We start from the raw sequence: 110615 nt of genomic DNA on the forward strand, positions 1-110615 counted from the left end.
GATCGCCGAGAAACTGGCGATGAAGGACATCGACTCGGTCATCTTCGACGGCGCCAAGCCCAACCCGAGCATCGCCAACGTCGAAAGTGGCCTGGGCCTGCTCAAGGAAAGTCGCTGTGATTTCGTCGTGTCGCTGGGTGGCGGTTCGCCCCACGACTGCGCCAAGGGCATCGCCTTGTGCGCGACCAACGGCGGGCAGATCCGCGATTACGAAGGCGTCGATCAATCCGAGAAGCCGCAATTGCCGCTGATCGCCATCAACACCACCGCGGGCACGGCCAGCGAGATGACGCGTTTCTGCATCATCACTGACGAATCGCGCCACGTGAAAATGGCCATCGTTGACCGCAACGTCACGCCGCTGCTGTCAGTCAACGACCCGGCGCTGATGGTCGCCATGCCCAAAAGCCTGACGGCCGCCACCGGCATGGACGCGCTGACCCACGCCATCGAAGCCTACGTGTCCACCGCCGCCAACCCGATCACCGATGCCTGTGCGTTGAAGGCCATCACGTTGATCAGCAACAACTTGCGCCTTGCCGTGCGAGATGGCAGCGACCTGTCCGCGCGGGAAAACATGGCTTACGCACAGTTCCTTGCGGGCATGGCGTTCAACAATGCGTCTCTTGGCTACGTGCATGCCATGGCCCACCAGTTGGGTGGTTTCTACGACTTGCCCCACGGCGTCTGTAACGCCGTGCTGTTGCCGCATGTGCAAAGTTTCAACGCGTTGGTGTGCGCCGACCGCCTGACCGACGTGGCCCATGCAATGGGTGCCGATATCCGCGGCTTCAGCCCGGAAGAGGGCGCCCAGGCGGCCATCGCGGCGATTCGTAGCCTGGCGAAAGACGTCGAAATTCCCGCTGGCTTGCGCGAACTCGGTGCCCGGCTCAACGATATCCCGACCCTCGCCGCCAACGCCTTGAAAGACGCGTGTGGCGTGACCAATCCACGGGCCGCGGATCAGCGGCAGATCGAGGAGATTTTCCGCAGCGCGTTTTGACGGTCGCACGGCTCGGGCGCAAAGGACGTTATGCTGCGTCTTCGTCCGAGCCGACATCGCGAGTCCCAGATGCTGCAAAAAAGCCTGATCCGCCGCCTCGACCTCATCACCCTCCAGCTATTCGTCGCCGTCCACGAAGAAGGCACGCTGACCCGTGCCGCGACCCGCGAGGCCATCGCGGTGTCGGCGGCGAGCAAGCGGTTGATGGAGTTGGAGGAGGCGCTGGGCATTAGCCTGTTCGTGCGTCAGGCCAAGGGCATGACCCTGACGCCGGCCGGCGAAACCCTGTTGCACCATGCTCGGCAGATGCTGTTCAACGTCGAGAAAATGGGCTTTGAACTGGGTGAACACAGCCATGGCATTCGTGGTTATGTGCGGATGCTCGCCAACCTGTCGGCGATCATTCAGTTTCTGCCGGAAGACCTGCGGGGCTTTTCCGAACGACATCCGCAGGTCAAGACCGATCTCGAAGAGCGTCCCAGCGGCGGTGTGATTCAAGGCGTGCTGGATGGCGTGGCGGACCTAGGGATCTGTTCCAGCGACAGCGATGTGAAAGGCCTGCACAGCGTGCTGTATCGCCAGGACAAACTGGTGGTGCTGATGCTGCCGGATCATCCATTGGCCAGCCGTTCCAGCCTGGCGTTCGCCGATACGCTGGGCAGCGATTACGTCGGCCTGCATTCCGCCAGTTCCATCAACATGCGCACCCACGCCGCCGCGCGTGAGGCGGGCAAGGTGTTGCGATTGCGGATTCATGTGCCGGGGTTCGATGCGATGTGCCGGATGGTCCAGGCCAACATGGGCATCGGGATTTTGCCGCAGAAGGCTTACGAATTGTTTGGCCGGGCGCTGGGGTTGCGTGCGGTGCCGTTGACCGATGACTGGTCGGATCGGGCGTTGATTCTGGTCGTGCGCGATGAAGCGGCGTTGTCGCCGGTGAGCAGGATGTTGTTTGAGCAGTTGCGGGGGCAGGTCTGAGATTTTCATTGCCGGGGCCGGCCTCATCGCGGGCAAGCCCGCTCCTACAGAGGATTGGTGAACGCCGCAGATCACTGTGGGAGCTGGCCTGCCAGCGATGACCGACCTGAGGTCGCGGTAATCTCCCCGAGCGTTCGCGTTTCACGAACGCCCGTTGCCAACAGAAGGTTGGATTCCAGTCCCCTCGCTCCTCTAGCCTTGGCGCATATTCCAAGAACAACAGAGGTACCCCGCGATGACTGCCCCCCTGAGTGCAATCAAGGTGATCGAAATCGGCACGCTGATCGCCGCGCCGTTCGCCGCGCGCATGCTCGCCGAGTTCGGCGCCGAGGTGATCAAGATCGAAGCCATGGGCCAGGGCGATCCCCTGCGCAAATGGCGCAAGCTGCACGAAGGCACCTCGTTGTGGTGGTACCTGCAATCGCGCAACAAGAAGTCCCTGGCGCTGAATCTGAAATCCCCCGAAGGCATTGAACTGGTCAAGCAACTGGCGACCAGCGCCGACGTGCTGATCGAAAACCTGCGCCCTGGCGCTCTCGAGAAACTCGGTTTGGGCTGGGACGTGTTGCACGCCTTGAATCCCAACCTGACTCTGGTGCGCATTTCCGGCTACGGCCAGACCGGTCCGTACCGCGACCGTCCAGGATTCGGCGCCATCGGCGAGGCCATGGGCGGGATTCGCTACACCACCGGCACCCCCGGTTCACCACCGGCGCGGGTCGGTGTCAGCCTTGGCGATTCACTGGCGTCGCTGCACGCGGTGATCGGTGCCTTGATGTCGCTGCTGCGGGTCAAGACCGGGCAGGGCGGCGGGCAAGTGGTCGATGTGTCGCTGGCCGAAAGCGTGTTCAACGTCATGGAAAGCCTGGTGCCGGAATACGACATGCTCGGTCATGTGCGTGAGCGCAGTGGCGGGGCATTGCCCGGCATCGCGCCGTCCAACACCTACCTGACGGCCGATGGGGCCTACGTGGTGATCGCCGGCAACAGCGATCCGATCTACAAGCGCTTGATGGAAGTCGTCGGTCGCCGCGATCTGGCCGACGCGCCGGAGTTTGCCCACAACGATGGTCGCGCAGCCAAGAGCAATGTGCTGGATGCTGCCATCACTCACTGGACCAGCAGCCTGCCGATCGACGAAGTCCTGTCGGCGCTGGAAGCCGCTGAAGTACCGGCCGGACGCATCTATTCGGTGGCTGACATCGTCGCTGATCCGCACTATCAGGCGCGGGACATGCTGCTCAACGCCGACCTGCCTGGCGGCGCGACAGTGACGATGCCGGGCATCGTGCCCAAACTCTCCGAAACCCCCGGTGGCGTGAACTGGTCGGGGCCGAGCCTGGGCCAGCACACCGACGGGATTCTCGCGGGGTTGGGCCTGACGGACGCAGACATCGAACGCCTGAAAACTGAAGGGGTGGTGCAATGATCACTGATTTTTCCGAGACCCTGATCGTTCAGGAAGTCTCCCCCCGCGACGGCCTGCAGATCGAGCCGACGTGGGTTGAAACGGTCGACAAGATTGCCCTGATCGATCAGCTGTCGCTGGCCGGATTCAGCCGCATCGAAGCCGGCTCGTTCGTGTCGCCCAAGGCCATTCCGGCGCTACGCGACGGCGAGCTGGTGTTCAAGGGCATCACCCGTCAACCGGGAGTGATTTACGTCGCGTTGATCCCCAACCTCAAAGGTGCGCAACGGGCGCTGGCGACAAGGGCCGATGAGCTGAACCTGGTGATGTCCGCCAGCCAGACCCACAACCTGGCGAACATGCGCATGCGGTGCGAAGCCTCATTGGCCGCGTTCGGCGAGATCGTGCACTACGTGGGTGACACTCAGGTGCGACTGAACGGCAGCATCGCCACCACGTTCGGTTGCCCGTTCGAAGGCAGGATCGATGAGGACCGTGTACTGCAAATCGTCGAGGCCTATCAGGAACTCGGCATTCAGGGCATCACCCTGGCCGACACCACCGGCATGGCCAATCCGCGTCAGGTCGACCGACTGGTGCGCCGGGTCTTGCAGCGGGTTTCGCCAGCGGACCTGACCCTGCATTTCCACAACACCCGCGGCCTCGGTTTGTGCAACGTGCTGGCCGCTTACGAGGCCGGCGCCCGACGCTTTGACGCAGCCCTCGGCGGCCTCGGCGGGTGCCCGTTTGCACCGGGTGCCTCGGGCAATATCTGCACCGAAGACCTGGTGAACCTGTGCGATGAAATCGGCATTCACACCGGCATCGACCTGCCGCTGTTGTTGAGGTTGTCGCAAGGATTACCCGCGCTGTTGGGGCACGAAGTGCCAGGCCAGTTGGCCAAGGCCGGACGCAATTGCGACTTGCACCCAACCCCTTTCTGACACACCGAACAACGCCCACAGAAGCTACATCTCAACCAGACAACAAAAACAATCGGACACCCAAGGGCAGTCCGCCTGGAGAAAGCACCATGAGCCTCAATGTACTGGAGGCGGGCGCGAGCCCGTCCGTTAGCAACGACGAAGAAAAAGCCCTGGTCAGCAAAGTCGCCTGGCGCCTGATGCCGCTGATCATGGTCTGCTACCTGTTCGCGTTTTTCGACCGCATCAACATCAGCTTCGCCAAGTTCCAGTTGCAGACTGACCTGAGCCTGAGCGACACCGCTTACGGCCTCGGCGCCGGGCTGTTCGTGGTCGGTTACGTGATCTTCGAAGTGCCGAGCAACATGATGCTGTACAAAGTCGGCGCCCGCCGCTGGATCGCGCGGATCATGATGTCCTGGGGACTCGCGACGGCGGCGATGGTCTTCGTCAACAGCGAATGGCAGTTTTACGCGCTGCGCTTCGTGATCGGTGCGATGGAGGCCGGTTTTGCGCCGGGCGTGCTGTATTACCTGACGCTGTGGTTCCCGCAGCACTATCGCGGACGCATCACCTCGATGCTGTTCCTGTCATCGGCGTTTGCCGGGCTGGTCGGCGCACCGTTCTCCGGGCTGGTGCTGCAACACCTCGACGGCGTCCTCGACATGCGCGGCTGGCATTGGCTGTTTCTGCTCGGCGGCGTGCCCTGCATCGGCCTCGGATTGCTGGTGCTGACCCTGCTCAAGGACCGCATTGAAGACGCCCACTGGCTGACACCGTCGGAGAAAACCCTGCTGGCCAGCCGCATCGCCCACCATGAACCGCACAAGAGCGGCGGCTCGTTGCTCGCGGCGCTGCGGATTCCCGGTTTCCTCACGCTGGGGCTGATCTACTTCCTCATTCAAGTGGCGTCCTACGGCTTGAATTTCTGGGCGCCGCAACTGATCCGCAGCGCGGGCACCGAGAGCCCAGTGATGATCGGTTTGCTGACGGCGATTCCGTACATCTGCGGGGCAATCAGCATGGTGGTGATCGGACGGTTGTCCGACTCGACCGGCGAGCGTCGCAAGTTTGTCGCAGGGTTGGTGGCAGCGGGTGCGCTGGGCTTCTTCTGCGCCGGTATCTTCGCCAACCACACGACCTTCCTGATCGTCGCACTGGGCTTGCTCGGCGCCGGGATCATCGCCTCCATTCCGAGTTTCTGGACCCTGCCGCCGAAACTGCTGGCCGGTGCCGGCGCGGGGGCTGCGGGCGGGATCGCGGTGATCAACACCCTCGGCCAATTCGGCGGCATCGTCAGCCCTGTCATGGTCGGACGGATCAAGGACCTGACCGGCAGCACCACACCGGCGCTGTATGTCATCGGGGTCTGCGCGCTGATCGCTGTTGCCCTGCTGCTGTGGGGGTTGCCGCAGAAACTGCGCACGCTCGACAAGTTTTGAAAGATTGCAGCCTTCGGCAGCGCCTACAGGGACCACGCATCCCCGCAGGATCTACCGAAGGCTGCGATCTTTTGATTTTCAAGACGTCGCAATCACCGCTTTGGCGGGTGAATCACTGAACTGAATCAGCGCAACACCACCGATCAACAAAGCCGCCCCCAACACCCGCGGCACCGTCATCTGCCGCTCCACCAACCCAAACCATCCAAAGTGATCCAGCACCAACGAGGCTACCACTTGCCCCGCCAGCGCCAAGGCAATAAACCCCGACGCTCCCAGCTTGGGCAGCAACATCAGCGCGAGTGAAATAAAACACACCCCCAACGCACCGCCTGCCCACATCCACAAGGGGGCCCGAGTGATGAAATCCAGTGACGGCAGCGGCAAGCGCAGCGCCAACATGATCGGCAACAGCACCGCAATACTCACCACCAGCGACGCAAAAGTCGCCCACAGCGGATGACCCAACCCACGTGTAAGGTTGGCGTTGATCGCACTCTGAAAAGGCACCACCGCTCCGGCAATCACTGCCAACAGCAACAAACCGGCCCAATGCAACGTACTCATGATCATTCTCCAACAGGTTTTGCTGGACTCTAGAGTATTCGTCGCGCAGATTTAAATTCCAAATCGCTATCCAGAACATGCATCGGATGAATGATCTTCGGCGTATTGATCTTAACCTGTTGGTGATTCTCGACGCCTTGCTCAGCGAGCAACATGTCACTCGTGCGGCTGAGCGTTTGCACCTCAGTCAGCCGGCGGTCAGTCATGCGCTGGCGCGGTTGCGACATGTGCTTGGCGATCCATTGCTGGTCAGGGCAGGAGCTGGTCTGGTACCCACCCCACGCGCCCTCGAACTGATCGCACCGCTTGCGGAAGCCCTGGCCCAGGTGCAATCGCTGCTGGCGCCCAATGCCTTCGATCCGGCCACGGCCAAGCGCACGTTTCGCCTGGCGATGTCCGACTACGGCGCCGCCATCGTCCTGCCGGGCCTGATCCGCACGTTACGCCGGGAAGCACCGGGCATCGACCTGCAAATCAGCCACGCCAGCCGCGAAGGCATGCTCGACGCAGTGCTCAACGGCGACATTGACGTGGCCGCGGGCGTCTTTCCAGAGCTGCCGAACGAGTTGCGCAGCACTCCTTTGTTCGAAGAACATTACGCCTGCCTCGTGGACCGCAACAGCCTGCCCGCCGATGGCGTGCTCGACTTGCCAACCTACCTGTCGCGCCCGCATGTCTTGTTGGAAATGCGCGGCAGCGGCACTCCGGAGATCGAACGGGCGTTGACCGCGATACGTGAGCGCCGCCGCGTAGCGATCAGCCTGCCGCACTGGAGCGTGGCGCCGGAGTTCATCAGTGGCACGGACCTGATTCTCACGGTTGCATCGCGCGCCTTGCGCAATATTGATGAACAGTCGCTGGTCGTTGTTCCGCCGCCGTTTGCTATTCCGTCGTTTACGTTCGTGTTGGCGTGGCACAAGCGGCGAGGCGGGGATCAGGCGTTGAACTGGTTGAACGGGCGGATTGAGGTTGCCTCACCATGACGGTAAAAACTACGTCGTGCCTGAAAAACTCAAGGGTTACTGAAAAAATGTTATCTGGCCTCAACCACCTGACCCTCGCCGTCACCGACCTGAACCGCAGCGTGGCGTTCTATCACGACCTCCTGCAACTTCAGCTCGAAGCCACTTGGGATAGCGGCGCCTACCTCTCGCTGCCCGGCCTTTGGCTATGCCTTTCCCTCGACCCCCTGCGCAACGCCGGGCCCGCCGCCGATTACACCCACTACGCCTTCAACATCAGCACACCCGACTTCCCGCCCTTCGTCGAGCGCCTGCGAGCGGCCAATGTCCGGGAATGGCGCGACAACCGCAGCGAAGGCGCGTCGTTCTACTTCCTCGACCCGGAGGGTCACAAGCTTGAAGCCCATGTCGGCGATCTGGCCTCACGACTGGCAGCTTGCCGGCAGCGTCCCTATGCGGGAATGAAGTTCTTTGACGATCAGTCAGTCGATTCGCAAGGACCTGATATAGACTTGCGGCCATTCACCAAATAGTTCAACAGGATTTCCCCGATGACCCCATCGCTGCTAATGGCCGTTCTCGCCTCGGGCTTCATTTACGGAATCACACCGGGGCCGGGGGTGTTGGCGGTGTTCGGCATCGGCGCGGCGCGTGGGCGGCGGGCAGGGGCGGGTTTTTTGTGCGGGCATTTGCTCGGGGACGTGATCTGGTGCAGCACTGCGCTGATCGCGATAGTCGGGGCACGGGAAATCGGCAGTACGGCGTTTGACGTGCTGGGTGTGCTCAGCGGGTTGTATCTGTTCTGGCTCGGTTTACGCGCGGTACGGGCCAAACGCAGCGGCGCTGAAACGCCGCAGGGCCCGGCGCGGCAACCGTTCTGGCACGGCATTCTGTTCGGTCTGACCAATCCGAAGGCGTATCCGGTGGCGGTGGCGACCTTTACGGCGTTACTGTCCAGCCGTGCGGAGTTGCTGCATTGGTCGATGCTGCCCTGGCTGATCGTTCTGAGCTTCGTCGGTGGTCTGATCGCCTACGCTATCCTCATTGGCATCGTTGGTGCGCGGCAGGTGCGCAGCCTGTATCAACGCCATGAACTGGCGATCACCCGCCTGTGCGGGGTGATGTTTATCGGTTTTGCCATCAACGCCCTGGCGCATGCCTTGCCGGGGCTGATGCCGAACAAGGCTTGAAACTGATCGCAGGGACGCGTCAGCGGCTACATCACGGGTCAGGGATGGTTCTTTTTTGTTGCATTGTTCGGACATGCTCTCTGCACCATGGCATCCAGGAATTCCGCGCCGCTGGCGAGTTACATCGATCTACTGCTGGACGCCGTTTGCGCGGTTGATAAACAAGGTCGCTTTGTTTTTGTCAGCGCAGCCTGCGAACGCATTTTCGGTTACACGCCTGAAGAGCTGGTCGGCCTGCCAATGATCGATATGGTGCATCCCGCCGATCGCCAGCGCACCCTCGACGCTGCGCGGGAAATCATGGGCGGTGACCCCAAACTCAACTTCGAAAACCGCTACTTGCGCAAAGATGGCCGCGTGGTACACATCCTGTGGTCTGCGCGCTGGTCGGAAGTCGATCAACTGCGCATCGCCGTGGCCCGCGACATCACCGAGCGCAAGCAGGCCGAGTCCCGGCAAGCGGCGTTGTATGCGATCTCCGAAGCGGCCCACGCGGCAGAAGATTTGCTGGCGTTGTTCAAACGCATCCACTTGATCATCGGTGAATGGCTGCCGGCGCTGAATTTTTCCGTCGCGCTGTATGACGAGCACTGCGCGCAGCTCAATTTCCCTTACCACGTCGATGACAATGAACAGCAACCCGAGCAGCCCGGAACCGTCACCGGACGGCTGTGTGCCGAGGTGATCCGAAGCGGCCAGCCGATTCTGCTGACCCCGGACCAGGACGACGCCCCGGCAGGATTCGAGCTACTGGTCGCCGGCCAGCACTCGCCCTGCTGGCTGGGCGTGCCGTTGAACTCGCAGAACGGCACCATCGGCGCGCTGATCGTAAAAAGCGTGGCGGGCGGCGAGCGCTACACCGAGCAAGACAAGGAACTGCTGCAGTTTGTGTGCGCCCAGGTCGCGACTGCCATCGAGCGCAAGCAATTACATGCCCGGCTGCAGCGCATGGCCCAGTACGATCAACTGACCCAACTGCCCAATCGCGAGTTGCTCCGTGACCGGCTGAAAGCCTCGCTGACACTGGCCAAGTTGGAGTGCGGGCGCATGGCGCTGCTGTACGTCGATCTCGACCGCTTCAAGGAAGTCAACGACACCCACGGCCATGCCGTCGGCGACATGCTGCTGCAAGCGGTCGCCAATCGTCTGAAAGGCTGCGTGCGGGAAACCGACACCGTAGCGCGCATCGGCGGTGATGAGTTTGTGGTGTTGTTGCACAGCATTCAGGCTGCGGAAGACGCTGACGGCGTTGCCGGAAAAATCCGTCAGATCCTGGCTCAGCCGCTGCGGCTGGATGGCCACAACCTGAACATCCAGCCGAGCATCGGCGTTGCGCATTACCCCGAACACGGTTCGGAAGAAAAGCAATTGTTTCGCCATGCCGACGAGGCCATGTACAGCGCCAAACGCCAGAATCACCTGAAGTACAGGGCTTGAAAATCAGTCACCGTTCGTCGCATCGATCCCAGTTTTTCTAAACCTTTGCAGTGATCGAAATTCAGATTCTATGCGGGCTCCTGCTCGCCGCGATCATTACCAAGAGGTAGAGAATCATGCCTAACTCAAGAAACTCGAACTCGGGAAATTTCGCCAACGATCGAACGAAGGCGTCTGAAGCCGGTCGCAAAGGAGGGAAGACCACCACCACGACTGTCGATAAAGAGCCTGCGAAACCCGATATGGGCCGCAAAGGCGGCCAGAAATCCAAGTAGTGGTGAAGGTGGTTTTGATTGAGAGGCGGGAGCGAAAGCTCCCGTTTGAATTTATAGAGAGGAGGGCGCGACCATGAGCCGGATGGCCACCCGATTACGCAATGCCAGTATTGCCACGTTACTGGGCCTGTGCGCCAGCACTGCCTTTGCCCAGTCCCCCGCCGAATTCATCAACGATGCCTCGGCCAAAGGCATGGCCGATATCGAGGCCAGTCGCCTGGCGCACCAGAAGTCCGAGTCCAAAGAGGTCAAGGATTACACCATCGTCGTCATCAACGACCGCACTACAGCCAACCAGCACCTGGCGAAAATCGCCAAGCAACTGGATCTGCCGGTGGCCCCACGGGAAGAGGTCGTCGACAAGGCCAAAGCCTTGATGCCGGAAGTTCAGGACGGCGCATCGTTTGATCAGGCGTACGCCGCCAGTCAGGTGAAGACCACGCAGGAAGCCATCGAGCAATTGCAGCAGACTGCGCAGACCACCGATGTGCCGGAAATCAAAGCCTTCGCCGAAGAGACCCTGCCCAAGCTGCAGAACCATCTGCAAATGGCCAGGGCGCTGCAAGCGGGTCGATGACACCACGCTGACGGCGTTTAAAAAAAAACGGCGCGTGACTTACATCACGCGCCGTTTTTGTTGGTGCTCAGCAGTCGTTCAGGTTCTGTTTGTGCTTGCCCTCGGTTGCCAGCCCCGCCAGGCCATGCACTTCGTTTTCGCCCATGGCACGGTAGTGTCTACGCAGCGCTTCCAGTTGCTTCAGGTCGAGTAACTCCAACCCGAGCATCGCGTTCTGCGCTTCCTTGTTCACCCGTAACAACTCATCGATTTTCAAATGCAGAATGTCGGTATCGCGGTTCTGCGTGTTCTGGATCAGGAACACCATCAGGAACGTAATAATCGTGGTCGAGGTGTTGATGATCAGTTGCCAGGTGTCGTTGTAATCAAAAATCGGCCCGCTCAACCCCCACAGACCGATGAGAATCAACGCCCCCATGAACGTCTTGGGACTGCCGGCCCACAAGGCGAGTTTCTGCGAGATTTTTGCGAATTTCATTGCCGTGTTCCTTATTGGATGCGCCTGAATGTCAGACAGCGACGGCGTGTTGAAAATTCTACTTACATCTTCATATTCGGCAGGCGACGCACGGTGCGTAAAGGGCTACTCCGTCAGCTTCATTTCAACTACCCAACTGAAGTAACCCAGCGCTTCACAGTTTTTATCAATCAGCATGAATCTCAGCTCACACGCCTCAACACCGGCGGCGAGTTTTCTGCACCTCCAGTAATGGTCATCGGCCCGGTGAGTACCCGGTTCAGACGGATTTTCAGGATCGGGTGCAGGCACTGCCAGGTCGCCTTGCACCACCAGTTCAGGCGCAGAAAGGACGCCGGCATCGCCAACGGACATGTCGTAAAACACCACGCTGTGCTCGGCGAGCAGGCTGACGGTTCTGCCACGGATATGGAAGGTCGCGGATTTGTCGGTGATCAAGGTAATTGAGCTGTCATTTATCGTACTTTGTGGCTTTGGCGATCCGTTGATGGCGAAAACAAATCCGTGAGAAATGGACGTTGGATTGTCCGCCTCCAGACTGGGCTGCGGATAACGTAAAAGCAGTGATTCGGCATCGACAACCAGCAACACATTGTTGGCGGTCGCGACGCTGGATGAAGGCGATTTGATCGGTTCGGAAGTCATCATGGATTCCTTTCATGATGGTGACACATGACGGCAGCCGCTTCGGTGCATGCAAGGCATCCCGTTCCTGTCGAGGCGGCAACGTAAGTCGGCAAAGCCCCTCGTTGCCAAGGGGCCGGACGCGCGTCAGTTACGGATAGTAATGAACGGGTCCCACGAGCAGCAGCCGACGATCTTGCAATCGCGGTCCACGATCAGGAAGTGGAAATGATACGTCACGCTGCCGCAGGACAGGGTTTCCGAAGACCAGTAATGGTTATCGACTTTCTGGCAGCTGGGCACCGACGGATTGCTGGTGTTGGGCACGGCCACGCAAGCGGTAGCCTTGCGCGGCGTGGGTGTGGAGATCAAGTCGTTGCCGACATTGCCGATGAACTTGTAGAAAATCACGGCGGTTTCGAAACTCTGCGACAGGCTGGTTTCACGCCAGCGAATCAGGTCGCCCACCTGGGCTTTCAAGTTGAGTTCGCCACCGGCCTGGCCGCTCACCACGTTGTTCTGGTTGGTCACCATGTACACGTGATTGACGTCGATCAGCGTCGGCGAAGCCGGGTTTTTGCTGATGTTCGGGTAGTTTTTCAGAATGGTTTCGGTGTCGATGGAAACCAGCACGTCCGTGACTCGAGACATAGTAAAGCTCCTTGTTCATAGTGAATGCCTGGCATCTTTCCAGGCACAACAACGCTTGCTTGCCTTGCGGTCGTTGCGCAAACACTACGGGCGGAACCCACCTGTCACGGGCATGAGCTGGCCTTGCTCCTTGAGTACAAACTGACGGGTTCGGGTTCCTTCCGATGGGCCGCGATTGGACTATAGAAGTGAAATTCAGGCTGTCAAAATTGCTTGGTGGGTAGCTCGACGAACGGTCGACTTTGGTTATGGCTTTCGATGATTTGGCGATAAGAAACTGCCTTCATATCCTTCGAGCATTCATAAGTCGGATTGGGCTGGCACACGGGGCGATGTATCGTAGCGAACCGGTTGTCGGCCCAGGTCCGGACAACGATTCGACAGGAGAACGCAATGAGTTGGTCCGCCAAGCAATACGTCGCTTTTGAAGATGAACGCACCCGCCCTGCACGCGACCTGCTTGCGGCGATCCCGCCTGTGGACGCACGCTCGGCCATCGACATCGGTTGCGGCCCCGGCAACTCGACCGAATTGCTGGTGGAGCGCTTCACGAACGCCACAGTGCGAGGCGTTGACAGTTCGACCGACATGATCGAAGCCGCCCGCAAGCGTTTGCCGCAATTGCAGTTCGATACCGTGGATATTGGCACCTGGAATGAGAGCGGCCCGTTCGACGTGATCTTCGCCAACGCGGTGCTGCAGTGGCTGCCCGATCACGCGACGTTGCTGCCTTCGCTGGCCGCCCGACTGACCCAGGGCGGCAGCCTGGCCATTCAGATGCCCGACAACCTCAACGAAGCGTCCCATCGCCTGATGCGCGAAGTGGCTGCCGATGGCCCGTGGGCCAGCAAGCTGGCGGACGCCGCCGGGCAACGCACGGAAATGGCCAGTGCCAGCGATTACTACTCGATGCTGCGACCGCACTGCGCGCGCGTCGATGTATGGCGCACCACCTACCATCATCCGCTGGCGGGCGGGGCGTCCGGCGTGGTCGAGTGGTTCAAGGGCAGTGGTTTGCGGCCGTTTCTCGAACCGCTGGATGATGCGGAAAAGGCGCAATACCTCAAGCAATATCACGCCGCGATCGAGCAGGCGTATCCGGCCCTGAGTGATGGTTCGGTGCTGCTGCCGTTCCCGCGATTGTTCATCGTCGCGACCCGCTGATGCCAGAAAGGGACAGATAACGTTATCTGTCCCTTCGTTTGGCACTCAGGTAATCGAATAGAAACGACGCAAAGCCGAACAACCCAATCATTGAAATGATCATGATCCCCAACTCTGAATTGTCCATGCTGATCTCTGCGTGAAAGGTGAGAGGGCAGGGTAGGGGTTTTTTGGTTGGGGTTGATGCTGGGCTACGGCTTCTTTACTGGGGGGCGGGGATCTATACGGAAACTATACGTGGGGCGCCAAAAAAACCTGTGGCGAGGGAGCTTGCTCCCGTTGGACTGCGCAGCAGTCCTTGTTTTGGGGCCGCTTCGCGACCCAGCGGGAGCAAGCTCCCTCGCCACATTATTGTTAAAGAAATTCACGGCGCAGCAGTTGATCTACAAATCAAAAGGGGCGTCAAAAAGACGCCCCTTTTGGTGTCAGGACGGTTCCGCATCCATACGTCGTGCAATGACATCCAGTACATCGCAGCCATCGCGCAAGGGGATGCTGCAGAGCATTGCGAAGTCGCTGAGAATCACCGAATCCGAATTGATTTCGCCGCGCATCGCGAGGTTTTCCAGGACCTGTGTCACCGCGCCGATTCTGTAACGGGCGGAGCTGAGAAGGGAATGCAGCGGTTGGGTGGTGTTGACGTAGAAGGTGGGAAGGTCGTCGGCGTTGCTGGTTAAAGCCATGTAGTCATTCATGAGTGATCACCATATCGGAGGGAAGACCTACCACTCAATCGTCGCCAAACAATAGGGTGGTAGCTGTACGTGGGTTGGCGAACCGGGACATGGTAAAACCGGCAGACCGTGGGGTCTCCCACGCACAGCCACCAAAAAAAGAGGCAGCCAAGTGCGTTCAAAAGCACTCCGAGAAATTCTCGGAGGCTTCTGTACCAGTCATCGAGTCGCCAAACCCAATACGCCATTTGGGCGCGCTCGGACTATAGGTCTCATGACAAAGGCACAGCAATGCGCAAGTCTACGGACAATTCCCAGAGTAGTGTAGGACCTTGCCTTTTCCGCATACGGCCTCGTTTAAACCCCCGGAGAATGGGCATTGGCTCTGCGGCGTCAGTGACGGCAATCCTTTAATTCGCCAGCGAAAACGCTAACAAAACGCCGACTTCATGGGAAAACGTTAATTTCCGTGTTGAAACGGCTAATGATGCTCACGAGGCCGGTTGCTTCACGCCACCAGGATGGCTTTCACGTTGTTTTTTCTGGTACTCCTCCGCTTTGTGCGAAGAACCTGAGTCTTTCTCCAGCGTTTTCGAATCGGCTCCGGAATTTGCACCCGAAGACTCCTCGCCCTTTTTGCTGGCCTTCTCCTCGTTTGATTCAGCGCTTTGCCCCTGATTAAGACCGGGAAGAGCGGCAGGAGGAACGGCAGTTCCTGTCGTCTTCTCAGCCGCTAGCGCATAAAACGAGCAGGAAGACAGTAGGCCCGCAAGCGTCAGAGCAGCGATTTTGGTGTTCATGCTTAAGCCTTCCGTCCGAGGGATGTACTCATTGGAAGGCAGGTTCGAGGGAGTGTGCCGGACAGCTGACGAGCGGCAGGATTTAACGGCAGGCGGAGCCGAGCAATGAATGCGGCGTGTCACCGAATCCGAACCATAAAAAAACCGGCCGTTGGGGCCGGTTTTTGCTGTTTGGAAACAAGGGCATCAGCTCTGCTGCAACACCTTCAGTGCTGCCGATGCCAGAAAACCTGAACGGCTTTTCTCTTCCGGGTGATGCAATACGTATTCGTCAATGCGGTTGAGCAGGTACCCCGGCAGGGTGATGTTCAGCTTCTGGGCTTTGCCCAGGTACTTGGTAACATCGATGTCCACCACCGCCCATGTACAACCGGCGTACTGCGGATTCGCCGCATGCAGGGTCACTTTATTCGCAGGTGGAATCGGTGAACCGTCTTCGGCAAGAATTTCGAAATGGCCCTCAATGGCTTCACGAGCCATGGCCATCGCATCATCCAGATCCTCACCTGCGGAGAAACACCCTGGAATATCCGGTACCTCCACGCCCCAAGCGTGTTCGTTATCGCCCATTGAAATCGCAATCGGGTAAAGCATCTTCACTGTCCTCTGAGGCGCTGCGCTTTGAATTCGTCAGAGCAGCGCCTGTTGCAAAATACTCAAGGCGGTTTTTTTGAGCAGGTCCTTTTTCGGATGAGGAACTGTCACCAGCCCCGGTTTGGTCGGGTGCTTGAAGTGATGATGACTGCCCTTGATACGCACCAGATACCAGCCATCCGCAACAATTTGGCTTATCAAAAATCGGCTATTCACATCACCTCCGTGTGGTGTGCTTAGGTGGTTACTATACCCACTGAATTTATATGATCAACACTATAACCACTGAGCCTTCTCGGTCACGATGGAAAGGTGGTGTGAAAAACGAGTCTAGGAGGGCGTGAGGATAGAGTTCGGAGATGGCCGCAAATGAGGCGTTTTCTGTATTGCAGGTTTTTGCCGCACCCCTTGAAGCGCTCCTGCAGCTCAATCGACGGGTATAAAAAAACCGGCCACATGGGCCGGTTTTTTTCTTTCTACATCCCCGTCAAAACCATCTTAACGCGAGACCAAAAATTCGATTGGAGCGGGTGAAGGGAATCGAACCCTCGTTATCAGCTTGGGAAGCTTTTACTAGTGCAGTCTCAACGCGTCACAGGGGATATCAATTTCTGTCTTTAGCCCAGTAAAATCGCGGCTCTTAGAGGGTGGTGTTCAATCGTGTTGTTTCACGCGCTATCACCTTAGATCTGGCCGACTGTCACCAGGAACTGTCACCAATGCTCACGGAAAAGCAGATTCAAGCGCTGAAGCCTCGCGAAAGGGACTACGTCATGTCCGACGGCCGCACGGCCAAAGGCGAAGGGGTGCTCGTTCTCAAGGTCCGCCCCAGCGGGACGAAGGAGTTTTATTTTCAGCGGCATGTCGCTGGTAAAAAGAAGATGGCCAAGCTCGGTACATGGCCGGAGATGAAACTCACGATCGCCCGGGACAGGTGCCGAGAGGAAAAGGGGGTGCAAGCTTCACCAGGTACATTTCAGGATCTGCTCGATCTGTATGTGAAGAAGCTCGAAACCGAGGAAGCTGCATCGGCTGGTGATGTTAAGTGGTCGCTAAAGCATTACGTGAGCGATCCATTCCCCGACCTGGTCAGCAAACCCGCCTCGCTCATCGGCCCGGTCCAAATCCGCAACGTCATCGTGAAAATGATCGATGCCGGCATCACCACTTATTGCAACCGCGTCCGATCTCAACTGCATGCAGCGTTTCAGGTAGGGCTGGAGCAGGAGTACAACCCTCGCAGTTACCTGACCGTTCAAGTGCGATTCGGCCTGATCAGTAACCCGGTGGCCAGCGTGCCGGTCCAGGACGACTGGGAGCAACCTGGTGATCGGGCTCTTTCAACGGAGGAACTGGCGACACTCTGGCAGCTGCTACCTGAGCATTTGAGTCTGGTGACGTCCGAGCTGCTGAAATTTCTTATCTCCTCCGGTGGCCAGCGACCGGAGCAGGTTCTGGCAACCGAGCGGCGCCACTATCTGAACGATCATTTGATAATCCGTAACAGAAAGGGAAAGAGCGGGGGCAAGGGTATTGAGGGGGAGCGGTCACTACACGTCGTCCCGTTCAACAAGCTGATGCGCCAAAGCCTGAAAGTGATGGACGAAATCAGTGAGTCCAGCGCTTATCCCTTTGTAGGCAAGGCCGACGGCAAGTCCCTACACACGCAGTCGCTGTCCCGAGCAGTGACTAAGCTTTATGGCCGACATACGAAGAAATTCAACGGACCTTTCACACTGCGAGACATTCGCCGGACGTGCAAAACGTTGATGGGCGTAGCGGGGCTCGATAAGCAAATGAAGGACCGAATTCAAGGGCATGCGTTCGGCGATGTAGGATCGAAACATTATGACCGATACACGTATTTCAAAGAAAAGAAGGCAGGTCTGCAGCGTTGGTCACTATGGTTACTGAAAAACGTAGTGAAAAATGCTGCAGATCATGCTTCGGAATAGCTAGAAATGTTTAATAAAAAATAAGTGGCGGTTATTTATTTTGTTGATTTTTTAATATGGATTTTTTCAGTGATCGTAATGTCTGATGCACTGTCGATTCGGTCGAATCGCCAGTTTTTTACTGCTGCATAGTGTTCTAGCCGGTTCCAGAAAGCTTCGAATTCGTTAGGAGCTACAAACTTTAAGTTGTCCTTTTCGGAGAAAGGAACTATGAAAACGTACACGAAGCTACCAATTCTAAATTCTGAAAATAGATGTGGTAAGGTCTGGTCATCGCTTTTTCGAATGTAGTTGGTTATCTCTGGGTGCTTCGAGAAACCTGAGTGAATGACACTTCTGGCTATTTTTGGCAGTTCTACAGGGGTGATATCTGGGCTAGTAAGCCATTCAAATGTTGTCTTGAAATCGTGAATTGAGTTTGAATTAATAGTCGATAGGGATATTTTTACTAAAGCCTTATAAAGCTTTAATGGATTGAATTTGTTTTTAGTGTGTAGCGTGACTATAAATTCCTCATCGCTTATTTTTTCTATGTCTTGAGTGATTAAGGTCGGTACATCGTCTTGGTGAGTGATTATAGCATTTTTGTAAGTGATAGTTGGAAGTCCGTTTTTACCCTTTATTCCCAAGAAAGCGCGATAAATATCTAAGTGTGTGATTAGCTGTGGTTCAATCTCATTGCCGAAGTACTCGTTGCATGAGTCGCACTCATCAGCAAGAATAATATTTTTATTTCCGAGACCTTCAGAAATTGCGTGTGCTACCTTGCTAAAGGTTACTCCGTCTTTGAGTCCCTTACCGCAGAACCTGCATATCCTGTCAGATTTTTTTTTGTTGCCTATAATGGTTTTTCGATCTGTTCTTGGTTGGTCTATATTGTAGTTATGCAAAAGGTCGGAGAGGAAATCTCCAGATTGTTCTAATTCAGCTTGGAAGTCATCTGCAGTGAACTCCTGTCCTTTTTTCTCATTAATGAAGTTGAGATAAACTTCAAGTTGGTGTTTTATTTTTGTGTCCTGTGGTAGCCCTCTTAGGACCAGAAAATATTCATCTTCTTTTAGGTCTGAAATTTTTTTATTCAGTTTGTTAAGGTGTGGGAAGCGAGGCGCAAAATTATCTGTAAATGCTTGTATCTTTGACTTGATATCTTTGCTTGCTTGCTGCTCAGCTTTTATATTGAGAACGCCATCAACTACTTCTCCAAAACACTGCATTAGGCTGTTGAATAAGTCTGCACTTTCATCAGTGATAGGATGCAGGCCAATTTCAAAGCCATCGTTAGATGTCATGAAAAATATTCTTAATTCTTGCATGTGGGAGTCCTTTCTTCAGTGAGAGTTAGTGATGAGGTGAGAGGCTGAGATCTTAAACGCGTGAATTACCTGATGCCAGACTTAAATTTATAAAACAACCGGAAGTGGATTCCGGTTTTAAAAACAGAACTGCATAAAAAGCCGCTTACGCGGCTTCATCGGCTTTCCATCCAATCGGATTCTGCTGCCACGCTATGATCACAGATTCGCGCCAGCCGACCCGCCCGGGGGAAATCAATACGGGCTTTGGAAAGCGCCCGACTTTCATTGACCGCCAAATCGTTGCGTGCGATAGAGATGTCACCTCGAGAACCTCTTTTTCTCTTAAAAAACGGTCTAGTTTGCTCAATGTTGTCATCCTAACTCAGCTTTTTTATTTGCGATTGTGTGGAGCTCATGCAAGTTGCTTCTCCTTGGGGGGCGGAGCTGAGGGGGCTGCCCCCGGCGCAATTTCATTGTTTACTTAGCGAGCCAAATCAGTACGTCAGGTACCTGCATGGCTGTTATAGCGATCAACGCGACGGTTACGATCGTGCTGAAAAGTTTGCTCAACAATTCCCTGCCAACTCGTTGGGCTGTTTCGTTGGTGCGCTGCATGTTTCCTCTCCTTTCAATGGTTGCCGGTTGCAGCCGGCGTTACAGGTTGCTGTCTGGCAGTCGCACCAGGTGCAGCACCAGGTCTTCGAATTCGGTCGTGTCTTCGCTGCATGACTGCCAGTCCAAAACCGCTTGGATCTGCAGCCGGGAGCAATTCAGCACCAGAATCTCGCGCTGACCGTCCGTAGCCCGAACCTCCAAAATGTCGACCAGTCCGTTTGCACCGTAGGCTTCGGCCTGCACCGTTTTACGGTGATCGTTCCCAAGCTCACTGAGCAGCTGGGAGACGCGGTCCTGCAGGCTTTTCGCATCACTACGATCAGTGCCGGCAACGACTTGAATCTGCATGGTTCTCTCCTTTCAGGGCTGTCGACGCGGGTTGCAGCCCTACGCCTGGAACATCCAGCACTTGACGGTGGGTGACTTGGTGATCGTGTTGTTACTGCGCGTGGCCTGGTAAGCGCGCACTGCGCTGTCGACGGCCTTGTTCGATTCAAGGAATTTGCGGCAGCGGGATTCCTTCAGGCGATCGCGCAACTCGCTGACGTCGGCCAGCTTCTGGCGGTGTTCTGCAGCGCGCTCGACGAATTCGTTAAGGTTGATAGCGATGACGTTGTCTTTCTTGCTGTGGTTGACCACTGGACCGTCAGCATCTAGGCCCTGCAGGTAGTCGTAGACTTCCCAGAATTCCGCGACAACAGGATGGTCTGCGCTGATCGAGCTCTGGCGCTCAATCGCCATCGAGACAATGCAACGCTGGGTTGCGCTGATCTGGGCATCTGTCAGCGGTACCAGGGAGCGAATGCAGTCGACCAGGCCAAGCAGTTGGGCGTGGTTTTTTACGATGCGCTCGACGCGGATGTAGCCTCGCAACTGATTGCCGCACTGCTGGCATGCGGCCTTTTCGTTAATCGCTGGGAATTCGGTATCGCAGGTAATGCAGTGAGTGTGTAGCCGACGCAGGCGCGCCTCATGAGCCGGAATCTTGTCGGCAAGGGTGCCCATGACATCGCTTTCACGCTTCACCGCCTGCAGCAGGAAGTGGCTCAGCTTCGAGCCATCCAAGGCTGTTAGCCGATCAGCCGCGGCTCGGCTGTCTGGTGTCACGTTCGGCCGCACGAAATGCAGCTTCACTATCCGCGTCATGATGGCCTCGGAGGCAATCACCGGCGCGTTCTGGCTGATGGCGATCGTGCCCCGGAACGGAGGCTCGTAGGTTTCGTTGCCGGCGGTTTTAACGCCCTTCGTCGCCAGGGTGCCGCCACCGAAATAGTCCTTCAGCTCGTCCCATTCGAAGTTTTTCGCGTGGGATTTGTCGTCGCCGCTCCGATCGGACTCAAGCAGCACCACCGGCATACCGGACACCTGGCCCATCAATCGGCTACGGCCGGCCTTCGTAGATTTCGACGGGTCAAATCCTTCATAGCCGGCGCGGCCGAGCAACTTCCAAAGCAAGTTGAGCAGGGTGGTTTTACCGGCCCCGGCCTCGCCGGTGGCTTCTAGGAAGGGAAAGGACTGGTAGCGAGCGCGGATCTGCTCGGCGAACAGCGAGCCGAACCAGAACGTCAGCGCGACAACACCTTGGGCACCGAAGCACGTCCACAGCAATTTCGCCCATTCGTCGCTGTATTCCTTCGGATCACGCTGGATCCGCACCGGCACCGCACGTTGCAAGGTTTTCAGGCGCAGCTTGCCGAACTCGAAAAACTCTTCGTCGTTGACGTCCACCACCTGGCCATCCTTTACGGCCAGGTCGCCATACACGTAGCAGGCGTATTCCTTGCTGTACCCAACAAAGTCGATCGTCTGAACCGTTTTGATCGCGAACAACTGGTCCTTCATGATCTTGTCGAGCTGCTGGCCGCTGCCGGTGAATACTGCGCCGGCGGCCATGCCCAGCAGGCGCTTCTTGAATTCGCTTGCGGCGGCGACCTGCCCACCGGTGAAGGTGTTCTTCACAGAGCCGCCGTCGTGTGGAAAGTCGACGCGGAAGAAGTACCAGGACTCGTCCGTGATTTCGTTGCGCTGGAAGTACAGCGCCTGGGGGTAGCAGTTGGCGATCTCGACCACGCAGCCCGACATGCGCAACGCTTTCTCACGCATGGCTTTGTTGTTCAGCTGCTGCTCTTCATGGTTTTCGCTTGTTTCCAGCGCCTGCATGGCGTTGTTGAATTTGCTGATGTCCAGCTTCCACCAGTAAAGACGGGACTCAAACCCGAAGTGGAACTCCTCGCGCTCGCGCCAGTTGTACATCAGCAGTGCTTTTTCAGACGCGCTCTCGGCTATAAGCAGGGCACCGTGGTGGCGGGCCTCGTCGAGGTCCGCTTCTGTGCGCTTGCGGCGCTCGGCCTCATCACTGATGAATGCCCAGCGCTGATGCAGGTCGTTCCAGTCAACCTTTCGCGCGTCGCGTTGCGGAATCTGAGCCGCAGTGCATTCAAAGCCCAGAGCCCGGGCCATGGCGACCCATTTGCGGGTGTACCGGTGTGCGCCAGGCTCGTTGTCCAGTGCCCACACGAGTCTCGGTAGATTGCCCGCTCGATCGACTGCGAGTGCTTTCAGCGAGGCCTCGGGAAAAGCATTTGACGACATTGCTGCGACCGCATCGATCGCGTTGTGCTCGAGCGCGATCGCATCAAAAATGCCTTCGACGATCCACAGCTCCTCGGTCTGCGATAGATCGATATTCGGCGAACACCACCAATAGCCCTTGTAAGACTCCCCGGGTTTGAATCGGGCTTTCTTCTTGCCGAAACGCTGGGGCTGGTCAATCAGGCGCTCCCAGTAACCGCCGCGCTCCAAGGGGAAGCGGACCGTTGCCGACCCGATATTCAGGACGCGATCAAAATAGTTTTCCTGGGTGAACAGTCCGGCGACCAGCTCGATTTTGAAGCCCCGGGCGAACTCCATATAAGCGCGGGCGCTTGCTGTTGGTTGATCGTCCGTGGCCGGCGCACGTTTGCTCCAATCGTCAAACAGATCCGCGTAAAGCTCTTTTACATGCCACTGCTGACCGCATTTGCTCTCACGGCCGCACTTGATGAACCACGGATTTTCGAAGCTCGAATACAGTTCCTTCTTCGAGCAGGCAGGGCAGGTACCACCGCGCATGAAGTCGGTGCCTGTGCGATGCCGCAAGCCATAGTCGAATTCGAGTCGGGTCAGTACATCACCCCGGATTTGCTGTTCCATCATCACGCCTGCTTTCTGATGGCGACCTGTAGGGCGCCGAGAGTTGTTTTTTGAGCCGCCAAAGCGGGGTAGGCAGACAGGATTGCGCTAGTCCGCGAGCCATCAGGAACGCGTCGAAACTCGTCCGAGTACCAATGCTCCTGAATGCCCAACCGAAGGCGCTCACGTAGCTCCTGGTGCAGGGCTTCAGCGAGGTTCTTGCTGAGGTCCATTCGGATGGAAAGTGCTGAATTCATGGCTTTTTCCCCTGATTTCGGGCGCAACTTGCCCAAACCCACTCGCAAAAGGTGGTGCTATACGGTCAGTTGAAAGGGGGTGTTGATTGAGGCTCGGTAGCGTCGACCAGGTATTGAAAGATCTGCGCAACAGGTATGGCGAAAGACTTTCCGACGGCTGGGTCGATGAGGACTGCGACCGATTCACTGCTTCGTTTCAGGTCGATGCGTCGCTGGCCTGCGCCTGATCGCAGCTCGACGTACGCTAAGCCCGTTAGTTTTTCGGCAAGGTAAACCGGCACCTCCAGCGTGGCCTGCAGGTGCGACACGGTACGGGTGAATAGCTGCTGGTCGTTGCCCAGGTGTTCCGCCTGATGGCGTTGCATGTAGGTGAGTGCGGCACTCTGCAAGGCGGCGCGGTATTCGCATTCGGGGTTTTGCTCGCGGATCATGATGTTCATCAGGCCGTCTCCAGTCCAAGTAGGTCCATCTGTTGCTCGCCTTCCTTCTTCATCGCGTGACGCCGTATTGCCACCGGTGCGACCGGTAGGGACACCGATGGATTTGGCATACCGGAAGGACTCATTTCGTGAGTCATTTCGAACTCAGCTCGAACCGACCAGCCACAGGCCTCGTTGATGCATTGCAGGTAGGCGATACGCAAAAAGATGTGCGTGCCTTCGCTCGTTCGGATGCGCATTCGCTCCAGGCAGTGCGGACATACCAGCTTGTAAGTGCTCACTCTCTCTCCCCGCCGCTAATCGCGGCCTTCGGCTTACGCCGAGAAATGGCGACGCTTCCAGCGCCTATTTCGATTCCTGGCTGCCCGGGTTTTCCCGGTGCAGAACGATCACTGCAGTGATCTCTTCATGTCGGGCCGCTACGTGTGCACGGTGAGCCGCGAGAATCGCCTGCACCTCATCGTCCTGGATGACGCCGTCTTGGAGTGCTTTGGAAATGATGGCGTCGACGAGCCCACGCTTTACCGCGGTGTTTATGGACCGAGCGTACAGGTCGACATTGTCGAGTTGTCCAGCCTCAGCGACGGGAACAAAAACGCCGCCGTACAGGTTGCAAACGAAGTCGGGGAGGTGAGTGGTCCCGGTTTGGGATTCGAGTAGGCAGATCTGTTCGTCCGTCAGTGGCCGGCTGCCGGCGTTTTCGTAGGCGTGGTTGTCGAATTTTTTCACCGACATACCCAAACGCGGAGCTGCGCAATCGCGGCCACCTGGATACGCACAAATCACTGCGCTTACGACCTGCCTGCGGGTTTCTAGAACGGTGCGTTTCATCTTCTGGTTTCTCGCCGAGCCAACTGCAATTAATTTGGAATCACGCCGTCTTTGATTCTCAGGAGCACAGCTGCTCGTCGGGCCTCACCACGCACGCCCTTCTTGCGACCGTTCAACAAATCGCTGACCAAATTTTTGTTCAAGCCGTGCTCACGGCAGAAATGCGCAATGGTGATCCCGTTGCGGTCAAGTTCTGCGCGGGCTTGCTCGGCTGTAAGGAGGACGGGCATAGTGTTCATGTGTGTTCAATCGTGTTGTGTGTGCCATCATTATGCCCAAGAATTTGGCTGTGTAAAGCGATGCATGCCAAAAAATTGTGTGTCTGGAGAATCCTTGGATAAGACTTTGGGCGAGAGGCTCCGGGAAGAGCGCGACCGGCTTGGCAGAAATCAGAACGAGTTCGCTGATATAGGCGGTGTTAAACGCAACTCCCAAGGCAATTACGAGAACGATCGACAGAGACCGGATACGGCATATCTGTTGGCAATCTCGAAGATTGGTGTGGACGTGATGTATGTGCTTTTCGGTCGGAGGGACACAGCCGCTGGAACGCAGACAACGGTCGAAAACGAGGTGTTGAATTGCTTTCGTTCTCTGAGTCCTGGTGATCAAATTGTTGTGCACCGGGTGGCTACTGGCTTGGCCGAAATGGCAGCGAAAGAAGCTCAGGGCACGCTTCCACTGGAGTGATGCTCCATCATTTTCACCACTGCAACGATACGAAAGAGTGCTCATAGGGGGCTTCGGAAAGTTGCGATTTGGACGATCCTCTGCGGCTTTTAGGAGTAGTGAGCATGTTGGATCGAGGCGTTTTGGAGCAACTTGAACAGGACGTTCGGGACAAGGAGTGTTCCAGTTCCCAGCTGACGCAGCTGGAGTGTATTTTGCTAAGCACGTACCGAAAAATGTCGGAGGCGGACCAGAGCCACCTGCGACGCTTGGCGGAAATGATGGCCGATACGGAGTAGCTCCCGGCCAGTGTCCCGCACCCCGGCTGATCACGCTGGGGTTCCTGTAGTAACCGTACCGTTCTTGGCCTGCAGCCGCTTGTACTCTCTGTCCACCGCACGCTGTGCTGAAGCCTTGCTCTCATACAGGTGCGTCAGTCTTTTAGGCTTGCTCTGATCTCCCTCGGTAAGTTTCTGCTGCTTACCGTCTTTATCGCGGTACCACGCCTCGATACCTGAATAGTCTTTGGCCTGGTCGGCCAGATCCTCTACCTCGTCACCATCCGGCAGCTTTGATTCAAGTTCGAGACTCGTGGTGAATGAGTCCGACGAGAAGCTGTGTTTGACGTTGCCACCCAGCCAGATAATGTCCGAGATTTCCTGCTTGATTCCCGTCAGGGAATAGGTGAGCTCAGGCATCAGATCCGGACGACCACGCGCCAGTGTATAGCTGAGTGTCGCGGTACCGCGTTGCAGCTTATTCCACTCAGCCCGGGCGGCAACGAGCGCGCTTTGTTGGTCGGTGTAAGAGTGGCGGAGGTCCTTGATGTTTTCTCCACCGCCCGATATTGCTTCTTTTTTTTCGGCACTGTTGACGTCGTAGTAGAACGCTCGTACGCCCGTGTAACTGTCTCGGTCAGCTTGTAGGAACCGGTGCTGGTCGCCGTCCCGGCGGGTCAGAGTGACATGTGGCAAATTCAGTCCACTGGCGCTGGTAGCGTTACCGATCGGCATGAACAGAAGCCTGCCGGCTTTCACTGTGGCGATCGCATCATGCTCCTGTCCCAAGCGGGAGAGCAGGTTAGCGTCTGATTCATTGGCCTGATCAAGATGCACCAGTTTGATTGCACTGAGAGCGGCGCTCACCAAAGGGCCAAGACCGTATGCGCCCGCAATGGCCTGCACGACTGATTCGATCGTCTCGTTATGCCAGCTTCGTTCCCGTTTGACCTTCAAGCCCGCGCTCATGTCGACGCTGCGCGCTCGAATATTCAACTGGTCCGGAGCACCGCTGTGTTCGGTCTCGTCGACGGTGTAAGTGCCTTTGTCGACCAACCCCGTATCACTCCAGCCAAGCCACAGCCTCAGGGTTGCGCCTTTCGGAGGAATTACCAGGCGCCCGTCATGATCCGAAAGCGTGACATCGAGCTGGTCGGCGGTAAGCCCGCGGTTGTCGGTAAGATCGATGCTCATCAGACGCTTTTCGATAGCCGCTGTAATGTCGCGCCCATCGACCTCCAGCCGACAGATCGGGCGTGGGTAGGCTCTCGCTTCGCGCATGGAGGCCTGCGCATCCTTCATAAAGCCATCGATCTGGCTCAGTGCCTGATCGATCACAGGATTTTCCTCAGGATGTTGCCGGCTGTACTGACGCCTGCGCCGAGGAGATCGACGCGGCCGTCATCGATCCGTTTAAGCGCGATGGTGAATTCAATTCGACGTGCTGCGCCGTCCGAGAAGAACAGGGTTTTGGTTTCGCTGATGTTATCGATCACCCAGATGCCCAAGATCCTGCCCGTGCCTTCAATCAACGGCCACGCCTTCCCCGTATCGGCCATGGCGCGGAGCGTGTCGAGGCTGAGTGGCGTTCCTGCGAGTGCCGGCAGCAGAATACCTGGCATGGTGATGGAGTCGTCCCCACGGCCCAGAAACTGGCGTGCTGGATTGGTGCCGATACGGGACGTTGAGCCGTGGCGCCATTCTGTCTGGCGTTGCAGCTCCTGGTACGCCAGGGTTTCGAGGCTGAAAATGAACATACCGAGAGCCATCATCATGGCCGTTTACTCCTGGTCAAAAAGGGCGCTGCGCCCCTTGGCTTGTTTTGCCTGCTGGCGCTTGTCCAGTTCTGCAGACACCGCTCGGGCGATCGCAGCGGCATCCATCCCCTGGGCAGCATGAATATTGATGACGATTTGATCGGGTGCCATCTGCATCGCCGCTGGAGCTGCTGCGGCACCTATCGGCGGGCGATTGTCTACGGCGATCGCGCCCTGTGCACCGCCCAAACCCACGGCAAGGGCACCCACCTGGGCCGCGCGTTTACCCATGCCCATGATCGAATCGAGCATGCCGCCACCATCCCCGTTGGCACCGATTGTCACTGTGCCTGCCTGGGTCATCAGCGCACCCACGGCCTTGACGGCTTCAAGCGGCCCGCCCTGTGCCTGAGAAACGCCCTGCGCTAGGCCGGCCATGGTGAAACCGCCGAGCTCGGCAAAAACCCGGGACGGACTGTGAATACCCAGCTTTTCCTTGAACCAGTCGACGGTGTTGCTACCAGCGTCAGAGATGGCCGTCTTCACAGTGCTCATCGCGTTCGTGATGCCGTTGACGAGTCCCGCGATGATCATTCCCCCGAACTCGGTGAATCGACCTGGCATCTCGACGCCCATGTAATTCATCACCGCCGAGAAGGCCTGGTAGAACAGTCCAATGGGACTGAAGTTGGCGAGCGTCGTCAGGATGCCGCTGATTCCGCCGCTGAACCCTGCTTTGATTTCCGCCCAGGCACCGATGAAGTAAGCCTTCACCTTGTCCCAGTTCGCATAGATCAGATACGCCGCAGCGGCAATGGCCGTGATGGCCAGGCCAATTGGGTTGGCCATGAACAGTCGGCCGACCCACATGAGCGCCTGGCCGACAAAGGGCAATGCTTTCGAGCCGAGATTGACCAGCAGCCCGATCAAGGATGGAAGGCGGATCCCGATCAGTGACAGCATGTAACGCACCGCGAGGAATGGTCCGAGGGTTGTCGCCAGACCCAGAGCAACCGTGCTGAAACCGATCGATAACGCGGCGATGCCGGCGCCGACCTTCAGTATCCCCAGAACCAGCCCAGGGTTGGCGGTCGCCCACGCGTTCACGCGCTCGAGGACGCCGTTAAATCCGCTAATCAGTTGAACTAGTGCTGGTTTAAGGGTCTCGCCCAATGCACTGCTCAAGTTGAACATGCGGTTTTGGGACATCTCCCAGCGGGCAGACAGTTGGTCCCCACGGATATCCCCTTCGCGCTGCATCGATCCTTCGCGCTTGGGTGCGCTGTCCGTCCCGTTCACCAGTTCCAGCTGACGCCGATACTCACCCATGTTGGCGGCAAGCTTTGCTGCGTCGTCGCCGTACTCTTTGCCAAACAGCTCGGTCATCGCACCGAGCTGCTGGTTTTTAGGCAGCAGGTTGACGGCATCCAGCACCTTTTGAATGGTGCCGGTCGCATCTTTGGCCATGCCGTCTTGCACGGCCTGTGCCTCCAGCCCGATCGACTTCAACCCCTCAACGAACCGCTTCGGCTGTTTGGTGGCGATCGCCAATTCTCTGATCATGGCGTTTGTAGCGGAGCCCGCGATTTCCGCCGACGCGCCCAGCGACAAGAACGTCGAGCCCAACGCGGCGGCGTCCTTGAAGGACATGCCGACCGACGCGGTAATGCCCGCCGTACGTTGCATGACGTCAATGATGTCTCCCCCTTTCGACATGGCGTTGTCGTCCAGGAAGTTGATCGCGTCACCGAGCTGGTTGACGTTCTTGATTGGCAGCTTGTACAGGTTCGCGATCCGCGCCAGGTTCTCGCCGACTTCCTGTGCCGGCAGGTCGAAGGCCGTTGCGGCTGTGGCCGCAACGCGGGCGAACTCCAGGAGGTCATCCTTGCCTTGGATGCCCATTCGCGCGCCTCCTTCCACCAGGGCAGCGATATCGGTCGTTGCCATGGGGATGGTTTCAGACATCTTCTTGATGGCAGTGGCCATCTCGTAATAGGTCTGGGTGAGCTGGCCGTTTCCATCCCGGGCGCCGTCCACCTGTTTGGCCACGCCGGCCATGGCGTCTTCAAAGCGCGAGTAGTCTTTGACCATGCTGATGATCGGCATGCCGGTTGCTGCTCCCACGGCACCGGCGCTCGCACCGGCGACAGCGGCATTGCCGGCTAGCTCGCGGCCCTTGGAATAATTTTTCTGTGCGCGAGAGACGCGCTCCTGCTGCTTGGCGAGTGCGGTGAGCTTGTCTTTTTGCGACTGGATGGCCTTGTTGGCCGCCTCGATCTCAGTCTTCAAGCGGCGCTCGGTAGTTCCCAGGTTACGGGTGTCGACGCCGGCCGACTTGATGAGGGGAATCAGCCGCTGCAGCTCCGATCGCTGGGCGGTGTGCTTATTCGTCAGTTTTTCAACCGCTGCAGTGGCGTTGACGAAGGATTTTTGGAAGGCCGCAGAGGGGGCGTCCATCTTCTGCAGCTGCTCGCGCAAGCCGCGCAGTTTGTCCTGTGCGCGAGCCAGTTCCTCTGAGGACTGGCGGACGGCTTCGCGCTGCTTGGTATAGCTGGAAATGTTCGACTGCTGGGCGTTGAGCTCCTTCAGCTGGTCCCGCGCCGCTTTCAAGGCGCGAGAGGTGGCATTGCTCCCAGCGCTGATCTGTTTGAGAGGGGCGGTGACCTTGTCGATCGCCGACAGCAGGAATTCCAGCCGCAGCTTGTCAGTCATCTTTTGCCCCACTTCGCTTGCGGGCGCGTTCGCGCCATTCCATCAGTTCGGTCAGGGGAAGCGGATCCATCTCCGCTGGCCCCCAGTGAAAAATCACGGCGATGTCCGCCATGGCGTCATCTACGCAACGAGGGATGCATCCACCTTCGCCGACTTCGGCAGCAAAAAACCGGCGACCTCGGTGGCCATTTGCACCAGGTCGGCCGGGTCCATGTTGCCGATTTCGTGGTCGTTCAAAGTCGGCGTAGTGATTCGCGGCAAGACCTTGCGCAACGCGAGCACGTCCATCTGTAGCAGATCGGTCAGCGTGACGCCGCGCAGCTCGCCGGAGACTGGTTTGCGCAGCGTGACTTCGGTGATTTCGGTCGAACCTCTGATAATGGGCGTATCCAGGGTGATGACTGGACGGTTTGGATTCTTCTCGGCGGTGGCGTCTGCAGCTTCGTTTTTTTCAGCAGTTTTCATGTCTGTAGCCTTTTCAATAGAGGGGGCCGGGTGTGCCGGCGGGAATGTATCGCTTACAGGCCGATCGCCTTCCGGTGCTCTGCCAGCATGTCTTTGCCGTTGACGTTGAAGATGAAGTTCAGCAGGTCTATTTCGACTTCCACATTTCCATCGATCGTCAGCTTGTAATAGCTGCAGGTGGTGGTGAACTTGTGTTCCGTGTCCTCACCACTCTCCGAGTCGCCCATGTCGATTTCTTCGTGCCGGCCGCGCACGACGACCTCCACGGCGGAAACCTCACCGGTATCGTCGCGCTGAATTGAGCCAGCCCACCGCAGCATGATCCCGCTTGCCGATACGGCACCGTACTGACGCAGTGCCGTCAGGTCCCAGCCGCCGAGGGTCCATTCCAACTGGATGCCGTCATCGCCATGACCCAGGTCGACCTTCACCGCCCCATCCATGCCGCCGCCCCGGAAGGCTTCGAGCTTGCGGGCGAGTTTGGGCAGGGTGACGCTCTTGCACGCGCCGACGTAGCTGACACCGTCGTTGTACAAGTTCATGTTCTTGAGCTTTTTGGGCAGAGCCATTTGGGCGCTCTCCTAAATGCGCGGCCGACGCCGCGCGGATGAATGAATATCAGGCGTTGACGCGGCTGGCGAAGTCGACCAGGTAGCGATCGGTGATCCGCTGACGCAGGTTCAAGTTCTCCAGCGGTGGTACCGGCGTGTAGTCGTAGTCCAGGTAAAGCTTGCCGGCCTTGAGGGTGTCCTTGTCGTTGACCGCTTCGTCGTACCAGCACTCGCCACCGATCAGATAACCCAGACGCACCAGCTCGCGGAACTTGGCGTTGATCCCTTCGACGATGTCGCGCACCAGGCTTGCGTGCATCGGCTTGTCGACTGCCCAGAATTGACCTTCGGCCATGGTGTCGGCCAATACCTGGGCGGTACGGGTGTAGTTTTCGAAGGCGAACAACGGGTCGTCGCTGCACGTGCGCGAGCCCCAGAAACGGAAGCCTTCACGACGGATCAGCGTGGTGACGTCCGCCGCGTTTAGCAGGCCGGCGTCGGTGGCCGGGTTCTGCAGATCCCAGTAAATGTCCCGGCTCAGTCCGGACACGCCATTGACCGCCACGTTGGAAAGGGTTTTGTGCCAGCCGACCTGCTCATCGAGCTTGGCGCGCAGGCCCAGCGCGCGGGCGATCGCCGAAGCGGGCGCGTCGGCATTCAACGTGGTATCCCAGTTCACGAAATCCGGCCAGATGGTCATCAGTTCGCGGGCACCGAAGTTCTCGCGGTAGGCGATGGCGTCGGAGACGGTTTCGCAATCCCAGGCGCTGGCGTAAGCGAAGCCACGCAGCTTCTGTGCGGTGAGGACCAATTCAGTGGCCACCGCCAGCGAGTCGAGACCAGGTACGCCGAGGATGCGTGGCCGCACGCCCAACTGCGCCTCGGCCGCCAGCAGAGCCTTGAGCCCGGTGTACTGGCCACCGGCGGTCACACCGCCGATGACGTTGGTGGTGGTCTCGGCCGCATCCTGCCCTTGGGCGACGCGAACGACGACGGTGATCGGGCTGGATTGGTCAGCGATGGCGTCCAGGCTTTTGGCCAGCGTGCCTTGTACACCAGCCTTACCACTGGCGGTAAGCACGTCGGTCAGCAGAACCGGGCGATTGAGCGGAAACGCGATTGGATCGGCATCTTCGGCGGTGCAAACCATGCCGACAACGGCGGTTGCGACGGTGCGGATCGGGCGGGTGCCTTCGTTGATTTCGACAACTCGGACGCCGTGGTGATAATCAGTTGGCATGCGGAATTCCTGCGCGTTGGTGGCGATGAAGAGCAGGGTGACGCGCGCGCGATGCAGCGGCGAGCATCTGGGGTTGTAGGAACGACTGGCACAACAAGCACACAGCGGTATCGACGTAAGTCGACACATGGGCAATGTAGGGATGGAAACCGAAGGCATCCCTAGAGGAGAAAAAGCCCCACATGAGCGAGGCTTTGAAGGGAGTTGCGTTGCGCGTAGGAGTAAAGAGTCCGGCACGCCAGTGCGGGCGTTTAGTCGGCTAGTGCTTCATCTGGAGATAGCGGCCAGTCGATATCGGTCGGGAACGTTGCCTGCTCCTCAATCCGGTTAAGGTCGATTCGGTAACCTTTCCACAGCACCAGGCGGGCCGCTTCGTCAGCGGAGGCCTGATCGGTGTCGATGGCGTCCTGAAGCGGCCCCATGCGATTAGCGGCGACGGCCAATAGCTTGTCGCGCTGCACCTTCGCTAGCTTGGCTACCTCTTCGACAGAAGGCGGCAGCGGTAGCGTTTCTGCCGGCTTCACGTCAGTAAGCACCTCCCCCAGCAACAGGTCGCTTTCGCCATTGACCGACCGCCAGCCCTGCCCATCTATACGTACGGCAAAATTCATACATCATCCTCATAACCATGAATGACAACAGCCCCGGCTGCGGTCTGCGAGACTACAAAAACACTCATGCTTTCGAGCATGATGTCGGCCGACATGACGTCAGGCGCGGCACCTGTGCCGCCGGCCAGCGTGGTGGAAATCGGTGGCGGCACTTGAGTCCTTGAGCCCAGATAAGCCGCATTCGGCGCAATGCAGACGTTCGACTGCGCGGTGCCGTTGTAGCTGGCAATGGCCGTGAACGATGCGGATACCGCCGTGATGGGCACGAAGTTGACCAGCGACGCTTCCGCCCAAACCGGTGCGGTGGCGCTCCAGGTGCCGACAATGCCGCCGGTCACACTGCGCGACGACACCACGTTTGTGCCGGGCGCGATCAACCATTTCACCTGGCGCCCACGCTGCCGGTAGCGCAGCGGGTATTTGTTAGTGGCATCGGTGAAAAACGCGGTGACACGTACAGCGGTGTACCCAGCGGGCAACACCGGCTCATACATGAACAGTAAGGCGGCCGCTGCTGACGTCGTAATCGCGGGCTGGCTGGCCGTGATTTGGCTGGGTGAATCCACCGAACTAATCACAGTGCCCGGCGGGAACGCCGCGCCGCCGAATGGCATGCCCGCGCGCATGGAAGCAGTGTTGGCAATGCCGGTCACCACAGGCGAGCCGGCCGTCGTCGCGCAGATTACAGACGGCATGGCCACCGCAATTCCCGCACGAACTGCACCATTGGTAGCCACCCAACCGCTGTACCAGCTGGATGCCGCAAGGACGCCAGAGTCCAGGCCACCAAGTCCAACGGTCGCGAGATTGATGCCAACGTCCACATTGTCCAGGGCCAGCGCCGGTCCGCCGCTACCCACAATCAAACGCCGTGCCTTGATCGCCAGTTGCGCAGCGGTGCCTGTAGCAGAAACAAACAAGCCCTTATGCCGGGAAACCGCCAAATTCCGAAGCGTCTGGACTTCGGCCGCCAACGCAGAAATATCAATGGTCCCCTGATTGACCGGAGTGTTCCAGGCCTTGATGCACCACATAACCGCCAAGTTGCGCGGGCGGGTTTCAGTGCCGCCTACAGATGATGTGTCGTAGTTGATTGACGCACTTGGGTTCACACCAATAACACCGGTCGAGCTCAGACCGTAGGTAGCGTTGTGCGTGTTGCCGTACTTGTGCGTGTGCGCTTTCAGATCATCGGCTTGGAAACTGCCGATTGCTCGGCCAGCATCCACCCCGCGCCCATGGTCCCAACCACGCAGGAACTCTCCGCGCGATTCGGGCAGCCGGAAATTCCCTGCGCCTTCGTTACCCTGGTTGAAGGCCGTGCCAAGGAATGCGGCCAGGTCAGGATAGGTCGCAATGCTTTGCACACTCCCGTCAATCTCCAGAAACCCGGGAGCGATCTTGTTCACTGGGAAACCGACCATGGTGCCGACCGGCAATGCCGAGGCCTGGGCGATCATCGCCGCGACTTCTGTCTTGGTATAGGCATCCACAATCCCGTTGCCAGCCAGGGTTGTGGGGTTGGTGGCACCGATCACGCGGCCGTTCTTGTCGACGCTCACGCTCCGGTAGGTACCGGCGGTGATGCCGGTGCGACCGACGATCATTTCAAAGCTCAGTGCCGTGATTCCCAGGACAATGGGTGAGTCCGTTGTGAGCTGCCAGATACTGTCGCTGCTGGCTGTACCTTGTTCAACGTGAACAAAGAGGCCAGGAGTTATTTCAGTGCTCGCATCTGCATCCTCGCTACGCGACCATGCCCCCGCAGCTGCCACGTAGAGGCCATTGTCTTTGCCTGCAGCCTGATCCTTGACCAACACCCGCTTTCCAGCCGTTACGGCTATTCCGTCGATGCTCTGCAGCCCGTTCAGTGCAATAGGGCCCGTTGTGGCTACCAGTACCGAATGCTTGAAATCCTGCTTGTTCAGCTCTTCGAGGACCTTTGAATCCACATATGCCCGGGTCGCCAGTACCACGCTCGGATCGATCTTGAGTTCGACACTGCTGCTGTTGCTGACGATGAGGTTCATGCGAACGACTTGCGTACGCCCTGATCCCTGGGTGAGCAGCGGCTTGAAGGATGGCGCGCAGTTGGCAATTGCCACTAGGTCGTTGTCCGCATCGTACAAGCCGATTTCGCGGATCCACCAGCCACCGACCTCAGCTGGAATAACCTGCTCGGCAATGATGACGGCGGTGTTGGCTGGGTCGACCTTGAGCTGGTTCAACGGAGCACGGCGGCGCTCATTGATCAACGCTGTTTGTGTTGCTGCAGGGATTGGGTCCGCACCATTGGCGTCCCCCACGCCCATCTGTGTGATCTTCCAAGGGATGCCCAAGGCATCAGCGTTCGCCTGTTTGGCGGCACCGATGTTGGTCAGAATGGCGAAGAACTGCGAGTTCTGGTCGATCATGGGTAAATTTCCAGGGTGTCGATTGTGTGGTCACGCCCACCACGGCCAATAATCCCCGAGACTTCAATGTCTCGCGGCACCGGCGGGTAAACGTCGATTTCGTCGCCTTCATGCACCGCTGCGGCAAGGTGAAAGCCGCCCGACGATTCCAGGCTGATGGCTAAACCTGTCAGGTGACGGCTGACTGGTTTGGCGTCATCGATCAGCCGCTCCAGCTCCTGATACATTTCTTCAGTGATGCCCGTGTCCAGCACGCCGACTTTCAGCGCGAATGTGCCTGGTACGCCGGTTGGCACGGTCTGCCACCATTCCAGGACGTCGATCAAATAACCGAGGGGCTCGACCACGCGCCTCAGCGCGCCGATCGTTCCTTTGCGGGAATGGATGAAGTACGAACCTTTGATGACCTGGCGTTTGGTTGACTCCGACCAGGTGCTGTCCCAGCGGTCGACGGAGAATGCCCACGCGAGGTAGGGCAGAAGCTGCACCGGGCATCGATCGGGGTTCAGCAAATCCCTGATCGGAACAGGAACGCGCTCGAGCTGAGCGAGGGCTTCAGCCGCAAGCCGCTCAAGCTGTTTAGCGTTCGGTGGCAATAGCCCCGTCATGACAGCGCACCAATGGCTACGGTGTATCCGGTGCAAAACGCCGCTTCGGCCTCGCTTGGCGATATATCGGTCCAGTTGTGAAGCGTCACCTTGCGCACACCCTCGACGTGCAGCGCGGCATGAACGGCTGATTCAGAGATCTCAACGCCCAGGCGCCGCCGCTGAGTGATCAACTTGAGCAGGCGTGCTTGCGCCGCTTCGCGGATGGGCTCTGCTTCGGGTCCGGTCGTGGCGAGATAGAGCACCGCGTCGACTTGGTAAGGCAGCACAGTCGCTGGCTGCACCGTCAGCCGATCGGCAACCGGGCGACGATCATCGTCGCTGAGGTATCGGCTGACGATATCCAGCAATGCCTGGTCGACGCTTCCGTCTCCGACCAAACCTTGAACAGTGACGACGACTTCTGCTGGCGACGGGCTTTCAGCCGTTGCATCGGCGACGCGGCCGTCAGCGCTGCGCGCGTGCAGGATGTAACTGTTACGGGGCCCTGCGGTGGATAGCCCCTCCCATGCCATCTGCGCGCGCTCGCGCAGCGAGTCGTCCGACTCCATGACCGTAACGATGGGCGGGACGGCCGAGCTATTGCCCGGGGTCACGACCAAGCGTTCGACGTTAACGTTGCCGGCGAGCTGCTCGAGGTCTTTGCCTTTGGCCTTTGCCAGCATGTTGGCCAGGGACGCTTCGTTCACACGTTGGCGCAGCAGCATCTCGCGATAGGCATTCTCCTGCAGGAGCTTGGTCAGAGGTTCCGATTCGACTGCCAATGTCGCGGCGACTTCGGTTTGCTGCTCGACTGGCCAGAGGCTGACTGCGTAGGCCTTGCGTTCGGCGAGGATCTGCTCGTAGTCGATCTGCTCGACGACGTCAGGGTCCGGCAACTGAGCCAGGTCGATGGGGGTAAAGGTTTTCATGCTGTTGCTCCCAGGCTTAAAGGCACGCTCAGGCTCAATGGCTCGTTGGTGTCCACCAGGCTGCCCTCGATGTCGAGGATTGCCTGGCCCGCGACATCACCCAATGTCAGCTGGACGCGACTCAGGCGAATCCGCGGCTCCCATCGCATCAGCGCGATGGCAGTGGCCGCGTAGGCCTGCAGCCGGGTTGAACTGTTGAGCGGCCAATCGATCAGGTCGGCGAGCTGACTGCCGTATTCACGCCGCATTACCCGGGTGCCGATCGGTGTAGTCAGGATGTCGGCGATCGATTGCACCAGGTGATCGGTGCCCACGATGGCGCGGCCGGAATTGCTGTTCATGCCGATCATGGGATAGGTCCATCGGAAACAGCATTGCCACGCATCACGCCGGAGGTGCGGTGATTGACCAGGCTGATTTCCTGCTCGCCGGCGACGACGTCCTTGGTCACGTTTACCAGGCCGTCGATATCGACATCACCCTTAATTTTCAGGCCGCCGGGTACGATCAGCTCGACCTTTCCATCCGCCGGCAACGTCGCCGTCAGCGTGTGGCTCGCGGTGTCGTAGTCAACGATTGCGCCGTCGCGGTAGCGGCGCCGGCGGCGTGTTGGCACGTTGTCCGGAGCGTTGAAACGGTCGCTGTACAGGCCGAAAATGACGAAGCCGTGTGCCGGATTACCGGAAGGCGAAAGCACCAGGCATTGTTCGTGGATGCTCGGCGGATCCCAGTCGCTGTCCTCCCCAGCACGCAGGGCAAAAAATGGAAGCCAACCGGTCAGCAAACCGCCGGTTTTCACACGGCAACGCGGCTTCTCCAGATCGAGCTCGGCGATGGTGCCGGCACGAATCAGGTTTTCAAGGCGTCGAGTCAGTTCAGTAAGAGAGTCCATGCCGCCGATGTTGCAGGTCGCGCGTGCGAGCTGCATCGGCGGGCGGCTGTAGCGCGAGTGCGTACAAGCGAGAGTTAGCCAGCGAGGTGATCGATGAACAGATTCCGGATGTTTTCCAGCTCGTCGCCGCTGAATCCCAGCAGCTGGCGTGTTTCGTATTGCACATCCGCTTGGCCGCGATCCGGTCGATCCTTGAGGCCGTACTGGTGAACCCGGGCAATACGACTCACACGCCCGACGAATCCGACAGACAGGCCATTGGCTGTGACTTCGGTGCGCAGGTAGCGGGCCGTTTTCAACTTACCGAACATCTTGCCCTTGATCCTGCCTTTTTTCCCGCGCAGGTCCTTGGGTTTGCGTGGCGCGAACGCCGAACCATCAGGATTGCGCTGGGTCGTTATGCGTTTTGACTGGCTCCGGCGAAGATCGCGGGCAACAACGCCCAGCAGCTTGCGGCGTTCGCCCTCATCCAGCTTGGCTAGCAAAACTGAAACCCACGTTTCCAGCGCCTGCAGGTCATTGCTCATGGTTTATCCCATTGGGCGATCGGATTACCGCTGGGGGTTATCAGCTCAAGCCCAGGCGTGAAGAACACCTCATCATCGACTACTGGTTCTGGTGGATGATTGACGACCAGGCTGCCGTCGTCCTGGCGTTTAACGATTACACGCTCAGTGAGCGGAAGCTTTATCGACAGGTCGACCTTGCTGTTATCCAGAAGGTCGACTTCGAACGCGACGGCGTCCTTGCTGCGCTCCAGGTTCTCCATCAGTTCGCGCTGATTCACCAGGATCCAGGCGAACAGTGGAATGGCGATCGCATCGGGGTGGCCAGCGTAATCCGTGAAAATCAGGTTCAGCGTATAGCTGTATTCGAACGACAGGCCGGGGGCCGCGGTGCCGCGCATGGTGCCGTTGTCGATGAATATCATCATGCGGTCAGGGTTTTTCTTCAGCTCTGGCACAGAGGCCAGCAGATGGGCGCGCAGCGATTCTGGTTTGTTCATGGTTTACCCGCCTGGGACTGCTGACACTGGTAGACCATATCGACCTGCGCAGCGCATTGCGCCCAGTCGCCCTCGGTAACGTCCTGGTCGTTGAGCAGGGCGCCGTTGTTGTCCGGTTTAGTCGCCGACAGCGTGCAAGGCACCACGGCCGGACACCCAGTCGCGATAAGCAGCGGCTCCGGTGATGGCGGGTCGTTCGCGCAACCGGCGAGCAGCGTCAGGCAGAGGCTGATCAGCCCATAAGCGAAGGTCGGCATTCTCACGTTTCAAGTCCTCGATCGTTTGTTGACGGGTGGCGAGCCCTTGGCGCAATTGGTCTTGCACGCTGCGCAGCTTGATCTGGGCGGTTCGTTCTTCCTGCAGTGAGGCCTGAAGATGAATGGCGGTCGCCTCGCTACGCGTTGCCCGATCGCGGGCGGCATCTGCTGCTTGATTAGCCAGCTCAGCATTTTTGTCAGCGACCTCGATCCGTTGGGACTGAGTCCAGACCAGAAGCGCGATCGCGGCGAGCAAGGCCACGCCATAAAGCGCCTGCCGCAGCGTGCTCACGCGCGGTACCAGCCGGCTGCGTTCATTGCTGCGGTATCGAGCTTGCGGACATCGCCACAGACGACCACAGCCTTTACGCCCGGTTTCGCAACTGCGATCGCTTCGCCGAGTGCCCGAGCCAGCTCGAAGGGAGAGCCCGCTGGCAGTAGAAAGACATCGCCATCTGCGGGTGAGAGTTTGCGGATCTGATCATGGTCAATCATGCGGCCTCCGGTACAGAGCAGCCTGCAGCGTGACGCTGATAGGCGCGCTCCAGCTTGGTGTCGTACAGGTTGCGGGCGAAGTCGGGGCCGTTGTAAGCCCTGGCAAACGCCGCCCATTTTTTGCCTTTTAATGCTTTGAGCAACGCCGCCTCGGCTTCGATAAAGCGCACGAAAGCTTCGAATTGCTCGTTCTCATTGCGGGCCATCCGATCGGTAAAGTCCGTCACGCTCGCGTACCCGAGGCGCACGGCGTGATAGCCCATCACCTGGAAGGCGCCCCAGCTGGCCGACTCCAACGCGCAAACATCGTCGATCAATCGGGCGTTCGCCAGGCGCTGGTGCTCTGCCGAACCGCCGGCGTAACCACCGCTTTTGGGATTTACCAGGTTGGGCTGGACCGCCGCCAATTGATCGGCGTGGTTCTTCAATTCGGCGGGATCATCACTAGGTGCGCGCGGCGTGGCCAGCTGGCGATACATGATGTGTCGCTCGAAAAGAATCTTCGGCTTGCCATTGTCGAGGAAGCCGCTGCCTTGGCTTTCGACTTCGTTGACGGCCAAGATCGTCGCGAGCTCAACGCCGAGGCGTCCCGCAGCGTTCACCAGCAGGGCGTGCTGCAGCAGGTTCGAACAATCGGCGCCGGCCAGCGCGAGAGCGGTTTTCGAGCCCGCAATACCATCAATTACCAACCCAACCTGCCGCTGGTAATTACGCACTGCGGACTCTGTGGTGTCCCCGAAATCGCCGTCTGGCTCAAGACCGGCACCGTACAGGTTGAGCCGCTGTTGCAGTGTGCGGACATCTTGCCCGCGATCGCCGTGGCGCAGAACAGTCATAGCTGATCCACCTTGCGGTTGAAGAATTGTTTGGCCAGGGCGCGCGTGCCCTCAACCCCGAGCAGTCCGATCACACCACCGAAGAACGGGCCGGTGGTCGCCGGAATGCCCAGCAGAAAAAGCCCGTGACTTGCCGAGAGTGCCAAGGCGCCGCACAACGGTGCCTCGAGCAAGACTCTGCGCCATGTGCCGCCGCCGTAGATGATCCGCAGCGCGGCGATCACGCAGGCAAGCCCGCCCGCGTAGAAGGCAGGCCAGTTAAGTTCGAGCCAGGCAGCTAACCAGGCCCATGTATCCGGTTTGTCAGGCATGCGCGTGATTCCGCTGTCCGAGGTTGAAGGTGGTGGAGCGTCAGTGCGTGTTGTCCGGTGGATCAGTCCCATAGGTTCACCATTTGCAGTTCGGGGGCCTGCGGTGCGATATCCGGAAGTGCCACCCGGGTGCCGTGCGGAATGATCGTGCCGAGATCAGATAGCCCCGGGTTTACCTCGAGCACGGCCTCGGTGATGCCGGCTGTGCGGCCGTAGACTCGCCAGCAGATGGCGTCGACGGTGTCGCCCTGGGCGGCATACACGGAGGTCGTCATCAGATGAGCTCCACGGTGGAATGGCCTACGCCCAACAGATCGCGAATGGCGAAACGGGCGTCACGACGGTATTCATCGACCGAAGGTGTCAGCTCGTCTGCGTTTTTGTTGCCTTCAACGCTGGAGTCGTAACTGCGATAGCGCTCAGCGAGCTCAGCTCCAACGCCGCAGTAGATTGAACGGCGGTAAAGGTGGATGAGGTGGCTTTCGCCGTTGACTTCAAACGCCGGCACAGCCCCGATCGTGGTGTATCCGTTCGCGACATGGCCCGACTTCACCGCAGCCAGTTCGCTGTTCACCTGGATTAACGCGTTGACGGTCACGACTTCAATGCGCGCATCAGTGATGCTGCCATCCAGGCGAATGGATGTGCGCAGGTGCACGACATCAATGTCAGGCCAGAACCCGTCATTTGTGATTACGTAGGGTTCGTCAGTGCTGCCGGTGGCAATAAATCCGCTCATGGTTCAGCCCTAAGTCGGCGGTGGCCGGGGCGTCACAGCGAGGAAAGGGGATAAACCTGCTGTTCGGCCCCGGGCCGCCGGGGTTGCGGGGTACGCTCGGTCAGCTCCCTGGTGGGGGAGCAATCTTTTTCTGAAGGCGCTCAGCACCTTCCAGGTCCTTCTTGCCGCCACAGCTATTATCGAGCTCGATGGCGCGTTTTAGCAGTTCGATAGCGGCCATTACCTGACCGGGTTGGCCCGGGTTATCAGCCGTCAGCCCTGCTACTGTGGCGCGTCCTGTAGCCAGGTACAGCTTGGCCTTGACTTGGTCCGGCATGTCCTGGTTAGCGGTCAGCTCCATAGTCCTGTGCAAAATAGCCAGATCGAACCCGCCGCTGGCTTTTTGGGAGATCAGTGCGCATTCGGCAATTTCCTCGGCAATCAGGCAGCCGGTGGTCCGCTCGAAGCGATCGGGCATCAGCAGGTTGTGCTGCAACACATACGCTGCGATGTCGAGCGCACCGGAATAATCGGATGCATCCACGCGCCAGATCATGATGGTGGTGAGTACTTCGTCTTGAGCACCGTTCCCCGCCGCCAGAACACCATCGACGTAAGGCACGTAGGCCGGCAGGAGCTGCAACTTAAGCGCGGCTTTGCCTTCGTTCGACTGGATTTGCTTCAGGCGCAGACGATCTTGCAGCAGCTGGGCCAGCTGCATTTCGTAGGCCGTCCCGCCCGCCATGGAGACGGCGGGCGAAGCGGCGGCCGCCTCTTGAGAGGCAAGCGCTTTCATCCGGTGACGCTGGGCGAGCGAGAGAGCCATGGTTATGCGGCCTCTTCGATGTTTTCGACCAGGGCGCCGAGACCGAAGTCTTCGATCACGTAGTCTTCGTTCGACGACTGGTAGTCGGCGACACGATCGCGCTCCGGCTCGTCTTTGGTCATGCGACGACGGCTGCTGATCTGGAAATAGATCGACAGGTTTTTCAGCGTGGTGATCATGATGCCGCCGTCAATGAAGAACGGTGCATCCTCGATCGGTAGGCCGCCCAGCGTGCCGTTGGCGATGATGCGTGCGGCAGCCAGCTCGTTCTCGTTATCGGCCGCACCTTCGATGTTGGCCAGGAACTTCGCGTGCAACAAATTGCGGTCGACCAGGACGACCAAATCGGGACGTTTGCGATGCCATGGGTCCAGCAGCTGGATCGCGTCGTAGACCAGACCGTCCAAGGTCTTGTAGTCGCCGGTCGGGCCGATGGTGACTTTGCCGGCAACCTTGCCGCTGCTCAACACACGCTCTGGTGCCTTGGTGCGGTACTTCTCAAGCCAGCCCACGTTTACGTCTTCCAGCAACGGATGGGCGGTCCGATCGGTGGTCTCAGCAGCACTGGTGCCGTTGAAGCCGATCATGATGCGATCGAGCGCCTGGCGCTCAACGATTGCTCCCGACAAGCGAGCCTGAAAGTCCGGGAATTTTGCCCATGCATCCAGCAGTGCGTAAGGAATCGCGGTGTCGAAGTCGGTTTTTTTGCAGCTGTAGGTGTCGTTCTTCAGCGAGCTCACACCGCGAGGGTTGCGGGCGGTCTGATTGGTGTTGGTACGGCCCGCAATGGTCGAGCCAACGCCCAGAACAATGGCCTCGCCGTCTTTTTCGTCGACGCCCAGCACGTTGATTTTTTTCAGGAATGCGCTGGATTCCTGAATAGCCGTTTCCAGCTTCTGCTGGACAGAAGGGGTGACGGTGAATTTCTCCGCCACCGACCCGACGGCGTTGATCGATGCAACCTGTTTGGTGAAGCCGTTGAAGGCAAGCCGTGTTTCGTTACGCATGGTGTTCTCCTGTGGAGCTCGTTAGGGGGCCGACGTGATCAGTAGGCGGTCAGCACAGCGCCGTCGCCGCCAGGCATTGCTGGGCGTTTGGTCTGGCTGTGGTCCTGGGTTTCGCCCAGGCGCTTGATCAAGTCCGCGAAATCGGTGGTCAGCTTTTCATGTTTGCCGGAGAGGGCTTTCAGCGCTTCATCGGCTGACGCGACGACTTTGGCCTGATCGGCGGCGTGGCCGGCCAGCGCCTCGACGGCGTCGTTCAATTCGGAGAACTGAGCGTCGTCCTTGTTGGCTTTGGCCTTGCTGCGGCCGAGCAAATCGGAAACGCGGGAGAACAGGCCGTCGATCACGCTCGGGGTTTCGACGACTTCGTCAAACTCCAGCTGCGCTTCGACGAGCTCCGAGAACAAGTTGTCCGGTTTGCTCTTGCGCGCCTTCAGCGGTGAGGCGTCGGGGTTTTGCGCGCTGAATGTGAGCATCTCGGTGCCCAGGCTCGCCGGCGAATCGGTGACAGCTAACCCATCAAGGTAAGCGCGGCCGGTGTCGGCAAACTTCGGCGAGATCTCGATGCTGGTGTACAGCTTCTGGCGCGCCTTGTTCATGGCGATCAGGTCGTCGGTCGGCTCGATCTGAACGAACAGGGCCAGCTTCTTCGTGCCGTTGACGTCGACTTCTTCAGTCTTCGCCGCCAACACATCGCCGTAAGCACGGAACGGGCTGTCCGGCAGGACGCTGCGGTAGTGCTCCACCCAGACACGAGCGCCGTAGGTGTTCGGGTTATAAGTCTCGGCTGCATCGACCAGCCATTGGCGCTCGATCTGACGACCATCAGTGGTCGCACCTTCTACGGCGACGCGGAACCATTTGGAGCGAAACTTTTTCTTCATGGGGCGGATCCTCAAAGCTGTGCTGCTGGGTGCAGTTGCGTTGAGGTACATCCTCGGCAGTCGCGCGATCGCGAGCAATCAACGCCAGTTGTAGGCCCACGCGCTACATGGCACATCACTACGCCTTCACGCGCGCGAGGCGTCAGCATCGCCGCCATGACTACAACCGACGCCACTCCCATCCGCGATAACCGCCGTCAGGCCAAGTTCCTCTACTGGACTGGCCTGCGGATCTGCGCGATCGCAGAAATGCTGGGTGAAAAGGAAAAGACCGTTCATGCGTGGAAAACGCGTGATGAATGGGATCGGGCCGATAACGTCGAGCGCATAGGCGGCGCCCTGGAAGCGCGACTGGTGCAACTGATCCTGAAGGACGGCAAGAGCGGTGGTGACTTCAAGGAAATCGACCTGCTGCACCGTCAATTGGAGCGGCAAGCAAGGATCGAACGGTACAAGGCCGGCGGTACCGACGCTGACCTCAACCCCAACCTGGCCAAACGCAACGAGGGACCGAAGAAGAAAGCGGCTCGCAATGAGTTCAGCGAAGAGCAGATCGAGCAACTGACCGAAGCGTTTAAAGAGGGGTGCTTTGGCTATCAGTTGGACTGGTATCGGGCGAGCAATCAGCGCACCAGGGCGATCCTGAAAAGCCGGCAGATCGGCGCCACTTACTACTTTGCCCGGGAAGCGTTTATCGACGCCCTGGTCACCGGGCGCAATCAGATATTCCTATCCGCATCGAAGAACCAGGCGCACATCTTCAAGGCCTACATTCAAGGCTTCGCCCGCGAGGTTTGCGGTGTGGAGCTCACCGGTGACCCGATCATTCTGGCGAACGGCGCCGAGCTGCATTTCCTCGGTACTAACGCCCGAACCGCTCAGGGTTACCACGGTAATTTCTACTTCGACGAATTCTTCTGGACGTTCAAGTTCAACGAGCTGAACAAGGTCGCCAGCGGCATGGCGATGCAGAAGCAATACCGCCGCACCTACTTCTCGACACCATCGAGCATGGCGCATGAGGCCTACACGTTTTGGACCGGCGAGCGCTTCAACAAGGGCAAGCCGGTGGCCCAGCGGTTGAAACTCGACGTTTCGCACGATGCGCTGCAGCAAGGCCGTTTGTGCGAGGACCGGATCTGGCGCCAGATCGTCACCATCCTGGATGCCGAGCAGCGGGGATGCGATCTATTTGACCTGGAAGAACTGCGCCTCGAGTACAACGCGGACGCCTTCGCGAACCTGCTCATGTGCCAGTTCGTCGACGACGGGGCGAGCATCTTTCCTCTCAATGTCCTGCAGCCCTGCATGGTCGACAGCTGGGTCGAGTGGTCCGAGGACTACAAACCTTTCGCTGCGCGTCCGTTTGCCGATCGGCAGGTGTGGATCGGCTACGACCCAGCGGAAACAGGCGACAGTTCTGGCTTGGTGGTCGTGGCACCGCCTTTGGTACCGGGTGGGAAATTCCGCGTGCTCGAGCGCCATCAGTTCCGAGGGATGGACTTCGCCGCGCAGGCCGAGGCGATTCGCCAGGTCACGATGCGCTACTGGGTGACGTATATCGGGATCGATATCACAGGCATGGGCTCTGGCGTGGCCCAGCTGGTGCGCCAATTCTTCCCCAATGTAACGACCTTCAGCTATTCCCCCGAGGTCAAAACGCGCCTGGTGCTGAAGGCCTACGACGTGATCCACAAAGGGCGCCTGGAGTTCGACGCCGGCTGGATCGACATGGCCCAGTCGCTGATGGCGATTCGCAAGACCATCACGGCCAGCGGCCGGCAGTTCACCTACACGGCAGGTCGCACCGACGAGACCGGACACGCGGATCTCGCCTGGGCGCTTTTCCACGCATTACAGAACGAACCGCTTGAGGGCCAAACCTCAACGAATACCGGCTTCATGGAGATTTACTGATGAGCAACAGCCGCAGCGAAACCACGCAATCGTCCACTTCAGCCCCGGCCGAGGGACAGGTGCTACCGGCAACGGGCGGCAAAATGGAGGCCTTCACCTTCGGTGACCCCACGCCAGTCCTTGATGAGCGGGGGATTCTCGACTACCTGGAGTGCTGGCTGAACGGCCGGTGGTATGAACCGCCGATGTCCCTTGATGGGCTGGCCAAATCCTCCCGGGCCAGTGTGTTCCTGCAATCTGGCTTGAATTTCAAACGCAATATGCTTGCCCGCACCTTCATTCCCCACAAGCTGTTGTCCCGTCAGACCTTCGAGCAATTCGCCCTGGACTTCCTGTGGTGCGGCAATGGCTATCTGGAAAAGCGGGAAAACATGCTGCGCAGCACGTTGGGCCTGCAGCCGGCGCTGGGTAAGTACATGCGGCGAGGCGGTGACCTCGAAACCTATTACCAGGTGCGCGGATGGCGCGACGAGTACGAGTTCAAGCGTGGGACGGTTTACCACCAGCGCGAGGCGGACATTAACCAGGAAATCTATGGCCTGCCGGAATGGCTCCCGGCGCTGCAAAGCGCGCTGCTGAACGAGTCCGCCACCTTGTTTCGGCGCAAGTACTACAACAACGGCAGTCACGCCGGTTTCATCATGTACATGACCGACACCGCGCAGAACGAGACCGACGTTGCCGCGTTGCGCAGCGCGCTGAAGTCCGCCAAAGGACCAGGAAATTTCCGGAACCTGTTCATGTACGCCCCGGGCGGAAAGAAGGATGGGATTCAGTTAATCCCCGTCAGTGAGGTCGCGGCGAAAGACGAATTCGGCTCGATCAAGAACATCAGCCGCGACGACATGCTCGCGGCGCTACGCATCCCACCTCAGTTGATGGGCATCGTGCCGCAAAACGCAGGCGGTTTCGGCTCGATCAAAGAGGCCGCGCAGATCTGGGCAATGAACGAGCTCGAGCCGATCCAGGCACGCCTGCAGCAGGTCAACGAATGGCTGGGCGAAGAGGTTGTTCGTTTCCGGCCGCTTGAACCGAGTTAAATTAAACCGCTTGCTATCGAGGCGCGAGCTAACTCTGAGGATTACATGCGGAAGCAGACGATGCTTTCTTGGCAAGCTAATCGGGCACTTCGAGTTTTAGCATTACCGCCCAACGTGCTGAAGTCTGAATCCACTTCAAACTGTTCTATCGAGGAAAATAGTTTTCTACCGGCGTCGATGAAGTCTGTAGCTGACAGTCCGTTGCTTGCGCTATACGAAGGGAAGGTTAGTACTAATCCTACTTTTTTCCTGTAGCAAGTTTCGATCAGGTCGAGTGCAGCGAATCTCGATTTTGCTCGTAAGCTAAACATAGAGCTCGGTCGCTCAGCGATGTCTGGATATCGACCCCTTCCGGTAACTTCCACTTCTGCACCTTTCGCCAAAGTTTCGAGCACATGGTAAAAACGGCTGTAGTGAACATCCGAGTAAGGTGGATCAGCAAAGACTAGATCACCTTCTTGCAACAGTTCGATTGTATTGACAAAGTCTCCCGCAGCCGCGTGACCAATGGCGTGAGCGTGCTTAGTGGATATGCTCTCAATCGATTCTATAAGTAATTTTTCGACTGATCGTTGCCAAGCTTCCAACACGTATTTCGCGGAGGTGATAGTAGGTTGGAACGGCTGGGCGGTATGCCCTGGCGAAGCTGCGCAGCGGCTCGCAGTTTCGATCAGGGCGGCCAAAGCAATTGATCGATCCGGTTCAGTCTTGGGCAGCGTCGACCTCAGTGCATCCAAAAGCAATGCCTGCATTGGCGAAAAATAGTGGCCGCCGTACGCCTTTGTCATTGGAAACGGGCGTCGCAAATTTTTCAGAAGCCCTGGCAGAACCTGCTCGCAGAACGATCTTGATCGAACAATTAGCTTAATGATGTCTTCAGTCCGCGATACATCCGGTTCAATAGAGCGTTCGGCGTTCGGAAATTTTTCAATGATAGTTGACAGAGCTCGCTTCGCCCGTTTTAGCCAAGGTCCGTGAATGGACGAAGCATTTACCGGCGCTGTGCGTGTGGTAACTGAAGCCGCTCTACATATCGCAAATTCTTGCAGGTCACCGGAAATAACAGATTTTTTGGTGTTTTGCGCTAAAAACCAAGAAACTGCTCCTGATCCGCAAAACGGATCTCCGATAGAAGCTGAGTTTTTTGACTCCTCAATCAAAATGTCGCCTAGGAAATTCAGGAGTTTTCCTTTGTGACCCATATATTTCATCAGATAACGTTCCAGACCATGCACGCATCGGGCCGAGTGAGCCTAATCGTATTGCTGAGTGTTGGCGCCTGCCATAATGCTGAAGGACTAACAGGCGTTAAATAAAACTGATCTATCGCTTCGCTGTAATCGACGGATAGATCATACGGATCGATGTCGTCAGTGCGCGCCCACAATCCTGCGTGCTCAAACCAATTAGATAACCATTCCGAAGCTGGTTTATTGGCGTTGAGGCTGATACTGGATTTAGTAGCCAGCATGGCAAGTCTCAAAAGAAAAAACGCTCGACACATTACATTTTTTGGTTGCGTGTCTTTGGCAGATGCTAATTCAAATGGAAGGGTGTCGTATTTTGTAGTGTCCAAGCGGCGGGCAATATGTTCTGGGTCGAGGCCTGTATTAGTGCTAATTTCCAGGGAGATTATCTCCATTGCTTCTGCAATGGATGTTAAGCCCGCAGCTGGCTTCAATGCATCTATTTGGGAAAGCATCCCAGGGAGGGCTTGCTTTACAAAATACGAGATCAGTGAACCATCAAATACCAAGCCCGCTTCTTCCGGGAGGAGGAGCTTCCAAAGGGATAAGACGAGGTCTAAATCCTCTGGTTTCATTTTCGACAGAGGAGCTTTCATCCAAAAAGCTTCGTAACTGGAAATATTACGCGCCAATCGGTCGTCTTTGATTTTCGCTAGATCTAAACCCCATCCTTTTAGTGTCTGAGTAGGTCGTATATATTGAAGTGCGGTTAATACTTGTGAGAGAGATACGCCCGTGGTTAGTCTGATGTTGTCACTGAATAAGGCCTGAGCGTCGCTTCTGGTTACCCAGTTCTGCCACAAGCCCCAAACTGCGGTGTGAGTAGGAGACTGTGGTACGGGAGTTTTGACTCCTTTATCAGTCATGTAATAGTTGCTGTTCTGCTTTACTCGTATACCGCTCCAGCTTAAAAGCGATAACGCCGCTCTGAGTTCGGCGTAGTAAGCAAAGTGTAGAGCCGTATGTTGCGAGTTGTTGAGAAAGGCTGTAGTCGCGGCTGACGCGTATCTCCAGCCTTCGATCATGTGAAAGACCTGCTCTGCAGCAAGCTCTGTCGGACCAACCAACTTCCCCGGCGGACACAGTAAATCTTCAAAAGCGTTTATCGGGCCGAGTTTATTGAAAGCTTGCTGTACCGTAACCCCGCTTGCATTTTTACATATTGCGGCATAGTCGACAGTGGGCTTCGGTTTAGCAGGTCTTTTCTTCGAGTGGAGAGGCGGCATTATGCATTACCTTGTAAATACATGGCCTGCTGCGCTTTCTCCGAAATTAATTTTATGTCTGATTCCGCCAGCTTTTTGAAACATTCACGTTGAAGCAATGAGTAGCCGCTACTGCCTCTATAAGCAGCTTGCATTTGGCTCTGTTGCGGCGTCAGGCTTTTAGCGCCACTTGTACGCCAATCCATTCCGCTATTAACTAAAGTTTCGCATATTTCTTTAATGTATTTGTTGGGTTTTGGGAATTCAGAAAACTGATCAAGTGCAACCGATACATCTATGTCGCTTGGTTTGTCAGAGACTTCATCGGAATCCCATTTTTCCAACTCAAGCTCTTCATAGGCCAGCTGGCTCATAGCGTTGAACACAATGAACATCACGCGACATCCTTGGTCAGTCGAGATCAATGTGTTCGCGCCGGAAAATGCTGCGTTTTTTTCGAATTCACTTTGCTCAAGAAGTTGTTCGTTTCGCGATCTTTCATCGCGAAGCGCTACGACCCAAGGTGCCGTTGACTTTTTTACTGCGAGGTGCAGATGCGTCCAGCACGAAATCAAAAAAGCCGCTTGCTGGGAACGTTTCCAAGGAAGAACCTTTTCCACGCCGTTCCCGTCAATTGACCCAAACAATCCACCGATCTTATTATCTTTACCCCAGCGCCTTACAAAGCTTGCTGTAAGAGATCGTATAAATGCGGCGTTAGAAACATGACCTTCTTTTCTCCCGCCATGCAATTCGATCCGATCTTTCCATGGGCTGCGATCATGTCGCCAAAGGACTTCTGTTAACTCTTGAGCTCGGTGCTCTTGGTAAACTTTTACGCCTTCGCCGCTCTCTAGCCATGATTGGCTTCTGAGTTCAGGGTATAAGTCAAAAGCTAAGCTGGTATTGATTTTGCGTGGTTCAACGTTGATAACCCAAAACAAATAGGCTTGCCATGACTCGGTTAGTCCATTGAAGAAGACAACTGGTACTTCATAGTTGTCGTCATATATATCTTTTCCCAGTTCATCAACGGCAAAAAGCCTATGTTGTCCGTCGATGATTTCAATAGGCTCCAGATTGGTTTCTTGATTTTTCTGTCGCGACGACTCAACAGTGTCAGGTATATCAAGAACGTGAAAAGAACCTTCAGTCGTTATCTTAAGAGCCTGTGACTCTTGCAAGGTTGTATCTTTTCCCGCGCGACGCCTTACCTCTCCCGGTTGGATAATATTTACTAGGATTGATGTTGGCAGCCAGCCCGGATGAACGAGTTGCCGGTGTTCATCAGGGTCAAGATTATTCTGGTTAGAGAGTGGATAACCATACTGGATGTAGCGAGCAATGTTTTTAGATCGACTTAGCTGGTGGGCACGCTGATAGCCCGCATGCTTTTCGCTTGCTTTCCGGTTTTCTAGCGTCCGTCGGCTAACCCCTGCAAGAGCTCGCAGCACTCGCAGGGGCACGGATGCAATATAAAATTCATGCGGAGGCTCAGGAAGATCTGGAGCCCAATCGCTCAATTCCCAAGACTTCAGCCACTGGTTGACTTTGAGGAGCGGAATTTTCTTGGCATTTGACATGATAGTCCCTTATGGCCAGCCATTTAATTTATGAGCCGCACAACGGCGTTCAGCGCCAGGCGTAGCGCGTGATTCTATCAGCTCGGCAGAAGTAAACACTGGGGTTTCTTTCATTTTGCCGTAGACCCTTACCACGCGATTACCAGCGAGGTAAGGGTTTCATTCGCTACGACGCTTGGATCTGGGCCGGCTTCTTGAACACCCAGCATTTGGTCGTGGTTTTGCGAATGATGCTGTCCACCGCCTTTTGCCCCAAGAACTCTGGCTCGGTGCAGCGCTTCAATGCGGTGGTGACGTCGGTACCAATGACGGTCTGGATGCCATTGGCAGCGAACAGTTCGACCAGGTGCGGCATGTTCAACGCGATCAGTTGCGAGTCCTTGGAGTGGTTGTAGGCGACGCCCTTGGTGTCCAGCTGCAGGAGCGCACCCCAGAAGTCTGCGACCACGTCCGCTTGGGGCGGCTCGACGGTGCCGAGGGCGTCCAGATCAGGGACGGGCAGGCCCATGGCGTTGGAGAGGTTTGTGATCTCGACGCCAAGCAAATCCCGCATCGACCGATTGCGGCTGCGCATCAGCTCCTTCAGCAATACCAGACGATGTTTCGACAGGCTGATTTGCTGGGCGATGGTGACAGCACCAGGTCGAACGGCCGCGCCCTTGGTCCAGTAGTTCCACAGCACCTCGTCGCACTCTTCCTGGTACTGGATGATCTTGTCACGCAGTTCGGGCGCCACCTTGTTCGGACTGATCGAGTAGAGCCAGGCGACCAGCTTGCGCAGAGGAAGGCAGGTCATCCCGTATTGCTTGCCGTCGGCACCAGTTGTGTCGATTTCCGACACAACTGAATCGAAGCGTTCCACGATCTTGATACGTTGAGCGGACCATCCAAGCCCCATGTTTTCTACGATCGGCCTCATAGCCACGTACGGCTCGTTGTCTTTGCCGACCAGGACAATGGTGTCACCGTAAAACGGAACGGGCATAAGTTGGGTGTTCATGATGTGAGTCCTTTCAGTAGTTAGATGCGGGATGGGGTGCTGAGGGCTGAGCGAATGACGCTATCCAGGTCAGTGCAGATCTTGTCCAGGAAGCCGGCCAGCATCTGCGGCTGATACAACCCGGGATGATCAGCCTGCTGGGCGAGCGCATGCACCAGGGCAAGTGAATCCCGCACCCGTTCCAAATCAAACAGATCGGCATGAGTGAGACCGTAGGACTTTCTCATAGGGCACCGCCGTGCGTTTCCAGAACGCGCACCTGGTGCATGTGGTGGTTGTAGCGCTTCAGTCGGCTGGAGAGGGAGGAATCAGCGTGCAGTGCAGCGAGAGCCATGCGGCGATGGGCAAGTGCGCGGATTTTGGACGGAATGAGAGCGGTCATCGTGTAGCTCCTTGAATTTAGGAGCTGCCACCGATCGCGACCAAGCAATTGGGGTGGCAGCTGTACGCAGGTTGGTCGACCGGGGATCAAGGAACCCGGCAGGGCCGAAGCCCTCCCACGCACAGCCGCCATAACATGAAGTTGCGGACACAAAAAAAGCGCCTGCAATCGTTACGGGGCGCTGTTGCGCCTTGATTTATCCCGGCGACCAAACCGGATCGCTGAATTGGCAGCGACGCCCACAATCTACTGACGAACCGAATACCGGTCAATCATTTGTTTACAGGTATTCGTGCTGGCACAACGAAGATGCATCGCCGGGCGGACGAAAATAACCCAGTCCAACATATCATTTAGTCCTTGTCCCGTCCATCGATCAAAGCCCTGTGGGCCAGTAAACACGGGGCTTTGACGTCGCGAAAGAGTGATGCGATCGGCCAGCGGTGCCGTCACGACGAGTCCCGGGAAGGTTAGGTCGGCACGCACCCTTTTGGGGCGCGACCGGTCGGGCAGGGTGGGTCTTCACCTGGCGCGCGCCGTCGTCCCCCCGCCACGCCTGCGGGCTAAATCGGTCTTAATTTCTACACACCTGCAACCCACCAGCGACAGCGCCCGATGGGCCTCTCCTGCGCGAATAGGGGGCTGATAAAAACCTACAGATCCCTGCACGCATACCCTCTTTTTGAGGTGTCGGAGAGCGCTTCTCCAGAGGTCTTTTTTCAGGTGACCCAAGGGAAACAAGTAATTTAGGTATGTGGTGGTTAGAAAGCAGTTACAGCCCGCACGCGATGCGGTTTTGAGCACTTACTTGGTACTGGCTTTTTGGAGTAAGAAGGGGAGTAATTTTTTAATAACTATATGATTTATATAGATATTTTATTTTCGTTTTCTGACCATGATGAAAGGTAATGTTATTTCTAGATATTACTTAAAACTTACCTAATCAAATCGTCTACAAGCCTTGTGTTCTTTGGCTTTCAGAAGGGGGGAGGAAAAACTTACCAAAAATACCTGTTTCCCGTGGGTCAACATAAAAACGGGACTGGCTATAGAGGGAGGGCGGCGGCAGGTTCTCGCTCATGCAACAGCTCGCTTACACGCAAACTGTCACCGGAACTGTCACCAAACACGCTAAGGCTCAAACTGACACGTCTGGAGCCCTTGAAAATAGTGGAGCGGGTGAAGGGAATCGAACCCTCGTTATCAGCTTGGGAAGCTGGAGTAATGCCATTATACGACACCCGCTCAGAGCGGCTGACTTTGTACCAGATGTGCGCGTGGAAATGAAGTTTTTCTTTGCGCGGGATGGCTTTAGCGCAGGTGAATCAAGACATCGGACCGGGTGACGGTCGTTCGCGGGCAAGCCTCGCGCCTACAGGAATGCGTTTAACGCTATAGGGCGAAGCTTGCTCGCGATGACGCTGTTTCAGATTGCGAATGCATGGTGGTCCTGGACGTAGTGGTAACGCGGTCGGCTTGCCTGTTGCTCAGGTTTCAGGAAACCCAGCAATGCGTTGCGACTGTCTCGGCAGGCGGCTTTGTGTTCCATGTCGAGAAAGTGGCCCGTCGCATCCAGCGTCGTGAAGGTGGCTTGTTTCACGTGGTCGGCGAACAACCGGGCACCATCGGCGGCGGTGTATTCGTCCCATTCGCCGTTCATGAACAGCACTGGCACGTTGATTTGCTCAGCGGCTTTGAAGAAGCATTGGCGGTCGCTGTGCAGCAGGTCGCTGATGTGGAAGTGCATCTGCCCGTATTCATGATCGGCCAGGCTGCTGACGTGCCGGTAGTTGAAGCGCTTGAACAGGGTCGGCAGGTGTTTGCCGATGGTGCTGTTCACCAGGTTGCCGACCCGGTCGCCGTCACGGCTGCCGAGGTAGTCAACACCGCGCTCGAGGTAGTCGAGCATGTGCGCGTTGATCTCCGGGGAGAACGAGCTGATCACGGCTTTTTCGATGCGCCGTGGCCGTTGGGCGAGGGCGACCAGGGTCGCGGCGCCGCCCCAGGAAAACGACAGCACGTGTTCGGCGGCGAAGTGGTCGATCAGCTCCAGGAGGATCTGCCCTTCGACTTCCTTGGTCAGCAATTTCTCATGCAGGTTGTGGGCTTTTGACTTGCCCGCGTAGGGCTGGTCGTAGCAGACCACATTGAACTGCGGGTGCAGGTTTTTCACGGTTTGTGCAAACGACGCAGTCGTGGCCATCGAGCCGTTGACCAAGATAATGGTCTTCTCTGCGGCGTCTGCGCGATAGAACTCCGTGTAAACCCGATACTGACCCTGTATATCCAGCACAGCGATTTCTGGCCTCATGTCATAAGACTCCTGGCAAGCGGGTATGCGCGCAAATGAGATTGCACGAGCTTTGTGACAGGTAGGCATACGCCTGGAATTTTGGAGGCCCATGTCGATCCATTGCAGTCCGGTCGACGGGTATTGTTATTGGCGGGCAGTCTGCCGGTCTGAGGCGGAACCTGAGGGTTCTCTAACCGACAAAAAGTTTCTTAGAAGTATGTTGTGACTCGTCAGTCACATTTCGGCTGACGACCTGATTCAAGCAGGGGAGAGGGGTTCGCGCAAGTGCCATTGGTAAATTGTTCGACAACTTCTGCTGAGCGGTAGGCTGCTTAGATCAAATGGATCTCTTCGGTGCGCAACGCGCGGTATTCGCCCGGTTTTAGCGCGTTATCGAGCACCAGCGGGCCCATGCGTTCGCGGTGCAGGCGCAGCACTTTGTTGTCGAAGTGGCCGAACATCCGCTTCACCTGGTGATAACGGCCTTCGACGATGCTCAGTCGTGCCGATGTCGGCCCGAGCACGATCAGCTCGGCCGGTTGGGTAGTGAGGTCTTCAAAGGCGAAGTACAGGCCTTCTGTGAATTTCAGTGCGTATTCCGGGCCGATCTCCTGTTCCGTCTCGACGTAATAGACCTTGGGCAGTTTGGTCTGCGGTTGAGTCAGGCGTCGCGACCAGCTGCCGTCGTTGGTGATCAGCATCAGACCGGTGGTGTTGAAGTCGAGGCGGCCGGCGATGTGCAGGTCTTGCTTGTCCGGTTCGTGGATCAGATCGAGGACGGTCGGGTGTTCCGTGTCGCGGGTGGCGCTGACGCATCCGGGCGGTTTGTGCAGCATGAAGTAGCGGGCGGGTTTGCCGACTTGCAGAACTTCTTCATCGACCTCGACACGGCTGAATTCCAGCACCTCGGCATGCGGGTCGCTGACGACTTTTCCGTCAACCCGCACGCGCTTTTCCACCAGCAACAGGCGAACCTGCTGACGGTTGAAGCGGGGCAGGTTGCTGAGGAAGCGGTCAACGCGCATGAATTGAGATCGGCAGGAAAAGGGCCGCGCATCTTACGCGATCCGCCGGGCCGCTGCTTACAACTGCGACTCGACCTGCGCGCAGCGTGGGCACAGGCAGGATTGGTCGCGCAGCTCGGCGGGCAGCGCTTCGAGTACCGCCGGGTCGATGCTGACGCTGTAGCACCAGCAGGGCCGATCGGCGGTTCGCGGGTCGGCCAGGGTGCAGGCATTGGAGGCGCCGCAAGCGGGGCAGATTTCAGGCTTGTTCATGTAGGACTATGCATAACTGGTGTGAGGCATTTCCGCGCAGGTACGGTTACGGCCGGATTGCTTGGCCCGATACATCGCATGATCGGCCCGAGAGAGCAGGGTGTGCAAGGTGTCATCCGGTTGCAAAGTGGTCAAGCCGATGCTCACGGTCAAGTGCAAGGCCTGATCGTTGTAGGCATAACGCTGTTCCTCGACATGTTGGCGAATTTTCTCGGCGATCTTCAGACCGGTCTCACCGTCCGTGTCCTTGAGCAACACGATGAACTCTTCACCGCCCCAGCGACAAACAATGTCGGAATGGCGCAGGCAACTCTCCAGGTCCCGTGCGAAGCCGATCAGCACCTGATCGCCGGCGAGGTGACCGTAGGTGTCGTTCAAGGCCTTGAAGTGGTCCAGGTCCAGCAGCAACGCGGTCAGCGGTTTCGGTTCGCGTTGGGCTTCGTGCATGGCTTGCGCGGCCAGCAGGTCGAAGCCGCGACGGTTCGGCAGTTCGGTGAGGCTGTCGAGCGTCGCCTGCGCCTGGATCTTGCCCTGATAGCGTTTGATCACCCGGTTGAGCAGCATCAGCACGATCAGCGTGACGAGCAGGCAGATCAGCAGGTTGAGGTACAGCGACTGACGGATTTCACTCAGGGCGCCGTCTTCGCGCTTGTCGACGAACAGGTACCAGTTCAGCTCCGGAATGAACCGCACGTTGAGGAAATGCCCCTGGCCCTGGACGGAATATTCGTAGCTGCCGCTGTGGGGCTTGGGCAACTGGCTAACCAGGCCCGTCATGCTCTCGAGTTCGCTGAGTTTTTGCCCGATATGCGCACCCTGGGGGCCACCCTCGGCGCCGGTGAGCACCAGTCGACCGAAGCTGTCGACGAAATACACACTGCGTTGATAGCGCTGTTGATACTTGTCGATCAGCTTGATCACCGCATCCACCGTCAGGCCGACGCCCGCCGCACCGATGAAACGGTTGTTGTAGTCGTAGACCTTGTAGTTGATGAAGAAGGTCAGGTTGTCCTTGTTGGCAAGATCCGGGTCGACGTTGATCTCGTAGGGATCGGCCATGTCACGCACGCGGAAATACCAGGCGTCGCGCGGTTCATTGGCCTTGACCTGCTTGAGCACGCCTTTGGCGTGGTAGTAGGTGAGCGTGCCGTTGGAGACGAAAAATGCGGTGTAGGCGCCGTAGTGGGTCATGACCTCGTTGAGGTAGCGGGTCATCTGGTCGGGGTCGTTTTCGCCGTTGACCACCCAGTCGCGCATGAAGGTATCGCGGGACATCATCGAGGAAATCAGGATCGGTCTGACGAGGTCTTTCTGGATTTCCGAATAGACCGTGTCCGACGTCAGCGGCAGCTCGGTGTTGACGATGTTGTCGCGGATCGAGGCGCGCGAGGCGTAGTAGCTCAGGAATGACGTGGCGAGAAACCCCGCGCCCAGCAGCGCGATCAGCGTGAGGACCAGCGAACGTTGCGAATACAGCGGCGAGTGAAGCGGCATGACGATTCCGTTGGCAGTGACCCGTTGGGGAGCATTCTAGTGGGACTGCGGGGAAATAACTGCGGGATTTGTGGGGTGAATCGGTCGGGATCAGGTGCGATAGCGTCTGTGCGGACGCCATCGCGGGCAAGCCCGCTCCCACAAGGACTGCGCAAAACCTGCGGGAGCGGGCTTGCCCGCGAATCGTGAGATCAACCCCGATCTGTCAGATACGCCCGCCATCCACCCAGATGACTGATATTCACCGCACCTTCCAATCCATATGCCTCACAGATAAACCCGCTCTCCCAACGCCCATCCGCCAGTTGCACCTTGCCCAACCCCAGCGGCGCCGGAATCCCGGTCAGGAACGAACCCAGTTCACTGCTCGGCAACTCCCAGACCTCCACCGCAATCGCCACGCCGCCGTCCTTCACCCGAACCATCCCCGGACGAAACGGCGGACCACCGGCCAACGCGTAGAGCTGATAGTCCGGTGAGCTGAACGTCGACTCGACCAACGTCGCGCCGCGCCGCTTCAGTTGCCAGTTCAGTGCCAATCCATCCAGATGCGCACCGCACACCACCAACCGAGCGCGGTCATTACGGGCGACTGCCGAAGCGGCAGGCGCCTGCGAACGACGCTGAAACGCATCCGCCACGCTCAACAGATACTGGTCGGTAAACGCCCGGCCAAACAGCGTCACACCCCACGGCAAACCATTGCCCATGAACCCGCTCGGCACGGCGACGGCGGCGTAATCAAGCAGGTTCATGAAGTTGGTGTAGTAACCCAGTTCAGAATTGCGCAGCACCGGCTCAGCTTCAAGTTCCGCCAATGTCACCGGGCGGCCAATGGTCGGGGTGACCACGCAATCCAGTCCTTCCAGCGCCTTGTCGCACAGGGCTTTCAAGGCTTGCAGCCGATACTGCGCACGGAACGTTTGCACGCCGCTCACCGCTGGCGCCTTGGCCAGCACGGCACGAATCACCGGCAACACCGCTTGCGGGTTCTGCTCCATCAACTCACCGGCAACGCTGTAGCGCTCCGCCACCCACGGGCCTTCGTAAAGCAAACGCGCGGCTTCGAGAAACGGCGACATATCCAGTTCCACCGCTTCACCGCCCAACCCTTTGAGCTGATCGACGGCGTCTCCAAACAACAGCGGGCCTTGCGGGCAACCGAAGAACTCCAGGTCCTGCGCACGTGGCACACCAAAGCGGAAGGGACGCGGAGTGCCAAACGCCGAGCCGTCATTCCACAGCGGATTCCTGCGGCTGTATTCGTCCCGCGGATCAAGGTGTGCGGTGAGCGCCAGCAACTGGCTCGCTTCCCGCGCCGTCGCGGTAAACGTCGTGACGCAATCGAGCGTGCGACACGCCGGCACCACCCCCGCCGTGGAGATCAGCCCTTTGGTGGCTTTCATCCCCACCAGATTGTTCAGTGCCGCCGGCACGCGCCCGGAACCTGCGGTGTCCGTGCCCAACGAAAAACTCGCCACCCCCAGCGCCACCGCCAGCGAAGAGCCGGCGCTGGAACCGCCCGACGGATACTCCGGCAACACGCTGTTCGGGCAGGCGCCATACGGTGAGCGACTGCCATTGAGGCCAGTGGCGAACTGATCAAGATTGGTCTTGCCCAGCGGGATCGCCCCCAGCGCCAGCAACTGCTCGACGATGGTCGCCGACTGCTGCGGCACATAGGCAAACGCCGGGCACGCTGCCGTGGTCGGAATGCCCGCCAGATCGATGTTGTCCTTGATCGCGAACGGCACGCCATACAAGGGCAGGCTGTCGATGTCCCGACCGTCGAGCGCGGCGAGGTACGGTTCCAGTTCTTCAACACTGAGCAAGTGGATGAACAGGTGATAGTCCGGGTTCAGCGCCGCGGCTCTGTCGCGCAGGTTCAGCAGCAATTGACGAGGCGTGATGTTGCCGACGCGATAAGCACTGCGCAGGGCGTCGAGTTGTAGATTGATAGTCATGGCGTTAATCCTTTTTCAAATGGGTTCAGTCGAGTTCCAGCACCACGACGCGCTGTCCGGCGCGCACCGCCGAACCCGGTTGCACGCGGATCTCGCGCACCACGCCGGCCATGGGCGCGAGTAGCGGAATTTCCATCTTCATTGACTCCAGAATCACCAGGACATCACCGACGGCCACGCGGCTGCCGGTCTGCACCTGAACCTGCCAGAGGTTGCCGGCGATGTGGCTGTCGACGCTCATTTCGCCGCTGGCCAGCGCTGAATCTTCGGTCGTCTCCGAGACCGCTTCTTCACTGTCGAAATGCGCCTGGCCGCTGGCGATCCAGCGCTCGCGTTCGGCGTTGAACGCGCCTTGTTGCTGCTCGCGAAACGCGGCAATGGTCTCGGCTTCTTTCACCAGAAACGCCTGATAGTCCGCGAGGTTCAACTGGCTGTGCTCGATGTTCAGATCGAAACGCCCGAGGGGGAAATCCCGGCGGATGCGCAGCAGTTCATCGGCGCTCACCGGGTAGAAGCGGATCTGGTCGAAGAAGCGCAGCAGCCACGGTTTGCCATCGAACGCGGCGACCTCCCGGTAGCGGTTCCACATCTGCAAGGTGCGCCCGACGAACTGATAACCGCCGGGGCCTTCCATGCCGTAAACGCACATGTAGGCGCCACCGATGCCCACCGAGTTTTCCGCGGTCCAGGTGCGCGCCGGGTTGTATTTGGTGGTTACCAGGCGATGGCGCGGATCGAGCGGGGTGGCGACCGGTGCGCCGAGGTACACGTCACCCAGGCCCATCACCAGGTAACTGGCGTCGAACACGGTGCGCTGTACTTCGTCGAGGTTCGGCAGGTCGTTGATGCGGCGGATGAACTCCAGATTGCTCGGACACCATGGCGCGTCCTTGCGCACGGTAGTCATGTATTTATCGATCGCCAATTGGCAGGCCGGGTCGTCCCAGGACAGTGGCAAATGAACGATGCGCGAAGGGACTTGCAGGTCCTTGGCGGCGCACACCGCGTCCCATTCACCGGCGACGATACCGAGCAGATCGGTCAGCGACAGTTGCTCGGGTTGGTAGTGCACTTGCAGCGAGCGGATGCCGGGTGTGAGGTCGATGACACCGTGCAGGTGTTTGCTTTCCAGGGCTTGCATCAGGGCGTGGGCGCGGAAGCGCAGAACAAGGTCCAGTTCCGGTGCACCAATCTCCAGAAGCAAATGCGTATCGCCCGAAAGGCGTGCAACCAACCGCGTATCTCCCTGACCCAAATCCAAAACCACAGGCGACACAATCCCCTGTGGGAGCGAGCCTGCTCGCGATAGCGGTGTGTCAGTCTCATTGATGCTGAATGCACTGCCCTCATCGCGAGCAGGCTCGCTCCCACAGGGGGGATTCCATTTCAGGGCGAGAGTGCGGGCGGTCTGGAGATCGACGGGGAAGAACTGGACTTTGTCGCCAGCCTTGAGTTGCCCAAGCTGCCAGAGATCCGCCTCGATCACCGTCACCGGGCACACAAACCCGCCCAGGCTCGGACCATCCGGCCCCAGGATCACCGGCATATCCCCGGTGAAATCCACGGCGCCAATGGCGTACGGATTGTCGTGAATGTTCGACGGATGCAGCCCCGCCTCGCCACCGTCCGCACGTACCCATTCCGGCTTCGGCCCGATCAGCCGCACGCCGGTGCGGCTGGAGTTGAAATGCACTTCCCACTGAGTCGCGAAGAAGGTGCCGATGTAGTTTTCGGTGAAGTATTCCGGTGCGCCATGCGGGCCGTAGATCACCCGGATCTGCCGCACGGCAGGCAATTCAGCGATTTCAGACAGTTGCGAGCCGGCGCTTCGGTCGCTCAGGGCAGGCACATGCAATACGTCACCCGCGCGCAACGCCCGACCACCATGCCCGCCAAACTGCCCGAGGGTGAAGGTGCTTTTACTGCCCAGATAATCCGGCACTTGCAGCCCGCCGCGCAGGCACAGATAGCTGCGGGCGCCCGCACCGGCAATCGTCCCGAGGCTCAGTGTGGCCCCGGCCGGAATCAGCAGCGCTGTGTTCATTGCGACGATTTCACCGTTCAACGTCAACGGAATGACTGCGCCGGTGACCGCCACCACGGCGTCGCAATTGAAGCGCAGCAACGGCCCGCTCATGGTGATTTCCAGCGCAGCGGCGCCTTCGTCGTTACCCAGCAAAAGGTTGCCCAGGCGCAACGCGCGACTGTCCATCGGCCCCGACGGCGGCACGCCCACGGCCCAGTATCCAAGGCGTCCGGGATAGTCCTGAACACTGGTCTGCGTACCGGCGCTGAGTACTTCGAACGTGTTGGCCTGATAGACCAGATGTTCGAGGTAACGGGTCCACGGTTGACCGCTGGCGAAGGGCGCATCGAGCAAAATCTGCCGCAGGTAATCGCGGTTGGTTTCCACACCGTAGAGCAGGCTGTCGCCCAACGCCTGATGCAGATCGGCCCGCGCTTCTTCGCGAGTCGGCGCCCAACAAATGACTTTGGCAATCATCGGATCGAAGTACGGCGGAATCTCGCAGCCGGCCTCGACCCAGGTGTCGATGCGCAGCTGTTTGCCATCGGCGACGGGGAAATTCACAGCGGTCAACAAACCGGGGCTCGGCTGAAAATCCCGACCTGGGTCTTCCGCATACAACCTCGCCTGAATCGCATGGCCGGCGGCTTTCAAGCCTTGGCTCAACACGCTCAACGGCGGTAAATCACCGGCCGCCAGTTCCACCATCCAGCGCACCAGGTCCACGCCCCACACCTGTTCGGTGACGCCGTGCTCCACCTGCAAACGGGTGTTCACTTCGAGAAAATAGAAACGTCGGGCCTCGCTGTCGAAGACGAATTCCACGGTGCCGGCGCTGCGGTAATTCACCGCTTTCGCCAGTTTGATCGCGGCGGCACACAACTCATCGGCCATGCCATCGGGCAGGTTCGGCGCCGGGGTTTCTTCGAGGACTTTCTGGTTGCGGCGCTGCACCGAGCAATCGCGTACGCCGAGAGCGATCACTTCACCGCGACCGTCGCCGAACACCTGAACTTCCAGGTGCCGAGCGCGCTGGATGTACTTCTCGATGAACACCCCGGCGTCGCTGAAATTGTTCTGCCCAAGGCGTTTTACCGCTTCAAAGGATTCGCTCAACTCGGCGGCGCTGCGGCACACGCGCATGCCGATGCCACCACCACCGGCGGTACTTTTGAGCATCACCGGGTAACCCACCTGTTCACCGGCGATCAGCGCCGCGTCGAGGCTGTCGAGCAGCTCGGTGCCTTCGAGCATTGGCACGCCGTGTTGCTTGGCCAAGGCACGTGCGGTGTGTTTGAGGCCGAACACGCGCAGCTGTTCTGGGGTCGGGCCGATGAAAGCAATGTCGGCGGCTTCGCAGGCTTCGGCGAACGCGGCGTTTTCCGAAAGGAAACCGTAGCCGGGATGGATCGCCGTGGCGCCGGTGGCTTTGGCGATGGCGAGGATTTTGTCGACCGCCAGATAGGTGCCGGCCGCCGCGCCTTCACCGAGGCTGTGGGCTTCATCAGCGTGCAGAATGTGCAGGCTCGCGGCATCGGCTTCGGAGTACACGGCGACGCCGTTGACGTGCAGTTCACGCAGGGTGCGCAGGATGCGGCAGGCAATGGCGCCACGGTTGGCAATCAGGACTTTTTCGAACATGGCATAGACCCCGGAGGGGATGCGGGCCGTCCCGCAGTTTTTCGTTGGGCGCCGGGGTCGTCCCCGACGGCAAAAAACGTTCACTCAAAAACACCACCGCCCCCTGTGGGAGCGAGCCTGCTCGCGATGGCGTCGGAACATTCAACATCGATGTCGACTGTCACACCGCTATCGCGAGCAGGCTCGCTCCCACATGTTTCAGTGGTGTTTTGGCTGTTTGAGGCATTGGCTGGAACGGGCCTGGCACAGGGCAAACAACCATCTGCGCAACCACACTAATTTCAGTTCCATACCAATAACTCCGCAGGCGTAGGGTTGTAGGCATTGCACGGATTGTTCAGTTGCGGGCAATTGGAAATCAGCACGATCACATCCATCTCCGCCCGCAGGTCCACGTACTTGCCCGGTGCTGAAATGCCGTCTTCAAACGTCAGCCCGCCATCCGCCGTGACCGGCACGTTCATGAAGAAGTTGATGTTCGGTCCGATGTCGCCCTTGCCCAGTCGCCCGTCGTGGACGCAGGCGCGAAGGTAGTTGTCGCGGCAGCTGTGCATGTAGCGTTTTTCCAGCGCGTAACGCACGGTGTTGCTCTCTTGCGCACAGGCTCCGCCCAGGGTGTCGTGGCGGCCGCAGGTGTCGGCGACGATGGTCAGCATCGGTTTGCCGAGGTTGGAATACAGCACGCTGCCGGTGCTCAGGTAGACGCTGTTTTGCCGGCGCAAGGTGCGTTGCACGTCGTAGCGTTCTTTTGGATTGGCGACGCTGTAGAACAAGGTATCGACGGCCTGGTTACCTTCCAGATCGAGGATGCGCAGGGTCTGGCCGGCCTTGACTTCCATCAGCCAGGGTTCACCGGCGGGGATGGTGGCGCGGTAGACCGCCGTTTCTGGATGCTTTTGAGCGGTGGCGATTGCGAGTGACATGGCAGCGATCCTCAGGCAAACAAACGGTCGGTGTTGATGAAGCCGCGCTCGTTTTCCGGGCGCGAGGTGCGGCAGTGTTCGGCGACGCTGGGGTCGGCGTTCATCCAGCTCAACTTCAAGGGTTTCGGCGCGTAGTCCGGTGACGGGTCCATCGGGTGTTGCAGCGCGGTGAGCACCACCAGCGTGTCCATCGGCGCGTACAACTCGATGTAGTCGCCGGCCTTGGAGTGGCCTTCGACGAAATGGAAATGGCCGGCCCCATCCACGTTCACGCGGCTGAACAGGTTTAGCGTCATCAGCAGATCCGACAGGCCCAACCCCCACTTGCCGAGTTCCACCAAGAGGTTGTCGGTGCCGTTGCGGAAGAAGCCGTTGCGCAGTTCCTGATAACGGCCTGCGCCGTATTTTTCCGCGACTTCCTCAGCGCAGAGCACGCCGCCGAGGCTGTCGCTCCAACCGCAGGTGTCGGCGGTGATTGCTGCCAGTACGCGGCCCATGTCCGAGTAGAGGCAATGGCCAGTGGTGAGCTTGGCGGTGTGTTGGCATTTGAGGCTGTCGGGCAGGTTCAGTCGTTCGGTTTTTTCATTGGCGTTGAGCAGCGTCAGGCTGACATTGGCACCGCCGCGCAGGTCGGTGAGGCGCAGCAGTTGGCCGCGTTTCAGGACGAACGAACGATGGCCGCCACCGGGGAGCATTTCTTCGGCGAAGGGCGGGAACAGTTGGGTCGAATCAGTCATGTGCAGATTCCTCTAAGCGATACGAAGCGTGCCTGCCAGCTCAGCCGGCAAGGCATCGACGGCGGCGCGGGAGGCGCGGCGGTCGCTGTTCAAAGGGATGTCGTAGGTGATGCGCGCGCCATAGGCGCCGGGGGCGTGCGGGTCGACGCGGACCTTGTCGAAGACCAGCAAACGGGTGCCGAGGCTGAAACCTTCGGACAGGTCATGGGTGACCATGAACACCGTCAGCTGCGTCTCGCGCCACAGCTCCAGGAGCAAGGCGTGCATGTCTTTGCGGATACCCGGGTCGAGGGCACCGAACGGTTCGTCGAGCAGCAACACGCGGGGTTTCATGATCAGCGCCTGGGCGATGGCCAACCGTTGTTGCATGCCGCCGGAGAGCTGCGCCGGGTACTTGTCCAGCGAGTGGCCGAGCCCCACTTTGTGCAGCAGCACCGAGGCCTGTTCCCGCGCCTCTTTTTTAGCGCTGCCGAACAACCGCCCAAGCAGCGGTGAGTGTGGCAGTTCGAGGCCGAGGGCGACGTTGTCGAGCACCGTCAGGTGCGGGAACACCGAATAGCGCTGGAACACCACGCCACGGCTCGAATCCGGTTCTCCGGCCAGCGTTTGACCGTCCAACAAAATCTCGCCGCGACTGGCGCGCTCCTGACCGAGTAGCAGTCGAAGGAAAGTGGATTTGCCACAACCCGATGCGCCGACCAGGGTACAGAACTCACCCTCGTTGACGTTCAGGTTCAAGCCTTCGAGCACCACTTGATCGGCGTATTGCTGCCAGACATTCTTTACCGTGATGAAACTCATGCGCGGGCTCCTTCATACCAGGGGAACGCGCGCTGGGTCAGGCGCTTGAGGCCCCAGTCCATCAGCCAGGCGAGCAGGGTGATCCACACCACGTACGGCAGAATCACATCCATCGCCAGGTAACGACGCACCAGGAAAATCCGGTAGCCGAGGCCGTCGGTGGAAGCGATGGCTTCGGCAGCGATCAGGAACAACCATGCCGAACCGAGCATCAGCCGCAGCGAGATCAGCAGGCGCGGCAGCAGTTGTGGCAGCACCACGCGCAGCATCAACGTCCAGGTTGAAGCGCCGAGGGTCTGGGCCTTGATCAGCAGCTCGACCGGAATTTCCCGGGCGCGCTGTTCCAGGTCCCGTGCCAGACACGGGGTGATGCCGATCACGATCAGCATCACTTTCGACAACTCCCCCAGCCCGAGCACGATGAACAGAATCGGCAGGATCGCCAGCGGCGGCACCATCGACAGCACCGTCAGCAATGGTGACAACGGCGCGCCGAACAGCGGCAACGTCCCGGCGGCGATGCCCAGGCACAGCCCGGCCAGCGCGCTGATACCGAGGCCGATGGCGAGGCGACGCAGGCTGGACGCGGTGTCTTGCCACAGCACGTATTCACCGGTGCGGCTGTCGGCGGTGAACGCCAGGCGCTTCACCGCGTCGGTCATCTGCACGGCGCTCGGCAACAGTTTGTCGTTGGGGTTGTCCAGCAGCCGTTCGGCCGAGCCCATGAAGTAGGCCAGCAGCACCAGGGCGAACGGCAGGATCACCAACAGCAGGCGACTCGGACGATCCGGGTGACGATTGATCAGGCGCATGGCCAGGTCCTCTTCTTACAGCTTGGCGTCGGCGGCCATCTGCACGTAACTCGGGTCGAAGCGCAGCTTGAGGTTGGCTTTGTCGCCGCTGGTCACACCATTGGCGAAGGCCATGCCGACGGCGCTGGTGTCCTTGGCGCCTTCACCGAGCAAGCCGTGCTGGAAGGAAAACTCGGCGACCTTGCGCATCGTTTCCGGCAATTGCTTGCTGGTGGAAAACGCCAAGGCTTCTTTGGGCGTGGCGAACAATTTGGTGGTGTCGAGTTGCGCTTGGAAACCTGCCAGGTCAGTGCCCGAGGCCTTGGCCATGTGTTCGAGGGCGGCTTTGCTGGCGGCGTTTTTCGCGTTCATCAACTCGACCACTTCGAACCACGCACCGGTCAGCGCTTTGCCCAGGGCCGGGTTGTCTTTGAGGGTGGCGCTGTTGACCACCATCATGTCCATGATTTCGCCGGGGATCTGGCTGGAGTTGAAGACTTCGGTCACGCCCGGTTTGGCCTTGATGTCCGAAAGCATCGGGTTCCAGGTAGTGACAGCGTTGACTTGATCCGTGTTAAAGGCCGCCGAGATGTCGGCGTCCGAAGTGTTGACCACTTTCAGGTCTTTCTCGGTGAGGTCCACCGAATCCAGTGCCCGGGCCAGCAGGTAGTGGGAAACCGACAGCTCCACCAGATTGACGTCCATGCCCTTGAGGTCGCTGACTTTTTTGCCGTCGCCCTTGAGCACGATGCCGTCGTTGCCGTTGGAGAAATCGCTGACGATCAGCGCGGTGCTGTCGACGCCACCGGCGGCCGGAATGGTTAGCGCGTCCATGTTGGTCATGGTGCAACCGTCGAACTGGCCGGCGGTGTACTGGTTGATGGATTCGACATAGTCGTTGAGCTGCACCACATCAATCTTGATGCCGTACTTCTTCGCCCATTTGTCGACGATGCCTTGGCTGCCGGCGTATTCCCAAGGCATCCAGCCGGCATAAATGGTCCAGCAGACGCTGAAATGGTCTTTTTGCGCAGCGTGGGACGAGACGCTCACGAAGGCTGCGAACGCAGCGGCGAGGAGGGCGGGTAAACGAAGCTTGAGCATGGGTGGTTCTCCAGTTGATCAAGGGCGGGCAGGAGTCAACGCGGCACCGTAAACGGTGGCTTGTCTCCCGGGCTTTTGTCCCGCCGTGTAACCTCAACTGGAGGTCGCCAACTCTCGGACCAGCCACTCGCGTCAGCGAGCCGGAACCCTAGTCAGCCATTGCAAATTGTGGTGCCGCGAACCTGTGATGACTCCTGCACGGGTTTGTTAAAGCGAGAGCCGTGCCAAGTCGGCCGAAGCGCTCTGGGCCGAGGGATTGCCTTTGGCCGGCTGAAGGGAAGGGCGGTTCGCTGCTTTGTGATGGTGCGTCCGTGCACTGAGATGCAGCGTGGCCGGCCGCTGATCCGAAGGTCTGCGAGCCCCGGCACTCGCCGCCGCGTTGCCAGTCAAAACAGGTGTCAGCCGGCCTGTATCGGCTGCGGGTCTTTCAGGAGGCCATCATGTTTCGTCGACTGCTGCTGAGTGTTGTGCTCGGTGTCGGGCTGTCCGGCTGCTATTACTACGCCGGCTCCTACGACGTGTATTCCACGCCTTACTACTACCCCGGCTATGCGCCGTATCCCTACTATTACGGCCCGCGCTACTACTATGGCCCACGCTTTTATGGCGGCTATCGCTACTACTATTGGGGCGGGCATGCGCCCCGTCATTACGGCGGTGGATATCGCGGTGGCCACCACTAATCAGTACGTGAATAGATGAAAAACCTTTCATCGGCGAGATGTTTCAACTTGTTGCAAGGCCGCACCAGATTTCGAAATCGATGTCTGATCCTTCGACAGTCACCGAATAATTGACTGTCGCTCGCCAGCGTCGCTGGTGTGGCTCACTCGCGGTCCAGGAGGCCGCCATGCTCCTTCAAAAAATGCTCCGTCGAATTCTTCTGATAGCTGTAGTGGGATTGTCTCTCGGTGCGTGCGTGCCCTATGCCGATGGAGGAGGCAGTTACTACAGTTCCGAGGTGTACACGTCCCCCGCGCCTTATTACTCCGGTGGCGGGCCTTACTACTCGAATGGCGGTTACTACACGTCCCCGCGCCGGTATTACGCACCTCCGGCACGCTACTACCAGCCAACACCGCGGTATTACCACCAGCCGCGGGTTTATCAACCGGCACCGCGTTATTACCAGCCGTCGCCACGAGGCGATTACCGGGCTCATCAGAGTCGGGGTTGGGACGGCAATGGCCGGGGCGGTTGGGATGGTCGTAACCGTGGCAACTGGAACAACGACAATCGCGGCGGCCATGGTGGACGCGATGGCCGGGGTGGACGGGACGGCCATGATGGGCGTGGCGGTCACCGGTAGCCTCCTACGAAACCTCAACAAAAAAGCGGCGCATCAAGCGCCGCTTTTTTTATGCGGGTCGAGTGGCTCGCCCGCGATAGAACTCTTGATACGGCTATTGCGGGCAAGACCCGGATTCTAGTACTCGGAAAGATCCGCCAACGGATGACGCCCCTCCCAAACCTTGTGAAAATGCGCCTCCACCACCGCATCCGGCACATTATTGATGTCTGGCCAATGCCAGTGCGGTTTCTGATCCTTGTCGATCAACCGCGCCCGCACGCCTTCACTGAACTCCGGATGACGGCAGCAGTTGAGGCTCAAGGTGTATTCCATCTGGAAAACCTGAGCCAGCGACATATGCCGGGCGCGGATGATCTGCTCCCACACCAGATGAGCGGTCAGCGGCGAACCTTCACTCATCGTCCGCGCAGCACGGCTCAGTAGCAGGTCAGTGCTATCACGCTGTTGGCTGATGGCCTTCCACGCGCATTGCACGTCACTGACGTCCAGCAGTTCATCGATCTGCTGACGACGCGGCAGCCACTGGGCTTCGGGCATCTGCGCGAGTGCTTCCTGCTGCAGGGCCTTGAGCAGACTGTTGAGCTGCATGGCCGTCTGTTCCTGCCAGTTCAATTGCAGCAGGCCTTCGATCAGCGCTTCCTGTTGTTCATCGAGCAGGAAACGGTCGGCGAGGTCCAGATCGATCGCATCCCGACCATTCATGTGCGCACCGGTCAGGCCAAGGAACAAACCGAGTTTGCCGGGCAACCGCGACAGAAACCAACTGGCGCCAACATCCGGATACAGGCCAATGCTGATTTCCGGCATCGCCAACCGACTGCTCGGCGTGACGATGCGGGTGCTCGCGCCCTGTAGCAGGCCCATGCCACCCCCCAGCACATAACCGTGGCCCCAGCAGATCAACGGCTTCGGGTAGGTGTGCAGGTTGAAGTCCAGTCGGTATTCCGCCGCGAAAAAGTGCGCGGCCAGCGGCGGTACTTCACCGGGATGCGCGCGACAGGCTTCCACCAGGCTGCGCACTTCGCCGCCGGCGCAAAAGGCCTTGGCACCTTTGCCGCGTAGTAACACGCAGACGATTTGCGGCTCCTTGGCCCAAATGTCCAATTGATCGCGCAGGGCGTTGATCATCGGCAAGGACAGGGCGTTCAGGGACTTTTCGGCATCCAGGCTGGCGACGCCGATGCGGGCGCCGTCGGTGCCGGTGAGTTCTTCGAAGTGCAGATTCATCGTGACCTCGATCGGGAATTTGAGCGTTCAGTATGATCGCAATGCAGGAAAGTGCCGGTTCCGTGTCTGATCAATTGACAAGCGTGCCGGGCTTTCCTAGGGTTCGCCCCATTGTTTTTACCGGATGTAACCATGACTGCTGACGACCGTATCAAACTCGAACCGGGCTGGAAGGAGGCACTGCGTGCTGAGTTCGACCAGCCCTACATGGCAGAGTTGCGCAATTTCCTGCAACAGGAACGTGCCGCGGGCAAGGAAATCTATCCTCCTGGACCGATGATTTTCAATGCGCTCAATTCGACGCCGCTGGACAAGGTCAAGGTCGTCATCCTCGGCCAGGACCCGTATCACGGCCCGGGCCAGGCCCATGGCTTGTGCTTCTCGGTGCAACCGGGCGTGCCGGCGCCGCCGTCGCTGGTGAACATCTATAAAGAGCTGAAGCGTGACCTGAATATCGACATTCCCAATCATGGCTATCTGCAGAGTTGGGCTGACCAGGGCGTGTTGATGCTCAATACCACCATGACCGTCGAGCGTGCCAACGCCAATGCGCACAAAGACAAGGGCTGGCAGTTTTTCACGGATCGGATCATTGAAGTGGTCAGCCAGCAGCAGCCGCACCTGGTGTTCATGCTGTGGGGCGCGCATGCCCAGAGCAAGCAGAAACTGATCGATGCGACCAAACATCTGGTGCTGACGTCGGTGCACCCGTCACCGCTGTCCGCTTATCGCGGGTTTCTCGGGTGCGGGCACTTCAGCCGGACCAACAAGTTTCTTGAGCAGAATGGCGAGACGCCGATTGAGTGGCGGTTGCCGCCGGTTTAGGCACGACAGAGGGCTTTTGTGGCGAGGGAGCTTGCTCCCGCTCGGCTGCGCAGCAGTCGTAAAATCCTGCAGATTTGATTTTACTGGGAGAATGCAGAGGACCGCTTCGCGACCCAGCGGGAGCAAGCTCCCTCGCCACAGGGATCGAGTCAGGGCTGCTCCGGCACCCGATTCCAATACTTGAACAACGGCTCGGCCAGAAACAATACAAACAACAACCGCATCACCTGCATCGCTGTCACCAGCGGCACCGACAATTGCAGGGTTTCCGCCGTCAGGCTCATCTCTGCAATCCCGCCGGGCATCATGCCCAGGGTCAGTGAACGCAAATCCAGATGTGTCAGCGCACTCAACCCAAGCGCTGCCGCCGTGGCGATCAACATCGTCAGCACTGTTCCGATCAAGGTCCGCCCCATAAACGAAGGCGCCCGCCGGAAAAACTGCCGGTTGAAGTGACAGCCCAGGCCGCTGCCTATCAGCCATTGGCCTATCTGGCTGCCGCCATGGGGCAAGCCGATATGCAAATCCCAACCAATGCTCACCGCCGCGCTCACCAGCAGCGGTCCGAACAGCCACGGATTGGGTTGACGAAGACGTTCCCAAAGCCAGGCCGCCAACGCGCCTGCCGGGAATAGAAGGGCCAGCCACCACCCGTTGACGGCCGTCGGATGAACGATGGGCGCGCCGTCGCCCAGCAAATACTTGAACGCCGCCGGCACACACAACACCACTACCAGCACCCGCAAACTTTGCCCGGCCGCTACGCGACTGAGCACGGCGCCATTGCGCGCGCCGAGGTTGACCATCTCCCCGGAACCGCCGGGCATGCTGGAAAAGAACGCGGTGGCGCGGTCCTCACCGGTGCGCCGCATCAACCAGACCCCGACGATGGCCGAGAGGCTGGTGACCAACGCACCGAAGAAGATCAGACCAAAGTGGCTCAGCACCTGCTCCATCACCACCGGGGTGAAGTGCAGGCCGATGCCGATACCGACAACCCATTGGCCGCACTTGCGGCCACCGGGGATTTCCGCCAATTGCCACGGTGTCAGACAGCGCACCAGGATGATCGCCAGCAACGAGCCGACCATCCATGGCAGCGGCCAGCCGACAAGGCTGGCCAGGTAACCGCCCAGCGCGCCGACCAGCGGCGTACCCCACCAGGCTTTGAAAGGTGTTCGATCAGACATCGACAATGGCGCGTTGAGCAGCCGAACGTTTACGCCAGATCCGCAGCAGTGGCATCAACAGCATGATCGCCGTCAGGACCCAGCAACCGAACGTGATCGGGCTCGACCAGAGGATTTCCAGCGCACCGTTGGAAATCGACAGGGCGCGACGCAGGTTCTGCTCCATCAAGCCTCCGAGGATGAAGCCCAGCAGGACAGGCGACAACGGGAAGTCCAGCTTGCGCAGGATGTAACCGAAGATGCCGATGCCGATCATCAGGAACAGGTCGAACGTGGTGGCGTGCACCGCGTAGACGCCGATCCCGGTGATGATGGCGATCACCGGCACCAGTGCCCAGTTCGGCACGGCGAGGATGCGGGTGAAGATGCGGATCATCGGGATGTTGAGGATCACCAGCATGATGTTGGCGACGAACAGGGAGGCGATCAGGCCCCAGACGATGTCGGGTTGCTGCTGGAACAGCAGCGGACCCGGGGTGATGTTGTACAGCGACAGCGCGCCGATCATCACCGCGGTGGTGCCCGAGCCTGGAACGCCGAGTGTCAGCATGGGCACCAGTGCACCGCACGCGGCACCACCGATGGCGGTTTCCGGTGCCGCGAGGCCGCGCATGTCGCCTTGGCCGAATGTGCCTTTGGTACCTGCAATGCGCTTCTCGGTCATGTAGGCCACGGCGCTGGCAAGGGTCGCGCCGGCACCCGGCAACACGCCCATGATGAAGCCCAGCAGACCGCAACGAATGTTCACCGCGAACACCGCCGAGGCTTCCTTGAAGTTGAACATCATGCGGCCGGTGGCTTTTACTGCCTCCTGACCGTGGTGGGTTTTTTCCAGCAGCAGGAGAATTTCACTGATGGAGAACAGGCCCAGCACCAGCACGACGAACTGAATGCCGTCGGTCAGGTGAATGTTATCCCCGGTAAAGCGGTACACACCGCTGTTGGCATCGATGCCGACGGTCGACAGAAAGAGACCGATCAGCGCTGCGATGAAGGTCTTCAATGGGCGATCACCGGCCATGCCTCCCAGGCAGACAATCGCGAACACCATCAGCACGAAATATTCCGCCGGCCCGAAGGCAATCGCCCATTTCGCCAGCAACGGGGCGAACAGCACCATGCCGCAGGTGGCGATGAACGCACCGATGAACGAACTCCACGCCGATAGCGACAGCGCCACACCGGCCAGGCCTTTACGGGCCATCGGGTAACCGTCGAGGGTGGTCATGACGGTGGAGGCTTCGCCCGGAATGTTCAGCAGGATCGAGCTGATCCGGCCGCCGTACTCGCAACCCAGATACACCGCCGCCAGCAGAATCAACGCCGACTCCGGTGGCAGCCCGAGGGCGAATGCGATCGGGATCAGCAACGCCACGCCGTTGATCGGGCCCAGGCCCGGCAACAGGCCAACAACGGTGCCGATCAAGGTGCCACACAGGGCGGTCACCAGGTTGTACGGGCTCAGCGCAACGCCGAAACCATGACCCAAATAGCCAAGAGTATCCATATCAGTTCTCCAGAACGTCGAGCACGCCCAGCGGCAGCGGTACGTCCATCAACTTGTCGAACAGCAGGTAAAGACCGATCGCCATCAGGCTGATGATGATCGCGCTGGGCAGCCAGCGGCCGCCGTACAGGCGCGCCATGGGGACGCCGATCAAGATGCTCGCGACAATGAAACCGAGCGGTTCGAAAGTGCCCGCGAATATCAGCAACAGCACCACGCAGATGCCGATTTTGGTCAGGGTTTCGCGGTCCATCGGCGGTTCGTCGGGGTTGTGCTTGATCGGTGCGGGACGGAACACCATGTACAACAGGGCCATGCCCATCAGCCCGAGCATCAGCAGCGGAAAGGCTCGAGGCCCTACAGGCTCGTAGGAAAAAGGCGCTTGGTACGGCCACGCCATCAGCGCCAGGCCGACACAGGCCAGCAACAGCACCGACGCAAAAATGCGTTGTAAGAGCATAGGAAACTCCTGTGCCGCAGCCCCACGGAACGGGGGCCGCAGCCGCTAGACAGAGGCGATCACTGAATCAGGCCGAACTCTTTGGCCAGCACTTTGTAGTCCGCGACCTGCTTCTTCACGTAGGTGTCCAGTTCCGGGCCGGTCATGGCGAACGGGAACAGTTCACGCTGATCGCGCAGCTTGGCGAACTCGGGGGACGCCAGCAGTTTGTCGAAGGAGTCTTTCCACCAGGCGTAGTCTTCATCGCTGACTTTTGGCCCGAGGTAGAAGCCGCGAACCACTGGCCAGACGATGTCGTAGCCTTGTTCCTTGGCGGTCGGGATGTCTTTCATTTCCGGCTCGTCCAGGCGTTTCTCGGCGAACACCGCCAGCAGGCGCATGTCGCCGCTCAGGATGTGAGGCATGGAGTCGGAGATGTCGGTGCTGCCGACCTGAATGTGGCCGCCGAGCAGGGCGGTGGCGATTTCACCGCCGCCTTCGAGGGCGACGTAACGCAGATCGCGCGGGTTGATTCCGGCGGCCTTGGCGATCAGCGCGGTTTGCATCCAGTCCTGGCTGCCGACGGTGCCGCCGGAACCGATCACCACTTTGCTCGGATCCTTCTTCAGGGCCTGAACGAGATCATCCAGAGTCTTGTAGGGCGAATCGCTTTTCACCGCGATGGCGCCATAGCTGGTGCCGACGGCGGCCAGCCAGCGCACGTTGGTTTCATCGAAACGACCGAACTTGCCCTGGGCCAGGTTCAGCAACGAACCGCTGGACCACGCCACGAGCGTGCCGGCATCGGCCGGACGCTGAGCGACCACCGCGTTGTACGCCACCGCGCCGACACCGCCGGGCATGTAGGTCACGCGCATCGGTTTGGTCAGCAGCTTTTCGTTGACCAGCGCGCTCTGCGCCAGTTTGCAGGTCAGGTCGAAACCGCCGCCAGGCGAGGCCGGGGCGATGCATTCCGGGCGTTTCGGCTCGGCCATCAGTTGGCCGGCAACCAGCATGCAGCTGGCGGCGAGGACGAAACGGCGCAGTGATCGGTTCATTGTTTTCTCCACGGGAGTTGTTGTTTTTGGGGATGTTTCAGATGCAGCGGTTTCGCGTCGCGCAGCCGGAAACGGCGCTGACGAGCGTAAACGATGGGAAGCGAGAAAAGGGGCGCGGCGGGAAAACCTGGAGCTGTGTGGACAGCATGGCGACGTACCTCGTTATTGTTCTTATTGGCGAAAACGCATCAAGGCGTTTTTCGGGAGCTACATTTCAAAGCACGGTCGATGGTTTGTAGTTGAAACCATTCGTGGGCCGACTGTAACGGTCGAACCTTTCACTAACCTTTCAATGGGCTTTCACGGTTTTCGGGCTTCACAGCGGCGGATGCGGCTGTAAACTCCGCGCCAAAGAATGGCGTCGAACATCCCTGAATGAGGTAAAGATCCATGCGTGTTCTGCTCGTCGAAGACCATCTGCAACTCGCCGAGAGTGTCGCCCAGGCGCTCAAGAGCACCGGGCTGACCGTGGATGTGCTGCATGACGGAGTGGCTGCCGACCTGGCCTTGAGTAGCGAGGAATACGCGATGGCGATCCTCGACGTCGGCCTGCCGCGCATGGATGGTTTCGAAGTGCTGGCTCGCCTGCGGGCCCGGGGCAAGAACCTGCCGGTGCTGATGTTGACCGCGCGCAGCGACGTCAAGGACCGGGTCCATGGCTTGAACCTTGGCGCTGACGACTACCTGGCCAAGCCTTTCGAACTCACCGAACTGGAAGCCCGGGTCAAAGCCTTGCTGCGCCGCAGCGTGCTCGGCGGCGAGCGCCAGCAGACCTGCGGCGTACTGGCTTACGATCTGGACACCCGGCGCTTCACCCTTGGCGAAGAATTGCTGACCCTGACCTCTCGCGAACAGGCGGTGCTCGAAGCGCTGATAGCGCGTCCCGGTCGGGTGATGAGCAAGGAGCAACTGGCTGCCCAGGTATTCGGTCTCGATGAAGAGGCGAGTCCCGACGCCATCGAAATCTACGTCCACCGCTTGCGCAAGAAACTCGACGGCCAACCGGTCGCTATCGTGACCTTCCGCGGGCTCGGCTATTTGCTGGAAAGCCGCGATGCATAAGCCCAGCAGCCTGCGCTGGCGGTTGTTGTGGAATCTGGCGCTGTTGCTGGTGGTGTTGATGCTGGCCAGTGGTTTGAGCGCGTACTGGAACGGGCGCGAGGCTGCCGACACCGCGTACGACCGGACCTTGCTGGCTTCGGCACGCACCATCGCCGCCGGGGTGTCCCAGCGCGATGGCAGCCTGAGCGCCGATGTGCCTTACGTTGCCCTCGATACCTTCGCCTACGACAGCGCCGGGAGGATTTTCTATCTGGTCCATGACATCAATCAGAAGTTGATCTCCGGTTACGAAAACCTGCCGCCACCGCCGCCGGGAACGCCGCGCACCGATGACTATCCGGCGCTCGCACGTTTCTACAATGCAACGTATCAGGGGCAGAACGTGCGGGTGGTGAGCCTGCTCAAACCCGTGAGCGAGCCGAACATGAACGGCATGGCGGAAATCCGCGTGGCGGAAACCGATGAAGCGCGCGTCAGCATGGCCCGTAGCCTGGCAGCAGACACGTTGCTGCGATTGGGCATGCTGGCGGTCGGCGCATTGCTGATGGTGTGGTTTGCGGTCAGTGCGGCGTTGCGTCCATTGGAGCGTTTGCGCACGGCGGTGGAAGAGCGTCAGTCCGACGATCTGCGGCCGCTGCCGTTGGTGGAAGTGCAGCACGAATTGTGGCCGCTGGTGCGTGCGCTCAATCACTTTACCGAACGTCTGCGTGGGCAGTTCGAGCGACAGGCGCAATTCATCGCCGATGCCGCCCACGAACTGCGCACGCCACTGGCGGCGCTCAAGGCCCGGCTTGAGCTGGGCCTGCGCTCGACCGAACCCGAGACCTGGCGCAACACATTGGAAACGGCGGCCCAAAGCACGGACCGCTTGACCCATCTGGCCAATCAGTTGCTCTCGTTGGCGCGAGTCGAGAACGGTGCGCGGGCGATCGCCGAGGGCGGCGCGCAGTTGCTGGACTTGAGTCAGCTGGCCCGCGAGCTCGGCATGGCCATGGCGCCGCTGGCCCATGCCCGCGGTGTGGCGCTGGCGTTGGAGGCGGACGAGCCGGTATGGCTGCGTGGTGAGCCGACGCTGCTGAACGAGCTATTGAGCAATCTGGTGGATAACGCCTTGGCCCATACGCCTTCCGGCGGCAATGTGATCTTGCGGGTCTCGGCGCCGGCGGTGCTGGAGGTCGAGGATGATGGACCGGGGATTCCACTGGAAGAACGCGACCGGGTGTTCGAACGCTTCTATCGACGTAACCAGCAAGTCGCCGGCTCGGGGTTGGGGTTGGCGATTGTCGGCGAGATTTGCCGCGCACACCTGGCGCAGATCAGCCTGCACGACGGTGAACAGGCGGGGTTGAAGGTGCGGGTGAGTTTTATCGCAGGGTAAGCTCCTCTCGCCACAACAATCAATAAAACATCGACCGCGATTCTTCCAGATCCCTGCACATCGCCTCGTTCTCCGGATCGATCCCCAGCCTCTTGAAGGCCGGCACGCTGAGCGGGTCGATACGGGCAATGGGATGGTCGGTGTCCTTGTGGCAATACAAACAGGCCACCTGCACCAGATCCACATAGTCGACGCGCTCGGACTCACGCTTGAAGTCCAGATACAACCCCGGCACCTGTACCAGCATTTCCGGAAACTCCCAGACCCGCAGTAGCTTGTCGCCCAGCAACGGGTGAATCTGGTCGATGACATGGTTGAGGCTGACCGGGTCCGACAGCAGTTCGTAGTGGTCTTCGGCGTAGGTCAGGATCGGCAGTACGCCAATCTGATGCACCAGCCCGCCGAGAGCCGCCTGATCAGGTTTGAGTTGCGTGTAGCTGCGGCACAGCGCGTAACTGATGCCGGCGATTTCCAGGCTTTTGCGCCAGACATCGCGCATCTTCTTTTCCACCACGTCGGAACGCGCGTGGAAAATCTGCTCCATGACCAGGCCAATGGCCAGGTTGCTGCTGTAGTTGACGCCCAGGCGCGTAATGGCCGTGTGCAAGTCAGTGACTTCCTGGGTTGCGCGCAGGAGTGGACTGTTGACCACTTTGATCAGGCGCGCCGACAACGCGGTGTCACGACCGATCACTTTGCTCAGGGTGCTGACACTGATTTCCGGGTCTTCAGCGGCCTTGCGAATCTGCAGGGCCACTTCCGGCAATGTTGGCAGAACCAGGTCATCGTTATCGATGGCCTCAACCAAATCCTGTTGGACCTTATCCGCCAGCTCACTCATTTCTTTTCTCTAGGTGTTGCGACAAGTGCTGCCGTTAACGCTGGATTTCACGATCGCGATCCAGTTCGTAAGGCAGGTCGAGCAAATGCAGGGCAGGCCCTTCGAGTGTGCCGAGGTGAACATCACCGCTTTCTGCTGCTTCGGCTTGCAGCACGGCCAGGAGTTCAATGTCTTGTCCGGTGTGTGCGGCGAGCACCACTTCGCCGATGGAACTGCCGTGGGTCGGGGAGAACAGTTGCGTACCGGGCTCAGGCAAATCACTGGCGTCCAGCTTCAGGCGATACAAGCGACGCTTGAGTTTGCCCAGGTACTGCATCCGCGCGACGATTTCCTGGCCGGTATAGCAACCCTTTTTGAAGCTCACGCCACCGATGGCTTGCAGATTGAGCATCTGCGGAATGAACAGCTCGCGGGTGCTCGGCATGACCTGGCCGATCCCTGCGCGGATCTGGCCCAGCAGCCATTCGTTGAGAGCGCCTTCGGTCAACAGGGCGGATAACCGGCTTTTGATGGCATCGGCCTGATCGGCGGTAATCCAGAGTTCTGCACGGTCTGGCGAAACGCGGACGGCGATCAGCCCGTCATTACGCGCGACGCTGTCGGTGTCTGCCGGCAGTTCCAGACCCAGATTGGTCAATGCAGCATCGCCATGGTCGATGCCGAAGCGGACCCACGCGGCGCTTTCATCCGTCAATTTGGATTTGGAGAACACCGCGTACTTTTTCAGGTCCGCCAATTGCGGCTCCAGCAGCTCGCTGGCCATGGCCATGAGCACGCCGTCGCCCTGCAGCAGGATGCGGAAACTCGACTGCATCCGGCCTTTCTGGGTGCAGCGGGCGCCGAGGCTGGCCTGGGTGTCGCTCAGGTAGTTGAGATTGCAGGTCAGTTGGCCTTGCAGAAATTTACCGGCATCCGCGCCGCGGACCGCGAGAACGCCTTCGTGAGACAGGGTGCAGAAAAAAGCAGAATCGGCCATGGGATATCGCAGGGTAAAAGAGTCTGGGGGACATCATAAGGGGGCGCCCATGAAATGGGTAGTTCACAAAAGCTCGGCAGTGCCCGACCAAAGCCGACTGTTCGATGGTGTCCGGGGCTGTATACTTGCCGCCTATTTGAGGAGCGCTCCATGGTCGAAGATGTTGAACTGAATCGCCTCTACTGGCACAGCCGCCGCGGCATGCTTGAACTTGACGTGTTGCTGGTGCCGTTCGTGAAAGAGGTCTACCCGCACCTCAATGATGTCGACCGCGATTGCTACCGCAAGCTGCTCGAATGCGAAGATCAGGACATGTTCGGCTGGTTCATGGAACGCGCCGAATCGGAAGACCCGGAGCTTCAGCGCATGGTTCGCATGATCCTGGATCGTGTCCAGCCCAAGTAATGGGTTCGAATGCCGCTGGCATGCCTCACGGCAGTTGCTGGCGGCGTATCTGTTGGCCCAGTTCTTCGCACTGGGTTCGCTGTTTTTGCTTTCCATACCGGTCTGGGCCAGTTTGCTCGGCGCTTTTTGCTGCCTGGCGCATGGTATTTGGGCATTGCCAAGACAGATTTTGCTGACACATCCGCAGGCGTTCAGCGGCTTGCGTCGCGATGCCGATGGCTGGCAGCTGTGGAATGAGGCGGCCGGTTGGCATGTGATTCAACTGCGGCGGGACAGCCTGGCGTTGCCGTTGGTCGTGGTGTTGCGTTTTCGTTTGCGGGGCGAGCGGCGGATCCGGTCGATTTGCGTGCCACGGGATTCGCAGGCGGCGGATCTGCACCGACGCCTGCGGGTCCGGCTTACGTTCAGTCGGCGTAGGTGGGTGGCACCAGAATAGTGTCCAGCGCAACCGGCAGCATGTTCGGGTAGTCGAGGGTGTAATGCAGGCCGCGACTTTCCTTGCGCTCCATGGCTGACAGAATCATCAACTCGGCGACCTGGGCCAGGTTACGCAATTCGATCAAATCCCGGCTGACCTTGTAGTTGCTGTAGAACTCGTCGATTTCATCCAGCAACAACTGCACGCGGTGCTGCGCCCTTTGCAGGCGCTTGTTGGTGCGCACGATGCCAACGTAGTCCCACATGAATCGCCGCAGTTCATCCCAGTTGTGCGCAATGATCACGTCTTCATCCGAGTCGGTGACCTGGCTCGCGTCCCAGACGGGCAGGGCGGCGGGAATCGAAACCTGAGGCAATTGTTCAAGAATGTCTGCAGCCGCCGAGCGCGCGTAAACGAAGCATTCCAGCAGCGAGTTGCTGGCCATGCGGTTGGCGCCGTGCAGGCCGGTGAAACTGGTTTCGCCAATCGCATACAGCCCCGGCACGTCGGTGCGACCTTGCTGATCGACCATCACGCCGCCGCAGGTGTAGTGCGCCGCGGGAACCACCGGGATCGGTTGCTTGGTGATATCGATGGAAAACTCGAGGCAGCGTTCGTACACCGTTGGGAAGTGCGTCTTGATGAAGGCTTCGGGCTTATGACTGATGTCCAGATAGACGCAGTCGATACCGAGCCGCTTCATCTCATGGTCGATCGCCCGGGCGACGATGTCCCGTGGGGCAAGCTCGGCGCGCGGGTCGAAACGCTGCATGAAACGTTCGCCGTTGGGCAGTTTCAGGTGGGCGCCTTCACCACGCAACGCCTCGGTGATGAGGAAGCTTTTGGCCTGTGGGTGATACAGGCAGGTTGGGTGGAACTGGTTGAACTCCAGGTTCGCCACCCGGCAGCCCGAACGCCAGGCCATGGCGATGCCATCGCCGCAGGCACCGTCGGGGTTGCTGGTATAGAGGTAGACCTTGGCGGCACCGCCGGACGCGAGGATCACGAAGCGTGCGCCGTAGGTGTCGACTTCGCCTGTGCCGCGATTGAGCACGTAGGCGCCGAGGCAGCGGTCGCCGTCCAGGCCCAGGCGTTTCTCGGTGATCAAGTCGATCGCGACGCGCTGTTCCAGCAGTTCGATGTTGGGACGTTGTCTGGCTTTGTCGAGCAGGGTTTTGAAAATCGCTGCGCCCGTGGCGTCGGCGGCGTGAATGATGCGCCGATGGCTGTGACCGCCTTCGCGGGTCAGATGGAACTCGAACCCCCCGTCCTCGGTGCCGGACTGCTCATCGCGGGTAAAGGGTACGCCCTGATCGATCAGCCATTGAATGGCTTCTTTGCTGTGCTCGACGGTAAAGCGCACAGCATCTTCGTGGCACAGGCCGCCGCCAGCGTTGAGGGTGTCATCGACGTGGGACTCAACGGTATCGGTGTCGTCCAGAACGGCAGCGACACCGCCCTGGGCCCAGAATGTCGAGCCATTGGCGAGGTCGCCCTTGCTCAGTACGGCGATACGCAAATGATCGGGCAAGGTCAGCGCAAGACTCAAACCGGCTGCACCGCTGCCAATGACCAGAACATCGTGTTGAAACTGTTGGCTCATTTCAGGATTCCGCTCAAAGCGACCCGGGTCGGGGTTGGCGCCAGACTACTGGAACGAGGAGTCAAGGCGGCCACACAGCCCACTAGTATATAGAGGGGGGGAGCGGCACAATAGCCGGGCTGACATGGCATTGTGAAACTACAGTGACAGAAAAGACCTGACGTTTCGTCGGATGGTTTTTCGACCCGTTCGGCGACAAGAAGACTGTATCGTGGATTTAACAGTCTTTTTCCGTTCAGGGTTGCACAATGTCGGTATGGCACAGCTATAAATATTTGGAACTTTTGCCAAAGGCCCAAGATCAATAGACCGTTGCCTGAATCAAGGGACAGTGTCGGCTTCAGCGTGGGATTGCGGATTGATCCTTGCTGTCGAATCCGATGACAAGATTATTCGCGCAGCCGGGTTAGCTCGAGCTGCGCTTTTCGTGCGTGCCAATCAGAGCCCGCAGGAAACTTGCTTGGAGGGGGAGAACTTTTGCGAAAAGCCCGAGTCTATGTTTGCAAGTCTGGTCGTTTAGTTATGCAAGCTTCCTCCGAGCTTATCGAGGAGAGTTCATGCTAACCCAGGAAGAGGATCAGCAGCTCGTCGAGCGCGTTCAGCGCGGCGACAAGCGAGCTTTCGATCTGCTAGTGCTGAAATACCAGCACAAAATTCTCGGGTTGATCGTGCGTTTCGTGCACGACACCCATGAAGCCCAGGATGTGGCACAGGAAGCCTTTATCAAGGCATACCGTGCACTTGGAAATTTTCGCGGAGACAGCGCGTTTTATACGTGGCTTTACCGCATCGCCATCAACACGGCGAAAAACTATCTGGTTTCACGCGGCCGCCGGCCGCCGGATAGTGATGTCAGTTCCGAGGATGCAGAGTTCTACGATGGCGATCATGGCCTCAAGGATCTCGAGTCGCCAGAACGTGCATTGCTGCGGGATGAGATCGAAGGCACCGTCCATCGAACCATTCAGCAACTGCCAGAAGATTTGCGTACGGCTTTAACTTTACGTGAATTCGATGGTCTGAGTTACGAGGATATTGCGAGCGTCATGCAATGTCCGGTGGGTACCGTGCGCTCCCGGATTTTCCGCGCTCGGGAGGCCATCGATAAAGCCCTGCAGCCGTTGTTGCAGGAAAACTGAGACAGCGGCGACAGCCAAGAGAGGAACGCCATGAGTCGTGAAGCCCTGCAGGAATCGCTGTCCGCAGTGATGGATAACGAAGCGGACGAATTGGAATTGCGTCGGGTGTTGAATGCCTTTGACGATGTTGAAACCCGTGAAACATGGGCTCGTTATCAGATCGCTCGGGCAGTGATGCATAAGGATCTGCTGCTTCCACGCCTGGATATCGCCGCGGCCGTTTCCGCTGCGCTGGCTGACGAAGCCGTACCGGCAAAAGCTTCCCGTGGTCCATGGCGCAGCCTGGGTCGTCTGGCAGTTGCAGCATCCGTCACCGTTGCCGTATTGGCAGGTGTTCGTCTGTACAACCAGGACGAGATCGCGGGTGTCGAGCTGGCTCAGCATTCCAGCCAACCGAGTCTGGCCGTTCCTCAGGTCAAGGGTCCAGCTGTATTGGCCGGCTATAATGAGAGTTCGGAAGCCACTGGTCCTATGGCCAACGGCGTTTTGCAAGGTCAGCCGGGCTGGCACGATCAACGTTTGCCAGGCTACTTGCGCCAACATGCTCAACAGGCTGCACTGAAAGGTACTGAGAGCGCTCTGCCTTACGCTCGTGCAGCAAGCCTGGAAAACCGTTAAGGAGGATCATGCGCGCCATACCTCTACTTTCGCTTCTGCTCGGTGGCTGGTTCATTGTTCCAGCCCACGCCGATGAAGCCCAGGACTGGTTGACCCGTCTTGGTCAGGCCGAGCAACAGCAAAGCTTTCACGGTACTTTTGTCTACGAGCGAAACGGTAGTTTTTCTACCCACAACATCTGGCACCGCGTCCAGGATGGCAAGGTCCGCGAGCGTATACTCCAGCTTGATGGCTCTGCTCAGGAAGTCGTGCGCATTGATGGGCATACTCAATGCGTCAGCGGCACCCTGATCGCAGGACTTGGGGACTCCCGCAATTCCGCTGCTCGTGCTCTCGATCCACAGAAGCTCAAGAATTGGTACGACCTTGCCGTCATCGGCAGGTCGCGTGTTGCCGGGCGTGCTGCGGTAATCGTTTCCCTGAAACCGCGCGATCAGCACCGGTATGGTTTTGAACTGCACCTGGACAAAGAAACCGGATTGCCGCTCAAATCGTTGCTCCTGAACGACAAGGGGCAGTTGCTGGAGCGCTTCCAGTTCACGCAGATGGATACCTCTGGTATTCCGTCCGACAGTGATCTGCAGCCTGGCAGTGATTGCAAAACTGTCGCTCTCGACAGCGACAAGGCTTCAGCGGTCAAGGTTGCCCAGAGCTGGCATTCGGATTGGCTGCCTGCAGGCTTCGAGCTGACCAGCAGTACCTCGCGCAAGGATCCAGAGACAAAAAACCAGGTCAATAGTCTGATGTATGACGATGGTCTGGCCCGTTTCTCGGTGTTCCTTGAGCCACTGAATGGTGCAAAGGTCACAGATACTCGCACTCAGTTGGGCCCGACCGTCGCCGTATCCCGGCGCTTGACAACGCCCCAAGGCGATATGATGGTTACCGTGGTCGGAGAAATTCCTGTTGGCACCGCTGAACGGATTGCGCTGTCCATGCGCAGTGATGCCACTGCAACCCAGTAGTGAGCTGATATCGAAATGTTTGGTGAGCATTTCAATTTGCAAATATCCCCATAATTTTTTATAGGTCAGAGCCCCTCGGCTCTGGCCTTGTTTGTTGTTCCCGGAACAAAAATACCGGCGTATCGTTCCCGGTGTTCCTTGCTCCATATCGCTTAACCATGCTCGTCGTAACGGGAGCCGTATGTCGATACCACGCTTGAAGTCTTACCTATCCATTTTTGCCACTGTACTGGTGCTCGGTCAGGCGGTCGCTGCTCAAGCAGTCGAGTTGCCTGATTTTACGCAACTGGTCGAACAGGCCTCGCCTGCTGTGGTGAACATCAGTACCACGCAGAAGCTGCCGGATCGCAAAGTGAGCGAGCAGATGCCTGACCTCGAAGGCTTGCCGCCGATGTTGCGAGAATTCTTCGAGCGTGGCATGCCACCACAGTCGCGTTCACCTCGCGGTGATCGCCAGCGCGAAGCCCAGTCGTTGGGTTCGGGGTTTATCATCTCGTCTGACGGCTACATACTTACCAACAATCATGTGATCGCCGATGCCGACGAAATTCTCGTTCGTCTGGCTGACCGCAGTGAGCTGAAAGCCAAGCTGGTCGGCACCGATCCACGTTCCGACGTGGCCTTGCTGAAAATCGAAGGCAAGGATCTGCCGGTTCTCAAACTTGGCAAATCCCAAGACCTGAAGGCCGGCCAGTGGGTGGTCGCAATCGGCTCGCCATTCGGTTTCGACCATACCGTGACTCAGGGCATCGTCAGCGCTGTCGGTCGCAGTCTGCCGAACGAAAATTATGTGCCGTTCATCCAGACCGACGTGCCGATCAACCCGGGCAACTCCGGTGGACCGCTGTTCAACCTGGCGGGCGAAGTCGTCGGGATCAACTCACAGATCTACACCCGTTCCGGCGGCTTCATGGGCGTGTCGTTCGCGATTCCTATCGACGTAGCCATGGACGTATCCAATCAGCTGAAAAGCGGCGGCAAAGTCAGCCGTGGCTGGTTGGGCGTTGTCATTCAGGAAGTGAACAAGGATCTGGCCGAGTCGTTCGGTCTTGAAAAACCGGCCGGTGCGCTGGTGGCTCAGATCCAGGACGATGGCCCGGCAGCCAAGGGTGGTCTGCAAGTGGGCGACGTGATCCTGAGCATGAACGATCAACCGATCGTCATGTCAGCAGATCTGCCGCACCTGGTGGGCGCACTGAAAGCTGGCTCGAAAGCCAACCTGGAAGTGATCCGTGAAGGCAAGCGCAAGAATGTCGAGCTGACGGTCGGCGCTATCCCGGAAGAAGGCAAAGAGCTGGACGCATTGCCGAAATCCAGTATTGAGCGCAGCAGCAATCGCCTGGGTGTTTCCGTGGCCGAGCTGACCGACGAGCAGAAGAAAACCTACGACCTCAAAGGTGGTGTGGTGATCAAGGAAGTCCAGGACGGTCCTGCTTCCATGATTGGCTTGCAGCCGGGCGACGTTATCACTCACCTGAACAATCAGGCGATTGGTTCCACCAAGGAGTTCACTGATATCGCCAAGGCGCTGCCGAAGAACCGCTCGGTGTCGATGCGGGTTCTGCGTCAAAATCGCGCCAGCTTCATCACCTTCAAACTGGCTGAATAAACCGGTTGTCGGCTGAATAAAAAACCGCCTCGAAAGAGGCGGTTTTTTTGTGCCTGCTGAAAGCGTCAGCCCATCATGTCCTTGATCATCCGCTCCTGCTCCATCAGCTCCCGTTGGCGAGCGTCGATCCGCGAAGACAGTGGGAAGTTGGTTCCGGCCTTGCGCTTGGCGAAGTCCAGTTGCTGGATGGCCTGGCGGTAGTCGCCGACCAGTGCAAAGTACTCGGCGCGAGCCTGATGCAGGCCAATGATGTTGCCTGACAGGCCGCGGGTTTCAGCCACCATGTACCAGACGTCCGGATCATCCGGGCGGCTCTTGAGCAGGGTTTCCAGTGCCTTTTCCGCTTCGGGCGCACGGTTCTGCTTGAGCAATAAATCGACGCGCACCTGATTCAGCGGATAGTTGCCCGGATACTGAGTCAGCATCCGGTCGACCCGGGTCTGAGCATCCGGCAGGCGATTGTTGGTGATGTCCAGATCGATCTGCGCCAGGTTGTAGATGATCTCGTTCGGCGACTTGGCCAGCAGCAACTTGAGGTTTTCACGTGCCTCATTCAGTTGGCCACCCTTGATCTGGGCGATGGCCAGGCCATAGCGTGCGACATCGTTTTTCGGGTTCTCATCCAGCTGGGCGCGAAAGCGTTTGGCGCCCAGGCCTGGGGTTTCCTCGTAGATCAGTTGGACCCGCGCGCGAATCAGTTGATAACGCATGGAATCTTCAATACCGCCCGGTTTGGCTTGTTCGGCGCGGTTACGGGTGTCGGCGATCCGCGATTCAGTCACCGGGTGAGTCAACAGGAATTCCGGCGGCTTGGCGTCGAAACGGTATTGGCGCGCCAGCCGCTCGAACATGGTTGGCATCGAGCGTGGATCGTAACCGGCTTTTTCAAGGTTAAGGATGCCGATGCGGTCGGCCTCTTGTTCGTTCTGGCGTGAAAAGCGTCGCTGTTCCTGAATCGCCGCCGCCTGTGTGCCCGCAATGGCCGCGATCCCGGCATCGCCCGCACCGGCAGCGGCAATCACGATGCCGGCCAGTAGCGCAGCCATCATCGGCACCTGCATGCGCTGTTGCGCTTCGACGCCACGTGCAAAGTGGCGCTGCGACAAGTGAGCCAGTTCGTGAGCGAGTACCGAGGCGTATTCACCCTCGGTCTGGGCATTAAGGAACAAACCGCCGTTGACCCCGACAATCCCGCCCGGCGCCGCAAAGGCGTTGAGTTGCGGGCTGTTGATCAGGATGAATTCCAGGCGGCGGTCGTTGACCTGGCTTGTCTCCACCAGACGGTAGACGCTGGATTCGACGTAATCCTTGAGCTGCGGATCGTTGAGCTGGGAAACCTGACTGCGCAGCAGCGCCAGCCAGGCACGGCCCAACTGGTATTCCTGTTGTGGCGAGACAATGGCAGAACTGGCGTCCCCGAGTGACGGCAGGTCGTCGGCGAAGCCTGGTGAGGCAAGCAGGCAAGCGAGCGTCAGCAGGGTAGGGCGCAAAAAAGTCATGCACAAAGCCTTAGTCGACAAAGACCTTACTGTAGCCGGACAGTACGCTTCGGACCAGATATTCTAAGCCCCTCGACCACATGACCCGGAGTGATGCAATGACCGACGCTGTAGACCATGACGCCGAACTGGACGCCAGCGGCCTGAATTGTCCGTTGCCGTTGCTCAAGGCCAAGCTGGAACTCAATCGCATGACCAGCGGCGCGGTGCTCAAGGTGATCGCCACCGATGCGGGCTCGCAGCGTGACTTTCGCACCTTTGCCCGTTTGGCCGGTCATACGCTGCTTCGTGAAGAAGATGAAGCGGGCGTTTACCGCTATTGGTTGAAGAAAGCCTGAAACCTGGCGCATTCGTTTCTAAGGGATTTTTGATGTTCAAGGTGTTACGCGACTGGATTCAGCGCTATTTTTCCGACGAAGAAGCCGTGGTGCTCGCGGTTTTGCTGTTTCTGGCGTTTACCGCCGTCCTGACGCTGGGCGGCATGCTCGCGCCAGTGCTCGCCGGTATGGTGTTGGCGTATCTGATGCAGGGACTGGTGGTGACCCTTGAGCGCTTGCGCATGCCGGGCGGGGTGGCCGTGGGGCTGGTGTTTGCGTTGTTCATGGGTGTTTTGCTGGTGTTCATCGTGATCGTTGTGCCGTTGCTCTGGCATCAGCTGATCACGCTGTTCAATGAACTGCCGGGCATGCTCGCCAAGTGGCAATCGTTGTTATTGCTGCTGCCCGAACGCTACCCGCACCTGGTGTCTGATGAACAGGTGCTGCAAGCCATCGAAGTTGCACGGGGTGAGATCGGCAAGTTCGGCCAGTGGGCGCTGACGTTTTCGCTGTCGAGTCTACCGCTGCTGGTGAACATCATGATCTACCTGGTATTGGTGCCGATCCTGGTGTTCTTCTTCCTCAAGGACCGGGAAATGATTGGCCAGTGGGTACGCGGTTACCTGCCTCGCGAGCGCGCGTTGATTACTCGCGTCGCTCATGAAATGAACCGGCAGATCGCCAACTACATTCGCGGCAAGGTCATCGAAATCTTTATCTGCGGTGGTGCGACCTACATCGGGTTTGTCGTGCTGGGGCTCAACTACGCGGCGCTGCTGGCGCTGTTGGTGGGTGTGTCGGTCGTGGTGCCCTACGTCGGCGCGGTAGTCGTGACGGTGCCGGTACTGTTGATTGCGTTGTTCCAGTGGGGCTGGAGCGACCAGTTCATCTATCTGATGGCGGTTTACGGAATCATCCAGGTGCTGGACGGCAACGTGCTGGTGCCGCTGCTGTTTTCGGAAGCGGTCAACCTGCATCCGGTGGCGATCATTTGCGCGGTACTGTTGTTTGGCGGGTTGTGGGGCTTTTGGGGAGTGTTCTTCGCGATTCCGCTGGCGACGTTGTTCAAGGCGGTGCTGGATGCCTGGCCGCGCAAGGAACCGGTAGTGGCGCCGCTGCTTTAACGGATCACCCTGATTTTTTCAGTGAGGGTAAGGGGCTCTTCGTCGGAACGCGGCCCGGAGCAAGCCCGCACACACATTCAACCGAGTTCTTCCTGTAAGAATGCGATCGAATGTGGGAGCGGGTTTGCTCGCGAAAGCGCCAGAACAGGCGCCAGATAATTAGGCCTTGTTCAGCGCCTGAGCCGCCGCCAGAACAGCGTCCACATGCCCCGGCACCTTCACGCCCCGCCATTCCTGACGCAGCACACCATTCTTGTCGATCAGGAACGTGCTGCGATCAACACCCATGTATTCCTTGCCATAAAGCTTCTTCAGCTTGATCACATCAAACAGCTGGCACAGCGCTTCTTCCTTGTCGCTGATCAGCTCGAAGGTGAACGCTTGCTTGGCCTTGAAGTTCTCGTGAGATTTCAGGCTGTCACGCGACACGCCGAAGACTTCGGTGTTGGCCGCTTTAAAGGCGTCAAGCTGATCACGAAAGCCCTGGCCTTGGGTCGTGCAACCCGGCGTGCTGTCCTTCGGATAGAAGTAGATGACCACTTGCTTGCCTTTGAGGCTCGCGAGACTGACGGTCTGCCCGCTGGTGGCGGGGGCTTCGAAGTCGGCAACCGGTTGGTCGATGGCAACGGCCATGAAAGCTTCCTTACATTGGGTTTTGTGGGCGCCACGGTTCGATCAGGGCATCCAGGTTCAGCGCGTCGGCGAAATCCAGGAACTGATCGCGCAGCCAGCTGATCTGCACACCGGCCGGCAAGGTCACGGTAAACGTGGCATTGAGCATGGTGCCGCCGGTTTGCGGCGCCTGATACGTGTCACAGGTCAGGTTTTCCAGCTCGACGTTGTGGTCCATGAAGAACTGGCACAGCTCGTTGATGATGTCCGAGCGGTACGCCGAGCTGACGTAGGCGACGTACGGCAGGGCCTGTGGACGATTCTCCAGCGCCGCGCTGCGCACCACGTTGACCGTGAAGGCGTGTTTCTTGGCGAGGGTCGGCAAGCTGCCTTCGAGACGCGCCAGGGCGTCCCAGCTGCCGGAGATCTCGAGGATCAACGCACTGCACTCGCCATGGCGGGTCAGGCGAGAGGTGACCACGGCGCAGCGGTTTTCATGGCTGGCGCGGCACAGGACGTTAGTCAGCTCCATGGGGTTGGCGCCGAGGGCACTGATGACAAGGAATTGTTCGCGAACTGTGGGGGTGGACATGCAGCATTCCTAAAGCGATGAGCGGTCGATACTTCTACGGGCTTTTTTTACCGGGGGCGAGCCTGCGGATGCGAATTCAGAAAACCCGGGCCGAAGGTTGCAACGTGCTCTATCAAGGCAAGAGCGAAGGGTGGCAACGCTGGATCGGGGCTTGTGATGCCGAAAATGGAGGCTGAAACCCGGCGTACGAGCATGTCAGTACCGATCAAAGTCTGAAGGGTAGCGAAAAGCAGCGCCAAGGGGAATGGCAGCAGCGCAGTACTTCGCTTGTACAAGCATCTTGGCGCCAGTACCATTACGGCTCTCTTTTTCCGGCAGGAGCGGTTTCATGATTGCGGGCAGTATGGTGGCACTGGTCACACCCATGGATGCACAAGGGCGTCTTGACTGGGACAGCCTCAGCAAACTCGTGGACTTCCACCTTGAAAACGGCACCCATGCCATTGTCGCGGTCGGTACTACCGGCGAGTCGGCGACCCTCGACGTCAACGAGCACATCGCTGTCATCCGTGCCGTGGTCAAACAGGTCAACGGCCGTATTCCGGTCATCGCCGGTACGGGTGCCAATTCGACCCGCGAAGCCGTCGAACTGACCCGTAATGCCAAAGAGGCCGGTGCCGACGCCTGCCTGCTGGTCGTTCCGTACTACAACAAACCGACTCAGGAAGGTTTGTACCAGCACTTCAAGCACATTGCCGAAGCGGTCGACATCCCACAGATTCTCTATAACGTTCCTGGCCGCACCTCCTGCGACATGCAGGCCGAGACCGTGATTCGCCTGTCCACCGTGCCGAACATCATCGGTATCAAGGAAGCTACCGGCGACATGAAGCGCGCCAAGGCAATCCTCGATGGCGTGAGCAAGGACTTCATCGTGCTGTCCGGCGATGATCCGACCGCCGTCGAACTGATCCTGCTGGGCGGCAAGGGCAACATTTCCGTCACCGCCAACGTTGCTCCACGCGAAATGGCCGATCTGTGCGAGGCCGCGCTCAAGGGCGATGCCGAGACCGCTCGGGCAATCAACGAAAAACTGATGCCGCTGCACAAGGACCTGTTCATCGAAGCCAACCCGATTCCGGTGAAGTGGGCTTTGGTTGAAATGGGCCTGATGCACGAAGGCATTCGCCTGCCGCTGACCTGGCTGAGCGCACCTTGTCATGAAACGCTCCGCACGGCTCTGCGCCAGTGCAGCGTCCTGGTTTAATTGAGGAAGTACAACGCATGAAGCGAATGGCCGGACTTTCCGCACTTGCCTTGATTATCTCCAGCACCAGTGGCTGTGGATGGGTCTGGGGCCCGGAAGGTTATTTCCGTGACCGTGGTAGCGATTACCTGGAAGCGCAACAGACTGCACCGATGCAATTGCCACCGGACGTCAGCACCTCCAAACACCTGGATCCGCTGCTGCCGATCCCGCGCAACGTGGCCGATGACACCATCAAGGGTGAATACATCGTGCCGCGTCCGCAGCCGCTGTCCGCCGCTGCCGACGCCAGTGCCTACTCGCTGCAGAAAACCGGTGACTCGCGCTGGATCGTCGCTCAGAACCCGCCGGCCGAAGTCTGGCCAGTGGCTGTGCAGTTCTTCCAGGACAACGGTTTCCGTCTGGATGAACAGCGTCCGCAAACCGGCGAATTCACCACCACCTGGCAGCATTCCGACGAACTGTCCGCAGCGATGGCCAAGCGCCTGAGCGCAGCCGGTGTCGGCGCTGACAGCGAAACCCGTGTGCGGGTGCGTATCGAGCCGGGCGTGCAGCGCAACACCAGTGAAGTCTACGTGGTAAGCGCCGAGCGTCCTGCCGGCAGCACCGCCGACGTAGCCTTCACCAACCGTTCGGTCAACACCGGCCTGGACGCGGCACTGGTCGACGACATGCTCGCGAGCATGAGCCGCATCTCGGAGAAGGGCGGTTCGGTCTCCATGCTGGCTTCGCGTGATTTCGATACGCCAAGTCGCGTCAGCCTGAGCGAAGACGGCAGCGGCAACCCGGTTCTGAACGTCGGTAACGACCTGGACCGTGCCTGGTCGAGCGTCGGTCGTGCGCTGGAACAGGGCGAATGGCGCGTTGAAGACATCAACCGCAGCCTGGGCCTGTACTACATCAACCTGTCTGAAAAAGCCGAGAAGAAAGACGAAAAGCCTGGTTTCTTCAGCGGCCTGTTCGGCAGTGCGCCGAGCAAGGAAGAAGTAGAAGCCCGTGCCGAGCGTTATCAGGTTCGCCTGAGCAAGGTAGGCGATACCGTTCAGGTCACCGTCGAGAAAAACATCAACACCGTGGCGCCGGCTGACGTGGCGCGCAAAGTGTTGAGCGTGATTCAGGACAACCTGGGCTGATCACATGCGTTTTGCCGTTCTCGGCAGCGGTAGCCAAGGGAACGGCACGCTGATAGCCAGCGCTGATACGTACGTGCTGGTGGATTGTGGTTTTTCCCTGCGGGAAACCGAAAAACGCCTGTTGCGCCTGGGGGTGAACCCGGCGCAACTGAGCGCGATACTCGTGACCCACGAACATGCCGACCACGTGCATGGCGTGGGTTTGCTGTCTCGGCGCTACAATCTGCCTGTCTACCTCAGTCGCGGCACCCTGCGCGGGATGCGCAAACCGATTGAACCGGCCGGCCTTCTGGCGGGCGGCGAGCAATTGCAGATCGGCGCACTGAGCATCGGCGTCATTGCCGTGGCCCACGATGCACAGGAACCGACGCAATATGTGTTCAGTGACGGTGAGCGGCGCTTCGGCCTGTTGACCGACCTGGGTTCATACTGCAACAAAGTGCTGGACGGCTATCGGGATCTCGATGCGTTGATGATCGAGGCCAACCATTGCCGAGACATGCTGGCTCGCGGTCACTATCCGTACTTTCTCAAGCAGCGGGTGGGCGGTGAACTGGGACATTTGAACAACCACCAGGCGGCATTCCTGGTGTCCGAGTTGGGCTGGCAAGGCCTGCAACACCTGGTCCTGGCCCATCTGAGCAGCAAGAACAACCTGCCGCAGCTGGCCCGGCAATGTTTTGTCGACACCCTCGGGTGCGACCCGGACTGGCTGCAATTGGCCGATCAAGATTCAGGGCTCGACTGGCGACACATCGCCTAGCCCACCTACTTAGCAAGCGGAGCCCATCATGGAAAAACGTGAAGAACTCTACCGCGGCAAAGCCAAATCGGTTTTCAAGACCGACGACGCTGACCGCTTGATCCTGCTGTTTCGCAACGACACCTCGGCGTTCGACGGCAAGCGCATCGAGCAGCTCGACCGCAAAGGCATGGTGAACAACAAGTTCAATGCCTTCATCATGCAGAAACTCGAAGCCGCCGGCGTGCCGACCCAATTCGACAAACTGCTGGGCGACAACGAATGCCTGGTGAAAAAACTCGACATGATCCCGGTCGAGTGCGTCGTGCGTAACTACGCGGCCGGCAGCCTGGTCAAGCGCCTGGGCGTCGAAGAAGGCATGAAGCTCAACCCTTACACCTTCGAACTGTTCCTGAAGGACGACGCCAAGGGCGACCCGTTCATCAACGAATCCCACGTCGTGGCCTTCGGCTGGGGCACCGCCGAGCAACTGGTTCGCATGAAAGAACTGTCGCTCAAGGTCAACGAAGTCCTGAGCAAACTGTTCGACGACGCCGGCCTGCTGCTGGTCGACTTCAAACTCGAATTCGGCGTGTTCTCCGACGGCTCCATCGTCCTGGGTGACGAATTCAGCCCGGACGGCTGCCGTCTGTGGGACAAGGCCACCGGCAAGAAAATGGACAAGGACCGCTTCCGTCAGGGCCTCGGTGACGTCATCGAAGCCTACGAAGAAGTCGCCAATCGTCTGGGCGTACCGCTTTAATCGACGCAAGCATCTGATAGCACAGAAATATTTCGCTCAGGGGGTTCGCTTCCGGCAAAAGTGTTGTTATGATGCGCGCCGTTGGAGAGATGCCAGAGTGGCCGAATGGGACGGATTCGAAATCCGTTGTACCTTCACCGGTACCTAGGGTTCGAATCCCTATCTCTCCGCCATTACATAGAAAAAGCCCCGTAGCTGAACAAGCTACGGGGCTTTTTCGTTTCTGTAGATTTTTCAGGGCGTTTTTAGGGACGTCTACATGTACGTATCAGGCGTCGGTGTTCACCGGTGGCCACCTCGTCAGCACCTTGTGTACGTCATCCACGACGGCCTTGCTCATGGCGGTCAGGTAATGCGCTGCCCAAGCATGTCTGTCTGTGTCCTTGGCGTAAGCCGCATCGACAGTCAACAGCTTGGCCAGGTACAGAAGGTCAGATGCTTGCGCCAAGGCTTTCCCGACAGGTACGCCGGAGTTTACGCGGAATAACGGCTGGTTGGAGCAATAGTGGAACGGTGTGAGGCCAATGGTCGTCAGCTCGGGTTTGTCGCTCATTTGTCACCTCCTTCAATGAGGCGGCGGGTTAGGTCGAGCGGTGAGGTTTTATACGACTTGGAATTGTGTTGAGGGGAATGACTGCTTTTGTGCGGATTTGAAGTATCCATGTCTAGCTCCGTGACGTGAGGAGCTGCCATTTCGTTACCAAGCGAATGGGTGGCAGCTGTGCGCAGGTTGGTAAACCGGGAGTCACGGAGACCGGCACGCTCGAAAGCGTCCCGCGCACAACCGCCATAACACAAGTTTTCAGGCGTACAAACACCAAGAAAATGTGAAGGGGGCGCTGTTGCGCAACTCGTCGGGTTACCAAGCCCGATCGCTGGAATTCCAGCGACGTCTTGAGAGTATCCCGCTGAAACTGACGTCATCAAGGCGCTAACTTACTGAAACACGCAGCAGAAGCACGTTCGTACGCAACTCCCGGATTTTGCCTACAACTGCGCCGAGAGTCACCCCGATATTCTTATGGCCTTACAAAAACGGACAAATCCCGAATGCGAAAACGCCGCTTCTCTAAGTCTAAAAAGGCGGCGTTTTTTACTTTTTTTGAGGGTGGAGCTCGAGCATCGGCACAGCTCTGCAGGGGCGCGGCGTTCGGGCTTTCCTTGAACAAGCAGGAGTTATCCCGTGAACGTGAATCTTACGGCTGCGAGTGACCCAGTTTCCTCTTGATCAGCTCATAGACGTCTTTGTGGGTGGAGTTATGCAGGGTTTTGTCCTTGCAGGCCGATGCCAGGAACGTTTTGACCTCTTCCTTTGCATGAGGGTAAAGACCTGCGACGTAGTCGGCTTCATGGGGCTGGGTGCAGTTGAAGTGTGTGTCGTCTTTTGCTTTATCTCTAGCCATTGCAGAGGCTCCTTTTGAGTTCGCATGATTGTCGATGGTCAGGGCCTTTTTGCCCCGCACGGCGCAGAGCTTAGGGGCTAAACGTGATGCCGCCAGGGGCTTGGACAAATCAGGAAGGGGCTGTCAGACGATGCCGGAGTCTGCCGCAGGATTAAACAAAAAATCCCTGCAAGCTTAAATCTGCAGGGATTCTGGCTGACCATCTCATCAAGCCCCATAGCTGATTAAGCTACGGGGCTTTTTCGTTTCTGGCGTTTTGTTTTGGGGGATTTTTGGGGGAAGAACGCGGCCATCGCGTCGAGGAACACAGCAATGCAACACCACATCCCGTGAACCAAGCTCATTGTCTATCCTGCAATACAGAGCAACTGATCGAATGACAGGTGATGTCATGAACAGATGGCGGCGTCTTTGGTTGTCTGTGAAGCTGATAGCAGCCGCTGCGGCCTGTGTGGCTGTGGCTGTTCAGGCTTTTCAATACATGCTGGAAAGCCAGGACGCCGTGCAAATTCATCCTTTGAGCATTTTGGTTGTCGGGCTGATCTTTGGCTTTATCAGCTATGGATTGCTTTCGCTGATTGAAAGAGGTGTACAGCGGCTTTTAGCCCGTTCTGACACTGTCGCCCCCGAGCCTCGGGCAGAACGTGAGAGCGATGTGGAGCTGGTCGCAGATCAACCGCTAACCTTGCAAGCTGATGCCTCGACTCATCAGAAAAATCTGTGAACGGACCTCAAAACGAAGGCGGCGTAATCATCAACGCATCCACATCCCCGGGATTCCCGCACCGATGCGGCTCCTGACTGGAAAAACTGAAACTGTCCCCCTCACTCTGCTGCAATCGGCTGGACGTTACATAGAAAAGCCCCGTAGATGAAAATCTACGGGGCTTTTTGGTTCTCGGCGGAGTGAGGGGGTTAACGCTTAGTTGCGAATACGATGTTCCGTAAACGCGTAGTCCTCTTGGCAGTCGGCGGTAGGATCTGTGACGGTGTTTACGTAGTGAATGGTGTTCCCATCCAGTATTTTGTATTCATAGATTTCCGGAGTCCGGACACCGTCCGTTTTCATTTCATTCTTGCCATTCGCCGCAGACCAGGAACCTCGCTCGGTTTGAATGGGTTGGGTCCGTTGCGCGTCTCGGAAGAAGGTGATCGAGAAGCGACCATTGGGCTCGAAATTCGTATTCCAGGACAGGAACTGGCATTTGCCGTGTTCTTCGCGCATTCCTTGCCATGAGCCTACGAGGGACGGGTCCGTGGAGGGACTGTTCGACGTACATGCACTTAGTGCTGTGGTCAGAATGATGAGAGTAAACGTGATGCCCCGGTGCATGTACAACTCCATTTAATGAAACAGAAAACCTGCATTCTACTGACCGGATTTCCAGGAAATCCGGACGCGAAGACAGGTGTTTGGTCGCGCTTGGATTCTACGGAAGGAACACCGTCAGCGGCGTTGCTGCGTCGGATTCGGTCGCCTCCCGGCGTAAGAAAGATATACCGTTTCACGAGAAAAGTTACTTGCCTGAGTCAGTCTGTTTACCCACCCCCGAATCCATTTGCCGCTCTGAACATTCAAGGTTTTCCTTCGCAATATTCCCTGACACTGAAACTCCCCACCGCCAAAAATCCTCATCTACTCTGGTTTCGCAGGTCACTGATCTGCCGTCATCAGCCAATCGCAAGGAGCGATCAATGTATTTTGAGATTTACAGGCAAACCCGTGGCACCCCCCAGACTGGCAAAGGTCAATGGCGGTGGCGCTTGAGGGCGGGGAACCATGAAACGATTGCCAGCGGCGAGGCGTACGTCAACAAGGCGGATTGCGCGCATGCCATCAGCCTGATCAAGGGGACTCACGATCACACGCCGATAAAGGAAATCTGACTTTCAGGTGGTGAAGCTGCTCAATGAGGGCAGCTTCTTTGCAAGCAACCTTGTGCTCGGATCAAACGCAGACTGCTTGAGTCGCATAGACGCCGCTTGCGGCAGCTACCTAAACTGTCAGCAGATTTGGGGACTGGGGGGCAGTGGATGAATCGCAACGAACTACGCAAGGCGGATATCAACCTGATGGTGGTGTTCGAAACCTTGATGCTCGAACGTAACGTCACCCGGGTGGCGGAGAAGTTGTTTCTCGGGCAGCCAACCATCAGTTCGGCGCTCAACCGCTTGCGCACGATGTTCAATGATCCGCTGTTCATTCGCGTCGGTCATCGCATGGAGCCGACCGCCAGGGCCGAGGAGTTGATTCAATACCTGTCGCCAGCGCTGGATTCGCTGTCGGTGGCCTTGAGTCTGACCCATGACTTCGACCCCGCCAGCAGCACCATGACTTTCCGCATCGGGCTGTCGGACGATGTCGAGTTTGGTCTTCTGCCACCGTTGTTGCGTGCCCTGCGCCAGGAAGCGCCGAAGGTGGTGTTTGTGGTGCAGCATGTCGATTACTGGCGGATTCCCGATTTGCTGGCGTCCGGCGATATCACCGTTGGTATCAGCCAGACCCGCGGTCTCCCGGCCAATGCCAAGCGCAAATTGCTGCGGCACATCCAGCCCAGTATCTTGCGTGCCGATGCGTCCGACACGCCGCTGACCCTCGATGAATATTGCTCGCGCCCTCACGTGCTGGTGTCGCACACCGCCAATGTCAGTGGTTACGCCGATGAGTGGCTGGCGGAGATTGGTCGTACGCGCCAGGTGGTTTTATCCGTGCCGCAATACAGCTCGTTACCCGCCTTGCTCGCCGGAACCGATCTGATCGCCAGCCTGCCGGATTACGCCGCCGAGGCGATGGCGGCGTCCGGTCAGCTGTTCACGGAGCCTTTTCCGTTCAAGACCCCGACCCTGGACCTGTCCATGGTCTGGCTCAGCCACGTCGACACCGACCCTGCCGAACGCTGGTTGCGCTCGCGACTGGAGGCGTTCATGAGTGAGCGCTTCGAGTCGCCGCCGCTTCAGTGAACAGGGCAACTCTGTGATATATGTACGACCTTTGCGCCAACCTCAAGGAGCCACGTCATGCCCCACCTGCACATGGAATACACCGCCAACCTGCCCGAGCTGAATGCCGATGTGGCCCTGATCAGGCTGAACAATACGCTGGTGGCTTCCGGTCAGTTTGCTGCCGAATACGACATCAAGAGTCGCGCGGTAAAGGTCGAGTCGTTCAAGGTCGGCACCGCATTGGCTGAGCGGGCATTCGTGCATGTAAAGCTGGCCTTGTTGAGTGGTCGCTCGCCGGCGATCAAAAAACAGTTGTCCGAAAGTCTGCTGGCCGTGGTGCAGGAACTGTGTGAGTGGCCAACGGGCGTGGAAGTCCAGTTGGCCGTGGAAATCCTCGACATTGATCGAGAGTCCTACAGCAAAGTCGCCATCAACAACTGAGTCTCAGGTCATGTCCTGCTCGGTGCAGGCCTGCACCACCTGCTCGCGCAACCAGGCATTGGCGCCGTCTTCATCGGCACTTTGACTCCACTGCATGTCGAGGGTGAACCCCGGCAGACCGTTGGGCGCTTCGCAGTGATTGAAGATGGCCTCGCTGGCCAGCAACTGCTGGATGCGTCGGGGCAGGGTGACGATGAAGTCGGTGCCGGTGATCATTTTCAGCGCCGCGCTGTAGCTGTTGGATCGCGCGACTATCTGCCGTTTTTGCGCCTGCTGCGCCAACCAGCCGTCGACCATGTTGGTGCTGGACGTCCAGGGTGTCGGAAATACATGCCGGCGTTCGGTAAAGGCTTGCAGGCTCAGGCGCGGTTCCAGCGGTGTGGCGCGTTTATCGAAGACACAGACCAGATCATCTTCCAGCAGCATCCGGGATTTGAAGTCGGTGTGATTGCGATGAAAATTCGGGCCGAAGCAAATCACCAGGTCGAGACTGCCGTCGCGCAGTTCCTCGGCCGGGATGTCGGTTTCGAACTTGTGCATGTTGACCATCACCGGCCAATCGGCGAAATCGAAACGTTTCAACAGGCGCGGCAGGATCAACTGCTCGAAGTATTCCGGTGCGCAAATGTTGAAGGTGACCGGTTGCAAACTAGGGTCGAACGTCGGTGCACCGGCGTGACACAGGTTGATGCTTTCCAGAATTCTCAGCACATGGGCATACATGGTGCTGGCTTTGCAGGTGGGTCGCATACCGGCGCGGGTGTTGATGAACAACTCGTCCTCGAAACCGGTGCGCAGCTTTTTCAGGCAGTAACTCACGGTGGACTGGCTGACACAGAGTGTTTCGGACACGCTGGTGACGCTGCTTTGTTCATACACGGCTACAAACACCATGAGGTCCTGCATGTCGAGTTTTCTAAGCAAGTTACTGTTCAGCATCCATTCGTCTCGCTGTGATCCTTGCGCTGATTGAGCGCAAACTCGTGCGAAAGATCCTAACGGAACGATGGTGCCAGGAGAATGCCCTGTAGGAAGTTTCACTAATAGTTGGGAGGCAGTGCCGGCGACTTTCAGGTCCGAACAGTTGCAGGCATGGCGCGGCGGCTGGACATCAATAGCGCCAGCATGCCGATGCCGACCAGCACGGCACCGATGATCTCCAGCGGCAGCGGCGACTGGCGCAACCAGAGCCAATGAAACAGCGTGATGAACAGTGTGCTCAGGTAAATGTAGGAAATGACCGACGACGGGGCGATGACGCCGATGGCCCGATGCAACAGCCAGAAGGTCGCCAGTGTGGCGAACAGCGCCAGGTAGATCAGCCAACCGAAGTCGTTCAGGGTCAGCAAGGACGCCGATCGCCAGCCACCGCTAAACCCACAGAACGCCAGCAAGAACAGCGCGCCGAACAGCATGTTCCAGAAGGTCATGCCCACCGGGCCGCGACCTTTGAGGCTGCCAGCCTTGAGCCGCTGGCTCAAGGGAGAGTAGAGCGCCATCGCCAGGCAACCGATGCCATACACCAACACCGCATAGCGCGAAGGCAATTCGTCCGGCCCCGTACCTTTGAGCACGAGCAATACGGCGCCGGTAGCCGCCAGCAGCATTGGAGCGACGCGTTTCCGGAGGCTGCTGTCGGGCATCAACACCGCTTCGAAAAACAGGGTCAGCAGTGGCACCAGGGTGAACAGGGTCCCGGTGTTGACGGCAGAGGTGTAGCGCAGTGCCTCGAACAATGAGCCGAAATACACCGCCAGCAACAAGCCGAGTACGGCATGGCCGAGCAGTCCGTTGCGGGTCATGGCGGCGTCGCCCTTGAATAGCCGCAGCGGCAAAAACACCAGGGCGCAAAACAGCAGGCGCAAACCGGTCAGCAGGACCGGGTCGATGGCCTGGCTGACCTGCGCCGCCGCGGAAAATGAAGCGGCAATCAAAAGTGCCCAGAGCAGCATGCCAAGGTGAGCGGTGGCGAAACCGGTGTGTTGCATGGTGGCTGCTCCGGATCAGTGAATGTGACGGGCGTAGTGCCGTGGGTCAAAACGCAGGACCATCAGCAGCATCAGCGCCATGACGCCCGTAAGCGACCACCAGGCCCATTCGAAACTGCCGAGTTGATCGCGGATCATCCCGGCAATCAGTGGCGATAGACCGGCGATCAGGTAGCCGATGCCTTGAACGAAGGCGGTCAGGGCGCCCGCACGTTGTGGCTGGTCCAGGTGATCCAGCGACACGATCAGGCTCATCGGGAACAATCCGCCGATGCCCAGCCCCAGCAGGCACGGCCACAACAGACTCAGGTGTTGCGGGCTGAGAGTCAGCCCGCAGAAACCGGCCATGATCAGTGCCAGCAACACCACCAGCACCAGACGTCGGTCGCGGCTGCGATTGGCGATCGCGGGCGTCAGCAGGCCCGACAACACCTCCATTGCCGTCAGAAAACCCAGCAACAAACCGGCGTTTTGTTCGCTCCAGCCTTTTTCCACGTAGTACGGCGCCAGCCAGGCCAGTACACAGGTGTAGGACGCAGTACCCAAGCCAAAGAAGATCGCGAGTAACCAGGCGCGGGAATTGGCGAAGAACGACCCATTTCGCTGCGCTTGAGCAGACCGTATCGGCATCCCCAAGCGTTGGACGAGCCACACCAGCAGTGCGACCAGCGCCAGTACTGCCCAGATCGCCAGGCCCATCCGCCAGCTACCCGTGCGCATCATCACCAGCGGCGCGAAGGACGCGGCAATCGCTGCGCCGCCCATGATCGACGTGACGTACAGGCCCATACACACAGAGACGTTGTCGCCAAAACGGGACTTGATCAGCGCGGGCATCAGCGCCTGTATCAGGGCAATACCGATGCCTGCCAGCACGGCACTGAGGATCAGTTCGGCCGCGGAGTCGAGGAACAGGCGCGACACCGTCGCCACGCCGATGATCAGCAGCGACACCACCACCGTGCGCTGTGCGCCGAGCCATCGGCTGACGCTGAGGCCGAAGAACATCGCCAGTCCCATGGCCATCACCGGCAACATGGTCAGCAGCGAGGCCAGGCTGAAACTCAGCGGGATATCGCCGCGAATCGCCGACAGCAAAGGACCGACCGCCGCCATGGAGGGGCGCAAGTTGAGTGCGACGAGAATGATGCTGACCATCAGCCAGAGGGCAGGGCGGGAAGTGGCGCGGACGTTTTCCATCGATTGGACCTTGAATGACAAGGGCCAGATTAGGCGCGCGAGGCCTGGAGGCCGCAAATCAGAAAGTCCGGGGTGGTATTTAGAAATTAAATAGTTCTGCTGCAACACAGGGTTAAGTCAGTATTCAGAGAATGTTTAGCCATTTCGCAACCAAAGTTCTTCAAATCCCGATTTAACGACTTATCCTGCCATGTGACGCTGCGGTTCATCTGTTTACTGCGGTCTTCTCTATGGACGGTTGTCCGGTCGCACTTCCTTCCGAACTCGCCTTCTGGGCGTTGTGGCATTGCCGTCACGCGCGCCCGCCGGATTCCCACCTTTCCCGTTGATTGTTCTTACAGGTCCCGCACCGTACGCAGGGATCAAATCGGCAGCGCCTGCGCGTTTGCCTGACGCGGAAACAAGAGAGTTCCTATGAGTTGTGCCACGACATCCTTCGCCACGAAGCAAGAAGCCCTGACCTTTCTTGAACAGAATCCGGATATCGAGATGTTCGAGTTGTTCATCCTCGACAACAACGGCGTGCCACGGGGCAAGTTGTTGCATCGCGATGAATTGCTGGCGGTGTATGAAAGTGGCCGGCCTTTGCCAAGTACCATCCTGGGCCTGACCATCAACGGCGACGACGTTGAAAACTCCGGGCTGGTGTGGGACGTGGGCGATATTGATTGCCGGGCCTACCCGATCAGCGGCAGTTTGACGCGCATGCCGTGGCGATTGATTCCGACGGCGGCGGTGCAGGTCAGCATGCATCCGAAGGAGGGCATGCCGGCGACCATCGCCGACCCACGCCACCTGTTGGCGAAGGTGATCGAAGGCTTGCAGGCGGACGGTTACTACCCGGTGATGGCGGCGGAGCTGGAGTTTTACCTGCTGGATCAGCAGCGCGACAGCAACGGTCGGCCGCAACCGGCTCGAGACGTTGACGGCGGACGCCCGCGCAGCACTCAAGTCTACGGTTTGCGCGAACTGGAGCAGATCGAGCCATTCCTGGCCGACCTCTACAGCGCCTGCAAACTCCAGGGCATTCCGGCGCGCACGGCGATTTCCGAATACGCGCCGGGGCAAGTGGAAATCACCCTCGAACATCGTACCGACGCCTTGCAGGCGATGGATGAAGCCGTGCGCTACAAACGGCTGGTCAAGGGCGTGGCGCACAAACACGGGATGACGGCGTGCTTCATGGCCAAGCCTTTCGACGACCTGGCCGGCACTGGTATGCATATGCACGTCAGCCTCGCAGACAAGGACGGTAACAACCTGTTCGCCAGCGACGCCACGGACGGTACGCCGCTGCTGAAACAGGCAGTTGGCGGCATGCTCAGTACCTTGCTCGATTCGTTGCTGCTGTTCTGTCCGAACGCCAACTCCTACCGTCGCTTCCAGACCAATAGCTACGCGCCGCTGGCTGCCACTTGGGGCGTGGACAATCGCACTGTGAGTTTGCGCGTGCCCGGCGGGCCAGCGTTCTCGCGGCACATCGAACATCGCATTTGCGGCGCCGACGCCAACCCGTATCTGGCGGCTGCGGCGATCCTGGCCGGCATCCATCGCGGCATTCGCGAACAACTGGACCCGGGAGCGCCGGTCGAAGGCAACGGTTACGCCCAGGCCACGGAGCTGCTGCCGACCGACTGGCTGACCACCTTGCGCGCGCTGGAAGGTTCGACGTGGGCGCGGGAGGCCTTCGGTGGAGAGTTTCTCGGCGTTTATCTCGCCGTTAAACGTGCCGAGTATCGGCAGTTCATGGGCGAAGTCGGTGAACAGGATTGGCGTTGGTACCTGAACCAGGCCTGAACCATTCTCAAATACAACTTAAGTTTTGACCTCATACTGGAAGCCAACTAATCGTTGGCTTCTTTTTCACAAAAAATTGATGGTTGGCCGCCTAAGGTTAGTGCTGTCGCGGTAAATGAACTTTTCACATTTGCTGACGGCACTTCTTTACAGGAACAGCCGATTATCATGTTGAAGATTAAAGCCGTGCGCCCGGAATGGGTGACGTTGTTTGCCAGTGCCTTTCTGTTGGCGGGCTTCAATTTAGTGCTCTGGCAACACCTGTTTGAAATCACCGCCTTCGATGGCGACGGCATCGCCCTGCGTGTTTCTTTCGGCTTGATGATTCTGGCTGCCTTCAACATAGTGCTGACACTGCTGGCTTTTCGGCCGTTGATGAAGCCGCTGTTGACGTTGATCTTTATGATCAGCGCCGGGGTGGCTTATTTCATGAGTCAATACGGTGTGCTGATAGACACCGGCATGTTGCGCAATTTTGCGCAAACCAATGCAACGGAAGTCCGTGATTTACTCTCGATAAAGTTGCTGGTTTATATTCTTTTGCTCGGTGTGTTGCCATCGTGGTTGTTGTGGATAACATCGGTAAATTACCGCCGCTGGCATCGCGAACTATTAAGTAAGGCTTTGGTAAGTGTTGCGTCGGTAGTGGTATTAGGTGGTGTGGCGCTAGTTAATTATCAGGGCCTCTCGTCGTTGTTTCGAAATCACCACGAATTGCGTTTGATGGTAGTGCCCAGCAACTATATCGGTGCCTCCTTCGGCTTCCTGCGCGAACAAGTCGTTTCGGCCCGGCAACCCTTCGTAAAAATTGGTGAGGACGCCAGGAAAAACCCGGCCTGGCAAGCTCACGGCCGTAAATCCCTGACCGTGCTGGTGGTGGGAGAGAGTGCCCGGGCCGAGAACTTTGGTGTGCTGGGCTACGACCGCGACACCACGCCAGCACTGGACAAGGAGGCGGGCCTGATTGCCTTCACCGACGTGTACTCCTGCGGCACGGAAACAGCCGTCTCGGTGCCGTGCATGTTTTCCAACATGGGCCGCAAAGACTACAACGCGAGCAAGGCAAAGAATGAGGAAGGTCTGCTGGATGTGCTCAAGCGAGCGGGGCTGGATGTCATCTGGCGCGATAACCAGTCGGGCTGCAAAGGCACTTGCGACCGCGTCACCCTCGATGATGTCAGCAACCTGAAAGACCCGACGCTCTGCGCCAACAGTGAATGCCGCGATGAAATCCTTCTGCAGGGGTTGCAGCACTTCATCGACACCCTGGACAAAGACACCGTGCTGGTCTTGCATCAGATGGGCAGTCACGGTCCTGAGTACTTCAAGCGCTACCCGAAAGAGTACGAACGCTTTACCCCGGTGTGTGAAAGCAATGCGCTGAACAATTGCAGTCGCGAAAGTATCATCAACGGTTACGACAACACCCTGGTGTACACCGACCATGTGCTGTCGACCCTGATCGACCTGCTGCGCAGCAACCAGGACAAAGTCGATACAGCGATGCTGTATCTGTCGGACCACGGTGAGTCCCTCGGCGAATACAACCTGTTCCTTCACGGTACGCCTTACATGATGGCGCCCGATCAACAGAAGCATGTCGCCATGCTGGCCTGGTTCTCTGACAGTTATCAGAAGTCTTTCTCGGTAGACACTCATTGCTTGCAGCTGAGCCGTGATAAACCGTTGAGCCAGGACAACCTGTTCCATTCGATGATCGGTTTGCTGGAGGTCAACAGCAAGGTCTACAACCAGGATCTGGACATGTTTGCCGGCTGTCGCGGTGCGGTGATTGACGGTGTCCTGGCCAAAGAGTGAGGGCCACGACCTTTTTTTCACGAACCGGCCGTTAATCTGCGTTCCGGCAGATTCTTCCTACAAGAGCCCCTTACATGTCCGCTCAACCCCCTTCCGCCATCGAGCTCGAGTTCGCCCGGCGCCACGATCAGGAACACGCCCGCGTCTGCCTGCAGCCGCACTCACGTGGACTCGCCGGGCGCCTGGCGTTCTGGCGTGACGAGCAACTGGTGCGTAACGCGCTCAAGGCGGCTGGCGAGCCAGGCCTGGTCCTCGACGTGACTTGCGGGGCCGGGCGCTTTTGGCCGGTGCTGGCCGAACACACGAACCGGGTGATTCTGGCGTCCGACCCGTCTCAGGACATGCTCGATCACGCACCGACCCACCACCCGCAACACCTGCTGAAACGGGTCAAGACTTTTCAAAGCTCGGCATTCGCCATCGGCTTGTCGGCGAATGCGGTGGACTGCATTTTTTGCATGCAACTGTTTCAGCAGCTCGCCAGCCCCGAGCATCGGTTGGCCATGCTGGGGGAGTTCCACCGGGTCAGCCGCGATACGGTGATTGTGGCGGTGCGGGTCGACACCCGTTTCAAGCGCTGGCGGCCGGATACACAAGGGGTTCAGGCTCGGCCGCTGGCCAGTAAGGCCGAAGTGGAAGACGAGTTCAAACAGGCGGGTTTTCACTTGCTCAGTCACCAGGACTTCCTGCCCGGTTGCGAGCGAATGCGCGTCTACGTGTTGCGTAAGGCCAGATAACCTCCCTCTGTCAGACATTTCTTGCCATCAGGCAGGTGTTTTCGCTAAAGCTCTTGTTCAGTGGAGGCGCAGAAATCGCCGGGGGCGATATATACTGCGCGCCATTCTTCAAGGGAGAGCCGTGTGGCCATCGATATTCACTGGATTCGCGACAACGATAGCCTCGGCCGGTTTTGCGCCGAGTGGCAGCAGCTGCCCTACGTTGCCCTCGACACCGAATTCATGCGGGTCGACACCTTCTATCCGATCGCAGGCCTGCTGCAGATCGGCGATGGCGTACGCGCTTACCTGATTGATCCGTTGACCATCGACAACTGGCAACCCCTGGCGGCGTTGCTGGAAAACCCGGCCGTGGTCAAAGTCGTGCACGCGTGCAGCGAAGATCTCGAAGTGTTGCTGCGCCTGACCGGCAGCCTGCCGGCGCCGCTGTTCGACACTCAACTCGCCGCTGCGTACCTGAACCTCGGTTTCTCCATGGGGTATTCGCGGCTGGTGCAGGAAGTGCTCGGCATCGACCTGCCCAAGGGCGAGACCCGTTCCGACTGGCTGCAACGTCCGCTGTCCGATACTCAGATCAGCTATGCCGCCGAAGATGCCTTGCACCTCGCGGAAGTTTTCGTACAGCTTCGTCCGAAACTGTCTGACGATAAATATGCCTGGGTCCTGGAAGACGGCGCCGAGCTGGTGGCCAACCTGCGTCGTGAAGTTGATCCGTACCAGGTCTATCGCGAAGCCAAACTGGCCTGGAAACTCTCCCGTGCCCAACTCGCCGTGCTGCGTGAACTCTGCGCCTGGCGCGAACACGAAGCCCGCGCCCGTGACTTGCCGCGCAATCGCATCCTCCGTGAACACTCCCTGTGGCCGCTGGCGCGGACGCAACCGGACAACCTCGGCGCGCTGGCGAAAATCGAAGACATGCACCCGCGTACCGTGCGTCAGGACGGCGAATTTCTGCTTGATCTGATCAAGCGCTCTGGCAGTGTGTCGCCAGATCAATGGCCGCCTGCCGTGCCGGAGCCGTTGCCGGTAGATGCGGCTGCCCTGATCAAACAGTTGCGTGCACTTGGCCAGGCCGAAGCCGAGCGCCTGAACATCGCGCCGGAGCTGATGCTGCGCAAGAAAACCCTGGAAGCGCTGCTCAAGAGCGGCTTCCCCAATGGTCCTTACCAATTGCCTGATTCGCTGCGTGGCTGGCGCCGCGAATTGATGGGCCAGGCGCTGCTCGACAGCCTGGCCACCGCCGGAGAACAGCCTTGAAACGTATTTGCTCCATCTATCGAAGCCTGAAGAAAAACGAGATGTACCTCTATGTGCTCAAAAGCGATGCACTGGAGCGCGTCCCGGAAAGTCTGATGGCCGCTTTCGGCAAACCGCACCACGCGTTCGACCTGGTGCTGACCCCCGAGCGCAAGCTGTCGCGCGAGGACATCACCGTGGTCCTGGAAAACCTCGAGAAGCAGGGTTACCACCTGCAAATGCCGCCGGCCGAAGACGAATACATCGAACATTTGCCGGAAGAACTGTTGCGACGCAACGATCCGATGTGATCGGCAGACAGGCTCTGTTCAGAGTCTGCGTGAAACACTGGAATGATTTTGGCGATGGCCACGATGAGGGAGCGATACCCCCTCGGTGGCCGTCTGCACTGCTTTTGAAAGGTTTGAACCATGCGCGTTCTGATTGCTGAACACGACCACCCTGTATATGCCCAACTGTTGCGCCAGGCAGCGCCTGATCTGGAAGTACTGACCAGCGGCGACTCCGCTGAACTGGCCCGCCAGGCCGCCGATTGCCCGATCTGGCTGGGGCAGCCGGACCTTCTGGCGACCCTGTTGCGCCAGGGTCACCAGCCGCAATGGTTGCAATCGACCTGGGCCGGCATCACGCCGCTGCTGGCCGACGGCCTGCCACGCCACTATCGCCTGACCCGCGCGGTGGGGATTTTCGGTCAGGTCATGGCCGAATACGTGCTGACCTACATGCTCGGCCACGAGCGCGAAGTGTTGCCGCGCCTGGTCAGTCAGGTCGAGCGCAAATGGGACAGCCGCCAGGGCCAAAGCCTGGCGGGGCGTAAGGTGTTGATTGTCGGCACCGGTGACATCGGTCAGACCGTGGCGCAGTTTCTGCTGCCGTTTGGCGTCGAGTTGTATGGCATCGCCAGCGAAGCTCGCGAGCAGGCCCCGTTTGTCGAAGTGGGGGCGCTGGCGGATTTGCCGCGTCTGGTTGGTGAGGTGGATTACGTGATCAATCTGCTGCCGAATACGCCGACGACTCACGACCTGTACGACGCGGCGCTGTTCAAGCAGTTCAAGCCGACCGGGTTGTTCATCAACGTCGGGCGTGGCGTGGCGGTGGTCGATGCGGATTTGGTGGAGGCCTTGAAGGAAGGGCATCTGGCAGGCGCGGTGATCGACGTCTGCCGTCAGGAACCGCTGCCGCAACGTCACCCGTTCTGGACGGCCTGGGGCTTGCTGCTCACCGGACACAGTTCGGCGCCGACTTCGCCAGCGATGATGGTGAAGCTGTTCGTCGAGAATGTGCGGGCGTATCAGGCGGGCGAGGCGTTGCGCGGGGAAGTGGATTTCAATCGCGGGTATTGAATCCACTTTGCTTGAATAGTGTGCAAAACCCACCGTGGGAGCAAGCCTGCTCGCGATGGCGGTGTGTCAGTCGACATCATTGTTGGCTGACGTTCCCTCATCGCTAGCAGGCTTGCTCCCACAGTTGTTTTGCGGTGTGGCTTAGAGGGTGAAGTCGCCTTCAGCTGCGAGTTCGCTCAACGGACGACGCGGGCTCGGCTCTTCACGTGCCTGCAGGTAATCCGCCAGCGTCGCCTTATCCCCCAGTTTGCCCACCGCCACTGCTGCGTGCAGTGCGTAACCTTCAGGAATGTTCAGCTCCTTGCGGGTCAGCTCCTGATCGAAACCGGCCATGCCGTGGGTGTGCCAGCCGCTGAGGCTCGCTTGCAACGCCAGATGGCCCCAGGCCGAACCGGTGTCGAAGGTGTGCCACAGGGCCGGAGTTTCTTCGGTGGCGCCAGGCACCGCGAAGGTGGTTTTCGAGATCACGATCACCAGCGCCGAGGCGTGTTGCGCCCAGCTGCGGTTGAATTCGTTCAGCAAACCCAGGTAACGCTCCCAGTTCGGCGTATCCCGGCGCGCGTAGAGGAACCGCCAAGGCTGCGAGTTGTAGGCCGAGGGTGCCCAGCGTGCGGCTTCGAAAAAGCTCAGCAGGGTTTCTTCTGGAATGGCTTCGCCGGTGAAGGCACGGGGCGACCAGCGATCGGTAAATTGAGGGTGGATGGCGTAATCGGCAACGCGTGGATTGGCACTCATGCAGAGATTCCTTGCGACATGTGAGTCAGAGGGTCGAGTAAAAAACCGGCGGGCACAGTCAGGCTGGGCGATGAGGTTTTTCGTGAGCCTGGTACTTCATCTGGATGCAACGCAGTTGGGCGTTAATGGCACGCAGGTCTGGCTCCTTGCGACTGGCAAAGCTACTTGGCGGCGCAATAACTGACAAGTCCCGTTCTACCGGCAGTCGCCAATGCTTGGCCCGCGGGCCGCTGCACACTAGACTGGCGGCCTTTTCACTACCTGATGTTGATGCTTGAGCCATGGCCGCCAAAGTCGAACCGTTCTGGATACGCAAAACCCTCGATCAGCTCGATCAGCAGGAATGGGAATCGCTGTGCGACGGTTGTGGTCTGTGCTGCCTGCAAAAGCTCGAGGATGAAGAGGACAACAGCGTTTACTACACGCGCATCGCGTGCAAGTTGCTGGACTTGAAAACCTGTCAGTGCAGCGATTACCCGAACCGCCGTGAATTCGTGCCGGACTGCATCCAGCTCACGCCGGGCAAGGCCGATGAGTTCAAATGGCTGCCGCCGACCTGCGGTTATCGCCTGGTCAGCGAAGGCAAGGATTTGCCACTCTGGCACCACTTGGTGTGCGGTGATCGCGACGCCGTGCACCACGAACGCATTTCCCAGTCCGGGCGCATGCTCGCCGAAGGCAGCGTGGCCGAAGAGGATTGGGAAGACCATCTGATTTTCCGGGCAGGTTAGTTTTACAAAGGAGTGTGTATGGCTGTGGGATTGCGGCTGGCGCTGGCCGTCGGGCTGCTGGCCTTTGGTTCGCCCGTGTGGGCGGCGAAGAAGGTCGACCTGGATTACCACGTGCGCCTGTTGCCGCAAAGCGATCAGGCTGAAGTGCGGCTGACCCTGGCCCAGGGTTCGGCGGTGCGCAGCCTGGATTTCGACCTCGGCGACGGCAGCCATTACAGCGATTTCAAGGCCGATGGCCAATGGCAACTCACGCCCGGCAAGCCGGCCCGTGGTGTCTGGCGCCCGGCCGCCGACAAGGCCAGCCTGACCTACCGTGTGCGCATCAGCCATGGCCGCAAGAGCGGCAGCTTCGACACGCGCATGACCCCGGCCTGGGCGCTGATGCGCGGCGACGACCTGGTGCCCGCTGCCAGACTCGATCAGCAGGATGGCATCGAGCTGGTGTCACGCCTGGAATTCGAATTGCCCACCGGCTGGAAA

General features: G+C 58.7%; 124 protein-coding genes, 2 tRNA genes, 1 pseudogene and 1 riboswitch (2 of these 128 running past the window's edge). Of the genes and pseudogenes, 47 read left to right on the top strand and 80 right to left on the bottom strand.

The window, feature by feature from the left end; translation table 11 throughout:
- The 5 genes from yiaY to B723_RS12280 all read left to right on the top strand — a co-directional run.
- On the top strand, positions 1-1003 hold the 3' portion of the coding sequence (gene yiaY / locus B723_RS12260; RefSeq protein ID WP_017336877.1) for an L-threonine dehydrogenase. It extends 146 nt beyond the left edge of the window; only the last 1003 of its 1149 coding nucleotides appear in the window; its start codon lies beyond the left edge, outside the window; the stop codon is at positions 1001-1003.
- 69 nt (positions 1004-1072) lie between these two features.
- Complete coding sequence (locus B723_RS12265; protein ID WP_031318471.1) at positions 1073-1981, top strand: LysR family transcriptional regulator; 909 nt, start codon at positions 1073-1075, stop codon at positions 1979-1981.
- Positions 1982-2216: 235 nt separating this feature from the next.
- The gene (locus B723_RS12270; RefSeq protein WP_017336879.1) at positions 2217-3410 is read left to right on the top strand and encodes a CaiB/BaiF CoA transferase family protein; all 1194 of its coding nucleotides are present in this window, start codon (positions 2217-2219) and stop codon (positions 3408-3410) included.
- Positions 3407-4333 (top strand): hydroxymethylglutaryl-CoA lyase, encoded by a 927-nt coding sequence (locus tag B723_RS12275; RefSeq protein WP_017336880.1) that lies wholly within the window; start codon positions 3407-3409, stop codon positions 4331-4333. The genes B723_RS12270 and B723_RS12275 overlap by 4 nt, the downstream gene beginning before the upstream one ends.
- Positions 4334-4422: 89 nt before the next feature.
- Positions 4423-5754 (top strand): MFS transporter, encoded by a 1332-nt coding sequence (locus B723_RS12280; protein WP_017336881.1) that lies wholly within the window; start codon positions 4423-4425, stop codon positions 5752-5754.
- 78 nt (positions 5755-5832) lie between these two features.
- Here B723_RS12280 and B723_RS12285 read toward each other — a convergent pair whose 3' ends face one another.
- The gene (locus B723_RS12285) at positions 5833-6321 is read right to left on the bottom strand and encodes a DMT family transporter (RefSeq protein ID WP_017336882.1); all 489 of its coding nucleotides are present in this window, start codon (positions 6319-6321) and stop codon (positions 5833-5835) included.
- A gap of 77 nt (positions 6322-6398) precedes the next feature.
- Between B723_RS12285 and B723_RS12290 the strand changes: the two genes are divergently transcribed.
- From B723_RS12290 to B723_RS12310, 6 genes are all read left to right on the top strand, one after another.
- The gene (locus B723_RS12290; RefSeq protein ID WP_031318474.1) at positions 6399-7304 is read left to right on the top strand and encodes a LysR family transcriptional regulator; all 906 of its coding nucleotides are present in this window, start codon (positions 6399-6401) and stop codon (positions 7302-7304) included.
- A gap of 47 nt (positions 7305-7351) precedes the next feature.
- On the top strand, positions 7352-7816 hold the full coding sequence (gene fos, locus B723_RS12295) for a fosfomycin resistance glutathione transferase (protein ID WP_017336884.1): 465 nt from the start codon (positions 7352-7354) through the stop codon (positions 7814-7816).
- Positions 7817-7834: 18 nt separating this feature from the next.
- Positions 7835-8473 carry a LysE family translocator gene (locus B723_RS12300; protein ID WP_017336885.1) on the top strand — a complete coding sequence of 213 codons (639 nt, stop codon included), beginning with the start codon at positions 7835-7837 and terminating at the stop codon, positions 8471-8473.
- 87 nt (positions 8474-8560) lie between these two features.
- Entirely contained in the window at positions 8561-9910 is a 1350-nt protein-coding gene (locus B723_RS12305) for a sensor domain-containing protein (protein ID WP_017336886.1), read from the top strand.
- Positions 9911-10026: 116 nt separating this feature from the next.
- Complete coding sequence (locus B723_RS32160) at positions 10027-10185, top strand: KGG domain-containing protein (RefSeq protein ID WP_080995118.1); 159 nt, start codon at positions 10027-10029, stop codon at positions 10183-10185.
- 73 nt (positions 10186-10258) lie between these two features.
- The gene (locus B723_RS12310; protein ID WP_017336887.1) at positions 10259-10762 is read left to right on the top strand and encodes a DUF4142 domain-containing protein; all 504 of its coding nucleotides are present in this window, start codon (positions 10259-10261) and stop codon (positions 10760-10762) included.
- 67 nt (positions 10763-10829) lie between these two features.
- Here B723_RS12310 and B723_RS12315 read toward each other — a convergent pair whose 3' ends face one another.
- The 3 genes from B723_RS12315 to B723_RS12325 all read right to left on the bottom strand — a co-directional run bounded on the left by B723_RS12315 (position 10830) and on the right by B723_RS12325 (position 12515).
- On the bottom strand, positions 10830-11240 hold the full coding sequence (locus tag B723_RS12315) for a low affinity iron permease family protein (RefSeq protein ID WP_017336888.1): 411 nt from the start codon (positions 11238-11240) through the stop codon (positions 10830-10832).
- Between the two features lie 105 nt (positions 11241-11345).
- A complete protein-coding gene (locus B723_RS12320) occupies positions 11346-11885 on the bottom strand; it encodes an AidA/PixA family protein (protein WP_017336889.1) in 540 nt (179 codons plus the stop codon).
- A gap of 126 nt (positions 11886-12011) precedes the next feature.
- A complete protein-coding gene (locus tag B723_RS12325; RefSeq protein ID WP_017336890.1) occupies positions 12012-12515 on the bottom strand; it encodes an inclusion body family protein in 504 nt (167 codons plus the stop codon).
- Between the two features lie 393 nt (positions 12516-12908).
- Here B723_RS12325 and tam point away from each other — a divergent pair, with 393 nt between their 5' ends.
- Positions 12909-13679: a trans-aconitate 2-methyltransferase gene (gene tam, locus B723_RS12330; RefSeq protein ID WP_017336891.1), complete on the top strand. Its 771-nt coding sequence runs from the start codon at positions 12909-12911 to the stop codon at positions 13677-13679.
- A 425-nt stretch (positions 13680-14104) separates the two neighbouring features.
- Here tam and B723_RS12335 read toward each other — a convergent pair whose 3' ends face one another.
- From B723_RS12335 to B723_RS12350, 4 genes are all read right to left on the bottom strand, one after another.
- Complete coding sequence (locus B723_RS12335) at positions 14105-14374, bottom strand: hypothetical protein (protein ID WP_017336893.1); 270 nt, start codon at positions 14372-14374, stop codon at positions 14105-14107.
- 470 nt (positions 14375-14844) lie between these two features.
- Entirely contained in the window at positions 14845-15153 is a 309-nt protein-coding gene (locus B723_RS12340) for a hypothetical protein (RefSeq protein WP_017336894.1), read from the bottom strand.
- Between the two features lie 186 nt (positions 15154-15339).
- Positions 15340-15747, bottom strand: coding sequence for a type II toxin-antitoxin system HicB family antitoxin (locus B723_RS12345; RefSeq protein ID WP_031318476.1), 408 nt, complete (start codon positions 15745-15747; stop codon positions 15340-15342).
- A gap of 36 nt (positions 15748-15783) precedes the next feature.
- Positions 15784-15963: a type II toxin-antitoxin system HicA family toxin gene (locus B723_RS12350; RefSeq protein WP_017336896.1), complete on the bottom strand. Its 180-nt coding sequence runs from the start codon at positions 15961-15963 to the stop codon at positions 15784-15786.
- A gap of 503 nt (positions 15964-16466) precedes the next feature.
- Between B723_RS12350 and B723_RS12355 the strand changes: the two genes are divergently transcribed.
- Positions 16467-17702, top strand: coding sequence for a tyrosine-type recombinase/integrase (locus tag B723_RS12355; RefSeq protein ID WP_017336897.1), 1236 nt, complete (start codon positions 16467-16469; stop codon positions 17700-17702).
- Positions 17703-17737: 35 nt separating this feature from the next.
- On the opposite strand, the gene B723_RS12360 is transcribed toward B723_RS12355, so the two are convergent.
- From B723_RS12360 to B723_RS12395, 10 genes are all read right to left on the bottom strand, one after another.
- On the bottom strand, positions 17738-19015 hold the full coding sequence (locus B723_RS12360) for an HNH endonuclease (RefSeq protein ID WP_017336898.1): 1278 nt from the start codon (positions 19013-19015) through the stop codon (positions 17738-17740).
- A 145-nt stretch (positions 19016-19160) separates the two neighbouring features.
- Positions 19161-19373, bottom strand: a complete 213-nt coding sequence (locus B723_RS32165; protein ID WP_080995119.1) for a helix-turn-helix transcriptional regulator — start codon at positions 19371-19373, stop codon at positions 19161-19163.
- 101 nt (positions 19374-19474) lie between these two features.
- The gene (locus tag B723_RS33340; RefSeq protein WP_017336899.1) at positions 19475-19612 is read right to left on the bottom strand and encodes a hypothetical protein; all 138 of its coding nucleotides are present in this window, start codon (positions 19610-19612) and stop codon (positions 19475-19477) included.
- Positions 19613-19651: 39 nt separating this feature from the next.
- The gene (locus B723_RS12365) at positions 19652-19960 is read right to left on the bottom strand and encodes a hypothetical protein (RefSeq protein ID WP_017336900.1); all 309 of its coding nucleotides are present in this window, start codon (positions 19958-19960) and stop codon (positions 19652-19654) included.
- 39 nt (positions 19961-19999) lie between these two features.
- Complete coding sequence (locus tag B723_RS12370) at positions 20000-22804, bottom strand: toprim domain-containing protein (RefSeq protein WP_031318478.1); 2805 nt, start codon at positions 22802-22804, stop codon at positions 20000-20002.
- 2 nt (positions 22805-22806) lie between these two features.
- Positions 22807-23040 carry a hypothetical protein gene (locus tag B723_RS12375; RefSeq protein WP_031318481.1) on the bottom strand — a complete coding sequence of 78 codons (234 nt, stop codon included), beginning with the start codon at positions 23038-23040 and terminating at the stop codon, positions 22807-22809.
- A 65-nt stretch (positions 23041-23105) separates the two neighbouring features.
- Positions 23106-23480 (bottom strand): hypothetical protein, encoded by a 375-nt coding sequence (locus B723_RS12380; protein ID WP_017336903.1) that lies wholly within the window; start codon positions 23478-23480, stop codon positions 23106-23108.
- Positions 23480-23761, bottom strand: a complete 282-nt coding sequence (locus tag B723_RS12385; RefSeq protein ID WP_031318482.1) for an ogr/Delta-like zinc finger family protein — start codon at positions 23759-23761, stop codon at positions 23480-23482. The genes B723_RS12380 and B723_RS12385 overlap by 1 nt, the downstream gene beginning before the upstream one ends.
- Positions 23762-23825: 64 nt before the next feature.
- Positions 23826-24311 (bottom strand): YmfL family putative regulatory protein, encoded by a 486-nt coding sequence (locus B723_RS12390; RefSeq protein ID WP_017336905.1) that lies wholly within the window; start codon positions 24309-24311, stop codon positions 23826-23828.
- Between the two features lie 29 nt (positions 24312-24340).
- The gene (locus tag B723_RS12395) at positions 24341-24541 is read right to left on the bottom strand and encodes a DNA-binding protein (RefSeq protein ID WP_031318485.1); all 201 of its coding nucleotides are present in this window, start codon (positions 24539-24541) and stop codon (positions 24341-24343) included.
- Positions 24542-24644: 103 nt separating this feature from the next.
- On the opposite strand from B723_RS12395, the gene B723_RS12400 reads away from it, so the two are divergent.
- Positions 24645-25001 carry a helix-turn-helix domain-containing protein gene (locus B723_RS12400; protein WP_017336907.1) on the top strand — a complete coding sequence of 119 codons (357 nt, stop codon included), beginning with the start codon at positions 24645-24647 and terminating at the stop codon, positions 24999-25001.
- A 308-nt stretch (positions 25002-25309) separates the two neighbouring features.
- On the opposite strand, the gene B723_RS12405 is transcribed toward B723_RS12400, so the two are convergent.
- The 25 genes from B723_RS12405 to B723_RS12515 all read right to left on the bottom strand — a co-directional run bounded on the left by B723_RS12405 (position 25310) and on the right by B723_RS12515 (position 43756).
- Positions 25310-26596 carry a contractile injection system protein, VgrG/Pvc8 family gene (locus tag B723_RS12405; protein WP_017336909.1) on the bottom strand — a complete coding sequence of 429 codons (1287 nt, stop codon included), beginning with the start codon at positions 26594-26596 and terminating at the stop codon, positions 25310-25312.
- Positions 26593-27033, bottom strand: coding sequence for a phage tail protein (locus tag B723_RS12410; RefSeq protein WP_017336910.1), 441 nt, complete (start codon positions 27031-27033; stop codon positions 26593-26595). Before B723_RS12410 ends, B723_RS12405 begins: the two co-directional genes overlap by 4 nt.
- Positions 27034-27039: 6 nt before the next feature.
- Entirely contained in the window at positions 27040-29727 is a 2688-nt protein-coding gene (locus B723_RS12415; RefSeq protein ID WP_017336911.1) for a phage tail tape measure protein, read from the bottom strand.
- Positions 29720-29839: a GpE family phage tail protein gene (locus tag B723_RS32170; protein ID WP_017336912.1), complete on the bottom strand. Its 120-nt coding sequence runs from the start codon at positions 29837-29839 to the stop codon at positions 29720-29722. The genes B723_RS12415 and B723_RS32170 overlap by 8 nt, the downstream gene beginning before the upstream one ends.
- 8 nt (positions 29840-29847) lie before the next feature.
- Positions 29848-30192 carry a phage tail assembly protein gene (locus tag B723_RS12420; RefSeq protein WP_017336913.1) on the bottom strand — a complete coding sequence of 115 codons (345 nt, stop codon included), beginning with the start codon at positions 30190-30192 and terminating at the stop codon, positions 29848-29850.
- Positions 30193-30245: 53 nt separating this feature from the next.
- Positions 30246-30761, bottom strand: a complete 516-nt coding sequence (locus tag B723_RS12425) for a phage major tail tube protein (RefSeq protein ID WP_017336914.1) — start codon at positions 30759-30761, stop codon at positions 30246-30248.
- 49 nt (positions 30762-30810) lie between these two features.
- Positions 30811-31983, bottom strand: coding sequence for a phage tail sheath protein (locus B723_RS12430; protein ID WP_017336915.1), 1173 nt, complete (start codon positions 31981-31983; stop codon positions 30811-30813).
- 251 nt (positions 31984-32234) lie between these two features.
- Positions 32235-32594, bottom strand: coding sequence for a tail fiber assembly protein (locus B723_RS12435; RefSeq protein WP_017336916.1), 360 nt, complete (start codon positions 32592-32594; stop codon positions 32235-32237).
- Entirely contained in the window at positions 32591-35008 is a 2418-nt protein-coding gene (locus B723_RS12440; protein WP_017336917.1) for a phage tail protein, read from the bottom strand. The genes B723_RS12435 and B723_RS12440 overlap by 4 nt, the downstream gene beginning before the upstream one ends.
- The gene (locus B723_RS12445; protein ID WP_017336918.1) at positions 35005-35616 is read right to left on the bottom strand and encodes a phage tail protein I; all 612 of its coding nucleotides are present in this window, start codon (positions 35614-35616) and stop codon (positions 35005-35007) included. Before B723_RS12445 ends, B723_RS12440 begins: the two co-directional genes overlap by 4 nt.
- Positions 35613-36527, bottom strand: coding sequence for a baseplate J/gp47 family protein (locus tag B723_RS12450; RefSeq protein WP_017336919.1), 915 nt, complete (start codon positions 36525-36527; stop codon positions 35613-35615). Before B723_RS12450 ends, B723_RS12445 begins: the two co-directional genes overlap by 4 nt.
- Positions 36524-36877, bottom strand: coding sequence for a GPW/gp25 family protein (locus tag B723_RS12455; RefSeq protein ID WP_017336920.1), 354 nt, complete (start codon positions 36875-36877; stop codon positions 36524-36526). The genes B723_RS12450 and B723_RS12455 overlap by 4 nt, the downstream gene beginning before the upstream one ends.
- Positions 36874-37455 carry a phage baseplate assembly protein V gene (locus tag B723_RS12460; RefSeq protein ID WP_017336921.1) on the bottom strand — a complete coding sequence of 194 codons (582 nt, stop codon included), beginning with the start codon at positions 37453-37455 and terminating at the stop codon, positions 36874-36876. Before B723_RS12460 ends, B723_RS12455 begins: the two co-directional genes overlap by 4 nt.
- Positions 37456-37493: 38 nt before the next feature.
- On the bottom strand, positions 37494-37946 hold the full coding sequence (locus B723_RS12465; RefSeq protein WP_017336922.1) for a phage virion morphogenesis protein: 453 nt from the start codon (positions 37944-37946) through the stop codon (positions 37494-37496).
- Positions 37943-38425, bottom strand: coding sequence for a phage tail protein (locus B723_RS12470; protein WP_017336923.1), 483 nt, complete (start codon positions 38423-38425; stop codon positions 37943-37945). The genes B723_RS12465 and B723_RS12470 overlap by 4 nt, the downstream gene beginning before the upstream one ends.
- Complete coding sequence (gene lysC, locus B723_RS33625; RefSeq protein WP_238588338.1) at positions 38422-38658, bottom strand: Rz1-like lysis system protein LysC; 237 nt, start codon at positions 38656-38658, stop codon at positions 38422-38424. Before lysC ends, B723_RS12470 begins: the two co-directional genes overlap by 4 nt.
- Positions 38543-38974: an Rz-like lysis system protein LysB gene (gene lysB, locus B723_RS12475; RefSeq protein WP_017336924.1), complete on the bottom strand. Its 432-nt coding sequence runs from the start codon at positions 38972-38974 to the stop codon at positions 38543-38545. Before lysB ends, lysC begins: the two co-directional genes overlap by 116 nt.
- On the bottom strand, positions 38971-39177 hold the full coding sequence (locus tag B723_RS12480; protein ID WP_017336925.1) for a hypothetical protein: 207 nt from the start codon (positions 39175-39177) through the stop codon (positions 38971-38973). The genes lysB and B723_RS12480 overlap by 4 nt, the downstream gene beginning before the upstream one ends.
- Positions 39174-40013 (bottom strand): N-acetylmuramidase domain-containing protein, encoded by an 840-nt coding sequence (locus tag B723_RS12485; protein ID WP_017336926.1) that lies wholly within the window; start codon positions 40011-40013, stop codon positions 39174-39176. The genes B723_RS12480 and B723_RS12485 overlap by 4 nt, the downstream gene beginning before the upstream one ends.
- Complete coding sequence (locus tag B723_RS12490; RefSeq protein WP_031318492.1) at positions 40010-40324, bottom strand: phage holin, lambda family; 315 nt, start codon at positions 40322-40324, stop codon at positions 40010-40012. Before B723_RS12490 ends, B723_RS12485 begins: the two co-directional genes overlap by 4 nt.
- A 62-nt stretch (positions 40325-40386) precedes the next feature.
- Entirely contained in the window at positions 40387-40599 is a 213-nt protein-coding gene (locus B723_RS12495) for a tail protein X (RefSeq protein WP_017336928.1), read from the bottom strand.
- On the bottom strand, positions 40599-41063 hold the full coding sequence (locus B723_RS12500) for a head completion/stabilization protein (RefSeq protein WP_017336929.1): 465 nt from the start codon (positions 41061-41063) through the stop codon (positions 40599-40601). Before B723_RS12500 ends, B723_RS12495 begins: the two co-directional genes overlap by 1 nt.
- Before the next feature lie 100 nt (positions 41064-41163).
- Positions 41164-41868, bottom strand: a complete 705-nt coding sequence (gene gpM / locus B723_RS12505; protein WP_017336930.1) for a phage terminase small subunit — start codon at positions 41866-41868, stop codon at positions 41164-41166.
- A gap of 2 nt (positions 41869-41870) precedes the next feature.
- Positions 41871-42875, bottom strand: coding sequence for a phage major capsid protein, P2 family (locus B723_RS12510; protein ID WP_017336931.1), 1005 nt, complete (start codon positions 42873-42875; stop codon positions 41871-41873).
- A 38-nt stretch (positions 42876-42913) separates the two neighbouring features.
- Positions 42914-43756 (bottom strand): GPO family capsid scaffolding protein, encoded by an 843-nt coding sequence (locus B723_RS12515; RefSeq protein WP_017336932.1) that lies wholly within the window; start codon positions 43754-43756, stop codon positions 42914-42916.
- Between the two features lie 156 nt (positions 43757-43912).
- Between B723_RS12515 and B723_RS12520 the strand changes: the two genes are divergently transcribed.
- Positions 43913-45673: a terminase ATPase subunit family protein gene (locus B723_RS12520; protein ID WP_017336934.1), complete on the top strand. Its 1761-nt coding sequence runs from the start codon at positions 43913-43915 to the stop codon at positions 45671-45673.
- Positions 45673-46713, top strand: coding sequence for a phage portal protein (locus B723_RS12525; protein ID WP_017336935.1), 1041 nt, complete (start codon positions 45673-45675; stop codon positions 46711-46713). The genes B723_RS12520 and B723_RS12525 overlap by 1 nt, the downstream gene beginning before the upstream one ends.
- Positions 46714-46754: 41 nt before the next feature.
- Here B723_RS12525 and B723_RS12530 read toward each other — a convergent pair whose 3' ends face one another.
- The 18 genes from B723_RS12530 to B723_RS12610 all read right to left on the bottom strand — a co-directional run bounded on the left by B723_RS12530 (position 46755) and on the right by B723_RS12610 (position 67181).
- Entirely contained in the window at positions 46755-47924 is a 1170-nt protein-coding gene (locus tag B723_RS12530; RefSeq protein WP_017336936.1) for a DNA adenine methylase, read from the bottom strand.
- Positions 47924-49186: a hypothetical protein gene (locus tag B723_RS12535; RefSeq protein WP_017336937.1), complete on the bottom strand. Its 1263-nt coding sequence runs from the start codon at positions 49184-49186 to the stop codon at positions 47924-47926. Before B723_RS12535 ends, B723_RS12530 begins: the two co-directional genes overlap by 1 nt.
- Positions 49186-50748 carry a DGQHR domain-containing protein gene (locus tag B723_RS12540; RefSeq protein WP_031318494.1) on the bottom strand — a complete coding sequence of 521 codons (1563 nt, stop codon included), beginning with the start codon at positions 50746-50748 and terminating at the stop codon, positions 49186-49188. The genes B723_RS12535 and B723_RS12540 overlap by 1 nt, the downstream gene beginning before the upstream one ends.
- A gap of 166 nt (positions 50749-50914) precedes the next feature.
- The gene (locus tag B723_RS12545; RefSeq protein WP_017336939.1) at positions 50915-51748 is read right to left on the bottom strand and encodes a phage antirepressor N-terminal domain-containing protein; all 834 of its coding nucleotides are present in this window, start codon (positions 51746-51748) and stop codon (positions 50915-50917) included.
- A gap of 20 nt (positions 51749-51768) precedes the next feature.
- Positions 51769-51975, bottom strand: a complete 207-nt coding sequence (locus B723_RS12550; RefSeq protein ID WP_017336940.1) for a hypothetical protein — start codon at positions 51973-51975, stop codon at positions 51769-51771.
- Positions 51972-52130 carry a hypothetical protein gene (locus B723_RS33440; RefSeq protein WP_017336941.1) on the bottom strand — a complete coding sequence of 53 codons (159 nt, stop codon included), beginning with the start codon at positions 52128-52130 and terminating at the stop codon, positions 51972-51974. The genes B723_RS12550 and B723_RS33440 overlap by 4 nt, the downstream gene beginning before the upstream one ends.
- A 1171-nt stretch (positions 52131-53301) precedes the next feature.
- Positions 53302-53375, bottom strand: a tRNA-Gly gene (locus tag B723_RS12555).
- Between the two features lie 181 nt (positions 53376-53556).
- On the bottom strand, positions 53557-54441 hold the full coding sequence (locus B723_RS12560; RefSeq protein ID WP_017336942.1) for an alpha/beta fold hydrolase: 885 nt from the start codon (positions 54439-54441) through the stop codon (positions 53557-53559).
- A 314-nt stretch (positions 54442-54755) separates the two neighbouring features.
- A complete protein-coding gene (locus B723_RS12565; protein WP_017336943.1) occupies positions 54756-55448 on the bottom strand; it encodes a pseudouridine synthase in 693 nt (230 codons plus the stop codon).
- A 57-nt stretch (positions 55449-55505) separates the two neighbouring features.
- Positions 55506-55700 carry a cysteine-rich CWC family protein gene (locus tag B723_RS12570; RefSeq protein ID WP_017336944.1) on the bottom strand — a complete coding sequence of 65 codons (195 nt, stop codon included), beginning with the start codon at positions 55698-55700 and terminating at the stop codon, positions 55506-55508.
- Positions 55701-55706: 6 nt separating this feature from the next.
- Positions 55707-57194, bottom strand: coding sequence for a sensor domain-containing diguanylate cyclase (locus B723_RS12575; RefSeq protein WP_017336945.1), 1488 nt, complete (start codon positions 57192-57194; stop codon positions 55707-55709).
- Positions 57195-57385: 191 nt separating this feature from the next.
- Positions 57386-59158: an allophanate hydrolase gene (gene atzF, locus B723_RS12580; protein ID WP_017336946.1), complete on the bottom strand. Its 1773-nt coding sequence runs from the start codon at positions 59156-59158 to the stop codon at positions 57386-57388.
- Positions 59159-59183: 25 nt separating this feature from the next.
- Positions 59184-62825, bottom strand: coding sequence for an urea carboxylase (uca, locus tag B723_RS12585; protein WP_017336947.1), 3642 nt, complete (start codon positions 62823-62825; stop codon positions 59184-59186).
- Between the two features lie 281 nt (positions 62826-63106).
- The gene (locus B723_RS12590) at positions 63107-63748 is read right to left on the bottom strand and encodes an urea amidolyase associated protein UAAP2 (RefSeq protein WP_017336948.1); all 642 of its coding nucleotides are present in this window, start codon (positions 63746-63748) and stop codon (positions 63107-63109) included.
- 11 nt (positions 63749-63759) lie between these two features.
- Complete coding sequence (locus B723_RS12595; protein ID WP_017336949.1) at positions 63760-64485, bottom strand: urea amidolyase associated protein UAAP1; 726 nt, start codon at positions 64483-64485, stop codon at positions 63760-63762.
- 12 nt (positions 64486-64497) lie between these two features.
- Positions 64498-65286, bottom strand: coding sequence for an ABC transporter ATP-binding protein (locus B723_RS12600; RefSeq protein ID WP_017336950.1), 789 nt, complete (start codon positions 65284-65286; stop codon positions 64498-64500).
- Complete coding sequence (locus tag B723_RS12605) at positions 65283-66098, bottom strand: ABC transporter permease (RefSeq protein WP_017336951.1); 816 nt, start codon at positions 66096-66098, stop codon at positions 65283-65285. The genes B723_RS12600 and B723_RS12605 overlap by 4 nt, the downstream gene beginning before the upstream one ends.
- 15 nt (positions 66099-66113) lie before the next feature.
- Positions 66114-67181: a putative urea ABC transporter substrate-binding protein gene (locus tag B723_RS12610; RefSeq protein WP_017336952.1), complete on the bottom strand. Its 1068-nt coding sequence runs from the start codon at positions 67179-67181 to the stop codon at positions 66114-66116.
- A gap of 62 nt (positions 67182-67243) precedes the next feature.
- Positions 67244-67344, bottom strand: a riboswitch (guanidine-I (ykkC/yxkD leader).
- Between the two features lie 277 nt (positions 67345-67621).
- Here B723_RS12610 and B723_RS12615 point away from each other — a divergent pair.
- Together B723_RS12615 and B723_RS32180 are read left to right on the top strand one after the other, a co-directional pair.
- Entirely contained in the window at positions 67622-67864 is a 243-nt protein-coding gene (locus tag B723_RS12615) for a hypothetical protein (protein WP_017336953.1), read from the top strand.
- A gap of 167 nt (positions 67865-68031) precedes the next feature.
- Positions 68032-68490 (top strand): hypothetical protein, encoded by a 459-nt coding sequence (locus B723_RS32180; RefSeq protein ID WP_017336954.1) that lies wholly within the window; start codon positions 68032-68034, stop codon positions 68488-68490.
- Between the two features lie 117 nt (positions 68491-68607).
- Here the strand turns inward: B723_RS32180 and B723_RS12625 are convergent, their stop codons facing one another.
- Positions 68608-69720 (bottom strand): enoyl-CoA hydratase/isomerase family protein, encoded by a 1113-nt coding sequence (locus B723_RS12625; RefSeq protein ID WP_017336955.1) that lies wholly within the window; start codon positions 69718-69720, stop codon positions 68608-68610.
- 132 nt (positions 69721-69852) lie between these two features.
- Here B723_RS12625 and ung point away from each other — a divergent pair, with 132 nt between their 5' ends.
- Entirely contained in the window at positions 69853-70545 is a 693-nt protein-coding gene (gene ung / locus B723_RS12630; RefSeq protein WP_010462292.1) for a uracil-DNA glycosylase, read from the top strand.
- Positions 70546-70694: 149 nt separating this feature from the next.
- Here ung and B723_RS12635 read toward each other — a convergent pair whose 3' ends face one another.
- Genes B723_RS12635 through B723_RS12650 form a run of 4 tightly spaced genes read right to left on the bottom strand, consistent with a single transcriptional unit; the run spans position 70695 to position 74739 of the window.
- Positions 70695-71735 carry an AbrB family transcriptional regulator gene (locus tag B723_RS12635; protein WP_017336956.1) on the bottom strand — a complete coding sequence of 347 codons (1041 nt, stop codon included), beginning with the start codon at positions 71733-71735 and terminating at the stop codon, positions 70695-70697.
- Positions 71728-73242, bottom strand: coding sequence for a tripartite tricarboxylate transporter permease (locus B723_RS12640; RefSeq protein ID WP_017336957.1), 1515 nt, complete (start codon positions 73240-73242; stop codon positions 71728-71730). The genes B723_RS12635 and B723_RS12640 overlap by 8 nt, the downstream gene beginning before the upstream one ends.
- A gap of 1 nt (position 73243) precedes the next feature.
- A complete protein-coding gene (locus B723_RS12645) occupies positions 73244-73702 on the bottom strand; it encodes a tripartite tricarboxylate transporter TctB family protein (protein WP_017336958.1) in 459 nt (152 codons plus the stop codon).
- A 59-nt stretch (positions 73703-73761) separates the two neighbouring features.
- Complete coding sequence (locus B723_RS12650; protein ID WP_017336959.1) at positions 73762-74739, bottom strand: Bug family tripartite tricarboxylate transporter substrate binding protein; 978 nt, start codon at positions 74737-74739, stop codon at positions 73762-73764.
- Here B723_RS12650 and B723_RS12655 point away from each other — a divergent pair.
- The 3 genes from B723_RS12655 to B723_RS12665 all read left to right on the top strand — a co-directional run bounded on the left by B723_RS12655 (position 74727) and on the right by B723_RS12665 (position 77179).
- Positions 74727-74978, top strand: a complete 252-nt coding sequence (locus B723_RS12655; RefSeq protein WP_144425225.1) for a hypothetical protein — start codon at positions 74727-74729, stop codon at positions 74976-74978. The two genes, B723_RS12650 and B723_RS12655, sit on opposite strands and share 13 nt — an antisense overlap.
- A 151-nt stretch (positions 74979-75129) precedes the next feature.
- Positions 75130-75801, top strand: coding sequence for a response regulator (locus B723_RS12660; RefSeq protein ID WP_017336961.1), 672 nt, complete (start codon positions 75130-75132; stop codon positions 75799-75801).
- On the top strand, positions 75794-77179 hold the full coding sequence (locus tag B723_RS12665) for a sensor histidine kinase (protein WP_017336962.1): 1386 nt from the start codon (positions 75794-75796) through the stop codon (positions 77177-77179). The genes B723_RS12660 and B723_RS12665 overlap by 8 nt, the downstream gene beginning before the upstream one ends.
- 19 nt (positions 77180-77198) lie before the next feature.
- On the opposite strand, the gene B723_RS12670 is transcribed toward B723_RS12665, so the two are convergent.
- Together B723_RS12670 and B723_RS12675 are read right to left on the bottom strand one after the other, a co-directional pair.
- On the bottom strand, positions 77199-78020 hold the full coding sequence (locus tag B723_RS12670; protein ID WP_017336963.1) for an HDOD domain-containing protein: 822 nt from the start codon (positions 78018-78020) through the stop codon (positions 77199-77201).
- A gap of 34 nt (positions 78021-78054) precedes the next feature.
- Positions 78055-78996, bottom strand: a complete 942-nt coding sequence (locus B723_RS12675; protein WP_017336964.1) for a YgfZ/GcvT domain-containing protein — start codon at positions 78994-78996, stop codon at positions 78055-78057.
- A gap of 150 nt (positions 78997-79146) precedes the next feature.
- Here B723_RS12675 and B723_RS12680 point away from each other — a divergent pair, with 150 nt between their 5' ends.
- Positions 79147-79401: a succinate dehydrogenase assembly factor 2 gene (locus tag B723_RS12680; protein WP_007944081.1), complete on the top strand. Its 255-nt coding sequence runs from the start codon at positions 79147-79149 to the stop codon at positions 79399-79401.
- Positions 79385-79837: a protein YgfX gene (locus B723_RS12685; protein WP_017336965.1), complete on the top strand. Its 453-nt coding sequence runs from the start codon at positions 79385-79387 to the stop codon at positions 79835-79837. Before B723_RS12680 ends, B723_RS12685 begins: the two co-directional genes overlap by 17 nt.
- Here B723_RS12685 and nadB read toward each other — a convergent pair.
- Complete coding sequence (gene nadB / locus B723_RS12690; RefSeq protein WP_017336966.1) at positions 79806-81422, bottom strand: L-aspartate oxidase; 1617 nt, start codon at positions 81420-81422, stop codon at positions 79806-79808. The two genes, B723_RS12685 and nadB, sit on opposite strands and share 32 nt — an antisense overlap.
- Positions 81423-81979: 557 nt before the next feature.
- On the opposite strand from nadB, the gene rpoE reads away from it, so the two are divergent.
- From rpoE to B723_RS12710, 4 genes are all read left to right on the top strand, one after another.
- Positions 81980-82561, top strand: a complete 582-nt coding sequence (rpoE, locus tag B723_RS12695) for an RNA polymerase sigma factor RpoE (RefSeq protein ID WP_003172477.1) — start codon at positions 81980-81982, stop codon at positions 82559-82561.
- 30 nt (positions 82562-82591) lie between these two features.
- Positions 82592-83179 (top strand): sigma-E factor negative regulatory protein, encoded by a 588-nt coding sequence (locus tag B723_RS12700; RefSeq protein WP_017336967.1) that lies wholly within the window; start codon positions 82592-82594, stop codon positions 83177-83179.
- An 8-nt stretch (positions 83180-83187) separates the two neighbouring features.
- Positions 83188-84144, top strand: coding sequence for a MucB/RseB C-terminal domain-containing protein (locus B723_RS12705; RefSeq protein WP_017336968.1), 957 nt, complete (start codon positions 83188-83190; stop codon positions 84142-84144).
- A gap of 181 nt (positions 84145-84325) precedes the next feature.
- On the top strand, positions 84326-85753 hold the full coding sequence (locus B723_RS12710; RefSeq protein ID WP_017336969.1) for a DegQ family serine endoprotease: 1428 nt from the start codon (positions 84326-84328) through the stop codon (positions 85751-85753).
- Between the two features lie 65 nt (positions 85754-85818).
- Here the strand turns inward: B723_RS12710 and B723_RS12715 are convergent, their stop codons facing one another.
- Entirely contained in the window at positions 85819-87252 is a 1434-nt protein-coding gene (locus B723_RS12715; protein ID WP_017336970.1) for a M48 family metalloprotease, read from the bottom strand.
- Between the two features lie 98 nt (positions 87253-87350).
- On the opposite strand from B723_RS12715, the gene B723_RS12720 reads away from it, so the two are divergent.
- Together B723_RS12720 and B723_RS12725 are read left to right on the top strand one after the other, a co-directional pair.
- A complete protein-coding gene (locus B723_RS12720) occupies positions 87351-87590 on the top strand; it encodes a sulfurtransferase TusA family protein (RefSeq protein ID WP_017336971.1) in 240 nt (79 codons plus the stop codon).
- A gap of 32 nt (positions 87591-87622) precedes the next feature.
- A complete protein-coding gene (locus B723_RS12725) occupies positions 87623-88693 on the top strand; it encodes an AI-2E family transporter (protein ID WP_017336972.1) in 1071 nt (356 codons plus the stop codon).
- Positions 88694-88852: 159 nt separating this feature from the next.
- Here the strand turns inward: B723_RS12725 and B723_RS12730 are convergent, their stop codons facing one another.
- Both B723_RS12730 and B723_RS12735 read right to left on the bottom strand, forming a co-directional pair.
- Positions 88853-89326, bottom strand: coding sequence for a peroxiredoxin (locus tag B723_RS12730; RefSeq protein WP_008034924.1), 474 nt, complete (start codon positions 89324-89326; stop codon positions 88853-88855).
- Between the two features lie 10 nt (positions 89327-89336).
- Positions 89337-89897, bottom strand: a complete 561-nt coding sequence (locus B723_RS12735; protein ID WP_017336973.1) for a glycine cleavage system protein R — start codon at positions 89895-89897, stop codon at positions 89337-89339.
- A gap of 328 nt (positions 89898-90225) precedes the next feature.
- On the opposite strand from B723_RS12735, the gene dapA reads away from it, so the two are divergent.
- From dapA to B723_RS12765, 5 genes are all read left to right on the top strand, one after another.
- Positions 90226-91104, top strand: coding sequence for a 4-hydroxy-tetrahydrodipicolinate synthase (dapA, locus tag B723_RS12745; RefSeq protein WP_017336975.1), 879 nt, complete (start codon positions 90226-90228; stop codon positions 91102-91104).
- A gap of 17 nt (positions 91105-91121) precedes the next feature.
- Positions 91122-92237 carry an outer membrane protein assembly factor BamC gene (gene bamC, locus B723_RS12750; protein ID WP_017336976.1) on the top strand — a complete coding sequence of 372 codons (1116 nt, stop codon included), beginning with the start codon at positions 91122-91124 and terminating at the stop codon, positions 92235-92237.
- 4 nt (positions 92238-92241) lie between these two features.
- Positions 92242-93000 carry an MBL fold metallo-hydrolase gene (locus tag B723_RS12755; RefSeq protein ID WP_008034928.1) on the top strand — a complete coding sequence of 253 codons (759 nt, stop codon included), beginning with the start codon at positions 92242-92244 and terminating at the stop codon, positions 92998-93000.
- A gap of 28 nt (positions 93001-93028) precedes the next feature.
- A complete protein-coding gene (gene purC, locus B723_RS12760; protein WP_008034929.1) occupies positions 93029-93742 on the top strand; it encodes a phosphoribosylaminoimidazolesuccinocarboxamide synthase in 714 nt (237 codons plus the stop codon).
- Positions 93743-93825: 83 nt separating this feature from the next.
- Positions 93826-93915 (top strand) — tRNA-Ser (locus tag B723_RS12765).
- 95 nt (positions 93916-94010) lie between these two features.
- On the opposite strand, the gene B723_RS12770 is transcribed toward B723_RS12765, so the two are convergent.
- Both B723_RS12770 and B723_RS12775 read right to left on the bottom strand, forming a co-directional pair.
- Positions 94011-94295, bottom strand: coding sequence for a DUF3077 domain-containing protein (locus tag B723_RS12770; protein ID WP_017336977.1), 285 nt, complete (start codon positions 94293-94295; stop codon positions 94011-94013).
- Positions 94296-94938: 643 nt separating this feature from the next.
- Positions 94939-95145, bottom strand: coding sequence for a hypothetical protein (locus B723_RS12775; RefSeq protein WP_017336978.1), 207 nt, complete (start codon positions 95143-95145; stop codon positions 94939-94941).
- 391 nt (positions 95146-95536) lie between these two features.
- On the opposite strand from B723_RS12775, the gene B723_RS12780 reads away from it, so the two are divergent.
- A complete protein-coding gene (locus B723_RS12780) occupies positions 95537-95869 on the top strand; it encodes a hypothetical protein (protein WP_017336979.1) in 333 nt (110 codons plus the stop codon).
- 7 nt (positions 95870-95876) lie between these two features.
- Here the strand turns inward: B723_RS12780 and B723_RS32185 are convergent.
- Positions 95877-95981: pseudogene (locus B723_RS32185) on the bottom strand (Cro/Cl family transcriptional regulator); the annotation flags it as partial.
- Positions 95982-96067: 86 nt separating this feature from the next.
- Positions 96068-96478 (bottom strand): hypothetical protein, encoded by a 411-nt coding sequence (locus tag B723_RS12785; RefSeq protein ID WP_017336980.1) that lies wholly within the window; start codon positions 96476-96478, stop codon positions 96068-96070.
- A 362-nt stretch (positions 96479-96840) separates the two neighbouring features.
- Here B723_RS12785 and B723_RS12790 point away from each other — a divergent pair, with 362 nt between their 5' ends.
- The 3 genes from B723_RS12790 (at position 96841) to B723_RS12800 (ending at position 98529) form a co-directional block, all read left to right on the top strand.
- A complete protein-coding gene (locus B723_RS12790; protein WP_017336981.1) occupies positions 96841-97032 on the top strand; it encodes a YegP family protein in 192 nt (63 codons plus the stop codon).
- Positions 97033-97179: 147 nt separating this feature from the next.
- Positions 97180-98106, top strand: a complete 927-nt coding sequence (locus B723_RS12795; protein WP_017336982.1) for a LysR family transcriptional regulator — start codon at positions 97180-97182, stop codon at positions 98104-98106.
- Positions 98107-98163: 57 nt separating this feature from the next.
- Entirely contained in the window at positions 98164-98529 is a 366-nt protein-coding gene (locus B723_RS12800; protein WP_017336983.1) for a 5-carboxymethyl-2-hydroxymuconate Delta-isomerase, read from the top strand.
- Between the two features lie 3 nt (positions 98530-98532).
- Here B723_RS12800 and B723_RS12805 read toward each other — a convergent pair whose 3' ends face one another.
- From B723_RS12805 to B723_RS12815, 3 genes are all read right to left on the bottom strand, one after another.
- Positions 98533-99468: a LysR family transcriptional regulator gene (locus tag B723_RS12805; protein WP_017336984.1), complete on the bottom strand. Its 936-nt coding sequence runs from the start codon at positions 99466-99468 to the stop codon at positions 98533-98535.
- Between the two features lie 131 nt (positions 99469-99599).
- The gene (locus tag B723_RS12810; protein ID WP_017336985.1) at positions 99600-100517 is read right to left on the bottom strand and encodes a DMT family transporter; all 918 of its coding nucleotides are present in this window, start codon (positions 100515-100517) and stop codon (positions 99600-99602) included.
- A gap of 15 nt (positions 100518-100532) precedes the next feature.
- The gene (locus B723_RS12815) at positions 100533-101717 is read right to left on the bottom strand and encodes a cyanate transporter (RefSeq protein ID WP_017336986.1); all 1185 of its coding nucleotides are present in this window, start codon (positions 101715-101717) and stop codon (positions 100533-100535) included.
- A 414-nt stretch (positions 101718-102131) separates the two neighbouring features.
- Here B723_RS12815 and B723_RS12820 point away from each other — a divergent pair, with 414 nt between their 5' ends.
- From B723_RS12820 to B723_RS12845, 6 genes are all read left to right on the top strand, one after another.
- Positions 102132-103514, top strand: a complete 1383-nt coding sequence (locus B723_RS12820) for a glutamine synthetase family protein (protein ID WP_017336987.1) — start codon at positions 102132-102134, stop codon at positions 103512-103514.
- Between the two features lie 168 nt (positions 103515-103682).
- Complete coding sequence (locus B723_RS12825) at positions 103683-105332, top strand: phosphoethanolamine transferase (protein ID WP_017336988.1); 1650 nt, start codon at positions 103683-103685, stop codon at positions 105330-105332.
- Positions 105333-105406: 74 nt separating this feature from the next.
- Positions 105407-106069, top strand: coding sequence for a class I SAM-dependent methyltransferase (locus B723_RS12830; protein ID WP_017336989.1), 663 nt, complete (start codon positions 105407-105409; stop codon positions 106067-106069).
- 123 nt (positions 106070-106192) lie between these two features.
- Positions 106193-107326, top strand: coding sequence for a ribonuclease D (gene rnd / locus B723_RS12835; RefSeq protein ID WP_017336990.1), 1134 nt, complete (start codon positions 106193-106195; stop codon positions 107324-107326).
- Positions 107323-107616 carry a YcgL domain-containing protein gene (locus B723_RS12840; RefSeq protein WP_007898694.1) on the top strand — a complete coding sequence of 98 codons (294 nt, stop codon included), beginning with the start codon at positions 107323-107325 and terminating at the stop codon, positions 107614-107616. The genes rnd and B723_RS12840 overlap by 4 nt, the downstream gene beginning before the upstream one ends.
- Positions 107617-107736: 120 nt before the next feature.
- Positions 107737-108669 (top strand): D-2-hydroxyacid dehydrogenase, encoded by a 933-nt coding sequence (locus B723_RS12845; RefSeq protein ID WP_017336991.1) that lies wholly within the window; start codon positions 107737-107739, stop codon positions 108667-108669.
- A 141-nt stretch (positions 108670-108810) separates the two neighbouring features.
- Here B723_RS12845 and B723_RS12850 read toward each other — a convergent pair whose 3' ends face one another.
- Positions 108811-109404, bottom strand: coding sequence for a nitroreductase family protein (locus tag B723_RS12850; protein ID WP_017336992.1), 594 nt, complete (start codon positions 109402-109404; stop codon positions 108811-108813).
- Positions 109405-109685: 281 nt separating this feature from the next.
- Here B723_RS12850 and B723_RS12855 point away from each other — a divergent pair, with 281 nt between their 5' ends.
- Both B723_RS12855 and B723_RS12860 read left to right on the top strand, forming a co-directional pair.
- The gene (locus B723_RS12855) at positions 109686-110135 is read left to right on the top strand and encodes a YcgN family cysteine cluster protein (RefSeq protein ID WP_017336993.1); all 450 of its coding nucleotides are present in this window, start codon (positions 109686-109688) and stop codon (positions 110133-110135) included.
- A gap of 18 nt (positions 110136-110153) precedes the next feature.
- Positions 110154-110615, top strand: partial view of a hypothetical protein gene (locus B723_RS12860; protein ID WP_017336994.1) — the 5' end (the start) only. Its footprint extends 768 nt past the window's final position; 462 of the gene's 1230 nt are visible here — the first part of the coding sequence; its start codon is at positions 110154-110156; its stop codon lies beyond the right edge, outside the window.

The organism is Pseudomonas fluorescens NCIMB 11764 (genome assembly GCF_000293885.2).
Taxonomy (GTDB): Bacteria; Pseudomonadota; Gammaproteobacteria; order Pseudomonadales; family Pseudomonadaceae; genus Aquipseudomonas; species Aquipseudomonas fluorescens_B.

Coding starts and splice junctions, on each gene's coding strand:
- B723_RS12265 (WP_031318471.1), top strand. CDS start 1,073: ATGCTGCAAAAAAGCCTGATCCGCCGCCTCGACCTCATCACCCTCCAG.
- B723_RS12270 (WP_017336879.1), top strand. CDS start 2,217: ATGACTGCCCCCCTGAGTGCAATCAAGGTGATCGAAATCGGCACGCTG.
- B723_RS12275 (WP_017336880.1), top strand. CDS start 3,407: ATGATCACTGATTTTTCCGAGACCCTGATCGTTCAGGAAGTCTCCCCC.
- B723_RS12280 (WP_017336881.1), top strand. CDS start 4,423: ATGAGCCTCAATGTACTGGAGGCGGGCGCGAGCCCGTCCGTTAGCAAC.
- B723_RS12285 (WP_017336882.1), bottom strand. CDS start 6,321: ATGAGTACGTTGCATTGGGCCGGTTTGTTGCTGTTGGCAGTGATTGCC.
- B723_RS12290 (WP_031318474.1), top strand. CDS start 6,399: ATGCATCGGATGAATGATCTTCGGCGTATTGATCTTAACCTGTTGGTG.
- fos (WP_017336884.1), top strand. CDS start 7,352: ATGTTATCTGGCCTCAACCACCTGACCCTCGCCGTCACCGACCTGAAC.
- B723_RS12300 (WP_017336885.1), top strand. CDS start 7,835: ATGACCCCATCGCTGCTAATGGCCGTTCTCGCCTCGGGCTTCATTTAC.
- B723_RS12305 (WP_017336886.1), top strand. CDS start 8,561: ATGGCATCCAGGAATTCCGCGCCGCTGGCGAGTTACATCGATCTACTG.
- B723_RS32160 (WP_080995118.1), top strand. CDS start 10,027: ATGCCTAACTCAAGAAACTCGAACTCGGGAAATTTCGCCAACGATCGA.
- B723_RS12310 (WP_017336887.1), top strand. CDS start 10,259: ATGAGCCGGATGGCCACCCGATTACGCAATGCCAGTATTGCCACGTTA.
- B723_RS12315 (WP_017336888.1), bottom strand. CDS start 11,240: ATGAAATTCGCAAAAATCTCGCAGAAACTCGCCTTGTGGGCCGGCAGT.
- B723_RS12320 (WP_017336889.1), bottom strand. CDS start 11,885: ATGACTTCCGAACCGATCAAATCGCCTTCATCCAGCGTCGCGACCGCC.
- B723_RS12325 (WP_017336890.1), bottom strand. CDS start 12,515: ATGTCTCGAGTCACGGACGTGCTGGTTTCCATCGACACCGAAACCATT.
- tam (WP_017336891.1), top strand. CDS start 12,909: ATGAGTTGGTCCGCCAAGCAATACGTCGCTTTTGAAGATGAACGCACC.
- B723_RS12335 (WP_017336893.1), bottom strand. CDS start 14,374: ATGAATGACTACATGGCTTTAACCAGCAACGCCGACGACCTTCCCACC.
- B723_RS12340 (WP_017336894.1), bottom strand. CDS start 15,153: ATGAACACCAAAATCGCTGCTCTGACGCTTGCGGGCCTACTGTCTTCC.
- B723_RS12345 (WP_031318476.1), bottom strand. CDS start 15,747: ATGCTTTACCCGATTGCGATTTCAATGGGCGATAACGAACACGCTTGG.
- B723_RS12355 (WP_017336897.1), top strand. CDS start 16,467: ATGCTCACGGAAAAGCAGATTCAAGCGCTGAAGCCTCGCGAAAGGGAC.
- B723_RS12360 (WP_017336898.1), bottom strand. CDS start 19,015: ATGCAAGAATTAAGAATATTTTTCATGACATCTAACGATGGCTTTGAA.
- B723_RS32165 (WP_080995119.1), bottom strand. CDS start 19,373: ATGACAACATTGAGCAAACTAGACCGTTTTTTAAGAGAAAAAGAGGTT.
- B723_RS33340 (WP_017336899.1), bottom strand. CDS start 19,612: ATGCAGCGCACCAACGAAACAGCCCAACGAGTTGGCAGGGAATTGTTG.
- B723_RS12365 (WP_017336900.1), bottom strand. CDS start 19,960: ATGCAGATTCAAGTCGTTGCCGGCACTGATCGTAGTGATGCGAAAAGC.
- B723_RS12370 (WP_031318478.1), bottom strand. CDS start 22,804: ATGGAACAGCAAATCCGGGGTGATGTACTGACCCGACTCGAATTCGAC.
- B723_RS12375 (WP_031318481.1), bottom strand. CDS start 23,040: ATGAATTCAGCACTTTCCATCCGAATGGACCTCAGCAAGAACCTCGCT.
- B723_RS12380 (WP_017336903.1), bottom strand. CDS start 23,480: ATGAACATCATGATCCGCGAGCAAAACCCCGAATGCGAATACCGCGCC.
- B723_RS12390 (WP_017336905.1), bottom strand. CDS start 24,311: ATGAAACGCACCGTTCTAGAAACCCGCAGGCAGGTCGTAAGCGCAGTG.
- B723_RS12395 (WP_031318485.1), bottom strand. CDS start 24,541: ATGCCCGTCCTCCTTACAGCCGAGCAAGCCCGCGCAGAACTTGACCGC.
- B723_RS12410 (WP_017336910.1), bottom strand. CDS start 27,033: ATGATGATGGCTCTCGGTATGTTCATTTTCAGCCTCGAAACCCTGGCG.
- B723_RS12415 (WP_017336911.1), bottom strand. CDS start 29,727: ATGACTGACAAGCTGCGGCTGGAATTCCTGCTGTCGGCGATCGACAAG.
- B723_RS32170 (WP_017336912.1), bottom strand. CDS start 29,839: ATGGCGGACATCGCCGTGATTTTTCACTGGGGGCCAGCGGAGATGGAT.
- B723_RS12420 (WP_017336913.1), bottom strand. CDS start 30,192: ATGAAAACTGCTGAAAAAAACGAAGCTGCAGACGCCACCGCCGAGAAG.
- B723_RS12425 (WP_017336914.1), bottom strand. CDS start 30,761: ATGGCTCTGCCCAAAAAGCTCAAGAACATGAACTTGTACAACGACGGT.
- B723_RS12430 (WP_017336915.1), bottom strand. CDS start 31,983: ATGCCAACTGATTATCACCACGGCGTCCGAGTTGTCGAAATCAACGAA.
- B723_RS12435 (WP_017336916.1), bottom strand. CDS start 32,594: ATGAATTTTGCCGTACGTATAGATGGGCAGGGCTGGCGGTCGGTCAAT.
- B723_RS12440 (WP_017336917.1), bottom strand. CDS start 35,008: ATGATCGACCAGAACTCGCAGTTCTTCGCCATTCTGACCAACATCGGT.
- B723_RS12445 (WP_017336918.1), bottom strand. CDS start 35,616: ATGACGGGGCTATTGCCACCGAACGCTAAACAGCTTGAGCGGCTTGCG.
- B723_RS12450 (WP_017336919.1), bottom strand. CDS start 36,527: ATGAAAACCTTTACCCCCATCGACCTGGCTCAGTTGCCGGACCCTGAC.
- B723_RS12455 (WP_017336920.1), bottom strand. CDS start 36,877: ATGATCGGCATGAACAGCAATTCCGGCCGCGCCATCGTGGGCACCGAT.
- B723_RS12460 (WP_017336921.1), bottom strand. CDS start 37,455: ATGCAGCTCGCACGCGCGACCTGCAACATCGGCGGCATGGACTCTCTT.
- B723_RS12465 (WP_017336922.1), bottom strand. CDS start 37,946: ATGAGCAATGACCTGCAGGCGCTGGAAACGTGGGTTTCAGTTTTGCTA.
- B723_RS12470 (WP_017336923.1), bottom strand. CDS start 38,425: ATGAACAAACCAGAATCGCTGCGCGCCCATCTGCTGGCCTCTGTGCCA.
- B723_RS12480 (WP_017336925.1), bottom strand. CDS start 39,177: ATGATTGACCATGATCAGATCCGCAAACTCTCACCCGCAGATGGCGAT.
- B723_RS12485 (WP_017336926.1), bottom strand. CDS start 40,013: ATGACTGTTCTGCGCCACGGCGATCGCGGGCAAGATGTCCGCACACTG.
- B723_RS12490 (WP_031318492.1), bottom strand. CDS start 40,324: ATGCCTGACAAACCGGATACATGGGCCTGGTTAGCTGCCTGGCTCGAA.
- B723_RS12495 (WP_017336928.1), bottom strand. CDS start 40,599: ATGACGACCTCCGTGTATGCCGCCCAGGGCGACACCGTCGACGCCATC.
- B723_RS12500 (WP_017336929.1), bottom strand. CDS start 41,063: ATGAGCGGATTTATTGCCACCGGCAGCACTGACGAACCCTACGTAATC.
- gpM (WP_017336930.1), bottom strand. CDS start 41,868: ATGGCTCTCTCGCTCGCCCAGCGTCACCGGATGAAAGCGCTTGCCTCT.
- B723_RS12510 (WP_017336931.1), bottom strand. CDS start 42,875: ATGCGTAACGAAACACGGCTTGCCTTCAACGGCTTCACCAAACAGGTT.
- B723_RS12515 (WP_017336932.1), bottom strand. CDS start 43,756: ATGAAGAAAAAGTTTCGCTCCAAATGGTTCCGCGTCGCCGTAGAAGGT.
- B723_RS12520 (WP_017336934.1), top strand. CDS start 43,913: ATGACTACAACCGACGCCACTCCCATCCGCGATAACCGCCGTCAGGCC.
- B723_RS12525 (WP_017336935.1), top strand. CDS start 45,673: ATGAGCAACAGCCGCAGCGAAACCACGCAATCGTCCACTTCAGCCCCG.
- B723_RS12530 (WP_017336936.1), bottom strand. CDS start 47,924: ATGAAATATATGGGTCACAAAGGAAAACTCCTGAATTTCCTAGGCGAC.
- B723_RS12535 (WP_017336937.1), bottom strand. CDS start 49,186: ATGCCGCCTCTCCACTCGAAGAAAAGACCTGCTAAACCGAAGCCCACT.
- B723_RS12540 (WP_031318494.1), bottom strand. CDS start 50,748: ATGTCAAATGCCAAGAAAATTCCGCTCCTCAAAGTCAACCAGTGGCTG.
- B723_RS12545 (WP_017336939.1), bottom strand. CDS start 51,748: ATGAACACCCAACTTATGCCCGTTCCGTTTTACGGTGACACCATTGTC.
- B723_RS12550 (WP_017336940.1), bottom strand. CDS start 51,975: ATGAGAAAGTCCTACGGTCTCACTCATGCCGATCTGTTTGATTTGGAA.
- B723_RS33440 (WP_017336941.1), bottom strand. CDS start 52,130: ATGACCGCTCTCATTCCGTCCAAAATCCGCGCACTTGCCCATCGCCGC.
- B723_RS12560 (WP_017336942.1), bottom strand. CDS start 54,441: ATGAGGCCAGAAATCGCTGTGCTGGATATACAGGGTCAGTATCGGGTT.
- B723_RS12565 (WP_017336943.1), bottom strand. CDS start 55,448: ATGCGCGTTGACCGCTTCCTCAGCAACCTGCCCCGCTTCAACCGTCAG.
- B723_RS12570 (WP_017336944.1), bottom strand. CDS start 55,700: ATGAACAAGCCTGAAATCTGCCCCGCTTGCGGCGCCTCCAATGCCTGC.
- B723_RS12575 (WP_017336945.1), bottom strand. CDS start 57,194: ATGCCGCTTCACTCGCCGCTGTATTCGCAACGTTCGCTGGTCCTCACG.
- atzF (WP_017336946.1), bottom strand. CDS start 59,158: ATGACTATCAATCTACAACTCGACGCCCTGCGCAGTGCTTATCGCGTC.
- uca (WP_017336947.1), bottom strand. CDS start 62,825: ATGTTCGAAAAAGTCCTGATTGCCAACCGTGGCGCCATTGCCTGCCGC.
- B723_RS12590 (WP_017336948.1), bottom strand. CDS start 63,748: ATGTCACTCGCAATCGCCACCGCTCAAAAGCATCCAGAAACGGCGGTC.
- B723_RS12595 (WP_017336949.1), bottom strand. CDS start 64,485: ATGACTGATTCGACCCAACTGTTCCCGCCCTTCGCCGAAGAAATGCTC.
- B723_RS12600 (WP_017336950.1), bottom strand. CDS start 65,286: ATGAGTTTCATCACGGTAAAGAATGTCTGGCAGCAATACGCCGATCAA.
- B723_RS12605 (WP_017336951.1), bottom strand. CDS start 66,098: ATGCGCCTGATCAATCGTCACCCGGATCGTCCGAGTCGCCTGCTGTTG.
- B723_RS12610 (WP_017336952.1), bottom strand. CDS start 67,181: ATGCTCAAGCTTCGTTTACCCGCCCTCCTCGCCGCTGCGTTCGCAGCC.
- B723_RS12615 (WP_017336953.1), top strand. CDS start 67,622: ATGTTTCGTCGACTGCTGCTGAGTGTTGTGCTCGGTGTCGGGCTGTCC.
- B723_RS32180 (WP_017336954.1), top strand. CDS start 68,032: ATGCTCCTTCAAAAAATGCTCCGTCGAATTCTTCTGATAGCTGTAGTG.
- B723_RS12625 (WP_017336955.1), bottom strand. CDS start 69,720: ATGAATCTGCACTTCGAAGAACTCACCGGCACCGACGGCGCCCGCATC.
- ung (WP_010462292.1), top strand. CDS start 69,853: ATGACTGCTGACGACCGTATCAAACTCGAACCGGGCTGGAAGGAGGCA.
- B723_RS12635 (WP_017336956.1), bottom strand. CDS start 71,735: ATGTCTGATCGAACACCTTTCAAAGCCTGGTGGGGTACGCCGCTGGTC.
- B723_RS12640 (WP_017336957.1), bottom strand. CDS start 73,242: ATGGATACTCTTGGCTATTTGGGTCATGGTTTCGGCGTTGCGCTGAGC.
- B723_RS12645 (WP_017336958.1), bottom strand. CDS start 73,702: ATGCTCTTACAACGCATTTTTGCGTCGGTGCTGTTGCTGGCCTGTGTC.
- B723_RS12650 (WP_017336959.1), bottom strand. CDS start 74,739: ATGAACCGATCACTGCGCCGTTTCGTCCTCGCCGCCAGCTGCATGCTG.
- B723_RS12660 (WP_017336961.1), top strand. CDS start 75,130: ATGCGTGTTCTGCTCGTCGAAGACCATCTGCAACTCGCCGAGAGTGTC.
- B723_RS12665 (WP_017336962.1), top strand. CDS start 75,794: ATGCATAAGCCCAGCAGCCTGCGCTGGCGGTTGTTGTGGAATCTGGCG.
- B723_RS12670 (WP_017336963.1), bottom strand. CDS start 78,020: ATGAGTGAGCTGGCGGATAAGGTCCAACAGGATTTGGTTGAGGCCATC.
- B723_RS12675 (WP_017336964.1), bottom strand. CDS start 78,996: ATGGCCGATTCTGCTTTTTTCTGCACCCTGTCTCACGAAGGCGTTCTC.
- B723_RS12680 (WP_007944081.1), top strand. CDS start 79,147: ATGGTCGAAGATGTTGAACTGAATCGCCTCTACTGGCACAGCCGCCGC.
- nadB (WP_017336966.1), bottom strand. CDS start 81,422: ATGAGCCAACAGTTTCAACACGATGTTCTGGTCATTGGCAGCGGTGCA.
- rpoE (WP_003172477.1), top strand. CDS start 81,980: ATGCTAACCCAGGAAGAGGATCAGCAGCTCGTCGAGCGCGTTCAGCGC.
- B723_RS12700 (WP_017336967.1), top strand. CDS start 82,592: ATGAGTCGTGAAGCCCTGCAGGAATCGCTGTCCGCAGTGATGGATAAC.
- B723_RS12705 (WP_017336968.1), top strand. CDS start 83,188: ATGCGCGCCATACCTCTACTTTCGCTTCTGCTCGGTGGCTGGTTCATT.
- B723_RS12710 (WP_017336969.1), top strand. CDS start 84,326: ATGTCGATACCACGCTTGAAGTCTTACCTATCCATTTTTGCCACTGTA.
- B723_RS12715 (WP_017336970.1), bottom strand. CDS start 87,252: ATGACTTTTTTGCGCCCTACCCTGCTGACGCTCGCTTGCCTGCTTGCC.
- B723_RS12720 (WP_017336971.1), top strand. CDS start 87,351: ATGACCGACGCTGTAGACCATGACGCCGAACTGGACGCCAGCGGCCTG.
- B723_RS12725 (WP_017336972.1), top strand. CDS start 87,623: ATGTTCAAGGTGTTACGCGACTGGATTCAGCGCTATTTTTCCGACGAA.
- B723_RS12730 (WP_008034924.1), bottom strand. CDS start 89,326: ATGGCCGTTGCCATCGACCAACCGGTTGCCGACTTCGAAGCCCCCGCC.
- B723_RS12735 (WP_017336973.1), bottom strand. CDS start 89,897: ATGTCCACCCCCACAGTTCGCGAACAATTCCTTGTCATCAGTGCCCTC.
- dapA (WP_017336975.1), top strand. CDS start 90,226: ATGATTGCGGGCAGTATGGTGGCACTGGTCACACCCATGGATGCACAA.
- bamC (WP_017336976.1), top strand. CDS start 91,122: ATGAAGCGAATGGCCGGACTTTCCGCACTTGCCTTGATTATCTCCAGC.
- B723_RS12755 (WP_008034928.1), top strand. CDS start 92,242: ATGCGTTTTGCCGTTCTCGGCAGCGGTAGCCAAGGGAACGGCACGCTG.
- purC (WP_008034929.1), top strand. CDS start 93,029: ATGGAAAAACGTGAAGAACTCTACCGCGGCAAAGCCAAATCGGTTTTC.
- B723_RS12770 (WP_017336977.1), bottom strand. CDS start 94,295: ATGAGCGACAAACCCGAGCTGACGACCATTGGCCTCACACCGTTCCAC.
- B723_RS12775 (WP_017336978.1), bottom strand. CDS start 95,145: ATGGCTAGAGATAAAGCAAAAGACGACACACACTTCAACTGCACCCAG.
- B723_RS12780 (WP_017336979.1), top strand. CDS start 95,537: ATGAACAGATGGCGGCGTCTTTGGTTGTCTGTGAAGCTGATAGCAGCC.
- B723_RS12785 (WP_017336980.1), bottom strand. CDS start 96,478: ATGCACCGGGGCATCACGTTTACTCTCATCATTCTGACCACAGCACTA.
- B723_RS12790 (WP_017336981.1), top strand. CDS start 96,841: ATGTATTTTGAGATTTACAGGCAAACCCGTGGCACCCCCCAGACTGGC.
- B723_RS12795 (WP_017336982.1), top strand. CDS start 97,180: ATGAATCGCAACGAACTACGCAAGGCGGATATCAACCTGATGGTGGTG.
- B723_RS12800 (WP_017336983.1), top strand. CDS start 98,164: ATGCCCCACCTGCACATGGAATACACCGCCAACCTGCCCGAGCTGAAT.
- B723_RS12805 (WP_017336984.1), bottom strand. CDS start 99,468: ATGCTGAACAGTAACTTGCTTAGAAAACTCGACATGCAGGACCTCATG.
- B723_RS12810 (WP_017336985.1), bottom strand. CDS start 100,517: ATGCAACACACCGGTTTCGCCACCGCTCACCTTGGCATGCTGCTCTGG.
- B723_RS12815 (WP_017336986.1), bottom strand. CDS start 101,717: ATGGAAAACGTCCGCGCCACTTCCCGCCCTGCCCTCTGGCTGATGGTC.
- B723_RS12820 (WP_017336987.1), top strand. CDS start 102,132: ATGAGTTGTGCCACGACATCCTTCGCCACGAAGCAAGAAGCCCTGACC.
- B723_RS12825 (WP_017336988.1), top strand. CDS start 103,683: ATGTTGAAGATTAAAGCCGTGCGCCCGGAATGGGTGACGTTGTTTGCC.
- B723_RS12830 (WP_017336989.1), top strand. CDS start 105,407: ATGTCCGCTCAACCCCCTTCCGCCATCGAGCTCGAGTTCGCCCGGCGC.
- B723_RS12845 (WP_017336991.1), top strand. CDS start 107,737: ATGCGCGTTCTGATTGCTGAACACGACCACCCTGTATATGCCCAACTG.
- B723_RS12850 (WP_017336992.1), bottom strand. CDS start 109,404: ATGAGTGCCAATCCACGCGTTGCCGATTACGCCATCCACCCTCAATTT.
- B723_RS12855 (WP_017336993.1), top strand. CDS start 109,686: ATGGCCGCCAAAGTCGAACCGTTCTGGATACGCAAAACCCTCGATCAG.